The organism is Desulfospira joergensenii DSM 10085, assembly GCF_000420085.1.
Classification (GTDB): Bacteria; Desulfobacterota; Desulfobacteria; order Desulfobacterales; family Desulfobacteraceae; genus Desulfospira; species Desulfospira joergensenii.
On sequence record NZ_ATUG01000002.1, the window covers coordinates 1,092,265 to 1,207,607 of the forward strand.

The following is a 115,343-nucleotide window of genomic DNA, read 5'->3' on the forward strand; positions in this document are numbered from 1 at the left end:
GTCTGGCCGAGAAAACGGAAGGAGACATCCTGTTAAACGACGTCTCCATTATTGATCTGCCCTCGGAGAAGATCGTTGACCTCGGTGTCACCTATATCGCTGAAACCCGGGAGCTTTTCCCCAATATGTCGGTATTGGAGAACCTGAAACTGGGGGCGTACAGCAAACATGCCCGGCCCTTTGAGGCTGAAAACCTGGAAAAGGTCTTTGACCTCTTTCCCAGGCTGGCCGACCGGAGAAAGCAGATGGCATCGACCATGAGCGGGGGCGAGGCCAAGATGCTCGCCATTGCCAGGGGATTGATGTCCAATGCAAAATTCCTGGCCATTGACGAACCCTCCCTGGGATTGCAGCCCAATCTGCGGACAGAGGTGTTTAACACCATCAAAAAGATCAACGACCAGGGCATGACCATCTTGCTGGTTGAGCAGAATATCCCGCAGATCGCGGAACTGGCCACCAAGATCTATGTGTTGGAAGAGGGAAGAATTTCCTTTGAAGGGAGCAAGGATGAAGCCATCAGTGATGATCATCTAAAAGAAATATTTTTAGGAATGTAGGTAAAAGCGTGTGGGCCCTGTTGCTTCGGGATTTTGAATAAAAGACTTACCATTTTCTGGAAAAGAGACCGCAATGTTTAGTGAAGACACCATTTTATTGTTTTACGAGATCACCGATGTCATCATCGCCGGGCTCTCCAACGGCTCTGTCTATGCTTTGATGGCCGTGGGAATGACCCTGGTTTACGGTGTGACAAAAGCCTTTAATTTTGCCTATGGGGATTTTTTCAATATGGGAGGGTACCTGGCCTGGATCCTGATCGTAGGCCTGGGTCTTCAGTTCGGCGGCTATTTCACCGTCATCCTCATCGTCATGCCGATTTTATTCGGAGTCGGGTACGGACTGGAAAAGTTCCTGGTTGCCCCCCTGAGAAAAAGGCCGGACTGGGAAAACCGGGTGATGATGCTGACCCTGGGCCTGGGCCTGTTTTTGAGCAATCTCTATATGGTGGTATTCGGGGTAAAACTCAAATCCCTGCCGCCCATCCTGGACGGGATACTGGAAATCGGCCAGATCGTATTTTCCTACCAGGATATCATGATATTCGTGATGTCCCTGGGGGGAATCCTGTTGTTCGGCTGGATGCTGAACAACACCCGGACCGGACTGGCTGTCCGGGCCGTGGCCCAGAATCCGGCAGGTGCTAAGATCGTAGGCATCAACATCCAGCGCGTATTTGCCGCCACCTTTGCCATATCCACCGTCATGGTGGGGTTCGGCGGGATCCTGCTGAGTCAGAAATTGTTCATCAATCCGACTTCCGGCGGGGCCATCATGGTAAAGGCCTGGGTGGTAACGGCCTTCGGGGGAATGGGATCCATCCGGGGCGGTCTCTATGCCGCTTTCATCATCGGTATGATGGAAGCCTTTGTGGGCTGGACCTTTGGTATGAGCTATACCATTATCGCGCTTTTCGTTCTTTTACTGGCAACATTGGTCATCAGACCTCAAGGGTTAATGGGAAAGGGTGCATAAATCATGCAATTAAAACAGATGGCAGCCATCATTGGAATTTCTTACGGAATTCTGGCCATATTGCCGGTTTTCCTGGGGGACGTCCCCTATATTATGAATATATTGATCATGTGTCTTATCTGGGCTGTGGTGGCTTCCTCCTGGGACGTGATCATGGGATTTGCAGGGATTTTCTCCTTCGGACAGGTGGCCTTTTTTGTGATCGGAGCCTATTGCTCGGCCATCCTCTCCATTCAGTACGGGATCACTCCCGCATTCTCCATTGTGCTCAGCGGCATTTTCACTGCAGGCATGGGCGTGCTGGTGGGACTTCCCTGCCTTAAGCTGGCCGGCCCCTACGTGGCCCTGGTCACCTTCGGGGTTCACATGGCACTTCAACCCCTCTTAAAGGGGGAGATCGGCATTGCCCTGGGATCGGGCGGCGCTGCAGGACTTTTGACCATACCTCCCATCAGTATTCTGGGGTATACCTTTGGTACGGACAATATCGTTCCCACCTTTTATCTGATCCTGCTCATATCCCTTGCCTGCGTAACCACCATAATGGTGATGATCAAATCGTACTGGGGGCTTGCATTCCTGGCCCTGAAAGATTCAGAGCCCTTTTCCATGAGCCTGGGCATCAGCGCCTTTAAATATAAACTCATGGTATTTGCCCTGACTTCGTTCCTCACCGGGATCATCGGAGGGGTTTACGGACATTTTTACGGAGTTCTTTCGGTCCGAATGCTGGACCTGGACCTGTTCAGCATATTGATGATCATGATACTGGTCGGCGGTCTGGGCCATTTTCCAGGAGCCGTCATCGGCTCTTTCCTGGTGGTGGCGGCAAGCGAACTGATGTCTCCTTTGGGCGTCTATCGTGCCGTGACCATGGGGGCAATGGTCGTTATCCTCGTGTTGGCTTTGCCGGAGGGTGTAGTCGGTTTTTTTTCAAAGCGGATCAACCAGGCTGAAAAGGCCTGATTTAAATTCCGGCGTAAAAAAGACCGAATATGTCTCCGGTTCATCATAAGTGGGTTTGTATTTTAATAACAAGGAGGAAGGTTTTATGAAAAGGTTTAAGCTGTTGCCGCTGATTCTGGCGATCTGTTTTATCATGGTCCAGGGCGTTATTGCCTCTGACACGATTCCCATAGGCGTGCCCATCCCCATGACCGGGTGGGCCGCCGGATCCGGCGCCGATTATTTTAACGGCATTAAGATGTCCGTGGATGAGATCAATGAATCCGGCGGGCTGCTGGGGAAACAGATTGAGATCATCCGGTTTGATTCCAAGGGATTTGAGCCGGAAATCGTGATGCAGGCGGCAAACTACCTGTGCGGTCAGAAAAAAGTTGCCTCCATCCATGCCGGATGGGCCGGATGGGGTCAGGATGTCCGTGCCTACGGGAAGTATGAGGCCCCCTTCTTTGCCGATGACGGTTCGGAGGCGGCTGTCCAGGTCTTCAGAGAAGATCCGGAAAAGTACTCCAATATCTATCAGCTGACTCCCACTGCACCGGACCAGGCCGAAAGCGTGTTCCGTATGTTGACCAATCTTCCCTATGAGTGGCCCAACAAAAAAATCGTTGTCATCAATACGGATGATTCCTGGGGTCTTGAAGTGTCAGACACCCTGATCAAAAATTTTGAGAAAATCGGCTGGAAAGTGGCCAAAAGGGAAACCGTGCCCTACGGAACCACCGAATGGGGAGTGGTTCTGTCCCAGATCCGGCGGATCAAACCCGCATTGATTCACTTTGAAATTGCCAGCGGCCAGGAGAATATCTCTTTTTTCCAGCAGTTTCTGAAACGGCCCACCAATTCAATCGTCAGCCTCGGCTGGGGAATTACCCCCCGTGAAGTCATTAACGTTCTGGGAGAAAAAGCCGACGGTCTGATCGGAGAGATGCCTTCCGGACTGCCCGGCCCCAAGGCTCCCAATGCAGCCGGACAGGCCTGGCTTGAGAAGTGGCATCAACTCTACAATTATCAGGTTCCTGCCGGTGCCTGGATCACCTATACAGCGGTAAAGGCATGGGCCAATGCCGTTACCCAGGTAGGGGATGCCTATGATTTTAAAGGGGTGAACAAGTACTTAAAAGAAAACGGATACGAGGGGATTCAGGGAAAAATCACCTGGGACAAGGACAATGTGCTCCGTCTCCAGAAGGGATCTCCGGAAGTTCATTACCAGGTTCAGAACGGCGAGCTCCAGGCCATTTATACGGATCCGCCACTGACACCCTATCCCGGGGCCAAGTTTATCAAACCCCGCTGGATAAAATAATACCCGTCTGAAGTTGACCTGAATAAGAGAGCGCCACAAGGGTGACGCTCTCTTATTCAAAAATAGAGGAATGGGGATAAAAAAACCTTTTTACATAGTACCTACTATGTGATATTTAAAGTACAAAAAAGCATAAGATCAGGAGAAAATTATCAACACCCTCATCCACATTCATTTTGACAAATGCACCGGTTGCAGCATCTGTCAGCTTTCATGCAGCATGGATCTGCTGGGCGGTTACCTTCCGGGACGGGCCCGGTTAACCATCCAGCACAGCCGTGAAAATCTTTACCATACCCCGGTGGTCTGCAATCAATGTGAAAATGCATACTGCATGAATGTCTGCCCTGCCAAGGCCATAAAGAGAAACGACCAGGGTATTGTCTGCATCGATGAAGACCGGTGCATCGGATGCGGAACCTGCGTGGAATACTGTCCCATTGAAATGGTGAAAATGGATCCTGATACCCGAAAAGCGGTAAAGTGCGAATTGTGCCATGGGGAACCCCTGTGCGTTAAAGCTTGCCCCACCGGAGCCCTTGAACTTGTCTTCCCAAGGAAGAATCGATGATGAACGCCTACACAAACAAACTGCTCATGATTGATTTATCCCACGGATCCTTTGAAGTCCTTCCGGTTCCCGATATTTTGAAACAGGATTTTATCGGTGGAAAAGGGTTTGGAGCAAAATTCCTTTATGACAGGGTTTCCCCGGGCACAAACCCCCTTGGCCGGGATAATCTGCTCATGTTCATGACAGGACCCCTGACCGGGACCCTGGCGCCGGCCATGAGGGGATGCGTGGTCACAAAAAGTCCGCTTACCGGCCTGTTTCTCGATTCCTATTTTGGCGGCAGCTTAAGTCCGGAGATCAAATATGCCGGATATGACGGGATCATCATTACAGGAAAGGCCGAACATCCATCCTATATTTGGATCAACGATGATAAAATTGAAATAAAAGATGGCCGCCATCTCTGGGGAAAAGACACTCTTGCGGCAAATCATATGATCAAAAAAGAGCTTGGGGATGACAGCCTCAAGATCGCCACCATCGGCCAGGCCGGTGAAAACCAGGTGCTTTTTTCCCTGATCTGCTGTGAATATAACCGCCAGGCCGGCCGGGGCGGGGCCGGAGCCGTCATGGGATCTAAAAATCTGAAAGCCATTGCCGTAAAAGGATCCAACCCTGTCCGGGTCCATGATCCAGAAGGGTTTAAACGAGCCTGTGCCACGGCTTTTAAAGAACTCGAGGAAAGTCCGGATATTGAGGTCTTCAGGGAGGCCGGCACGGCATCGTCCGTGGAATATGCCAATGAAACCGGCCTTTTGCCCCATAAGAATTATAAAAACGGGACCTTTGCCAAGGCCTCCAAGATTTCAGACAAGGGCCAGTCCAAGCACCTGTGGCTTGGCAGTTCCGCCTGTATGGGCTGCCCCATCCGCTGCAGCAAGATCGGAGCGGTAAGAACGGGGAAATATAAAGGCTTTGTCACCGATATTGTGGAGTATGAATCTGCAGCCCTTTTAGGGGCCAACCTCGATATTTCAGATATCCGGGCCGTGGCCCATCTGACCAAACTCTGCGATTTGTACGGAATGGACTCCATGTCTTCCGGCAATCTGATCGGATTTGCCATGGAAGCCTGTGAAAAAGGCATCATCCCTTCTCCTGAGGGGATAGAATTAAAATTTGGCAATGCCGATGCCGCAGAGTTTCTCATCCATTCCATGGGAACCAAAAAGAATGAGATCGGGATTCTCCTTTCAAAGGGTGTGAAAAAAGCGGCCCGGGAACTGGGGGAGGAGGCCTTAACGTTTGCGAATCATACCAAGGGACTTGAAACCCCGGCATGGGGACCCAGAGGGGTTTCCGGAATGGGCCTTGCCTATATGACCACGGACCGGGGCGGCTGCCACCAGAGGGGGTTTCCCGTATCCTATGAACTGTCCGGTGAATATGAAGGGACCCCCATGGATCCCCTTTTGCCGGAAAACAAGGCCCAGATGGTCATTGACCTGCAGAATTATTCCGCCGGTACAGATGCCCTGGTCAAATGTGATTTCGGCAGCTTCGGCATTTCCCAGGGCACCTATGCGAAAATGTTCTTGGCTGCCACGGGACGTAAAATAGATCCAGAGGACTTTATTGAGACAGGAGAGCGGATCTGGAACCTGACCCGGTGCTTTAACCTTGAAAACGGAGCAGAGGAGAGCCAGGACACCCTTCCCAGGCGTTTTGTCAAAGAAGCCCTGCCGGACGGCCCTGCTAAGGGGCACAGGATATCGGAAAAAGATATGGCGTATATGAAACAGGAGTACTACCGGATCAGGGGATGGAGTGAAAAAGGCGTCCCTCTGGACAAGACCCTGGGCCGATTGAAACTGGATGATGCCGGAAACCGTCAATAGGCAGGCCTGGAGGCTTGAATCCTGAAAGCGGTCCGGTTGTGACGGAATCATCTGCGGATGACCCTATATTTTAGTGTAAAGGAGTTTACGGATGAAGGAAAAATACGATTACATTATCATCGGCGGAGGTTCTGCCGGGTGTGTCCTGGCCAACAGGCTGAGCAAGGACCCGTCTACCAGCGTCCTGGTGCTGGAGGCCGGCCGACCTGACTATATCTGGGATGTTTTCATACACATGCCTGCGGGGCTGACCTTCCCCATTGGAAATAAATTCTATGACTGGTGCTACGAGTCGGAACCCGAACCCCATATGAACAACAGGAAAGTCTTTCACGGCCGGGGAAAAGTTCTGGGGGGATCATCCAGCATCAACGGGATGATTTACATCCGGGGCAATGCCATGGATTATGAAAAGTGGGCCAAGGATCCGGGAATGGAAAACTGGGATTATGCCCATAACCTTCCCTATTTCATGCGGGCGGAGAACCGCCTCAAGGGCCCGGACCCGTACCACGGGGATAAAGGCCCCCTGATCCTTGAGACCGGCCCCTGCAAGAACCCGCTCTTTGCCGCTTTCCTGGCTTCCACCAAGGAAGCCGGCTATCCCCTGACCGATGATGTGAACGGATATCAGCAGGAGGGGTTTGGCGCCTTTGACCGGAATATCCATAGGGGCAGGAGGCTCAGTGCGGCAAGGGCCTATCTGCATCCGATATTAAAAAAGCGGCCCAATCTGGATCTGGTCTGCCGGGCCCTGACCACAAAGATCCTCTGCGACGGCAAAAAGGCCATTGGTGTTGAATTTGTCAAAGGCAAAAGCACCACCCCCAACCGGGTTCTGTCCGGAGAGGTCATCTGCTGCGGCGGTGCCATCAACTCTCCCCAGATCCTTCAGCTGTCCGGCATCGGCAATGGGGAAGAGCTCAAGGCCCTGGGGGTTGATGTGGTCCACGATCTTCCCGGCGTCGGGGAAAATATGCAGGATCACCTGGAGGTCTATGTCCAGTACAAGTGCAGGAAACCCGTGTCCATGAATCCGGCCCTGAAATGGTGGAAAAAGCCTTTTATCGGATACCAGTGGCTTTTTCACCGGGCAGGGGCTGCCTCCACAAACCATTTTGAGGCCGGCGGATTCATCCGCAGCAACGATGAGGTGGAGTACCCCAATATCCAGTTCCATTTCCTGCCCCTGGCCATCCGGTACGACGGAAGCCAGCCCAGTTCGGATCATGGGTATCAGGTGCATGTCGGTCCCATGTACTCCAATTCCCTGGGCACCATTAAGATTAAATCCAAAGATCCCAGACAGCATCCGGCCCTCAAGTTCAACTACCTGTCCACGGACCAGGACAAAAAAGAATGGGTGGAGGCCATCCGGTGCGCAAGAAAGATCATGAACCAGCCGGCCTTTGATGAATTTAACGGCGGTGAAATCTCTCCGGGCACCCATATCGAGACGGATGAGGAGATCCTGGACTGGGTGGCCAAGGACGGGGAAACCGCTCTTCATCCCTCCTGCACCTGCAAGATGGGCAAGGATGATATGGCTGTGGTGGATCCGGATTCCATGAAGGTTCACGGCATGGAAAACCTCAGGGTGGTGGATGCCTCGGTCATGCCCTATGTGACCAATGGAAACATCTACTCTCCCACCATGATGGTGGCGGAAAAGGCCTGTGACCTGATTCTGGGCAACACCCCGGAACCGCCGTCAACCGCTGAATTTTACAGACATAAGGCCTGATCAGACAAGAAGTTCCCGGGCATGGGCAAGGGTGGCGTCGGTGATATGGGTCCCGCCGATCATGCGGGCCAGTTCCTCCACCCTTTCCTCCCGGGTTTCAAGGGGAAGGATAGAGGTTGTGGTTCGGCCTTTGGCCACCTGCTTGGAGATCCTGAACTGGAAGTTGCCGAACCTGGCGATCTGGGCCAGGTGGGTGATGCAGATGACCTGGTGGCGGCGGGCCAATTCCTTTAATTTGAGTCCGACTTTTTCAGAAGTGGCTCCCCCGATACCGGCATCCACCTCGTCAAAGATCAGGGTTTCCAGGGACTGGTTTTTGGACAGCACCGCTTTCAGGGCCAGGACGATCCTGGACAATTCACCGCCGGAGGCGATCCTGGCCAGGGGTTTTAGATCTTCTCCCGGGTTGGGGCTGAGCATGAAGCTGACCCTGTCCAGGCCCGAGGAAAAGACCTTGTCTCCGGCCGGGGTGACAATATCATTGGGAGAATCGGATTTCCGGGTGGAGAAAAAAGGTTCAAACCGGGCCCTGCCCATCTCAAGGGCTTCCAGCTCCCCGGCTGCCAGTTCTGACAGACGGCCTCCGGCCTTCTGCCTTTGTTCCGATAACTTCCCGGCTTTTCCAATGATCACAAGTTCCAGATCCTTCTGCTTTTTTTCCAGGGCCTGAATCTGTCTGTCCAGATCCCGGGTCTGATCCAGGGTCCGGGTCATGGCCTCGTAGCGCTCAAACAGGCTCTCCAGGCTTCCCCCGTATTTGCGCTTGAGCCGGGAAACCAGGTCCAGGCGCTGGTCCACCCGTTCAAGGGACTCTGGATCAAGGTCAATGGAGGAGGAGTAATCCCTCAGGGTATGGGTCAGGTCCTGGAGATCAAATACGGCCGATTCCAGCCGTTCTGCTGCGGATCCGAGATCCGGATCGGCCTGGCTGAACCGTTCAATCCCGGCTTTGAGGCCGGAGAGTTTCTCAATGACAGATCCTTCCTGGTCATAGATCTCGTGGATGGTCCCGTTCACAGCCTCGAAGATCCGGGCCGCATTCATGAGTCTTTCCTTGAGGCTTTCCAGGGTCTTGTCCTCATCCTCTTCAATGGCGGCTGCCTGGATCTCATCCACCTGGAACTGGATCAGATCCCTTTCCCGGATCTTTTCCTCCAATTCCTTTTTTAGGTCTTCAATTTCCGACTTCAGGGGCATGATGGCCTGGTACAGGGTTTCAATTTCGTTCCTGAGCCCGGTGGTGCCGGCAAATTCATCCAGGAGTTCCAGGTGATTTTCCTCTTTGAGCAGTCCCTGGTGGGCGTGCTGGCTGGCAACCCCGGCCAGGTTCCGGGTGACCTGTTTGAGCAGGTCCAGGGTGGAGGGCCGGGAATTGATAAATACCCTTCCCTTGCCCGAGCTTGAGATCAGCCTTCTGATGATCAGGCCCTCGGTCCGGTCCATGCCCTGTTGCTCCATGATCTCTGCCGCCGGAGAATCGGGTTCAAGATCGAAAATTGCCGTAAGCTCTGCCGCCTCCTCTCCGGTCCTGACCAGGTCCGAGGATGCCCGGGCCCCTAGAAGCAGGTTCACGGCCTCGATGATGATGGACTTGCCCGCACCGGTTTCCCCGGTGAGGACGGAGAGTCCCGGCCGGAAGGAGATCCTTATATCTTCAATGATCGCAAATTTTTTTATGGCAAGTTCGCTTAGCATATAAGCTCCATGCGAAAGAGAATGCAGAAAAGAGCCATGCGGCAATCATGGCCGCAATGAGCCGGGGAATCCATAGCCAGAAGGGCGGAATCCCAAGGGGCAGAAACAGGGCCGGGTCCTCGATCATGGCATGGTTGATTCCGATGGAAAGGTGGAGCCGGGTCAGGTCCTTTGGATCGTACCGGGTGGAATTTGTCTCCTCCACGATCACGGCCGATCCGTAGGCAAGACCGAAAACAGCAGCGGTCATCCAGAGCATTCCGCAGGACCGGTCCAGGCCGAGAACGGACAGCACCGGGGAAAAAAAACGGGTGACAACGGCAATGACATTGAAATATTTGGCCAGTTCGATCATCACCATCAGGGGCATGATGATAAGAAAGATCTGGAGACATAAACCCAGGGTGGTCAGGCTCCATTTCCAGATCATGGCCGGGAAGGAAATCCCGCTCCCGGCCGGGACTGCCATGGAAATTCCAGCCCCGGTTCCCGGGGTCACCCCCATGATTTTGGCGCAGGCAAAGGTGACGATAAAGGCCGATACCAGCCTGAAAAACCCGGCAAAAAAGGGATTGATCCCGGAATTTCCCTGGACCATGGACTCCTGGATGATATTGTGGGAGATCAGGGTGAATACGGCCATGAGAATCATGTGATCCATGGAAAAGGGCATGACAGACAGGGCGGCCACAGTGCCGTAAATTCCCGTAAAAAGTCCGGCAATGAGAACCAGGGCCGCAGATGCGGGCAGGCAGATCAGGTTCATGAGGGGATTTAAAAGAAAATCCAGCTTGTAAATGATTCCGAAATGCACCAGCAGGGCCGTGGCAAAGGAGATGGGCACGAGGATTTTGAGCAGCCAGATCAGACCGCTCCAGCCTTTTTTAAGGCCGGCACGGATGCTCTGCCGAATTCCACTATACCTGTTGATCATCGGAGGGGATGTCTTTGTTGATGTTCTTCTTCACCGTTTCATTCACAGTTGCATGGATATCCTTAAAGGATTCATGGATATTTGAAGGAGAGAGCCGGCCCATTTCAATGAACTTGACTACGATCTCCTTGGCGGTTCTGAGTATCTGTTCGTCTAGGGATTTCATGAGAAACTGAATAACAGAAGCGCAGCCCGAGGTCAACCTCAACTTGGTCGACTTGGGGATTCGGATATGAAAAGAGTGAAGGGGGATTTAAGGTTGCCATGGAAGATAAAATGATTATAATCAAGTCGCTGTTTTAACAATATCTAAAAGGTAGAAGGACATGGAAGAGGCCATAGATTCAGATCAGACATCCCTGGAGACGGACATTCATCATCTGTCATACCGGGACAAGGAAATCATTCTCATTGGTACGGCCCATGTGTCCAGACAGAGCGCCGAACTCGTGGAAAAAATCATTTTAGAGCAGAATCCGGATACGGTCTGTGTGGAACTCTGCTCCACCCGACTGGGAGCCATCCGGGACGCCGACCGCTGGCGAAACATGGATATCATCAAGATCATCAAGGAGAAAAAGGCCCTGATGCTGTTCATGAACCTTATTCTGGCCTCTTTCCAGAAAAAAATTGCCGATAAATTCAAGATCAAACCGGGCCAGGAGATGATCAACGCCATTGAGGCGGCTGAAAAAACCGGAGCCCTGATCAAACCCTCGGACCGGGAGATCCAGACCACCCTTTCCCGGGTATGGCGGGGCATGGGGTTCTGGGCCAAGTTTAAACTCATGGGTTCCATTGTCTTTTCTTTCGGGAACTCAGATGACATCAAAGAAGAGGATATCGAACGGATGAAGCAGGAGGATATTTTAAAAACCCTGCTTTCCGACGTAAAAAAGACCCATCCCATCATTGAAAGGGCCCTGATCGACGAAAGAGACCGGTATCTGGCCGAAAATATCCGGACTGCGCCGGGGGAGAAGATCCTGGCCGTTGTAGGGGCGGCCCATGTGCCCGGGATAAAGGGATATATCACCAAAGACACCCCCATTGACCTGGCAAAGCTGGATGAAATCCCAGAGGCCGGCCATCTGGGGAAGATCCTAAAATGGCTGATCCCCGGTTTAATCCTGCTGCTCTTTGCCGCAGGATTCATGATGGAAGGGAAAAATGCAGGAACCGACATGATATGGATCTGGGTGGCGGCCAACGGTATCTTTGCCGGGCTGGGGGCTGTCCTTGCCCTGGCCCATCCCTATACCATCCTTTCCTCTGTCCTGGCCGCTCCCCTGACTTCCCTGAATCCCATGATCGCTGCCGGATGGGTATCCGGTCTGGTGGAGGCCTTTTCCCGGAAACCCAAAGTCAGGGATCTGGAAGCCATCCCCAATGATATTGCATCTGTCCGGGGATTCTGGCGGAACAATGTCACCCGGATCCTTTTGGTGGTCGTATTTACCAATCTGGGCTCGGCCATCGGAACCTGGACGGCGGTTCCCCTGATGCTCAAACTGATCAGCTGATATCCTTCCATATTTCGAACTTCCGGTCGGATACTGCAAACACCTTTCCCGGTATCGACGGGGATACAGTCCCCTCAATGGTCCTGATCAATACATTTTTCACCGTTGGCTCTATCAGATCCTCCAGGGCCGAAAGGTCCTGGACAGGCTGCCGGAATTCTATATGGACGCCCTGCGCATGGCAGACGCCTTTTTCATCTGAACTCAAATTGACTCCAGCCTTGCATTTATAATGATTTTCAGCTTATATATGTTCCATATCATGCGGATTATAATTTCAAAACCCAGAAACAGCATCCTTGAACAATGGATATTTACGTTGCGCGGCAGCCTGTTTTCACAGCAGACAAAAAAATTTTTAGCTATGAGCTTTTGTTCAGGCTCGGCTTTGAGAACGTGTTTCCTGATGTTGACGGTGATACTGCCACCTCAAATGTCCTGACCAACACCTTTTTCTCCTTTGGCCTTGATGAAATTCTTGGAGGCAAACCCGGACTGATCAATTTTACCCGGGAACTGATTCTTCAAAGAATTCCCCTGTTCTTTCCCAAGGAACATATCATCATTGAAGTCCTGGAGGACATTGAACCTGAGCCCGAGGTGATCCAGGCTCTTCAGGAGTTCAAGGAGCAGGGGTTCCGGATCGCCCTGGATGATTTCGTCTACCATGAAAAATTCAAACCCATGCTGGAGTTGTGCGACATCATTAAATTCGACTTGATGATGACTCCCCTGGATACCCTGGGCCCTCTTGTAGAAAGGCTCAAAGCCGTTTACCCCGTTACCCTGCTGGCGGAGAAGATAGAGACCCATCAGAAGTTCGTACAGGCCAGGGACATGGGGTTTGAACTTTTTCAGGGCTATTTTTTCGCCAGACCGGAAATCCTGAGTCAGAAAGAGATTTCCACCAACCAGATCACCAAGTTCAAGCTCATTGATCAAGCCGGCCGGACGGATCCGGACCTTGCCCAATTGGAGAACCTGATTAAAAGGGATGTGTCTGTATCCTTCAAACTGCTCAAATTCATGAACTCCGCCTATTTTCTCCGCCCCGCCCCCATCGATACCATTAAAGAGGCCATCCTGGTTCTGGGAATTAATGAGTTACGCAAATTCATCAGCCTGGTGGTCCTGTCCGATCTCAACGACAACAAACCGAGTGAACTGGTCCGCCTGGCCATGATCCGTGCCAGGATGTGCGAACAATGCGGGACCGTCCTGAGAACCCGGTTTTCCACAGAGGAGCTTTTCACCATCGGACTTTTTTCGTCCATTGACGCCATCCTGGACATGCCCATGTACATGATCCTGGAGCAACTCTCTTTTTCTGAGAAGATCACCCATGCCCTTCTTGGATTTGACAAACAGTTCAGGCAGATCCTGGCCCTGGTCATTGGTTTTGAAAAAGGGAACTGGGACCATCGTCTCTTTCATCTTTACCAGGGGAAAAAGATCCTGTCCAAGCTGCCGGAATTTTACCGGGAAGCGGTTTTTATGGCGGATTCTTTCTTCACCTGAAGATTCCGGTCAAAGGGGCAGATCCATTTGCCACGATCTAACGGTCTTCAGCGTTTTTTCCGGGCGAATTTCTGGATACAGGCGGGATACAGCTCCCATTCCTTTTCCAGTCCTTTCTTTTTGACGTCTTCCAGACTGTCCGTGTCCTCGATCTCAAAGGCCTTCTGGCCGATGATGGGGCCGGTGTCCTCACCGTAGTCGATGAAATGAACCGTGCACCCGCCGACCTTGCACCCGTACCGGAAGGTATCTCCGTACCCGTCTGTACCGGGAAATGCAGGGAGCAGGGCAGGATGGATGTTCATGATTTTATGGTGACCGGGCCGGGTGTTGATGCGGTCGATGAAATAGGGGGTCAACACCCGCATGAATCCGGCCAGGACCAAAAGATCGATGTCATAGGCAGAGATCCGGTCCAGAAGCTTTTTTTCGGCCACGGCCCTGGACTTCAGGAAGAGTTCCACCCTTTCCCGGGCCGTATCCGCCGGCATGAGGCGCTGCTTTTCAAGGATCTCAGCCAGGTCAAAGTCCTGAGGCAGGTCCAGGTCGTTTATCCCCTTTTTACAGGACCGGATGATTGGGTCGTAATCCACAACAAAGGTTTCTATCCCTGCAGCCTCAGCCCTTTCCAGTCCTTTTACCCCGGGGGTGTCCGAGCCGGTGAACAGGATTTCAGCATCGATTCTGCCTGCCCGGCATGCATCGATGATGGCCTGGAGGTTGGTGCCCCCCCCGGATATCAGGGTTCCGATTTTGATCTTGTCTGCCATGGGTGGATCCTCCTTTGTCTACTGATTTCCGTAACCGTTCTGTGCCCCGCAGTCCGGGCATTCCCAGGTAATCCCGTTGCAGGTCATGCCCCACTGGTTTTCGTACATGCAGGCCTGGCAAATGGAAAAGCCGCACCGGCACTGCCAGCAGAACATGAACTGCCCGCTGCAGCAGTCGCACTGCTTCTCGCATTTGTGGCGCCGGCCTTTTCTGGTATCTTTGGCCTGTTTATCCCTCATATAAATTCCTTCTCCTTTTCCTCAAAAGATAGTATATATGCCTAAAATTGAAGAAAATTCAACATGGAATTAAATAATATGGCAGACTCCAAAAAGATCTTTCTCATTGACGGCAGTGCATTTTTATACCGGGCATTCCATGCCATCCGGAGCCTTTCCACGGCCAAGGGCCATCCCACCAACGCCACCTTCGGCTTTACCCGGATTTTATTAAAATTGTTAAAGGAAAAGCAACCCGAATATGCGGCAATGCTTTTTGATGTCAAGGGACCCACTTTCCGCCATTCCATGTATGAGGACTATAAGGCCAACCGTCCGCCCATGCCCGATGAGCTGGCCGCCCAGATACCGGACATCAAACGGGTGACCTCGGCCCTGAACATCCCCATTGTCCAGAAAATGGGATATGAGGCCGATGACCTTGTGGGAACCTTTGCCCGGATCGCCCAGGAAGAGAACTTTGAGGTGGTCATGGTTACCGGAGACAAGGACTTTATTCAGCTGGTGACGGACCGCTGCAGCCTCTGGGACCCCATGAAGGACACCCATACCGGCGCCGATGACATCCGGGCGGACATGGGCATTGAACCGGCCCGGTTTATTGATGTGCTGGGGCTGGCCGGGGACACCTCGGACAATATCCCCGGCGTCCAGGGAGTGGGGCCCAAAACCGCCCTGAAACTGGTTTCGGAATTCGGAAGCATTGAGAATCTCTATGACAACCTGGACAGCCTGGCCAAAAAGAAAAAACTTCACGAAAACCTTTCCGCCTCCAAGGACCTGGTATTCTTGAGCCGGGACCTGGCCACCATTGACCGCAAGGTTCCGGTGAAGGAAACCATGTCGGATTTCAGGCTCAAGCCCTTTGACACCAAAAAGGCCTTTGAACTTTTTCAGGAATTTGAATTTAAAACCCTGGCTTCGGAATTTGCCGGCACAGCCGACAAGTCCGAAAAGGTTTATAAGCTGATCACCACTTCCCAGGAGCTGGAAAAGCTGGCCCATGTTCTTCAAAACAAAGGCATCTTTGCCGTTGATACGGAAACCACGGGCAAGGACCCCATGCGGGCCGAGCTGGTGGGAATCTCTTTTTCCTATATGGAAAACACCGGATTCTACATCCCCGTCGGCCATCTTAGTTCATCCGGAGAGGAAGAAGAGGAGGCCAGTGAGCCGGAAACGGAACCCCTGGATTTTGAGCAGCCCTCAAAAGAAGAGATCCTCAGGATTTTCAAGCCCATTCTCGAAGATCCCGAAGTCCGGAAGGTGGGGCAGAACATCAAGTACGACTACATTGTTCTGGCCAGGTATGGTATTTCCATGCAGGGCATCTTCTTTGACACCATGATCGCCTCTTACCTGCTCAACCCCTCCACCCGGGGGCACAGCCTGGACCGGATCGCCATGAACCTTTTCGGGTACAAGATGATCTCCTATGAAGAGGTGGCCGGCAAGGGCAAGGACCAGATCTCCTTTGCCCGGGTTCCCCTTTCCCAGGCCGCAGACTATGCCGCCGAAGACGCCGACCTCACCTTCATGGCCTATGAAACATTGTCCAAAAAGATCCAGGAAAAGGGACTTGCCGACCTGTTCAACCGGATTGAAGTTCCCCTGATTCCGGTTCTGGGAAACATGGAGATGGCTGGGATCAAAGTGGACCGGGAAAACCTGGCGGAACTGTCCCAGACCTTTACCCGGGAACTTTCTGCCCTTGAAAAAGAGATATACGCGCTTGCCGGAGAAGAGTTCAATATCAATTCCTCCCAGCAGCTGGGCGCCATCCTCTTTGACAAGCTGAAACTCAAGTCCGTGAAAAAGACCCGGAAAAGAACGGGATATTCCACGGACGTCCAGGTCCTGACCGTCCTGGCCAAGACCCATGAACTTCCGGAAAGACTGCTCCGATACCGGACCCTGGGCAAACTGCTGTCCACCTATGTGAACGCTTTGCAGAAATTGATTCATCCGGAAACCGGCCGGATTCACACCTCATTCAACCAGACCATCACGGTCACGGGAAGGCTCTCCAGCTCAAATCCCAACCTCCAGAACATTCCCGTGAGAAAACCCGAAGGCAAGAAAATCCGGAAGACATTCATCCCAAAGGATGGGCATACTCTGATCTCGGCGGATTATTCCCAGATCGAACTGCGGATTCTGGCCCATTGCGCTGAAGATGAGATCCTCATCGAATCCTTTAACCAGGATGAGGATATCCATACCCGGACCGCCCTGGAGGTGTTTCAGGTGATCCCGGAATTTGTTACGGATGAACTGAGAAATCAGGCCAAGGCCATCAACTTCGGGATCGTTTACGGCATGGGGGCCTTTAAGCTGGCCAGCGAACTGAATATCAGCCGGAAAATGGCCGCCACCTATATTGAAAATTATTTTAAGCGCTATTCCGGGGTCAAGAATTTCATTGATTCCTGTATCGAAGAAACCAAGAAAACCTGTGAGACATCCACCATTTTCGGCCGGAAAAGGCGCCTGGACGATATCCGCTCTTCCAATGCAAACCTAAGAAACTTTGCCCAGAGGGCAGCCATCAACACCCCTATCCAGGGCAGCGCAGCCGATCTCATCAAGCTGGCCATGATCCGGATGGAAGCGGCCCTTGTGAAAAACAGGATGAGTTCGAAGATGCTGCTTTCGGTCCACGACGAAATCATATTTGAGACCCCCCTGGAAGAAAAAGAGGATCTGATCACCCTGGCAGGGGAGATCATGGAAAATGTTCACCCCTTAAAAGTGCCCCTCAAGGTCAATTTCGGATCCGGGAGCAGTTGGGCAGAGGCACACTAAACAATGAATAATGGAGAATTGACAATTTGGCTTGTGCTCTGATTTCAGCGACTGACTTTTCCCAGATAATGGAGCGGTTATGACAGACCGGATCGGGATCGTAATTAAAAACGAAGAGTATGCCCAGGAAAAGGCCGGGGAATTGGTCCGAACCCTGGGTGAGAAATGCGTGGTTATTGACACCCGGGATTCCGGAAAGATCCCCGATGATCTTCTCTGTCTCGTGGTCCTGGGCGGAGACGGCACATTTCTGCACGTGGCCCGGTTCATTGAAGACCGGGACATCCCCCTCATGGGGGTCAAATTCGGGGAAGTCGGGTTTCTGGCCGAAACTACCGAAGAGCGCCTTTACCAGGCCATTGAGTCTGTATTCAAAAAAGAGTATCTGATCCAGGAACGGACCCGGCTGGATATCAAAGTGGTCCGGAACGGGGAACGGATCGTGGATGTGGATGTGCTCAACGATGCCGTGATCAATAAATCCGCCCTGTCCCGCCTGGCCTCCTGCGCCGTTTTTCTGGACGGCAACTATTTGACCACCTTCAGGGCAGACGGCCTGATCGTGGCCACGCCCACGGGATCCACAGCCTATTCCCTGGCGGCCGGAGGGCCGGTGGTCCACCCGGAGGTTCCCTCCATTATCCTGACGCCCATCTGCCCCTTTACCCTGACCAACCGGCCTCTGCTCATCCCGGACTCCACTCCCATTGAGATCCGTCTGGAAGGCAGTCCCGAAGACATGATCCTGACCCTTGACGGACAGGAGGGATTTGATATGGATCCCGGGGACAAGATCTTCATCAAAAAAAGCCGGAACATCATTAAGATGATCTCCTTTGAAAATCAATCCTATTTCAAGGTGCTCAAGACAAGGCTTCATTGGAGCGGGGGAAAGTAATCTCCAAGAATGCATAAAAATTTGAGAAAAAAGATGAAATCTTTCTGATGTTTGCAACGCCAGGGGAAAATAAGGATGGGATCCCCTGGACTGCCGTGGTCCGGCCCGGGGAATTTATTCTCCGGAATCTGCCATGGATCTGTTGACCTGGATGAGGACATTCCTTCTCAAGGACAGATCATCAATGAGATCTTCTATATCTTCCCCATCCAGTTCAGGCGAAATATAGTAGGGGTTTTCAAAGAGTCCGGCCGGCTCCCGGATTCCTTTGTCCACATTGGCCAGGATCCTCCGGCGCCATCCAAACACGCCGATATTGACCCATACGGCCTTGATTTCAGGATAGGCATCCACAACGTCCAGGGTTTCCCGGATGGAAGTCATGGTTTCCCCCGGGGCGCCGATGACAAGGGAAACACCAAAATCCATGCCCGACCCCTTTAGATTGTCCAGGGCCGTTACAATATCCTCGGTCCTGTATCCCCGGTTCAGGTTGGACAGCATCCTGGGAGAAGCAGTTTCCATGGCCAGGCCCACAAAGGAACACCCGGAAGCCCTGAGCAGATCGCAGAACTCCCTGGAAAACCCCAGGGGTTTGAAGGTACCTGACCGCCAGTCCACGTCCAGGTTCTCCTGGATCATCTTTTTGCAGATGGATTTTGCATGGGTGATGGGGCAGTTGAAGCTGTTGTCTGAAAAGTTGATCCGCCTGGATCCTGTCACCCGTTTTACGTATTTGATTTCCTCCACGACCCTGGAAGAGGATTTGAGCCGGTAGCGGTGATCCTGACTGTCGGAACAGAAAAAGCAGTCAAGGGAGCATCCTTTTTTGGTGGAAACTCCCCAGGGGATGTCCAGTTCATTGTACCTGGCCGGTTCAAACAGCTCGTAGGCCGGCATGGATACTCCGTCCAGGTCCATTATCCTGTCCCCGGTCTCCGTGAATGTCCTGTCCCCGCGCAGGATCACAGAGCCGGGAATCCCGGAGATCGGTTCTCCCCGGGATAGTTTCGACAGAAAAAGGGGAAACGAGACTTCTCCCTCCCCCCTGAGACCGTATTCAATCTCGAGATATATCAGCCAGTCTTCAGAGAAAAAATTAAATCCGGCCCCGCCGGCGATAATCCTGGCATTTGATTTTTTTTTGATGGTATCGACAATCTGCTTTATCTTTGCCTTTGGACCATCCATCTTTGTGGCCCCGCCTTCATCCTGCCCCAGGGTTATGGGGATGGAAATGCCGGCCACATCCGGTTCAAACGAACTGAGAAGATATCCAAGCCTGCCGGGATCAGATCCGTTAAACAGGCAGTCAAACACTTTTACATCGTGCCCCTCCTTAAGGGCGGCGCCCGCGATATAGGCGGGACCCACCGGGGTCATGGGGATAAAACCGGCTGAAATAATCAAAACCTTCATGAAGGCCTCCCTGGTCAATGATGGGAAACGGCGGAATTTCAGGATATTCCCAGCTGAAATGAGAGATAATTATTCTATAGCACGGAAAAGAGGTGATGTAAAATATTCCTCCCGGCTTTTGCAAGGAAAAAAGGCAGACTGGGAAATTGGATTCCCAGTCTGCCTTTGGGTCGGACTTACTTGTTTTGAAGTTTAGCTTCCATTTATGAGGTTTTTTGCAGCGCCGGGTTCAATAGTTCTGATCTGCGTACTCCACCCATCCACCGGTCCTGACCAGGGCCCGGTCAAACTCGGATATGGAAAAGGGCAGGGCCAGGTCCCCCGGACTGACCCGGATCAGGGATGCATCCAGGTCCACGGCGATTTTTGCTCCTTTTCCGGCACAGGCATCAAAAAGGGTCTGGATATCCTCTTCGGGAAGCTCGATGGCCAGCATGCCGCAGTTGAACATGTTCTGGCGGAATATCCTGGCAAAACTCCGGGCAATGACCACGTTGATGCCGTTGACCTCCAGGGCCCAGGGGGCATGTTCCCGGGAGGAACCGCACCCGAAATTTTCCCGGGTAAGGACCACGGCCTTTTCTTTAAGATCTTTTTCCGGATGAAATCCCTCTAAAGTTAAATCTTCCAGAAGGTGGGGCTTCATGGCAATTTTCTCAATTTCCGTGAGATATTTTGCAGGGATGATTTCATCGGTATTGATATCGGACCGGTCCAGGCACAGGACTTTTCCTTTGAATTCTTTCATGAATGGCCTCCTAGTTTTCAAATAGACTTGAATTTGCAATTTCGCCCTGGATGGCTGTAGCAGCGGCCGTGGCCGGGCTTACCAGGTGAACCATGCCGCCTTTGCCCATGCGGCCGTTGAAGTTCCGGTTGGTGGTGGCTGCAGCCACCTCTCCATGGGCCAGGACCCCGTTGCTCATGCCCAGACAGGCTCCGCAGGTGGGATTGGTCACGCAGAAACCTGCATCCATGAAGATTTTGATCAGCCCCTCTTCCAATGCCCGGGAAAAAATATCCGGAGTGGCCGGAGATACGATTGCCCTGACCCGGTCATGGACGGTGCTGCCCTGGATCACCCTGGCGGCGATCCTCAGATCTTCTATCCTTCCGTTGGTGCAGGAGCCGATATAGACCTGGTCCACCTTTGTTCCCTTCATCTGGGAAACCGGTTTTACATTGTCCGGCTTGTATCCGAATGTGACCATGGGCTCCAGGGAGGAGACATCAATGGTTTTCTGCCTGGCATATAGCGCGTCCGGATCTGATCTGAATCCGGCGTACTCTTCCAGGGCCGCTTCCCGGTCGGCAAATTCATCCTTGATAAAGGGCCAGAGATACTCCACCGTGGTCATATCCGGCAAACAGATTCCGGATGTGGCACCGGCTTCTACGGCCATGTTGGAAAGGGTCATGCGCTGTTCCATGTTCATGGCATCCACCACAGGGCCCGAAAATTCAATGACCATGTTGGTGGCCCCGTTCACGGAGATCTGCCGGATCACCTCCAGGATGATATCCTTGGCCAGGACGCCCGGCTGCAATTTCCCTGTGATCTCTATCTTATAGGTCTCGGGCTTTTTAAAGGTGCATACCCCCTTTAAGATTCCCACCTCCAGGTCTGTGGTGCCCACTCCGGCGGCAAAGGCCCCAAAGGCCCCGTGGGTGCAGGTATGGGAATCTCCCATGATGACAGTGAAACCCGGCCTGACAAATCCCTTTTCCGGAAAAATGGCATGGCAGACCCCGTTGCGGCCGATGTCAAAAAAATCCTTGATCCCGTGGCGCAGGGCCCACTCCCGTAAAATCTTCCCCTGCATGGCCGTCTTGGAATCCTTGGCCGGGGTGACGTGGTCGATGACCGCCTTGATCTTGTCCGGATCAAAGACCCGGTCCTTTCCCCGGGCCACAAGATCCTGAATGGCCGTGGGGGTCGTGATTTCATGGCAGAACACCCTGTCCAGGGTCAGCACACACACATCCCCGAAGGGCTGATCTTTTAAATGGGTCTCAAAAATTTTTTCTGCGATTGTCTTTCCCATAACTCCTCTCCCTCTTAAGATTCTTCTCCGAAATAGTCTTCCCCGTCCGCCGGTGTCACCACCCAATAGGCCTTGAACAAGGTGTCGGAAATATTTTTAATCACGTGGGGAATCTGGGAAAAAAACGAGACCGAATCCCCTTCATGGATTTCAAATTCCTCTTCCCCGTATGTCAGCCGGGCCGAGCCCGACACCACGATACCCAGTTCCCGTCCCAGATGGCCGTCGCTGGCGTCCCCCCGTTCCTGTCCGGGCTCAAGGGCCATGAAAAAGGCGTTAAAGGAATGGTTCCCCTTGGCCTGGCCCTCGCCGCTGAGCTTTTCGTATGTAAACCCCTTGCGCTGGTGGATTTTTCTATCGTCCTTCCGGACGATCTCGACCCTGGAATGGGTCTGGTAATCCTTGAAAAAATTGTTGGGTGAAACCCCGTAAACCTCCAGGAGCTGGAGCAGGGTGTCCAGGGAAGGGGAGATCCTGTTCCTCTCGATCTGGGAAAGAAGGCTGGAACTGACCCCGGCCTTGGTGGCCACCTCCTTGATGGTCAGATGCCTTGAACTCCTCGTGGCCCTTAAAAGCGCGCCCAGTTTTGTTTTCATACGCTGCCCATAATTTAAGTATAGTTAATTTTTCTTTAATAATACTTAAATTATGGGCCTTGTCAACTCTATTTTTTAATCAGCAGGTTTCAAATTTCAGACGGCCCTGGTCCCGGTACTCGGTCAGGAAGAGTTCAAAACCGGGCACATGGATCTCTTCCACTTCCAGATCATGCTCGACAATATCCGAATACCGGGTATCCCGGATCCGGGGCTCAAACCGGGTGATGAGATTTAAAAAGATATCGTTGAAGTCATAGGCCAGCCGGATCCTGAAGGACCGGGTGTTGACCAGCCTGACCAGTTTCCCCTGGTCCAGGGCCGCCTCCACGGATTCGGAATAGGCCTCAATCAATCCCCGGATCCCCAGCTTGACCCCTCCGAAATGACGGGTCACCACGGCCGCGACCCGGGTCATGCCATGGCCGGCCAGGGTATTGAGCATGGGTTTGCCCGCGGTTCCTGCCGGCTCACCTGCATCAGAACTGTGGCTGATCTCCCCTTTGTCTCCCACGATATAAGCCCAGCAGTTGTGGGTGGCGGTCTTGTTTTCTTTTGAGATCCTTGAGATAAAGGCCTTGGCCGATTCAATGGTCCCGGCATGGGCCAGGGAACAGATGAACACGGACCGCCGGATTTTGATCTCTGCGGTCCGGACCGGATCGTTGTCTGCCCGTCCCACGGAATAAAAGTATTTTTTAGGATTTGTTTCAGGCAATGATTGATCCTGTCGGAATCGGCTTTCCCCCATGAAATCTTTGAACAATCCCATGGCCCGGATTCATTATTTTTCTTCCTTTTGGATTGACTATGCATCTCCCGGATAGATATTTATAGAAGGCAGTTTTATCTGATAATCGGATTTTTTGCAAATTATCAGGGTAAACAGAACCTATAATCAAGGATCAATCCAGGCGCTGCACTGGGCAAATCAATTGCCGTCCGGGAAGACCGATCCCCGGACCTTATATCTTCACCATTTGAATAAAAGGAATGGCATCATGAAAAAATTTTTTATTGCCTTAATCTTACCTTTGTTCCTATCGTCCAGTTCTTTTGCCGGAATCTACTCATCTTCATACAGCCAAGACAATTCAAGCATTATTGCTTCTGTTGAGCTGGAGGAGATGGGGATTGTGAACCTGATTGTTTCTATTGCTTTCCTTTCAAAACCCCAAGATTCCAAAATTTACAAATCAGATGAATACAATAAATTGCTGCAGCGGCTGCAGCTAGAATGGAAAGGGGTGGCCCTTCAAAAAATACTGGAGTCAAAAAGGCTCCGGAGATCTGACTTGGTAATCTTAAAAAACAGAATTCATACGGAAATCGAGATTTTGATCGAACAACTCACAAAAAAACTGATCCCAGGCCAGGATGCGGAAGTGGTCTTTGCCATCTCCAACTTCTATCTTTTAGAGCCCAGGGAGCGCTGAATCAAGAGACAGCAATCTGAACCGAAAGGAAAAATCAATGAAATATAAAGAAGTTACCGCCAATCTCAGACAGGATGAAATCAGCATTATCAAATCAATTTTAGAGGCCCGCGGAATTGACTATACCATTCAAGGGGAATCCTTTGGAACCATACGGCAGGTGCCAAGTGCGATAAAATTGATGGTGAATGAAATTCAATACCAGGATAGCCTGGAACTTTTATCCGATTTTCTTTAAAAAATTTTTATAAAGGTGATATTCCAATATGGGGTTTCTGCGGCCCGAAGGCCTGCAATCCGCAAAACCTTTGCTCCTGCCTGGACCTGCGCAGAATCCGAATATAGGAAAAAAAGGGAATTTGAGAACAGCTATAAAAACAATCCCAATTCGGATATAATTTGAGCGAATGGTCCCGGCCGGTGTCGGGAAAAGCAAAAGGAGGAGTTAAACCACAGGCATGAACCCCCCGGAATTGAACCTAGGCGCTTACTTTGAAAGAGTCGGGTATACAGGGGGGACTTCCCCCTGCCAGGAGACTCTGCACGGTCTTCACCAGGCCCATACCCTGAGCATCCCCTTTGAAAATCTTGATGTTTACTATAATAAAATCATATCGCTGGATCCCTTATCCCTGTTCAAAAAAATCGTAACCCTGGGCCGGGGAGGATACTGCTTTGAGATGAACGGGTTGTTTGCCGCTGTTTTAGAGACCTTGGGATTTAAAGTCACCCCGCTGCTGGCAAGGGTGGCCGTTGACTTCAAACGGACATTCGGCCCCAAAACCCATCAGGTCCTTATGGTGGAAACCCCGGGCCACAGATGGATTGCAGACGTGGGTTTCGGAAAGGACGGCATTATCCGACCAATTCTCCTTGATACCCCGGAGGACCAGTACCAGTTCTCCCGCACCTTTCGGCTGGAAAAGGATCCCCGGTTCGGATATATCCTTGGCCTTCTCACACGGGAAGGCGACCGGTGCCAATATGCCTTTACTCTGGATCCCTGCAGTGAAGCAGATTATCTAATGTCCAACCATTTTACCTCCACCTTTCCGGAATCTCTGTTCGTGAAGCAGCGCATCTGTACCATCCCCACCAGGGAGGGACGGATCACCCTCACCGATCAGCATCTCAAAATCGATTCCAAACAGGGCAGGAAAATAAGCCTCATCACAAACGAGAAGGATTTCCAGGCCAAGCTCAAGCAGTACTTCGGACTCGACCTGCCGTGTCCAATCGGAAAGAAAGGGATGCCCGTCTCCATTACTCCGGCAACGTCCAGAGCCAGGCCATGAATCGGCAGACATGTATATAGTTACCTCAAAATATCATTTCCAATCAGGAGTTCTTCGCTATAGAGAAAAACCCCGATATTTCTAATATTCGCAACCGATTACTCGATCAGTGTGAAAAAATGGACCGGTGCGCTTTTGGAATCACCGGGATTTTATATATCCTATTGTGTTTAACTTTGTTCCTTAAAATTAAATTAGCAGGCCCCAAGACCAGACCATAGGGGAGTTGAACGGCATACGGATTTAATCCCCCCAGGAGGACGGCAAGCCCCGTAGGAATGGGAAAAATCGACCCATAGAAATATTCAATCCCTCCCCCTCCTTGAATTCAAACAATCAATTTGATCTGCCGGAGGCTCCTAATCTATGAATGGATACTGGCGAATTATGATATGAAGTCATAACCATCATCAATGGAGGTGATATGGAAAAAGATCCGAAAAAAGAGTTTTACGAAAAACTGGAAGCAAAAGGCGTCTCAAGAAGGGATTTTCTCAAGTATTGTACGGCCCTGACCGCCACCATGGGTTTGTCCTACTCCTGTGTGGGAAAGGTGGCCGAGCAGATAGAGCAGGCTGCCATAAAACCCCGCCCGCCTGTGGTCTGGCTGCATTTCGGTGAATGCACCGGATGTTCAGAAGCCTTTTTGCGAACCCCGGATGTGGGGGGAATCATCCTGGAAACCATTTCCGTGGAATACCACGAAACCATCATGGCGGCGGCCGGGCACCAGGCGGAAAAGAGCCTCCACGACGCCGTGGAAAAGTACAAGGGTAAATTCGTCTGTGTTGTGGAAGGAGCCGTTGCTACGAAATACAACGGAGCCTACGGCAAGGTCGCTGACAGGACCTTCCTGGAGATCGCCAATGATGTGGTTCCAAAGGCGGCGGCAACGATCTGCCTGGGGACCTGCGCCTGTTACGGCGGAGTGGCTGCGGCCGCCCCCAACCCGGGCGGATACAAGGGCGTGGGTGATGCCCTGGGTATCAACCCTGTCAATCTTCCCGGCTGCCCCACCAACCCACTTAACCTGCTGGGGACCATCCTCAAGTACCTGGGCAAGGAAACCATTGAGCTGGATGACTACGGCAGGCCCGTATTTGCCTATGGAGAGTCTGTCCACGACAACTGCCCCAGGCTCAAACATTATGAAGAAGGAAACTTTGTATCAGAATTCGGGTCCAAGGAAGCGGAACTGGGATACTGCCTCTACGAGATGGGATGCAAAGGACCTGAAACCTATAATAATTGTCCCACCGCGAAATTTAACGATGCCACAAGTTTTCCCATCCAGGCCGGTCATCCCTGCATCGGATGCAGTGAGCCTGATTTCTGGGACAGCATGACCCCGTTTTACGAAGAATCTTAAAACAGATCGCGGTAGAGTGATACTAAAAGACATAAACACCATTGGGTGAAAGGATATTATTATGGGTAAAAGAATCATTGTTGACCCCATTACCAGAATCGAGGGTCATTTACGGATAGAGGTGGAAGTCGAAAACGGGAAAGTAAAGGATGCCTGGAGTTCGGGGCAGATGTTCAGGGGAATTGAAATGATGCTCCAGGGAAGAGACCCCAGGGACGCCCACCATTTTGTACAGCGGTCCTGCGGGGTCTGTACTTATATCCATGCTCTTTCTTCTGTCCGGGCCGTGGAAGATGCCTGTGACATCGAAATCCCGGAAAATGCCAGGATCGTCCGGAACTTGCTCCACGGCGCCCAGTACCAGCATGATCATATCGTTCATTTCTATCATCTCCATGCCCTGGACTGGGTGGACATCGTCTCTGCCCTTTCTGCAGATCCGGTCAAAACGGCCAAGCTTTCGGAAAACGTGTCCGGCCGTCCCCAGAAGGCCGCCTATTTCAAGGAAGTCCAGACCCGGCTTAAAACCTTTGTCAACAGCGGGCAGCTGGGCCCTTTTAACAATGCCTATTGGGGACACCCTGCCTATAACCTCCCGGCCGAGGCCAATCTCATGGCCGCATCCCATTACCTGGAAGGCATCAAGCTCCAGGCCAAGGCTGCCCGGATGCATGCCATCTTCGGCGGCAAAAACCCCCATCCCCAGTCCCTGGTCGTGGGCGGGGTAACTTCGGTAAGGGATCTGACCCCGGAACGAATCGATGAGTTCTTTGCCATCTGGAAGGAAACCAAGGCCTTTGTGGATGAAGTATATCTGCCGGATCTTCTGGCCGTGGCCTCGTTTTACAAAGACTGGGGCGGTATCGGCGGAAACAACGATACTTATCTGGCCTACGGGGACTTTCCCCAGAAGAACATCAATGATGACCTGCTTCTTCCCGCCGGCGTTCTCATGGGAGACCTGGTTCCCAAGGCCGTGGACACCCTGAAGATTACCGAGGATGTGACCCGGGCCTGGTATGAGAAGGGCAGTGCCAAGCATCCCTATGAGGGGGAGACCAAACCCATAAAGGGAGAGGTGAGCTACAACACCGATGACAAGTACTCCTGGATGAAGGCCCCCAGGTATGCGGGCAAGTCTGCCGAGGTCGGTCCCCTCTCAAGGGTTCTCGTGGCCTATACCGGCGGCCACAAACAGGTAAAAGCCCTGGTGGACCATGCCCTGAAAACCCTGGGTGTGGGAACCGAGGCTCTTTTTTCCACCCTGGGTAGAACCGCTGCCCGGGCCATTGAAACCGTGGTGGTGGGCGATGCCATGGAAGGATGGATCGACACCCTTAAATCCAATATCGCAGCGGGCAATAAAAAGACATACCAGCCCTGGACAATGCCGGACAAGGGCCGGGGCTTCGGCCTCAACGACGTTCCCAGGGGAGCCCTGGGACATTGGATCGACATCGAAGGAGGCAAGATCAAGAACTACCAGTACGTGGTCCCCTCCACCTGGAACCTGGGACCCAGCGACGGTGAGAACCAGAAGGGGCCTGTGGAGAAATCCCTGATCGGTACCCCCATTGCCGATCCCAAGCAGCCCCTGGAGGTGTTGAGAACCGTGCACTCCTATGATCCCTGTATCGCCTGTGCCGTCCATGTGATTGATCCCCACACCAATGAAACCTATAAGGTGAGGGTAATCTGATCTGAATCATCGGGCAGACTGGATGTGAATTGGGTTCCGGCAATGACCTTGCCGGAACCTTTGCTTTTATGGTATAGGCCGAAAAGAGGCACGGAGAGATAAGATGAACGAGAATATCACAATCCTTGGGGTGGGAAACATCCTCTACAGTGACGACGGTGTGGGCGTCCGCGTGGTTGAAAAACTCATGCGGGAGTACGAGTTTTCAGACAACGTAACCCTGGTGGACGGCGGGGTTCTCGGGATCAACCTTCTGGGGGTGATCTCCAATGCCGGACGGCTCATCGTAGTGGATACGGTCCTGAACCACGGAAAACCGGGAGATTTCCACCGCCTGGATCATGATCAGATCCCGAACCGGATCCTGGCCAAGAACTCCCTCCACCAGGTGGATCTCATCGAGGCCCTGACCCTGTGCAAGGCCCTGGATCATGTGCCCCGGACCACCATCATCGGGATCGAACCCAAAGACCTGAATACCCTGAAGGATGAACTCACGCCGGAGATTGAATCAAAGGTGGAAGGCCTGACCCAAAGGGTCCTGGAGGAAGCCGTCCGGCTGGGAGGATCTTACTCTCCCCGGGATAAGGATATAGATCAAGGAGAAAACTGAACCATGACAAAGGTTTACACATGCACCGGGCACGAACTTAAGATCCCGGATATTACAGCCGGTGAGGGGATCTACCTGTTTGATGCCCATGGGAAACGGTATATGGACCTGGAATCCGGAGTCTGGTGCACGGCCCTGGGCCATAAGAATCTCCGGGTCAATGAAGCCATCACCCAGCAGATGGAAGTCCTGACCCACGCCGGTTTCTGCTATTCAAACCCCGTCCTGGAAACGGCAGCCGAGGCAGTCCTGGATATCGCGGATTTTGCCGGGGGCAGGGCCCTGTTCCTATGCTCGGGCAGCGAGGCCATTGAAATCTCCAGGCAGATGGCAAAGCACCTCACCGGCAAAGAACTCTCCATGACCCTTCACGATTCCTATCTTGGCGCCTATTCATCGGTTACCAACCGGACCCGGGACTGGTTCCTGTTCAATTGGGAACCCTGCAGGACCTGTGAAAAACAGGAGGCCTGCGACCCTTCCTGCAGGGCCTTTGATGCGGTTCCAACCAATATTTCGGATTTTGTGTTTGAGCCGGGAAGTTCCTCGGGCTTTGTCCGGTTTCCCCCAAAGGCCATGATCCAGAACCTTGGGAACCGGGTCCGGGCCAACGGGGGAAAGATCATCGCCAACGAGGTGACCACCGGGATCGGCCGGACCGGTAAGTGGTTCGGATTCCAGCATTACCCCATCCTTCCGGATCTGATCGCCATGGGCAAAGGCCTTGGAAACGGGTATCCTGTGAGCGCGGCCGCCATCCATCCGGATATGGTAAGGGAGTTGGAAAACAGGCCTTTTAAATATGCCCAGTCCCATCAGAACGATCCCCTGGGAGCTGCGGCAGCCCTTGCCGTGATCCAAGAGATTCAAGTCCGGGGCCTCATTAAGGAGGCCGGACAAAAAGGGGCTGGCTTCCTGGAACGACTCAGGGACCTGGTGGACCATGAGATCATCCTCGGCGTCCGGGGAAGGGGCCTGATGTTTGCCGTTGACCTTGCCAATGAAAAAATCGCAGAAAAGATCTACGACAACCTGATCCGGAAAGGATATATCCTGTGCAACCGGGGCACCTCATTTCGGATCGATCCCCCCCTGACCATCACGCCAAAAGAAATCAACTCCTTTATGGATGCCTTTGAAGAGGAAGTTTCGTCCCAAAAAAGGTGACCCAAAGTTCACCCCAACCTTTCGGACTTTGCAAGGTTGGGGCTCCTTGTGTAAATGGATGCTGACAAGCTTTTATTCATGCTTATATTGATCTAAAAGGGTTCTCCATTCCGACCGAACCACAAGCCTTTAAAGGAGGAGAATGAACAAACCCCGAGGAAGAAAAAACAGGAAAAAAGTCCGGCGGATCTTAGATGAAAAAAGCCGGTCCCGGGCCCTGGCTCTCCTGGAAGAGATTTCAGATGATCAATTGGTGGGTCATCTCTTTTCCCATTTTTACAACGGAGACGAGCTGATCAAGTTCAGAAGCGTGACCGCCATGGGAGAACTGGTCCTGCGCCTGGCCGGGAACCGCATGGAAAAGGCCAGAATCGTTCTCCGGAGAATCATGTGGAATCTCAATGATGAATCCGGCGGGATCGGATGGGGGTCCCCCGAGGCCATGGGGGAGATCCTGGCCAGATGCCCGGAGCTGGCCCTGGATTTCAAATCCATCCTGTTTTCATACCTGGACGACAGGGGCAATTTCATTGAGCACGAAATTCTCCAGCGGGGGGTGCTGTGGGGGGTGGGAACTTTTCTGAAATCCAGCCCCGACGGCCTGGACTCCACCACGGCAGGCCTGATCCGCTCCTTTCTTATCTCCCCTGATCCGGTGAAGCGGGCCTATGCGATCCGGGCCCTGATCCACGGCAAATCCTTTGACTGCGGCAATGTCCCGGAAAATCTGCTGGAGGATGAGACCGAGGTGGATATCTATACGGGCTGGAATTTCATAAAGACCCGGATTTCAGACATGGTATTGGCCTGTACCCCCAGAAAGGCCCAAACCGTCTGACTGCCTGCCCGGTTCGCCGGAGGGGGAATGGGAAATCCTGCAGGCGGACTGGCGGGCACATTCGATCCGGCCTATCTTTTTTATTTCAAGCGCCACTTCTTTTTTTACCTGAATGGAAATCCTGCCCGGTTAAAGGGCGGTTTCCAGTATGCGGCGGCTGATTTCAGGGGTAAGGTCCCGGGTCTCTGAAAGTTGTGTCATGCCGTGTTTTTCAAGGGCGGCCACAACATCATCGATTTTTTCTTTTGTCATCCCGTAATCCGAGAGCCGGGTGGAAACACCCAGACTCTCGAAAAAGGTCCGGGTTTTTTCAATGGCCAGGTCGATCCTTTCGGAAGACTCCCCCTGGGTGATGTGCCAGACCCTGGCTGCGTACTGGAGCAGTTTTTCCTTTTTCTGTTCCCTGCGGACGGTCCAGACCGCCGGCTGGAGAACGGCCAGGGTTTTGCCATGGTCCATGCCGAACATGGCCGTCAGTTCGTGGCCGATGGTGTGGGTGGTCCAGTCCTGGGGCGCGCCGGCTCCGATCAGTCCGTTCAGGGCGTTGGTGGCGCACCAGATCAGGTTGGCCCGGGCGTCGTAATCCTCCGGGTGGTCCAGGGTCCGGCTGCCGATTTCAACAAGGGTTTTGAGAATTCCCTCTGCTGTACGGTCCTGGAAGCGAGCCTCTGAAGGATAGGTCACGTATTGTTCCACGGTGTGGATAAAGGTGTCAATGATGCCGTTGGCCACCTGGGCCGGCGGAAGAGTATAGGTCAGGGTGGGATCCAGGATGGAAAATCTGGGGAAGGCCAGGGGACTGAAGATGGGAATTTTAGCGTCCCCATGGCTGATCACTGCGCGATTGTTCATCTCAGAGCCTGTGGCCGGCAGGGTGACCACCGTGCCCACGGGAAGGGCAGTCTTCACCGGCACCGGTTTGAACCTGCCGGAGAGCAGGTCTGTTTCTTTTCCGCAAAATCCGGCAGCCAGGGCCACAAATTTGGTTCCGTCCATTACCGATCCGCCGCCCACGGCCAGCAGAAAATCGACTCCTTCACGGCGGACAAGGTCTACGGCCTTCATCAGGGTGGAGAACCTGGGGTTGGGCTCAATCCCGCCGAACTCATGGATCTGCCTGCCTTTGAGAGCCTGCCGGACCCGGTCCAGGGTCCCGAATTTTTTCACACTGCCGCCGCCGTACAGGATCATCAGTCGGGTCTCTTCCGGTACCAGGGTATCCAGTTCGTCCAGCCGGTCTTTTCCGAAAACAATGCGGGTGGGATTGTAATAATCAAAATTTTCCAAGTTCATATCTCCTCATGGCGGATGGGTTATCAAATATGGGAATAAGATAATCCCCTGTCCGATGTTTTAAATGCACAGACCTGTCAATCACATGCCTATTCCTGCTTTTTTTTGCGATCGGGGACTTTCCGGCCGGCCATGTATATGGTATTTTTGTTCCTTGAAAGCTTAATAATAAATACGAGGAGATTCTTTCGTGGCAGCCCTCCCCACCATTGCACAACAGATGTCCGTCCTGGCAAAAAAAGACGGGATCAATCCCACACAATTGCCGGAAATCAGAATCATGAAGACGTCGGAGTACCACAGGCGCAAGCCCCTTTTATACGAAAAGGGAATCATCATCGTGGGCCAGGGGGCCAAACGGGTCTACCTGGGAAACCAGGTCTATGAGTACAATCCGGATAATTATCTGGTGCTCACTTTGCCCATACCTGCCGAATGCGAAACCTTTGCCACCCGGAAAACACCCTTGCTCTCCATGTTCGTGGATATCCGTATTGAGATTCTGCACCAGATTATTCAGGAGATGGGCAGCCACCAGGGGTTAAAAAGATGTGAGATCCGGAACCGGCAGCCGGGGCTTTTTCTTTCCCGGATGACCCCCCAGCTGCGGTCAACCCTTTCCCGCCTTCTGGCCGCCCTTACCTCGCCGGTGGAGTCCGGGGTGATCGGTCAGGGCCTGCTCAAGGAAGTGCTGTTCAGGATCATGTGCAGCGAGAGTGCCCGTTCCCTGTATGCCCTGGCGATCCGGAATACCAATGTTTCAAGGGTGGACAAGGCTTTGAAAAAAATTCACGGCGGTTTTGACCACCCCATCCAGGTGGAGGAACTGGCCGGCCTGGTCAACATGAGCCAGTCAGCCTTTCACCGTGCCTTTAAGGAGGTCACTGCCTGTTCCCCTCTCCAGTATATCAAGAAGATCCGTCTGAACAAGTCCCTGGACCTTCTGATGGAACAAAAACTGAGGGTAAACGAGGCCGCCGCCCGGGTGGGATATGAGAGCCCTTCCCAGTTCAGCCGGGAATTCAAACGTTATTTCGGCCGGAGCCCGGCCGCCTACATCCAGATCCATTCGCCTTTAAAGGCCTCCTGAAACCCGAAATATCCGACGGATAATCTTTTATATTTACAAAAACAGACCCGATTGTCTGCCCGGGGCTTCCATTTTGTTTGCCATGTATTATGTTAGTTAGGATAACCAAAAAATGAAACGGGTATTGGTTGCTTCATCAAGACGCTTAGGGGGATAAGGAAAAATGAAAGAGGATCTGAAGTTCCCGGAGATTGAGATACCGGAACCCATTGCGGAAAAATGGCAGGACATTGTCGATATAATGGCCGAGCTGATCGGTATCCCCGCCGCATTGATCATGCGCAGGACCCAATCGGATGCAGAGGTCTTTGTTTCAAGCAATAGTGAGGGCAATCCATATCATGCCGGCGACCGGGAGCAGCTCCGGAAATCGGGGTTATACTGCGAAGCGGTTATCAATACCCGGGACAGGCTTTTGGTTCCCAACGCACTGGCCGATGAAAAATGGAAAAACAACCCGGATGTAAAGCTGAATATGATCTCCTACCTGGGGTTCCCTATTTTTTTGCCGGACCAGGAACCCTTCGGGACGATCTGTGTGCTTGATAACAAGGAGAATGCCTACTCGGAAACCTTTGAGAACCTGATAAAGAATTTTCGTGATATTGTCCAGTCCCACCTGGAACTCATATACATGAATGCCGCTTTGGGCGGGGAAAACAAGACTCTTTCCGATTATATTTCTGAAATTAAAATTCTCCGCGGCCTGGTGCCGATCTGTTCAAAGTGCAAAAAAATCAGGGATGACAAGGGGCATTGGAACCTCATGGAGACATATATCGAAAAACACTCCGAGGCCTCTTTCAGCCATGGAATCTGTCCTGAATGTTCGGATATGCTTTATGGTAAAAAAGAGTGGTATATCAATAGAAAAAAGGGATAGATCTGGACCCATGCGCCGGACGTTTGCAAACATGCAATTACAAAGGGCAAGGGTTGAATAAAAAATCAAACAGCATCACAGAAAAATCTTGACAGAATTCCCGGGTTTTCCTATCCATACTCCATGATTTAATCTTTTCTTGCATATCTTTATACACCTGCCGTGTGATCCGCCGAACCGGGCGAATCCACGGGTGGTTTCAATTTTTTACACCTCACTCATTTTTAGATATTCTTAGGGATAAATATGTATAAACGACTGAAACAGATATGCCGGAAGCCTGCGCCATATGAATTTTATACGGCGGAAACACTCTGGACGGACGATCATATTTCAAAAAAGATGCTTGAATTTCATTTAAACCCGGATAGCGAACCTGCATCCCGGAATCATGATTTCATTCAAAACTCCATAAACTGGATAAGGGACCGGTTCAAGGTCGGGCCCGGCTTGAAGATTGCCGATTTCGGCTGCGGTCCGGGGCTTTATGCCAACGCATTTGGAGAGGCTGGCGCCTCTGTTCTGGGGATCGATTTTTCCCGGCGCTCCATTTCCCATGCCCGGGACCAGGCCGTGAAAAAGGGACTTTCCACAGAGTTTGTCCAAAAAAATTACCTTGATTTCAGTTCAGATGAGCGCTTTGACCTGATCACCCTGATCTATTGCGATTTATGTGCCCTGAGCCCTGAACAGCGGAGAACCCTGCTCCGGTCATTTCATGGTCTTCTGGCAGAGGACGGCCGTCTCCTTCTGGATGTTTTTTCTCTAAAGGCCTTTGAGGGCCGCCGGGAGGGTTCCTCAATTGAACACCTTCTTCTGGAAGGGTTCTGGTCAGATGAGGATTATTACGGTTTTCTTCAAACCATCAAATATGATGATATAAAAGTGGTTCTTGACAGGTACGCCATCATACAGGAATCAAGGGAATGGGAAATTTACAATTGGCTGCAATACTATCCCGTGGAGGCCCTTGCCCGGGAGTTCCATGAAAGCGGTTTTGCCGTAAGCGAGTATTATTCGGATGTTTCCGGAGCTCCCTTTGACCGGGGTTCGGAGACCATTGCATTGGTTGCCAAAAAGAGATAATTGCAGGGCCCATACAAAATATTTCCGGCAGAAAAGCCCGGGGCGGGTCCGGGCGGGGAGATTCAGTCAATGAAAATCCCCGCCCGGCACCTTTGCGGGCCAGATGATTTCTTATCTGCCGGCCAGTATCAGATGATCCCCGGAATCATCCGCCGTGAACCGGATGGTATCCCCTTTTGAAAAATCCCCCTTGAGAAGGGCCATGGAAAGAGGGTTTTCGATTTCCCTCTGGATCACCCGCTTCAGGGGTCTGGCCCCGAATCCGGGATCATATCCGTTCCGGGCCAGCCAGGCCATGGCTTTATCATCCGGGCAGACCTCAATATTCCTGGGTTTGAGCCGTCGGTTCAGGTGGTGGATCTGAATCCGTGCGATCTCCTCTATGTTTTCCCGGGTCAGGGCGTGGAAGGTAATGATCTCGTCGATCCGGTTCAGGAATTCGGGTCTGAAGGCCTGTTTCAGGGCCTGGGAGATGCCCTTTTCCCGGTCCGCTTCCGTAAGACCTGAATCCTCTCCCGCAGTCTGGAGAAACCGGGACCCCACGTTGGAGGTCATGATGATGATGGTGTTCCTGAAATCCACGGTCCGGCCCTGTCCGTCGGTCATGCGGCCGTCGTCCAGGACCTGGAGCAGAACGTTGAATACATCCGGGTGGGCCTTTTCAATCTCGTCAAAGAGGATCACCGAATAGGGTCTCCTTCGCACGGCCTCGGTAAGATATCCTCCCTCGTCATATCCCACATACCCGGGAGGGGCTCCGATGAGCCGGGCCACGGAGTGCTTTTCCATGTACTCGGACATGTCCACCCTCACCATGGCTTGGTCGCTGTCGAACATGAAGCCTGCCAGGGATTTGGCCAGTTCGGTTTTTCCCACGCCGGTGGGCCCCATGAAGATAAAGGTTCCAATGGGCCGGTCCTCGGGCTGGAGCCCGGATCTTGCCCTTCGCACGGCATTGGACACGGCATCAATGGCGGTCTTCTGGCCGATGACCCTCTTCTGGATATGGGATTCCATTTGAACCAGTTTTTCCTGTTCTCCCTGGAGCATCTTGGATACGGGTATCCCGGTCCAGGAAGAGACCACGTCGGCCACGTCCCCCTCTTCCACATCCTCCCGGAGCATCTTCCGGGTCTGCTGGAGCCGGTCCAGATCCTGTTTTCTGGATTCCAGGCTATGCTTTAACTCTTCCAGGGTGCCGTACCGGATCTGGGCCACTTTCTCCAGGTCCCCGTTTCGTTCAGCCATCTGGGCCAGGGTCTGGGCCTTGTCCATCTCCTCCCGGAGGGTGGAGATCTCCTGGATCAGGGATTTTTCACTGTCCCAGTGCAGCTTTAAGGGGCCGATCTCCTCTTTCATGGCGGCGATTTCCTTTTCCAGGATTTCCAGGCGCTCCCTGGAAGCCTGATCCTTTTCCTTGACCAGGGCCTGGCGCTCAATCTGGGCCTGGGTGATCTTCCGCTGGATCTCATCTATGGCCCGGGGCATGGAGTCGATTTCGATCCGCAGACGGGATGCGCATTCGTCAATGAGATCCACAGCCTTGTCCGGCAGGAACCGGTCGGCAATGTACCGGCTGGACAGGGTGGCCGCCGCCACAATGGCCGAATCCTTGATCCGGATCCCGTGGTGGACTTCGTATTTTTCCTTGAGTCCCCTTAAAATGGAAATCGTGTCCTCCACCGTGGGTTCCTTGGCATGTACCGGCTGGAACCGCCGTTCCAGGGCTGCATCTTTTTCTATGTATTTCCGGTACTCATCCAGGGTGGTGGCTCCGACGCACCGCAGCGTCCCCCGGGCCAGGGCCGGCTTGAGCATATTGGAGGCATCCACGGAGCCTTCGGCCGCACCGGCCCCCACCACCGTATGGAGCTCGTCGATAAAGAGGACCACCTCTCCTTCGGCGGCCTCCACCTCTTTGAGCACGGCCTTTAACCGCTCTTCAAACTCCCCCCTGAACTTGGCCCCGGCCAGCAGGGCTCCCATGTCCAGGGCCACCACCCTCCGGTTCTTCAGGCTGTCGGAGACGTCCCCCTCCACGATCCTCTGGGCCAGGCCCTCCACAATGGCGGTCTTGCCCACCCCGGGTTCGCCGATGAGCACGGGATTGTTCTTACGCCGCCGGGACAGAACCTGGACGATGCGCCGGATCTCTTCGTCCCTTCCGATGACCGGATCCAGCTTGCCGGACCGGGCAAGAAGGGTCAGGTCCCGGCCGAATTTTTCCAGGGCCTGGTATTTCTCCTCGGGGTTCTGGTCCGTGACGGTCTGGTTGCCCCGGATATCCTTGAGCACGGACAGGACGGCATCCCGGGTCACGCCGGCGCTGGTCAGGATCTTCCCGGCCTCCCCCTTGGAAGCTCCCAGGGCCAGGAAAACATGTTCCAGGCTGACATACTGGTCCTTCATCTTCCCGGCCTCGTCAAAGGCCAGATCCAGCATCTTTTTGCTTTCCCTGGAGATGTAAAGATCCGTTTCCCCCGTCACCCGGGGCTTTTTCCCCAGGCTGTCATCCACAGATCGGTTCAGATCGGGCAGAGACACCCCGATTTTTTTCAGGATAGCATCTGCCACGCCCTGGTCGTCCTTGAGTATGGCCTTTAAAAAATGGATCGGATCTATGGTCGGGTGATTCAGCTTTTGGGCCAGATCATGGGCAGACTGGACCAGTTCCTGGGATTTCATGGTGAGCTTGTCAAATTTCATTTATGCTTCCTTTTCATTATTATTTAAATTGACATACAAAAAGTAATGCAATAAAGAATTTAGTCAACCCTGTTCTGCCGGGCCCGTGTAAAATTATATTTTGGGTTGTTCTGCCGGATTTGCCTGGGTTTTCCAATTTTCAACCCGGGGGGGGGTTTTTGGATTTTTCCCTTATTTGGAAGAGATGTGTTCCAGGAGAGTTTCATCTGATCCGTGGATTTCTTCAAAAATCTGTGATCCGGATTCGTATCTGATCCGGTTTGGATTTTTCCTTTGTGATCCGGGCGGCATTTTGTTCCGGATCCTTTTGAATTCCTTCTCCCGGGTCATGAAGGCATCCACAACATCGGGATCAAAATGTTTGCCTTTTCCCTGGAAGATGATGTCCACGGTTTTTTCATGGGAAAAGGCCTCCTTGTAGCTCCGCCTTGAGGTGAGGGCGTCATAGACATCGGCCAGGGCCACAATCCGGGTGGATAAAGGAATTTCCTCCCCCTTCAGCCCCTTGGGATAACCGGTTCCGTCCCATTTTTCATGATGGGAATAGGCGATTTCCTTGCCCAGTGTAATAAATGACTGGCCCTTGACTTTGGACTCTACCATCTTGAGAATATCCCCGCCGTAGACGGTGTGAAGTTTGATGGTTTCAAACTCCTCACGGGTAAGTTTCCCGGCTTTGAGGAGGATGGCATCGGGGATTCCGACCTTGCCGATATCATGGAGGACCGCTGAAAGACAAAGATCGTCAATATATTCCTGGGTGATATAGGATGAATACTTGGGAGTTTTTGAAAGCTGTCCGGCGATCACCTTTGTATATTCCCGGATCCTTTCCAGGTGATTGCCCGTATCTGTATCCCGGTATTCTGCCAGTTTGGCCAGGCCCAGAATCGTTGCGATGCGGGCGTTTTGAAAATCCCGGTAGGAAGCGACCAGGTCCGAATCCAGCCTCATCTTCAACAGGAACTCTCTTTTTCTCGCCCTTGTCTCCTGGTGGCATTGGATGATTGACACGGCGGTAAAACTGGCGAAAAAAAAGCTATTGTTGAACAGCAGTTTTACATCCTGATGTGACGGATCCGTAAGAAGATAAACCGGAATGACATAGGATAGATAGAGAAGAAGCATTGAAAAAGCCGCCTGCCTCTTGTTCAGGGGCAGCACCGTTGAACAGATCATCATGACAAGGATGATGCCCGCATAGTAGGAGGAACTGAATCCCCCCAGCCGGATAATCATAAGAGAGATGACAAGGGCGGCCAGGGTACACCAGATGAGAACCACGGCAAAAGAGAGCTGCCGTAAAAATCCCCGGGAGTGGAAAAAAAGGAGAAGGATGCAGGAGAGGGAAAACATTCCCCTGTAGAATAAAAACAGCCTGAAGTGCTCCGGAGCCGCCAGATAGTCCAGCAGGGAGAACAGGGGATAGAGCACAATGCCCAGCCAGATGCAGACACGCACCCTCTGGTGAAGAAGTTCCCCTGTCTCCTGTTCAAAGAGGTCTGGATCTTTGGTTTTTCTCCAGCCTTTTTTCATTGTCGGTTCCCGGCTAATGCGTTGCGATGGAAAACAGATTAATTCCCTGGTCTTCTTCAATTACAATGATGTCCTCTCCAAAGGGCGTTTGGGCAAACAGCCTTTTAAAATCTTCTTCTTCCCTCAGGATCAATTTCCAGTCAACGATGTGATCCATGAATATACGGTCGGGACCGGATTTAAAATTCCCGACGATCAAATGACCCCCGGGCTTCAGGTGCTGATGGCACCGGGTGGCAAAGGCGATAAAAAGGGAATCGTCAAGATAGTCCAGCAGTCCTGCCGAATAAATAATATCTTTCTTACCAAATTCCTGATCGGCTTTTCCAAGGGCCCACTTGATAAGATTTTCATTCATGAACCGGATATCGGCCTTGTGGTCTACCTGGCTGATATTTTTTGCAGACATCTCAAGGGCCTCCGGATCTATGTCCACGCAGAGGACCTCAACTTTTTCGCTGTGTCTGCATTGGGAAAGAAAATCACAAAGTTCCCGGCTGGGTCCGCAGGCCAGGGACATGATGCGGATGGGGCCGTCTGCCTCCTTTTTTTCATCGCACATGGTTTTAAGGTGGTGGCTTAAAAGTCGTCTTCGCCCCCGTACGGCATGGCAGGAGGCGCTGTCAAGGGACCACTGATCAATCAATTTGCCGATCTTCCCGTCTCCATGGGGCTCATTGGCATATATCATTTCGATCATATTGCAGTCCCCTGCATATCCCTTGGGTTTGAAATAGGCTCTTTCCAGGTAGCGGCTTCTCATGAAATAGGGGAAAACCTCCTTGAAAATATAGCCCCAGACAATATCGGCATTGGGGGATTCTTCAACCAGGGGACCCTCTGCCCGGAGCCATCCATGGAGTCTGTTAAGAAGATCATAGCCCGCTGTCTGAAGTTTTTCCGGAATGTCCGGGCTCACTGCTTTCTGTACGCCGAAGGAGAGTTCAAACATCTGGGATTTGAATCCATCAATGGCCTCTTTTATCCGTTGGCCCTCCGGGGTCTTAAAAAATTCATCGGGCAGGGGTTTTGACTCCCCCATCCTGCGCCGTCCCGTGGACAGGGACTCTGCATAGCTGGCAAGGGGGTCTCTTTCGCTAAGAATTCTCCTGAATTTGGAACAGATCCGTTCCGCCAGAAAAACCATGAAGTCCCCGAACAGGACAGGATCTTTCTCCTGTATTTTCCGGAGGTCCTCCCGGTTCAGGGTCAGAATTTCAGATTCTTCTGTTGCCCGGATATCGCGGACCCTTGAAATTTCATCAAAAAATCCGATCTCTCCAAAAAAATTACCCGCACCGATGAGGGCCACCAGGATTTTCGTATCCTGGGAGGTATAGGAAACCTCAACAGCCCCTGTTTTCAGGTAATAGATGGAACTTGCCCTGTCGCCTCCGATCACGATTTCCGAATTTTTGGCACATGGGGTTGAACTGAAAAATTCCAAAATGCGATTCAGGGTCTGGGTGTCAGTAATGGTCATGGCCACTCCTTTCGGACGGAATTACTGCCCGGGAAATGAATTGAAACCAAACGAATTATTTGTTTTTCAGGCTGCCCGGTTTAAATCAAAAAGGCATACCCAGTTGATATGCGTTCGTTTTCGTCTTTTGGGGTCTGTCTGCCCGAAGGACAAGCCTAAATTACCGCAATATTGTAGAGTAAAGGTAATAATTTCGTCAAGAATATAATGTCATATGCCGGAAGGAGGGACGAAAACGACAAACAGGGCGGCCAAAAGGCCCCCCTGTCTGATTGGTTTTTCAGTTGTGGGACTGCGCTAGATCATCTTTCCGTCTTTCCAGAAGGGCGACATCTGCCGGAGCCTGTCAATGATGGGCACCATGGCATTGACGATTTTATCCATCTCCTCTTTGGTATTGTAGTGGGACAGGGAAAAGCGGATGGTTCCATGGGCGGATTTATAGGGTACATCCATGGCCATGAGCACATGGGAGGGATCAAGGGAGCCAGAGGTACAGGCGGAACCGGATGAGGCGCAGATTCCCTCCTGGTCCAGGAGCATGAGGATGGATTCCCCTTCCACGGCGTCAAACCCGATGGACAGGGTATTGGGCAGACGGCTTTCCAGTTCCCCGTTCACGGAACATGAGGGGATCTTTTCCAATAGCCGGTTCTGGAGATAGTCCCGCAGGTCTTTGACATGGGTATTCATCTGGCTTAGGTTTTCCCGGGCCAGTTCGCATGCCTTTCCCAGACCGATGATGGATACGGTGTTCTCCGTGCCGCCGCGTCTGCCGCTTTCCTGGTGGCCTCCGATGAGAAAGGGAGAGAACTTTAATCCCTTTTTTACGTAAAGCACCCCCACGCCCTTGGGGGCATGGATCTTATGTCCGGACAGGGAGAGCATGTCTATTCCGGCCTTTTTTACATCAATGGGAATCTTGCCCGTGGCCTGGACCCCATCGGTATGAAAGAGAATTCCCTTCTCCCCCGCTTTTTTTGCAATTTCTTCAACGGGAAAAATCATACCGGTTTCGTTGTTGGCCCACATGATGGAGATCACGGCCGTGTCTTTTGACATGCTGCTGTAAAGGGTGTCCATATCCAGGCGGCCCTTTTTGTCCACGGGAACAAAGGTGACCTTGTAGCCCCTCTTTTTTTCCAGGTATTTGCACAGATTTAAAATCGCCGGATGCTCCACCACGGATGTAATGATATGTTTTTTATCGGGAAAGGCCGTCAGGGCGGCGTTTATGGCGGCATTGTCGCTTTCGGTGCCGCAGCTGGTGAAGACGATCTCTTCAGGATCTGCGTTAATCAGGCCGGCCACCCGCTGCCTGGCCTCTTTGATTTTTTTGCCCACCTTGTCCCCAAAGGTATACATGGAGGAGGGGTTTCCGTACATCTCACCGAAGTAGGGCAGCATCTCCTGAATCACCTCATCGGCAACTTTTGTGGTGGCGTTGTTATCCGTGTATATGACGTCCATGGCTATCCTTTGACCTGTACCGATTCAATAATTTCCTCAATCCGATCCAAACACTTGCCGCATCCGCCCCCGGCCTTGAGATAATTGGTCACGTCCTCGGTGGTTTCAAGACCCTTGGTTTTTACGGCATCAATGATCTCAAGGTCGGTGACTTCAAAGCATTCACAGACCATCTCCCCCGGTTTTTCAAGGATCTGAATCCCCCGGTAATTGGCAATGGCCTTTTTCAATGCGGCCTGGCCCATGACCGAACAATGCATTTTCTCCTTGGGAAGTCCCCCCAGAAAGTCGGCAATATCGTCATTGGTCACCTTGGCGGCCTCATCCAGGGTCATGCCCTTGATGATCTCTGTCAGGGCCGATGATGACGCCACGGCACTGGCACAGCCGAAGGTCATGAAAGAGGCATCAATGATTCTTTCGTTTTCATTGACCTTTAAAAAGAGTTTCAGGGCATCCCCGCAGTTGATGGATCCTGTCTCACCCACGGCATTGGCATCTTCCAATTCCCCTACGTTCCTGGGTTTCAGGAAATGTTCCTTGACCTTGTCCGTATAATCCCACATGCTTGTCTCCTTTATTTTGCCAGGCGGTTATCCTGATTTAAGGGTCCTTTGTTTGTCATGACCTAAAATACTACATAGTGGTAGATTGTCAATACCCTCAGAGTTCAACGGGCACCGCCCGGTTCAAACAGATTCTCCGGGGATTGATTCTTACATCCCGGGTAATGATCTGAACTCCGTTTTTCCGGGCGGACTTTAGTTTTTCTGCATACTTGGGGTCAATCCCGGCGGCCGGTGAAAAGATCTTGGCATCCGTGCGCTGAATCAGATAGAAGATCACGGCCCTGTGTCCCTGCCCGGCCAGGCGGGCCAGCTCATCCAGGTGTTTTTGCCCCCGGGTGGTTACGGCATCGGGGAACATGGCCCGGCCCTGTTCAACCAGGGTGCAGTTCTTAATCTCCACAAAACAGATCTGCCCGGATTCATTTTCCAGTTTCAGGTCCAGCCGGGTATGGTCACTGGTTTTGACTTCGGGCCGGACCTTTGTAAATTCCTCCAGTTCCTCCACCAGCCCGTTTTTTATGGATTCCCCCACCAGCTTGTTGGGCACCTGGGTATTGACTCCGATCATGGATTCCGGGGTTTGGATCAGCTCCCAGGTGAATTTGAGTTTTCGTTTTTTATTGTCGCTCTCTGAAATCCAGACCGGTGCCCCTGCCAGGGCACACCCTTTCATGGATCCGGAGTTGGGGCAATGGGCCGTGACCATTTGTCCGTCTTCCAATTCCACATCGGCCAGAAATCGTTTATACCGGCGGATCAGTCTTCCCTCAATCAGGCTTGGCAGTTCATGGCCCCTATAGCTCATTGTTTTTCCTTTGATTCTTCTTTGTTTATCCGTACCAGATCCGAGTCCCTCAGATACTTTTCCAATTCATCCATTTCAAGGCTCCGGCGGATGCCGAACCGGGTCAGGGAGAAATCATATTTTACCGGATCCTTTTCATTGATTTTTCTAAACCCCTGAGTCACCTCAAGGGCGGCTGCCCGGTCCGGGTTTTTGCGCCGGGTAAAACCCAGGATTGTTCCAATCCTGTACATATGTGTATCAAGGGGGATGATCAACTGGTCCGGAGCCACCCGTTTCCATCCTCCCGGGTCCACCCCGTCCTCTCGTACCATCCATCTTAAATAAAGATGACTCCGCTTGCAGGCGCTCGTCTTCAGGGGATCTGCCAGCAAATGCCCGGTCTGCCTCAAGGGATCCAGACTTTGGGTCAGAAAAGAGAGCCCGGCCGGGACAATTGTTTCTCCCGTGTCCGTTCCCGCAAGAAAACATCCTTCCAGGGACCCGTAGTCAAAGACCACCCTCCTTATCCCATTGATCAGGGCGCATATATGGGTTTCACCGGCAAACCGGTATTTGAATCCCTTGAAATCAGAGGAGATCTTTCGGGCGTCGGAACGGGTCAGGTATTCAAAGGGGGAGGCTCCCATGGTGTCCAATACCCGGCCCACGCTCTTCATGATCATCTCCACCCTGCCGTAGGCCAGGCAGGCCGCGATAAGTCCGGCGATCTCCCGGTCCCTTGTGTCAGGATAATCATAGAGAAAAAGCAGGGGATCCGGGTCCACGAATTCCCTCTTGTTATACCCTTTGTATATGGATTCCAGTTTTTTCTTCAGCGCCCGACTCACTTTTGCCTTCCGCAGTTTTCTTATCCGCCTTGGTTTTCCATTCATTTATCGATCCTTGTAAATGGATAAAGCAAAATTAAGACCAGTCTTGAAAGATAAATGGATAAGATTTTGGAAAGAATTTGAAAAGCCCCCGGCCGAAGTTCAGGGGCTCATGAATCATGAAGAGCGCAACCGACAATGGGAACCGGTTTCAGGTCACCTGGAGATTTTACGATGGACCGGGTTGCTCTCTTTTCTCGTTGTCCGTTCCCCGGGTCATGTAGATGCGCAGGGCCTCCTGGACCGTGCCGGCGGCAAGAAAGGCACAATGTTTTTCATCTTCCGGGACATTGCCCAGCCTGGACAGGATGAGTTCCCCCGTGATATCGGCCAGCTCTTCAACCTGCCGGCCCATGCTCAGTTCCGCAGCAAAGGAGCCGCAGACATTGCTGGAGCCGCAGCCGTCGGTCACATAAGAGGCATTTTTCACCTTTTCCCCGTCAAATTCCAAATAAATATCCATGGAATCCCCGCAGTCTCCCAAGGTATGGGCATGAACATCAAAGTGTTCCAGGCTGCCTCTGAATCTGGGGTTCTGCCAGCGGTGAAACCCTTTCTCACCCAGTACCTGCCTGGCCTCCTGGTTTATCTCTTCCTGGAGGCTGTCTATGAACTGATCCAGTTTGTCCGTCATTTGTTTTTCCCAATGTCGAGTTTATAAATTCTGTTTCATTGTTCCGACCGGGATTTTACGAAAAAACAAACAGAGTGTAAACCACTTTCAGGCACACTTTGAGATGGCCATCTGATGGGACCGGACCCAGGTCTTTTTGAGGAGTTTAAACACCTGTTTGGGCATGCCAAAGGGAAGATCCACCATGGAAAAATCCGGGCTGATGTTGATATTGGAGATGTATTTCCCCTCAAGGCCGGCCTCGTTTGTGATGGCCCCCACAATGTCCCTGGACCTCACCCCATGTTTGCTGCCCACCTCTATGCGGTAGCGTTCCATGCCTTTTTCCAGGGCAAGGTTTCCCCTATGGCTCTGGTTTTTCCCGGGGTCTGTCTTTTGGGATTTTTTTTCCTGGGTCCCCCGGCGTTTGGGTCTTTCTTTCATGGCCACATTTTTGGGGCCTGAAGTTTTTTGTTTCACCGCCCCGGACTTCTCTTTTGTCCGGGTTTCCTGGCCTGAAAGCAGAAACGGAGCATCCCCGTGGGCCAGTTTTGCCAGAGCTGCCGCCGCCCGGATAACCGGAATATTCTCCTGGTCGGCAAACTCTTGGATCAAATTCTCAAAAACCGTCAGGTCTCCTGACTCCAAGGTCCGGGTAAGGGTCTGCTTAAAGTTTTCCACCCGTTTGGCATTGATATCCCGGTTGGTGGGCAGAAAGATTTCCCTTACCTTCTGTTTTGTGGTTTTTTCAATTTTTTTGAGCATCCAGCGCTCATTGGGTCTAACAAAGAGAATGGCCTCTCCGGTACGCCCGGCCCTGCCGGTTCTTCCGATTCTGTGCACATAGGGCTCCACCTTGGGGGGCATGTCATAGTTGACCACATGGGAGATCCGGTCCACATCCAGTCCCCGGGCCGCCACATCCGTGGCCACCAGGATATCGATCCTGCCGTTTTTCAGTCGGTTGACGGTTCGTTCCCTGGCGTTCTGGGCAAGCTCTCCGTTGAGGGCCTCTGCCTTGAACCCCTTTTCTTCCAGAACCTTGGTCACCTCGAGTGTGGCCACCCTGGTTTTGACGAATACAATGACCCCGTCAAAGGCGGCCGCTTCCAGTATCCGGACCAGGGCCAGGGACTTGTTTGCCCCCTTGACCACCCAGCACTGCTGGTCAATGGTGCCCAGTTCGGTCTTATCCGACTGGACAATGATCTCTTCCGGATCGTCCAGGTATTTGCCGGAAATCTTCCGGATGGGACCGGGCATGGTGGCTGAAAAAAGTGCGGTCTGGCACTCCCGGGGTGTCTTTTCCAATATCCACTCCACATCGTCGATAAACCCCATGTGAAGCATCTCATCGGCCTCATCCAGAACCGTGCAGAAAAGATCGGCCAGGGAAAGGGTTTTTCTTCTCAGATGATCCATGAGCCGCCCCGGGGTTCCCACCACCACATGGACGCCCCTCTTGAGCTGGTTCAGCTGGACCCCGTAGCTCTGGCCTCCGTATACGGCCAGGACATTCAGCTTTTTCATCTTTGCCCCGTAGGTCTTAAAGGATTCCGCCACCTGGATGGCCAGTTCCCGGGTGGGGGTGAGGACCAATACCTGGGGCCGCTTATTCTCAAGATCAATCCGGGAGAGCAGGGGCAGGGCAAAGGCGGCGGTTTTGCCCGTGCCGGTTCTGGCCTGGCCCAGTACGTCCCTGCCCCGGGCCAGACAGGGAATGGTCCGGGCCTGGATAGGGGTGGGAGTATGGTAGCCCACTTCTTTCAGGGCATTCAAGACTTGGGGGTTCAGGGACATTTCGTCAAACCCGCAAAGGGGCACATTATTCTGGAGCATAAAGGGGGTTCCTTAAAGGCATGGGACCAGGATCAGTCCCTGGAGATAAAAAATGCCATATTTACACCGGTTTATTATTTTTCGCAAGGATTATCTTTTTTCTTCCCGGGTTTTATCCCAAAAGAGCCGGCTCCGTCATTTGATTTTCTTTCCGGCATGGGGTAGATTGCTCTTTTTTATTTACCCATTTAATTTCAGGATTCACCGATATTTTGAAATTTAAGCAGACAAAGCTCCGGGCGATCCGTCAGGCCCTTGTTGCCTGGTACGTCAGACACCGGCGGGACCTGCCCTGGCGGTCCACTACAGATCCGTATCATATCTGGATTTCCGAGGTCATGGCTCAGCAGACCCGGGTCAGTACCGTGATTCCCTATTATCTTGCCTTTGTCCGCCGCTTTCCCTGCATTGAAGATCTGGCCGGGGCCGATCTTGACACGGTTCTGAAACTCTGGGAAGGACTGGGATACTATGCCCGGGCCCGGAATTTTCATAGGGCGGCCAAAATCGTTAGTCAAAAAATGGGCGGCCGAATTCCGGATGATTTTGAAGAATTTAAAAAACTGCCCGGGGTGGGGGATTATATCGGAGCGGCTGTCCAGAGCATGGCATTCGGCCGGGCCCAAGCCGTGGTGGACGGAAATGTCAAGCGGGTCCTGGCCAGGATCTTCTGCCTGGATTTCCCTGTGAACAACGGGGCCTCCCACGGATTATTCCTGCCCCATGCCAGGAGCCTGCTGGACCCGGACGATCCCGGCAGATTCAACCAGGCAATGATGGAACTGGGCGCCCTGGTCTGTACCCCGAAGAATCCAGGATGTTCCCTTTGTCCGCTGTCTCAATTCTGCCTTGGCTTTGGTCGGGGCAGGGTAGATGAATTTCCCAAAAGGATTCCCTCTAAAAAGGTGCCCCTGTTTCAAATCGCTGCGGGCATTGTCCGCAGGGACGGAAAATTATTGATCACCCGGCGGAAACCCGAGGGCCTGCTGGGCGGACTCTGGGAATTTCCCGGGGGCAAGCTCAAGCAGGGGGAAGATGCTGAAACGGCATGCATAAGGGAAATTAAAGAGGAAACCGGCCTTACGGTCAAGATCGATTCCCGCCTCACAAGGGTCTGCCATGCCTATACCCATTTCAAGATTGAAATGGAGGTTTTTTATTGCCGGTTCCTGTCCGGCGAAATCCGGCTGAACGGCCCTGAGGATTTCCGCTGGATCCGTCTGGAAGAGATCGATCAATTTGCCTTTCCCATGGCCAACCTCAAGTTTATTCCCCTGATTCAGGCCGGCTGAATCCTTCCTGTTTTTCCCTCTGAGGTTCCCGGAAAATTTTTCTTGACTTAAGTTAGTTTGTCCTTACAATTTTGCTTGTGCGAAATCCGGAAGTCATTTTCCGGCAATTGCTTTCCGGATGATCCGGAAAGCCCTGAAACGACAATCGGCCCCTGGCCGTAATCTATATAATCTTTTCACCCGGGAGGTGAATTATGCCCCATACATTACCAGAACTTGGCTACGAATATGATGCCCTTGAGCCCTATATTGATGCCCAAACCATGGAGATCCATCATACCAAACACCACCAGACCTATATTGACAAGCTCAATGCAGCCCTGGAAGGACATGAAGAACTTTCCGCCCTGGACGTGGATGCCTTGATCTCCGATCTTGGACAGGTCCCGGAAGCCATACGGACCGCCGTTCAAAACCATGGCGGAGGTCATTCCAACCACCGGTTTTTCTGGCCCCTGCTCAAAAAGGATGTGGCCCTGTCCGGTCCTGTCCTGGAGGCCATGAACCGGGATTTCAACGGATTTGAGGCTTTTAAAAAGGAATTTTCCACCAAGGCGGCCCTGGTGTTCGGCTCGGGCTGGGCCTGGCTCATTGCGGATCAGGGGAAATTGTCCATCACGACCACACCCAACCAGAACAGTCCCCTAAGTTCCGGTAAAACACCGGTCCTGGGCCTGGATGTCTGGGAACACGCCTATTACCTGAAATACCAGAACCGGCGGCCCGATTATATTGAAGCCTTTTTCAATGTGATCAACTGGGACCGGGTCAACGACCATTTCAAGGCCGCGCAATAATCATCACTGAACCTGGCCGGCCGTGACCCTAGCGGCCGGCCAGACTTTCCCCATCCCATAACCAGCAAAAATCCCTGCTCAGGGTTTCAATCCGTATACCTGCCGGGGACCCAGAATCTCGGGAAAACGGTCCATCAAAGACAGACACAGAATAGTGCAGAAGTGACAGGCATCCACGAACTTTTCCCCGGGGTCCAGGCCATGGACCTGGGCCAGCCGGGCCGGGCCGCCTTGGATAATGGGGCCGCATATGGGGTGGGCATGGGGATCATATCCCGCCACCATCTCCCTGAAAGGGGTGTGAAAAAGATTTCCCATGAGAATTCCCTGGCAGAGATGGACATTGCCGAAGGGATCGACATGGACCCTCTTGGGATCCTGAAAGTCCTCAAAGGGGCATTGGGTAAATTCCTCCCAGGGCCGGACCGGCAGACCCGGGGTCAACTTTTCAACGGCCCTTCCCCTCAGTTTGGGGCCGCCCAGGTAGATGGGGTTTCCCTTTTCCTGATTTGCCGGCCGGCCCACTTCAGGGGGCTGGATGCAGATGGAACTGACCTTCAGTCCAAGATCCCGGGCGGCCGCGGCTGCATTCTTTGCCGGGGTCTCTTTGCCCTCTCCGTGGTGAAAGGCATCGTCGCTGACATCAATAGAAGACAAACCGGCTTTGTAAAGGGGTTTGAGCCAGAGTTCCGCATCCTTTTGGCTGGTTGCCCAATAGCAGTTTGTCTGGATATCGGTTTTGAATCCTTTTTTAACGGCCATTTTTACACTTTCCAGGACCAGGGGATAGTAGATGAAGGGTTCTCCCCCTTCAAATCCCAGGGAAGTGATGCCGGGAATCTGCTTCAGGTCATCCAGAACCTGTTCCATCCGGGCCAGGGTGTACACCCCCCGGGCAAAGGGATGACAGTACAAAAAACAATGGTCACATTCAAAATTACACTTGTAGGTCAGGATAAAATGGAGACTGGAGAGCATGCCGGGACCCCCTAACGGTTTTTCCGGGCAAAGGCCCAGGAAAAGGAGCGGCCGAAAATTTCAGCCCCTCCCACCCTCACGCCTTCGTACATGGCTGCTGCCATCCATTCTTTCATGCCCGCCTTGTTGACCAGGTTGCTCTGGAACTTTAAATCCACCCGTTTCCTCTCCATGCGGTTTCCGGGTTCTCCGTAAGCGTATCCCAGATCGTGGGGCAGGCAGCATTTATACTTCAGAGCATCGGGGTCGCACCCGGCCAGGAGCCCGAGGAACTCCTCCTGAATGCAGGAACAGCCGTCAAAGACCCAAGGTTGATAGGCGTCCCGGTTGGATTCGATCCGGTCCACCAGATAATCGAGTTTAAAGTGCCGGCACAGTTCAAGGGCCTGGGAAATGTCCACTGTTTCGCCGATTTTTGGGAATTCCATTTTGACCTCCCTGAAGGGTTTATCTATGTTTTTTAGGGATCGTTTCCAGAGTAAACTCTTCTCCATGGAAACTCAACCCCTAAGGTTGCACAAAATTTTTATTGAAAAAAATGAAAGCCATTGAATTTGAAACATATTTATTGCATGGAAAGAAGCTCTCAGGAATTCACTATAAGCGGATTCCAGGATTTCATCTTTTTCTTGAACAATTTTTACCTTCACGTTTTTTGTAACGACAGGGGTAAGCCGATCCTGAATAAAAAGTGTATAAAAATGCAATAATGAACTTTGTTTACAGAATTCATCTATATTGGTATGAATTATAAAACCATATAGGGAGGTGTGTCATGAGATTATTGGCAGAATTTTTTCCGGAATTTACAGAGTCTCTGGATAAAATGGACGAACTGTATCGAGACAAGCGGACCATTGATGAGAAAACCTATCAATTTATCTGTTTTGCCCTTTCCATCAAAGCCAGATCAAAACCCTGCGTGCTCAAACATTTTCAAGGGGCGCTGGAAGCCGGAGCAACTGTTAAGGAGCTGGCCTATATCCTTGCATTGGTCATGCGGGAAGCGGCCGGGGCCGATGACTGCTGGACCCACGATGTATTGGGAGATTGGAAAGAAATTATAGCCGGCAATATAAAATGTGACTGCCAAAAATAAGGATCATCTCCCGGAAAATATACCGGAGAATATATAATAGAACGGCCGGACCAAGGGGCTGATTAACCCTTGACCCGGCCTCGGGAGTGACCCGATGATGTGCCGGTCATCGGCACCGTTCTATAAAAGTCAAACGCCGACTTCCTTAACCTATCATATTGCAGGTCCCGGTTCCAGAAGAATCCGTAAAAGGATTGACCCTATCGATTTTTCCAGACCGGCCTGCGTTTTTCCTCGAAACTTGCGATTCCCTCCAGGGTGTCTTCGGTCTTCATGAGTGTATTGAGAAAATAATTGGAAACCAGATCAACCCCCTGGAAAAAACTGGTGCCCATGTGGCGTTTGACGGCCCGCTTGTTGAGGCGGAGGATCAGGGGGCTGGAACAGCAGATCTCCTTGATATTCTTTTCCACCACCTCTTGAAAGTCATCTTTGGAGGCCACCTGGCTTACAAAGCCCATTTTTCTGGATTCCTTGGCCGTATAGCTCCTGCCCGTGGTTACGATCTCTATGGCCTTGGCCGGCCCCACAAGCTCGGGAAGGCGAAGGGCTGCATAGGGGGGGAAGAATCCCAACCTGACTTCGGGCTGGCCGAATACGGCCTTTTTGGAGGCAATGACCATGTCGCAGGCAATGGCCACTTCCATGCCGCCCCCCAGGCAGGCTCCGTTCACGGCGGCGATCACCGGGATGTCGATCATGTTGATCAGCTCGAAGATCCGGTTGAATACGGCCACCATCTCTTCCACCTTGTCGGGCTTGTGATCCCCCACCTCGACTCCGGCGCAAAAACTCTTTCCCCGGCCGGTAATCACCAGGCACTTGAGGCTGTCGTCTGCGGCGACCGCCTCAAGTGCGGTGTTTAATTCTTTCATCATGGGGATGTTGAGGACATTGTGTTTGGGCCGGTCCAGAATGATATGGATCGCCTGGGCCTCTTTTTGAACCTGTAAAAACTCGAATTCTGCCATGGCTGCCTCCTGATTCTTTGATGGATTATCAGTTACCGCTCATACATGAAGAATTTTTTATTTGCTGCCATCTTACCTCCGGGCAGCCGGTTCGTCCATCCCCTTTTTCAATTCTATCCCCGGATGATCCTGGGGGTGATCAGATGGTGCTGGGGACAGATGGACCTGGGATTCTGGTAGGCCGAGCCGGCAAAGGCCCTCAGGTAATCCCGGATCTTGTCCATTTTAATGATCTCGTCCACCATTCCTTTTTTGGCGCAATAGTCGGGCCTGGAGTTTTCATGGTAGCTTTTGACCAGTTCGTTCATCTTTTCTATGACCGGTTCCAGGGGGCGTCCGGCCTCCTTTTCCTTGACCAGGCGCCGGGAATAGCTGGCAGCGGCCGCTGTTTCCCCGTGCATGACGTTGATTTCCGTGGTGGCCAGTCCCAGGGTGAAGGCGTTGTGGCGGTTGGCTGTGGGGCCTCCCATGACGTAATGGGCTGCGGCCGTCCCCTTGCGCAGGGTCACCAGGATCATGGGGACCTCGGTCTGCTGGATGGAGTAGATCAGGGACTGGCCCAGGCCTAATAGTTCGGCTTTCTCTGCAATATCCCCCACATCTATGCCCGAGGTGTCCTGGAACCAGACCAGGGGGATCCGGTCCCGCCCGCACAGGGAGACAAATTCGTTCATCTTGATCAGGCCCTGGCGGTAGAGTTTTCCTCCGATGCCGCCGTAATCTGCATATTCGGGATAATCTTTTCCCAGCCATCCCTGGTTGTTGCCCACAACACCCAGAAGGAAGCCGTCCACCTTGACCAGGCCTGTATAGACTTCCGGACCGTACCCGGGCCTGAACTCCATGTGTTCGGACCCGTCCACCAGCCGTGCCAAAATCTCCTTGAAGTCGTAGATCTGTTTCGGGTTGCAGGGAATCAGCCGGTAGATGTCCTCGGCCGGAAATTTCGGGTCCTTGGGCTCGGCCACACGGAAAAACTTGGGATTGTAGGCCGGCATATCCTTCATGTACTCTTTGAGCCCGTCCAGCACCCCTTGTTCCTCTTCGTAGACGTAGCGGAAAAAACCGGTTTCCGTATGGTGAATATCCACGGATCCCGGGGGTTTGGCCTTGTACTGCTTGGCCGAGGAAATCAGCTGTTCGGCCCCTTCCAGATCAAAATATCCCTTGGGGGACATGCCGCTTAAAATTCCGCCCCCGCCCACGGCGATGTTGCAGTTCTTGTGGGCAAAGAGAATGGTGGGGCTGATGCCCTGGTATCCGCCTCCGGCGGGATTGGTGCCGTAGATTCCGGCCAGGATGGGGATTCCCATCTGCTCCAGTTCGGCATGGCGGTAAAAAGCGGTTCCCGAACCCCTGCGGTTGGCATAGAATTTTTCCTGCTCGGCAAGCTTGACTCCGGAGCAGTTCACCAGCCAGACCAGGGGGATGTTCAGGCGTTTGGAAAGATTGGTGGCCCGCAGGATATTTTCGGGCTGGCCCGGAAGCCAGGCCCCGGCCAGAACCTTGTTGTCAAAGCCGATGACCACGGCCCATTTCCCTGAAATTTTTGCCAGGCCGTCAAAAACGTTGGTGGAACCTTCTTCGTTGTCTTCGGGGTTGAACAGGGTGTGGAGGGGGGTCCAGGTGCCCGGATCCACCAGGTATTCCAGGCGCTGCCATACGGTCATCACGCCCCTGGCATTTATTTTTTCCGTGGGAATTCCAGCGTTTTTCACCTTTTCCACCTGGGTGTCGATACCGGCCTCAATGGCCTGAACCTCATCCATGTTTTTTTTCAAACCCAGGACCTGACCCTTGTTCAGGGCTTTACCAAAGTCTTCCATCTTTTCAAAATATTGTCTCATTATGCCGCTCCTGAAAGAAAAATTCTTATTGTCTTGCATTATAAATGTCTCAATTAAGACCAATTGCCAGACTTTGTCAAGAAATTTTTAATCAGATTTTTAATCAGATTTGCCTTGACATCCCATGAAATTTCTAGTTTATCTAAGCTTTACACCTGTAATTGACAAAGGTAAAAACAGATAAAATTAGAGTCTGCGGCCCACACCCTGAAATAAAAAACAAGAAAGAACCAGACCCCCTGTAAGGAGGAAACATGGATTTTAAGTTGTCAAAGGAGCATCAGATGCTCCAGAAGGAAGTCAGAAAATTTGCAAAAAAACAGATCGAGCCCTATGCCGATCAATGGGATGAAGAGCACTACCTTCCCATTGACGAAGTCATGAGGCCCCTGGGAGAACTGGGATATTTCGGCACCGTGATCCCGGAGGAGTACGGCGGGGAAGACATGGGGTTTCTGGCCGCCATGATCGTTACCGAGGAACTGGCCCGGGTCTCCTCCTCCCTGAGGGTCCAGGTGAACATGCAGGTTCTGGGCTGTGCCTATACCATATACAAGTACGGCAACGAAGAGGTCCGGAAAAAATACGTGGAAAAACTCTGCACGGCTGAGTATATCGGTGGTTTCGGCATCACCGAGCCCGACGCCGGCTCCGACGTCATGGCCATGGCTTCCACGGCCGAGGACAAGGGGGACCACTGGCTGATCAACGGCTCCAAGACCTGGATCTCCAACGCCAACGTGGCCGACGCCCTTCTTTACTACGCGTATACGGACAAGGAAGCCGGCTCCAAGGGACTTTCCGCATTTGTCATCGAGCCCAAGAACTTTCCCGGCATCAAGACCTCCTCCCTGGACAAGCTGGGTTCCCATTCCTCTCCCACGGGGGAGCTTTTTCTGGACAATGTAAAGGTGCCCAAGGAGAATATCTTGGGACAGCCCGGGGACGGGGCCAAGATCGTATTTTCCTCTTTGAACCAGACCCGGCTGTCTGCGGCTGCCGGCGGCGTGGGCCTGGCCCAGGCCTGCCTGGACTCGGCCGTGAAATACTGCAATGACAGAAAGCAGTTCGGCAAGAAAATCGGTGAATTCCAGATGAACCAGGACATGATCGCCCAGATGGCAACGGAAATCGAAGCGGCCAGGCTCCTGGTTTACAAGGCGGCCTGGGCCAAGGACCAGGGCAAGCTCAACAACGGCCTGGATGTGGCCATGGCCAAGTACTTTGTGGGTGAAGTGGCCACCAAGTGCTCCAACTTTGCCATGAGGATCCTGGGTGCCTACGGATATTCAACGGAATACCCGGTGGCCCGGTACTACAGGGACGCTCCCACCTATTCCATGGTGGAGGGCTCGGCCAATATCTGCAAGTGGATTATTGCCCTGGATCAATTGGGAATCAGAAAAGCAAACCGGTAGAGCAATTCATAATGGATAATTAATAATTGAGTCAGGGACAGCATTGCTGTCCCTGACTCTTTTTTAGGCTTTGGCCTTTTGACCTTCAGCTAAATATCAGGAGTTTCCATGGATCCCAAAGACATCGCAAAAAAAACAGGAGAAACCGCCAAACTCTATTTTTCCACGGTAAAGGAAGAGGATAAGCCCTACAATCTCTGGCGCCACTTTGACAAGGATCTGGCCCGGGACATGTCCATGTACATTACCGGCCAGATGTATGCCCGGGAAAAGATCCCCCACACCACCCGGCAGCTCATCACCGTGGCCGCCCTCACGGTTCTGTCCAAACCCGAGGAACTCAAGCTCCACATCCACGCGGCCCTGAACGTGGGCTGCAAAACCGAGGAAATCGCGGAAGTCATCTTCCAGACTTCCATATACGGAGGGGTACCCGCGGCCAATACCGCCCTTGCCGCCCTGAAAGAGGTGGTGGAGGAAAGGGAATAACCTGTAAAATTCATTTGTTAAAACCGTGATATCTGGTATAACAGATGGCCAGAAGGCTTTCTGGAAAATCATGGACAAGCCGTCGCATCATCCTGTTCCGTTGACAATCCAAACCCGTTTTATCGATCAAATGGAATCAATTCCGTTTAGGGGAGGAAAACAGCATGAGAAAAATCACGGTACTCTTCATCGTTCTTGCCTGGTCCCATTGTCTCTGGGCGGCTGAGACCTTTGTCCTCAACAGGGGAATTGCCCTCTATGTCCCCAAAACCGAGCATATCAGGGCTTTTATCGAGCCGGGAACCCTCCTGAAAAAATTAGAGGTTCCCTATGAAGACCGATATAGGGGAAGGGCCAGGGTGATCACCCCCGGAGGACTTCTCGGGGAAATTATCAAGGGCAGTTATGATGAGAGTTCCAAGGTCACATCCACCATCGCCTATCTGAAACATCCTTTTTTGATCGAAGAGAAACGGTTCAATTCCGGAGACATTTTTAAAGTGTCGGTCATTGAACATTTCCAGGGCACAAGATACAAGCTCTTCTATCCGGTTCCCTTTTACCGTTTTGAAAAGAACGATTACGGGGTTAAGGAGGCGGATCCCGTGACCTTCAAGGAACAGGAATTTTTTTCCAATTTCAATCTTTATGACCCGGAAGCTCCCCCCATAAGATTCCCCTATTGGGCGGAAAAGGATAAGCAGAATATCGAGTGGGGATGCGGAAATGACCGGACCGAAACCTCAACCATCAAAATCGGTGCCGGAGGCAAAGTCAGCGGCGGGGGCGGATTTTTTAAATTTTTTGAGGCAGAGGTCCATGCGGAAAATGAAAACGAAAAAACCATCACCTATACAAAAGAATTAAAAGACAGCGAAAATACCCATAAAATGTCTTTCTGGGCCTTATATGAAGGATATGAATCAGAGACGCCCCTTCTCGAGATCGCCCTGGAAAAGATCTCTTCCTGTGATGAGAGCAAGAAATTCCAGTACAGCTATAAAATCCATTTCCCCAAGGATGACAACATCGATCCCATCATCATCAACAAGGTATGGGTGGATGAGCATCAGCTCACCCCGGGCGGAGCATCCCCTGTGGGACTGAAAAATCTGAGCGACTACCGGGCCTTTAAAAACGCCATCAATGACTTTAAATTCCATTACCAGCGTTCCGGATACGATATGGATGCGGTGCTCCTCCACCTGCTGATGAAGTTTACAGCCAATATATCCCTGGGCCGCGAAAGATAAGCTGTCGGCCAGGCAGCAGATCTTTTCGCTGCCATCTGCAGAAAAGTTCAAATTGAGAACTGAGGCTTGAATCAGGGACTCCGCTTCTACCGGCTCAATGATCATATAATCAATCCGGTTTACCAATATCATGGGGACCGGCAGAAATTTTTTTATTCCCCAAATACAATACTCTGTCCATCCGGTCATTCTGATGAAGCTGACAAGAGAATGTAAACCCAAGTCCACCTCTAAAAATGAAGTCCAGGCGATTGAGGGGGATGAATGGGACAAATACAGGAATCCACCCATTGGCTTTCCCCTGGGCTTTGGATAGGGTCTTCAGCAGATTCGGCAGTTCATGAAAATCTTGTAACTCAATTGATTCATTTTCACCCCAAAGGAGGCAACATGGCTGAAAAAAAACAGATTTATAAATGTGACATCTGCGGAAATATGGTTGAAGTCATTGACGGCGGTGACGGAGACCTGGTCTGCTGCGGGCAGAATATGGCCCTGTTTGAGGAAAAAACCGAAGATCAGGGTAAGGAAAAGCATGTTCCTGTGGTCGAAGCCGTGGCAGAGGGAATCAAGGTGACTGTAGGCAGCAATCCCCATCCCATGGAAGAAGATCATTTCATTCAGTGGATCGAAGCCATTGACGGCGAAGACACCTGCCGTCACTATCTGAAACCCGGACAGGATCCCCAGACCCTATTTAAAAATCTTTCCCCGGATGTCCAGGTCAGGGAGTTCTGTAATGTCCACGGGTTGTGGAAAGCCTGATTGAGGCCGGACTCATATTCCGACATCCAAAAGGGTCCTGCCCCCGGAATGTTCCGGGGGCAGGACCCTTTTTAAATTCTATATTTATTGGATTGAGTCGAGATCCCTATTTGAGTTTTGAAGCGGCTGACTTGAATCCGTTGACCAGTTCCTTGAGTGCCTTGCTGGTCCCTGCTCCCATCTCCTGCCAGGCATCTTCCGAGGCCCGGCGGATATCGCCCAGACTGCCCTGAAGATTCCGGAGCCGGCTTTCCAGGGTTTTCTTTTCCGATTCATAGGCCTGTCTTAAGTCCTCTTCCATTTCCCGGCTTTTTTCAGTCATGTGGTCCAGAATATTTTTTAGGGATTCAACGCGTTCTTCCAGTTTTCGGACATATAGATCTTTCCGGCCTTCGGGCCGGCAGGTGTCTGCCTGCCCTGCTTCAATGGATAATTTATCCATCATGTTCTGGCGCTTGACTTTTTCTTCGATTACACGGTCTGTTGTTTTCTGTGTCATCTTACCTTCCTTTCAAATAAATTGAGTGATTCGTTCATCACGGTCCATGAAAAAGACTGTGTCATCTGCCTCAAGATCTGTTAAAATCATAAAATCGGAACCGGATTTTTTCAATGGAGAGGATCTTGTATTTTCCGTGCCGCAAACCTGCAGACAAGAAGGACAGAAAAGAGATCATGGCCGGCCATTGTAAAAATGCATCCGGCTGTTGTCCGGGGTATTAATTTTTGTTACTACTTGGAAATAATGAATAAACAGAACCCCGTGAATTTCACTACCGGACCGGTCCAGACCGGTCTCAGCGCTTTGGAGATCCAATGACCCGACCCTGCTTTTCCAGCGAGAACCCGGAGGAGCCCCGGGAAAACCGGATTCTCCGCAGGGCACTTATGGAAAAAGATGCCCAGGTGGAAAGCCTGGCCGTCCGTCTGCGCCGCATGGCCAATAAGCTGAGCCGGGCCGAGAGGGATGAACGCCTGGCCCTGTCCGCCTTGCTCCACGATCATATCCAGCCCCTGGTGGTGGGTGCCAGAATGCAGTTGTGGGAACTGCAGAGAAGGAATAAAAACCCTGAAGTCGGTCAGATTTCGACCAAAATCGAAGGGATTCTTGTGGAGGCTCTGGGGGCCCTTCGTTCCCTGTCGGTGGAACTCAGTCCGGCAGCCCTGCAGAATAACGGGCTCAAAGGCGGCTTGAACTTTCTCAGAACCTATATGACGGACAAGTTTCAATTCACAGTCAACCTGACCATCTATGACGAGATTGATCCCATTGAGGAAGAGACCAGTTTCCTGCTTTATGAAGGAGTGAAAGAGTTGCTGCTCAATACGGTGAAACATGCCGGGGTCGATTCTGCCGACATCTATGTGCAGCGGACCAGCGAACACCTGATCAGTCTCGTGGTCGAAGACCAGGGAAAGGGTTTTGACACGGGTATCATCGAGCAGCCCCAGTCGGAAAATGCCACCCTCGGGTTGTTCAGCATCCAGGAGCGACTGGCTGCCATTGACGGCAGGATGATCATTGAAGCGGCTGTGGACGGGGGCACCCGGGTCACCCTGACCGCCCCTGCCGGTCCCTTTCTGTCGGAAGATGAGAATGGGGCCGAAGGACAGACGCTTCAGAAGGAGGCCGTACAGGTCCGGAAAAAGGAAAAAGGGATCGGCATCCTGATTGTGGATGACCACAGTGTCATGCGCCAGGGGCTCAGGGGGCTGCTGCAGACAGAGCCGGATTTCACGGTCCTGGGGGAAGCGGGGTCCGGTGCCAAGGGAATTGAAATGGCCCTGGAACATGATCCGGATGTCATCCTCATGGATATCAATCTCGGAGACATGAGCGGCATGGACGCCACCCGCCGAATTCTTTCCCGGCAGCCGGACATCCGCGTCATCGGGCTGTCCATGTATGAAGATGAGGGATTTGGCCAGGCCATGCGAAAGGCAGGAGCCTGCGGTTATCTGACCAAACACGCCTCTTCAGACCTGATTATCGCCTCGGTCCGCAAGGCGGCCCAAATCAACTGATTTCTTCCCGGGGCAGGGTTTTGTCTGATTTTGCATGGTTTCCCCATGCAGAACTACACAGAATCCTGTATCGTTTCTTTCCCATTTTCCTGATATTTTATTTGATCATGGCTACAGCCCTTAGGGCGGCCGTTTTTATTTGATTGCCAATGTCAATTTTTAACAGAGAAAGGAGATCACAATCAATGGAATGTGATTTTACCATAAAAGTAGGAGGGGCCGCCGGTCAGGGCATACAGACCGTGGGAACCCTTCTGGCCCGGGCCTGCCGGGATGCAGGCTATTATGTTATGGGCATCAACGATTTTGAATCCCGGGTCAGGGGCGGCCACAGCTTTTTCCAGCTGCGGTTCAGCGACCGGCCGGTCCATGCCCCCAGTCACCAGGTGAATCTGTTGATTGCCCTGAACGAAGAAAGCGTATACCTGCACCAGGATGAAATGGCAGACAGCGGTCTGATCCTCCTGGATGCGGAAAAGGATAAAGAAGGGATCTCAGCGGTTCCCTTTGTGGATATTGCCAAGGAGGCCGGAGGGAAAATCTATGCCAATACCGTGGCAGCTTCGGCTGCCCTGGCCATCCTGGGCGCCCCTTTTGAGCTGGTCTCATCCATGCTGACCCAGGTATTTTCAGATAAGGATCAGGCCGTGATCGACAGCAATATCAAGGCGGCCGAGCTGGGATTTGAAGCGGTAAAGGACAAACCATTTTCCCAGTCCCCCCTGGCCCGTTCCTCCCAGCCCAAGGGCGTGATCATGGACGGGTCCCAGGCCCTTGCCCTGGGGGCCGTGGCCGCCGACTGCCGGGTCGCCTCATTTTATCCCATGAGCCCGGCCACGGGAATCATGAAATACCTGGCCGGATGGACGGGAAATGTCCCCCTGGTGGTGGAGCAGGCAGAAGATGAAATTGCGGCCATTAATATGACCGTGGGCGCATCCTACGCAGGTGCCAGGGCCATGACGTCCACGTCCGGCGGCGGATTCTGTCTGATGACAGAAGGACTTGGGCTGGCGGCCATGACCGAAACCCCGGTGGTGATCATCAATGCCCAGCGGCCCGGTCCGTCGACCGGTCTGCCCACCCGGACCGGCCAGGGGGATCTGCTTTTTTCCATCCATGCCTCCCAGGACGATTTCCCTAGGTTTGTTTTTGCCCCGTCAGATCCGGCCGGCGCCTTTGCAATCATGAAAAAGGCATTCAATCTGTCCGAAAAATACCAGGTCCCGGCCATTGTCCTGGCCGACCAGTACCTGGCTGAATCTGTCTTCACGTTGGAATTTGCCCTAAAAGCAGACGATCGTGTGGAGCGGTTTGTGGTGACGGACCAGGACATGGACAACCCGGAAAAATATCAAAGGTTTGCCCGAACCGAATCCGGCATATCCCCCCGGGCACTTCCCTGCCAGGGGAAGGCCCTGGTCAAAGCGGCCAGTGACGAACACCGGGAGGACGGCCACATCAGCGAGGACATGGACGTAAGGGTAACCATGATGGACAAACGGGCGGCCAAGGTCCCGGCCATGATGGAAGAAATGGAAGCCCCCCGGTCCCTGTCACCCGGAGCGGATGTCCTGCTCATCGCATGGGGAGCCTCAGCCGGTGCCGTTACCGAGGCGGTCCATATCCTCCGGGACCAGGGGGTGGATGCCGGGTGTCTCCTGTTTACGGACCTGTGGCCTTTTCCCAGAGAAAAGGTCCTGGACTGCCTGGAACGATCATCCGGCCGAATCGTGGCCGTGGAGCAGAATTCCACTGCCCAGTTCAGCCGCCTTCTCCGGGCGGAAACCGGGATCCAGTCCCATGGCTCGGTGCTGAGGTACGACGGCAGGCCCTTGATTCCCAAAGAAATCGCAGATGCAGTCCAGCAGATGGAGGAAAACGGATATGACAGCTAAAAAGATATTTGACAATGATTATGCCAATCAATGGTGCCCGGGATGCGGAAATTTCGGCATCCTGAACGCCATGAAGACCGCTCTGGCCGATCAGGACCTGTCACCGGAAGAGATTCTGATCATCTCCGGTATCGGCCAGGCAGCCAAGACCCCCCATTTTCTCAAGTGCAATATGCTTCACAGCCTGCACGGCCGGGCACTGCCCATTGCCCTGGGAGCGAAAATGGCCAACCATGACTTGAAAATTCTGGTCAACACCGGGGACGGCGATTGTTACGGGGAAGGGGGAAACCACTTTATCCATGCGGTGAGGCGCAATCCGGATCTGACCGTACTGGTTCACAACAACCAGGTATACGGACTGACCAAGGGACAGGCCTCTCCCACCTCCATGGATGGGATGGAAACTCCTCTCCAGCCCCAGGGGGTGATCTCCTCCCCCCTCAACGGGCCGGCCCTGGCTTTGACCATGGGGGCCGGCTTTGTGGCCAGGGGATTTTCAGGGGAACCGGATCATCTGGCAGAACTGATTTCAGCGGCCATGGAGTACAAAGGATTCAGCGTGATCGATATTCTCCAGCCCTGTGTCTCCTTTAACAAACTCAATACCGCAGCCTGGTACAAGGAGCGGATCAAAAAAGAGAACAATCCAGATCCCCGGGACTTTGACCGGGCCATGAAGCTGGCAATGACCTTTGGAGATACCATTCCCTTAGGAATTTACTTGAATCAGCCCAAACCGGAGTTTACCTCCCGCATCCAGACTCTGCAACAGGGACCTCTGGCCCTGCGGCCCTACGATCCTTCGCCGGTGCAAAAACTTTTGGCAGACCAGCAGGCGGTTTGATACCTAATGGATCCTGAGTCCGGTTTAAGGCTGGCATAAAAAAGCGCCGGTGCCGCCCCAATGGAGGGGCGGCACCGGCGCTTTTCTGATTCGATGATTGGAGATTAGATAAAGGGATTGGCAATCTGCTGCTGAATCCGCTTGTTGATATTGTGTTCAACCGGTCTGCCGTAAAAATCATAGAGGCGGGTCTCGTATTCTTTATTCACAGGTTTTTCCGGATCAAATTCAGGACTGTTCTTAATTTCATCCTTTGTCAGGTCCATGGTCAGGCTCTGCTCGTCCCAATCCACGTCCTTTGCCCAGTCCAGGGAAAGCAGCACTCTCCTGCCGGGCAGCCAGTTTCCCGTATCCACTACGACATGGCGAAGTGCCCAGGTCTCATCGTCCACGATAAAGTCGTCCACGTGGCCGATGCTCCCGTCCGCCGCATGGATCCGGTACCCTTTCACCTCATCAAAAGAGCGCAGATGATTGGATTCTTCCGGATCTTCTGTTTCCTCCGGCTTTGTTTTGGCTTTCTTTTCAGCCACCTGGGAAGCGATCTGCTCCAGGGCTGCCGGGGAGGCGGCCGGCCCCCACAGGGATTCTCCTGCCCAGTAGCCCGGATATCCGTAATAGAGAGCCATTTTCTTTTCATACTCCCGGGACACAGGCTCATCCGCTGAAGAGACCGGACAGTTTTCAACGGTTTTTTTAGGCACCTTCAAAAAAATCTTCCTGGATTCCCAATCCGGTTTGAGGATCATCATAGGGGAAATCAATACCTGTTTCCCGCTCATCCATGTACCGGTGTCGGCCAACAGATGGCGGATGGTCCACCATCGGTCGTCAAAGAGCAGGTCCCGGCATTTTCCCAGTTCGTCATCCGTGGCGTTCAGTCTGTATCCGATCATTTGATTTACACTTCTTAGCATGGTTACTCCTTTCCTTACTAGATGATTCTGTCAGACACGGCCCTGTTGTGAAATGGTCCTGTCTCTTACCTGTTAATTACACCTCAAATGCCGCACCTTGCCAATATGGGATTCCCCCCAAATCGAAAGAAAGAAGGGTGTATCCTTTTTATGGTGAATTGAATAAAAAAACAGGGTGTGCTATTTCATTTACCAGGTCTATTCCCATGAACCAAAACCACCTGGTCCGGGCCGTTACCCGTAGCCAGTCAGGAGGGAAGTGAATGGAGAAAAAAAGAGTGGTGGTGGTGGATGACAATACCCTGCTTCGGGAAGGTCTCTGCCTGATGATTAATGCCGATGAAAGCCTGAAAGTGGTGGGAGAAGCCCATGACGGCCTGTCAGCAGTGGAGACCATCCTGGCCCTGGAGCCCGGACCGGATCTGGTACTCATGGATCTGTCCATGCCGAAAATGGACGGTCTGTCCGCCATCCGGGAAATCCGGCGGCATCTGCCCGACATCCGGATTCTCACCCTGACCATCCACGACGCTGACCACTTTGTCCTGGACTGTTTTGAAGAGGGGGTCTCGGGATACTGCCTCAAGGACGCCACCCAGGAAGAGCTTTTAACGGCGGTAAATGTGGTGCTGTCCGGTAAAACTTATATCAGCCCGGGAATCGCGGATAAGGTCATGGAAGGCTATCTGGAGGGGCGCAAAACCCTTAAGAAAAAGTCGGCATGGGACAATGTCACCCCCCGGGAACGGGAAGTCCTCAAGCTGGTGGCCGAAGGCTATACCAGCAAGGAAATTGCCCAGATGCTGTGCATCAGCCCGAAAACCGTTGAACGCCACCGGTCCAATATCATGGGGAAGCTGGACCTTCACAACGTCTCCGAGCTGACTTCCTTTGCCATTGACCAGGGTCTGGCAGCACCCTAGAAGTCTTGCCGGATAAGAACGGCAAGTCCTTGCTCCTTTTTTGCCTGGAGTCTCCGGACAGCTTTTCCTTTGCGTATGGGCAGCACTCCTTTCTGCCCTGCAGTTCCTTTTCCTGAACACTTTCCTCTCCGGAGGATCTCACCGGATCAGGGATTGAAAAATTCCGAACCCGTCTTTTTTCCGAACCAATCCGATCCTTGTCTGCACCACTGACCAGAAAACCCATGAAAAAGAAAACCAAAATTTTACATGTTTTCTTGGGCTGAAATACAGGTAAGGCCTCATTTATTATCCATGGCAGATGTGATCAGGTAAATGATACGGAAAATTTGAGCCGGTCCGAGATCAGACCCGCTGACCGGGTTTCCCGGTCATTAAAAATGAATCACAGGCGTTGCCGGTAAAACCGGAGGCGCATACATGAGGAGGTTTTATGGATAATAGGAAGAAATATGAAAACAAATTGAAAGATTGGCTCAATAAATGGGAAAAAAAGATTGCAGAGCTGTCTAACCAAGCGGATCAGCAGGACCTGTCCCGATCCAAACTGGATGAAATAAAAATCTTGCACCAGGGTCTTAACACCAAATTTAATGAACTCCGGCAGAGTGAAAACAAAGAAGAATGGATTGATATGAAAAGCCGGGTTGAGGAACTGGTTGGCCATATAGACGAATCCTTCAGGCAGAGCCTGGCCTATTTCCATTAACCGAAAAAAATGAGTCTGGGAATCATGTTTTACCGCCAGATGAAAAAAAAAACAGACGAAAAAGAGGCCGGCCCAAATGCCTACCCCTGGTCCCGTCAGCACCTGACAGAGACGCTTCAAGATCTTTTGACTTACAGCCTGATCGGGCTGAGCCAGCTGGTAAGGGCAGGGCAGAAAAAAGGTCTCCCTGCATCTGCCGGTGTGTTTACGGCAAGGGCCGCGACCGCGACAAGCAGTGAATGGCTCATTGATCCCTATCAGATCATTGAGTTGATCCAGCAGGCCGTGGTCATCCGGGACCGGCTCAGGGAACAGGTTCATTCCATGGCCGGCGAGGTGAGACTTCCTAAAGGGCCGGCAGATTTTGAACCGGCCACCACCATTCCCGGTCTTCTTTCCCAGGCAGACCAGATTCTGCCCCATTCCCTACCTTCCCAAAGCCGGGACACCAATTCCCTCGGGTATCTCCTGCTCTCCGGTATCCGTGGACTGGCCGCCTATGCAGCCCATGCCCATCTTCTGGGAGTGGAGAATGAATCGGTCTTTACCTCCCTTCAGAACGGACTGGCCGCCATTCACCGGAATGATCCGGACCCTGACGACTGGACTGCCCGGGCAGAAGCCTGCGGCTGTTCAGCAGCCAAAATCATGGGGCTCCTGGATCAAGCCTGCATCCGGCACTATGGCCAGCCTTTTAGCGTCAGGGTCCCCCTGGGAGCCCGAAAGGGAAGGGCAATTCTGGTGGCAGGCCATAATTTCCGGGACCTGGAAGCCCTTCTCCGTCAGGCAAAGGGACGAGGCGTCCACATATATACCTACGGAGAGATGCTGGAGGCCCACCAGTATCCCAGGTTCAGACAGTTCAGAGAACTGGCCGGGCACTATGAACCCGGAGAATCCAGCCCCATGGAGGATTTTTTCCGGTTTCCCGGGGCCGTGCTTCTAACGGGCGGAGGCCCTGTACCCAACATAACCGGAAAAATCTCCAACCTGTTTACCTCCGGCCCCCTGGCCCGGCCCGGAGTCTTTCATATTATGAACCGGAAATTCAGCCGGGTGATCGACCATGCCCTGGCCATGGAGGGATTTTTAAAAGAGGAGGACCAAGGCAAAGCTGAGGTGGGAAATGATTTAAAACCCTTCACTGCCCAGGCAGACCATATTTCCAGTAAAATGAAAAAGGGAGATATACGCAGAATTTTCCTGGTGGCGGAATGCAGCCGGACAAACCCATGGCAGACAGATGGTAAATGGCTGCCCCGGATACCCGAAGATGCCATGGCCGTTTTTATCACCTGCAGGGATATTGGAGTTTCTTTTCATGATTCCGATCTTTTTCCAGACACGTCCCTGACAAAAATGATCGGACAATGCCGGGACCCGAGACAGGTTGTCCGGGTGATCCGTACCCTTTCCGATCTCCTCGGCGCACCTGCCTCCTCCCTTCCCGTCAGTCTCTTCTTTTCCTGGCCCGGGCAAAAATCCATGGGTGTGGTCATGGCCCTCTTTTCCCTGGGCCTGAAAGAGATCTGCCTGGGTCCTGCCCTGCCCGAAGGAATCACTCCAGGGATATTGGAGATGCTCGGAAACCGGTATGGTATCCTGGCAGCAGACCGGGAACGATGAAAATCCGATTCCCGTCAAAACAAAAGGACAGTGTTGACTTGGCCCGGCTGCCCTGGAAGAAAGCATTATGATTCCCATTATCACTTTGCTCATTGTTCTGTTTTTCTCCCTGCTGTTGACCCGTATCGCCACCGTTGCCCTCATCTTCCGTCTCTGGAACACCAATGTCATTGCTCTGGTCTTTTTCGAAATTATCGTGCTTGTGGCCATGGTGGGCCGCCCCCTGCTGCTTCGTTGGGGGAAAAAATAAACTTGTGGGACAGTCAAGTCATGTCCGGATCCAATTTGACAGGATAATTCCATTGTGATATCAGCGAATTTCTCATGGTAAAGGTCAGGAGAACGGAGCATACTTGATAAATTGAAAAGAGGTTCCGGCCATTGAGCCCAGGGCAGAAATAGAAAAAATAGAAAGATAAGATCTAAATGATGAAACAGCATATCTATCCCTTTTCCGCAATCATCGGCCAGGAAAGGATGAAAACGGCGCTGCTGCTGAATGCCGTGGATCCGGGCATCGGCGGCGTATTGATTGCCGGAGATAAAGGTACGGGAAAATCCACGGCCGTAAGGGCCCTGGCCCGGATTTTGCCGGAAATCAAAGCGGTCCGGGATTGTCCGTATCACTGCTCACCCGATGATCCTGCAAGCTTGTGCAAAACCTGTTTGGAAAGAATCTCCAAGGGGGAAAATCTGGAAACCGACGAGTACACAATGCCGGTGGTTGAACTGCCTTTGAGCGCCACGGAAGACCGTGTCGTGGGAACCCTGCATGTGGAGCATACCCTGAAAACAGGAGAGCGGAGGTTTGAGCCGGGATTGCTTGCCGCAGCCAACCGGGGGATTCTGTATGTCGATGAAGTCAACCTTCTGGATGATCACCTGGTCGATATTTTACTCGATTCCGCCGCATCCGGCATCAATATAGTGGAAAGGGAGGGAATATCCCACAGCCATCCGGCAAAATTCATCCTGGTGGGAACCATGAATCCTGAAGAGGGGGATTTGCGGCCCCAGTTACTGGACCGGTTCGGCCTGAGCCTCACGGTCAGGGGGCTGGAGGATGTGGGGCTGCGCCGGCAGGTCGTGCAAAACCGGATCTCTTTTGACCGGGATCCAAAATTATTTTCGGAAAAATTTTCTGGATCGGAAAAGGTTCTCTCTGGTTTGATCCTTCAGTCCAAGGGCTCTTTTGATGGGATCCAAGTGCCGGATGAAATGCTTGACCTGGCTGTCCGCCTTTCCATGGAAGTGGCGGCCCACGGCCACAGGGCCGATGTGGCGATGATAAAAACAGCAAAGGCGCTGGCTTCCATGCTTGAAAAACAGGTGGTGGAAAAAGAGCATATCATTGAAGCCGCCCGATTTGTCCTGCCCCATCGCATGACCGATCTTCATCTGGCCACCCCGGAAATGCTCCGGGAAAAACTCGAGGAGGTCCTTTCTAAAGTCATGGACGGCAAAACCGCCGAGACCCCTTCCTTTGCCACGGAGGATTCAGATGACTGGGACGATATCTCCATGCAGACCCCGGGTGCAACTGCCGCGTCCAACGTGGACATGCTCTTTTCCTTTTTTGAGGAGAAAAAAAAACTGTTTTTGAAGCCGATGAGTTAATCTGCGTCCAGGATATCGAGATGGAATCCATTGATATCCATTGTGATTCCCTAGGAAAACAGACAAAAGGCCTGATGGCCGCAAAATCGGGCAGGTACGTCAAAAGCGCTCCGGTCAAAGCCCAAGAAAGAGGCTTTCATCTTGCCTTTGACGCAACCTTGCGGGCGGCTCTTATCCGAAACGCCCAGGACGGAATAACCGGCAATACCCCCATAGAATCTCCTGACCTTCGCAAAAAAGTATTTAAACGCCCGGGACGAACTTTAATTGTTTTTCTGGTCGATTCCTCCGATTCCATGGGGGAGGGGACCTTTGTCCGGATGAGGGCGGCCAAGGGCGCAGCCCTTGCCCTGATCGCAAAGGCAGGCAAAAAACGGCACCGGGTGGGCATGGTTGCGTTCAGGGAAAAATCCGCCCAGGTAATTCTAAGGCCGACATCGAGCCTCGCTCTGGCCAGGGAACGTCTGAAAGCCCTGCCAACAGGCGGTGCCACTCCCTTTGCCGACGGATTGATGAAAGCCTGGCAGATGGTGAAAAACGAGCGGTTGAAAGACCCGGGAATCCAGCCATTGCTCGTGGTGATTTCCGACGGAGAGGCAAATGTCCCCCATGACTCCAGCCGCGGACTTTTGGAAGTGATGGATGAGCTTTTTCTGATTGCTGGGCGCATCGGCCGGGACAAGATCCATTCCATTGTCGTTGACACCAAGCCGCCCATGGAAAAATCCAGGGACATGCTTTTACTTTCAGAGGCTTTGGGAGGAGCATACCATCATATCAGCCGTTCCCATGCAAAATCTGTTGTCGAAGCGGTTAAAATGGGACCGGGTCACAACCACAGGACCTAAATGATCCTGGTCGGAAAAATCAGAGGTCATCAGAGGTCAGTTGAGTTGTTTTTCCATTGGGCTGCACGAAACAGGTGTTCAATTTACAATCAACAGCCAGATCTGCCGTTTTAACAGGCCTGTTTTCAGCAATCTGCCAGGACATTCCCCCAATGGCCCGCTCCAAAACTAGTTCCAGCTTACTCTTTCGAAACGCTCGTCCCCTTGAAATCGATCTATCATTGTGGTGCTCTGTTCGTTCCCACGGGTCTGAAGGGCAAGTGTCACTTTCCAGGTTTTTGTCCTCGGCTCATGAACGAGGCTGCGGTTTTTAATTTGCATCCCCTCCTGGGCAAGCTGATCAGATATTTCACCAAGAAGGCCAAGATCACCGGTCCATTCCAACTGCAATGAAAAATAGCAGTCGCCCTTAATCGGGAGCAGATGAAGAAGGTACAGGGACAAAAGGACCAGCAGAGTAAGAACAACGGAAATAACATATTCACCAAGTCCAACCGTCACCCCGATCGCGGAAACAACCCAGATAGAGGCGGCAGTTGTCAGCCCCCGAACGAAATTTTTGCTTTTAACGATTGTCCCGGCACCGAGAAAACCAATTCCGGTAATCACGCCCGCAGCAGCACGGGCCGGATCCATTCGAATTGCGGATTCAGCACCCACGTTAAATTCCAATGAAAGTTTTTGAAAAGCGACGATGATTGCTGCGGAGCCAATACAAACCAGGATATTTGTCCGCAAGCCGGCTTCCCGTCCTCTGGTTTGACGCTCCAGGCCCACAAGGCCCCCCAGCACCATTGCCATCAATAGTCTTACTACGAAAACTCCATCATTGCTTACTGCGTCTTGGATCAATGCCAAAAAAAAACCTCCAGATTTAATAAGAGTATAGTCTAAAAATTGGTATTATACCGGATATTATGAAAACCGCTATGGATATCGTCCCCTGAATTATGCCTGAAATTCACAGTTTTTTAGACAGTTCTGCGATGTGCTCGGGGCCGATCCCACAGCAGCCTCCAATCAAAGTCGCTCCTTCTTGAATCCATTGGCGGGTCCAGTCCAGATAGGATGATGGGGTCAGATCGGTACGTAATTCATTCAGCCCCTCGTTTGCGGTTGCATCTTTGGGTTGGGGCGGAAAAGCATTGGCATAGGCGCCGATTTCGATGTTTTTGGCATCCAGGGATGCCAATAGATCCCGGGTTGTCTTAAGGGAGGGGCCGATGACCTCCGGCTGGCAGCAATTAAATAAAATAGCATCAACCTTGGCATCGACCATTGCTTCGACCGCATCGACAACAGATTCACCGGAACGTAATATGGGTTCATTGTGCAATCGTGAATCTTCCAGGGTGAAAGAAACCCAGAACGGTCTGTTTTCCATGTCCAGGCTCTCAATCAATGACTTGATCCGGAGGGGTTCATCAATTAGACTCTGGGTTTCACAGAGCCATAGGTCTGCATGCGGGTTGAGGCCTTCAATCAAAGGGCGTGCTATTTCAATGACTCGATCCGGTTGAAACAGATCGGCGCGATAGGACCCGAACAAGGGGGGAATGGAACCGGCAACACGGATGCCGGGCCGGGTTTCACTGACGGCTGCACGCGCCGTTTTTCCCGCAGATCTTGCCAGATTCCTTCCCTGATCTTTAAACCTTTTTTCGCCTAGATGAAAAGGGACCAGGGCGTAACTATTGGTGGTTATCACCGAGGCGCCGCTGGCAATAAATGCCTTATGGACCTCCTTGACGATCTCGGGGGCGGCCATCATTGCCTGTGCAGACCACTCCGGCTGTTTGAACGGGGCACCCCGTTTTTTCAGTTCCCTTCCCATCCCACCGTCCAGAAGGGTAATTTCTCCTGTCGTCATTGTTGACTCCTTCTGCCCTGCCGAACCAAAGATCCGGCAGAGCATGGATTCCATATCACCGGATAAAATTGGTCATGATTTTGGCAGCCGGCTCAGGGGCTGGAAACGCCTCTTTCCCGTGGCCGATAACCTTCATGATCCAGGCCATGTTTCTGCCCAGAATCTCCATGATCTGTTTCCCTTCCCCGTCCTGTTCCATTTCTCCGGGATGAAGGCCATAGGCCACATTCCAGTAGTTTGAAGAGGGCATGATCATCTCTGAGTAGCTGATGTAATGGTTCAGGGTATCCACCGTGGAGATTCCTCCGGACCGCCTGACCGCAGCGACGGCAGCGCCGACTTTGTGGCGGTACAGGCCTCCGTTCACCGTGGCCACGAAAAAGGCACGGTCAAGAAAGGATTTCATTGTACCGGCCACGCCTGAAAAGTGGACCGGAGATCCGAGCAGAATCCCGTCGGCCTGTTTCATCTTCCGGATCCATTCATTCACGGGATCATCTTCAAAGGAACAGGCTTGATTCTGATTTTTGACACAGCCGTGACAGGCAATGCATCCCCGGATCTTTTCTTTGCCGACATGGATCATCTCCGTCTCAATCCCTGCTTTTTCCAGTTCGGCGAAAACCGTGTTTAAAGAACAGGCGGTATTTCCATTTTTCCTGGCACTGCCGTTGAATCCGACAACTTTCATTTTTAAGCTCCTTTTTTTATGAGTTGTATCATGGGCAACCGGTCTTGGATAAAAAATATTCTTTCTAAGATAATCAATCCTTTCCGGAAAACAAGTTCAGGCTCTTTCCCCGAGAATGGTGTTCCAGATTCCGTCCGGGCAGCGCCGTTCCACGATACGGACCGGCATTGGATCAAGATCCGCCAGGATTTTTTTGGCCTCGGAGTTTAAGAGTCCGGACAGGATAAAGTATCTTTTTTCAAGAAATCCCGGAGTCTGGATCAGGATTTTCATGATATCATAGTGGATATTGGCCACCAGAAGATCCGACTCAAGATCCATGACCTGTTCCCCCCGGGCCTGGAAGGCAAGGATCCGGTCCTGGAAGCGGTTGAGCCGGATATTGGCAAGGCAGGTCTTCACGGCCAAAAGGTTGAAGTCGCAGGCCAGGACTCTGGGGCTGCCAAGGGCGGCCGCTCCCAGGGAGAGCAGGCCGGTTCCCGTGCCGATATCGAGCATGGAGGAGATTTTTTTTCGGGTGAACAGCCGGTGGATGAGATCCAGGCAGTCTTCGGTGGTCTGGTGGCGGCCCGTTCCAAAGACCACACCGGGATCCAGGAGAATCTCCCGGATTCTCTCTTCGGCCGGAAGCTCCGGCCGGTTCCAGGGCGGGGCAATGCAGAGGCTCTCCACGAAATAGGGCTCAATGGGGCCGCCGTGCCATTCTTCACAGGACATCTCATAGGTTTCCGCCAGAGCCATGCCCGGATTTCGGGCCTGAATCCGGTGGATAGAGGCATCCGCCCGGTCTTTGAAAAATAGAAAAGAAGTCTCTTCCTCCACCCACATGCCCAGGAAAAGGGGATCCCTTTCAATTTCCCGGTCCAGGGCCGGTATCCCTTCAAAATTGTATATGACCAGGCGTTGATAGGGATTTTCCAAAGTCTGGGCCGGTTCCGGTACAGGGGACGTTTCCATTGACTGCGCTCCCGGGGTTTTTAAATAAAGTTTGACATTCATACGAATGTGCAAAATAATCTTTTCCCAGGATAAATTCAAGCGGTCCGGATGATTGAACCAAACAAGGGTGTTGAAGAAATATGAAATTCAGAAAAGTTCAAATCGATTTTACATCATTGGATCTTTTCCTGGCGGAAGAGCTGATCTGCAATATCTTTTTTTCCTTCAACCTCAAGGGGGTTGTCTGCCAGGTCCCCCTGGAGGAACCCGACGAGGGATTCGGCACCCATACCCTGCCGGAGCCGGAGCAAAACTCCATTACCGGGTATCTGCCTGACATGGACTCTTCAGATATTATCCTTGGAAAAATCAAAGAGCAGGCAGAAAAATTGTCCTGCCTTGATATTCAGACCCGGATCCAAGTGGAAATTGTGGATGAAAAAGAGTGGGCCGACGCCTGGAAGCAGTACTTCAACGTCACCCGCATCAGCAAGCGGATTGTGATCCGGCCGGACTGGAAACCCTATGACCCTGAACCCGGTGAAATCGTCATCCACCTGGATCCGGGCATGGCCTTTGGCACGGGCACCCATCCCACCACAGCCATGTGTCTTCGGCAGATTGAGAGGTTCATCCGGCCGGGGAACAGCTTCCTGGATGTGGGCACCGGGTCGGGCATTTTGATGATCGCCGCTGCCGGGCTCGGGGCGGAAAAGATGACGGGGATCGACACCGACGAGACTGCCGTCCGGATCTGCGGAGAAAATCTTAAAAAAAACAATATCCGGCCGGATCTGTACGGACTCAAATGCTGCACCCTGGACCGGCTGGACACTGTTCCCTTTGATCTCATCGGGGCCAATATCATTGCCCAGGTCCTGGTGGATATCATGGGAGACCTTAAAAGATGCATGCACCACAAAACCCGGCTTATCCTGTCCGGCATTATCCGGGAGAGACTGCCCGATGTCCTTGACGCCCTTGAAAAACACGGGCTGGAGACGATCCATGAGGACCGCATGGACGAATGGGTTACCCTGACGGCTGCCTTCCCGGAACTGTCGCCTTGATCTTCTTCAGGATCTGGCACCCTGTTGGGACACTTTCCGGCGGCACTTCCCGCTTCTGATAATTTTTTACTTTCCTTGACAAAAACGCTGTTTTCCATCTACATTTCACATAATAAATCATTCTCAACCCCAAAAATGTATCGCCGTGAATTCATATGCCGGCCATACCAGGCAAGCCTTGCTCGGAAACCATGCTTGACAGCGGTACGAATCGTTCCGTTTTGAAAGGGTCTCCCGGCCCCGGATCCACCCTCCGACCCTTGGCGGATAAGGGCCTTTAACCCGAACAGGAGGAAAAATCTTGAAATCATTTGCCTTATTTTGGAGAATCTTTTTATCTGTTGTCTCTGGATTTCTCTTCATGCCTCCCATGGCCGGAGGCGAAGCCGAGCCGGTCAAGATCGGCTTTGTCGGAGATTTCACCTCTGTATCCAAGCCTTATACTGAAAATGCATTTAAAATTGCGCAGTTCGCCCTAACAGAATTCAATGCCCGGGGAGGCCTTCTGGGCAGGCCGATCCAAATGATTCACCGGGACGGTGCCAATGATCCCGCACTCCATTACCGGCATACGGCTGACCTGGTTAACGAAGAAAATGTTGTCGCCGTTTTCGGCGGGGCATCCAGTCTCTGTGTGTTGCAGGCCTCAGCCGCATGTGAAGAACTAGAAATCCCCTACCTGGTATCCATCGGCAATGCCCAGTCCATTGTGGTTGAAAAGGGGCATTCCTATGTATTTCTTTTTGAGCCCAACTCCCGCATGGAATCCTTAGGGTTCAGCATCTTTGCATCCTTAATGCCCTGGAAGCGCTATGCCTGGCTCGGGCCGGACTATATCTGGGGAAGGGATGTCATGGGATTTTTCAAGCAGTACTTTGAAACCATCGGATCGCCCATAACATGGGCAGCCGAGGTCTGGCATCCATTGGGTGCCCGGGATTATAAAGAGGCCATCCAAAAGGTGATTGCCAGCCGGCCTGAAGCCCTGGTGGTTGCCACCTGGGGGGAGGATTTGAGGCATTTTCTCAGGCAGGCCAAGGCTGTTGATCTATTCAAAAAAACGGCGGCCTTTGGCTGGTTCTCCATTGTTGCGGATGAATCCGATCGGATTCTACCCGAAGGGATCTGGAAGATTTCCCGGGGGCCTCTGGATTATCTATCAAAAAAATATCCCGGTACCCGGGACTTGATTCAAAAATTTTTCAAGCAGTATCAGATCTATCCCCTTGATTTTTCAATCTGTTGCTACGATTCCCTGCTTGCATGGCACAAGGCCGCAGAAAAAGCCGGATCCGTCGAGCCATCCGCCGTGGCCGGGGCGCTCAAAGGCTTGTCCTTTACCGGCCTCCGGGGGGACAGTTTCATCCGGGCCGTTGACGGCCAGATGAACTGCCCCACTTTTTTCGGCCGTCTGACCTATGTTCCCGATTGTCCGCTGGCCGTCATTGAATCGGTAATCGAGATCCCGGCCGCCAAGACCTGGCTTTCCGAAAAAGAGGTTATCGCCAAGAGGGCGGAATACCGTTCCGGCAAGGAAGATCAATAATGCGGATCCCCATCGGGCAGAATAGGAACATCAATAAAAAGGTAATATCCATCGTCGTCCTGGGTGTGTGCGCCTGTCTGTTGAGTTCCCTTCTTAACCTCTATTTTTCAACAAAAAGCCGGAACAATCAGAACCTCCTCTACCGGATTCAGCAGCTGCCCGGGAAAGCGGAGAACATCCGCCTGATGAGTAAGAATTTTATCCAGACCGGGGATCTGGATCTCTGGCAAAAGATCACCCGAAACATCTCATCCCTTCAAGTCAACGTGATAGATGCCTCCCCGGCCAACAAAGTATGGAAACAAAAGCTCGGAAATATCAATAAAAGGATCACGGAATATCATTATCTCCTGAACCAGATTCATTATCCGGCCCTTTTGCTGAACCGTGAAAAAAATAAGTTTCAACGAATCGGCTTATCCTTTTCCATGGAAGTCAAAGACCGGATCATCACCCCCTATCGAAAGGAAGAGGGGGTGTCCATATACCAGGGCAAAGCATTTGATCCCTTTAAAATCCGGATCAAAGAGACGGCCTATGATCTCATGGCCCTTCACATTCAACAGCAGCTCATACTGACGGAACTCCTGCTGGACTGGGATCTTGCCGGATACCGGCAGAAAAAAGAACAGATCACCGGAGCAATGGAACAGCACAAAACCCAGCTCAACTATCTCAATATATTGATGGGAAGTGAACCGGAAATCGACCGGGTCATCAATTCCCTCAAGCAGAAACTGGCGGATCTGGTTCAATATGAGCAGGAGATTGTAAAAACCTTTACCGAGCTGGATAGAATCAACCGGAACCTGGCAGCTGCGGGAAGCAGACTGGTTGATGACTGCTCGGCTTTTTCAGCCGAGATTCTGTCGGACATATCCCGCACCGGCAGACTCAACCGGAATTTGAACTGGGCCTTGCTGGTCGTCATTTTATGCGGACTGGTTTCATTGGGCGCCCTGCTGGCCAGAGATATCATCCGGATTGTCCGGGATCTAGAGGAAAGCCGGGAAAATTACCGGAGCAGCGAAAAAATGATCAAGGCGGTTACAGACAATGTCCCCGGGGTGGTGTTCCAGTTTAAAAGCAGCAAAGACCATGACTATACTATTGAATTCGTCAGTACAAAAATAAGTGAACTCTTTGGTCTGGAGCCGGATACAGAAAGGGTCTTTCATCAATTCAGCGACCGGATTCCCCAAGAAGAAAAGGAACAGTATCTCCATTCCATACGGGAATCCATTGACCAGGTCAGTCCATGGAACTATGAGGGCCGCTTCATCAAACCCAATGGGGAAGAAATCTGGTTTTCCGGAAATTCAGCCCCCCGCAGGGAAGGAGACTCCATTGTGTCCAACGGGCTTCTGATGGATATCACCAACCGGAAGGAGATGGAATCCTCCATGCGGATTTCCCAGTTTATTTTTAATAAGGCCCCCCTCGGCATCTGGCGGATGGGGCCCATGGGAGAAGTTCTTGATGTAAATGAAAAGGGCTGCGAAACCCTTGGCTTTTCCCGGGAAGAACTGTGCCGCATGAAAGTCTTTGATTTTGCTCCCGGATACACAATGGAGCATTGGGCCGAAACTACCAAAGTGCTGAATGAAGCCGGGATTAAAACCACAGAGGCCTTTCATCAAAACAAAGATGGAAAAATCATTCCAATCCAGGTCATAGAAAACCTGATGAAGTTCGAAAACCAGGAATTCCGTGTGGCCTTTGTCCAGGATATCACGGAGCGCAAAAAGGCCGAAGAGTCCCTCAGGATCGCCCGGTTCAGCCTGGATAATGCCAATATCGCCATCCACCGGATGGCTCCGGATGCACGGATTCTGGAAACAAATCAGAAAGCGGCCCAGCTTTTGGGCTATACCAAAGAGGAAATGAAGAACCTGTCCGTCTTTGACATTGATCCTGCAGTTACCCGTGAAGAATGGGATCCGTTGTGGCATGATTTGAAGGAAAGGGGGTTCCATTTATTGGAAAGAGAGCATCTCAGGAAAGACGGTTCCCCGATCCCGGTGGAGGTATACGGGACTCTTCTGGAATACGAAGGCCAGCAGTACTCCATCGTCTTTATCCAGGACATCACGGAACGCAAACAGGCGGAAAAAGAACTGCGGCAATTGCAGAACTACCTTTCCAACATCATCAACTCCATGCCCTCGGTGCTTGTGGCGGTGAATCAGGAGGGCAGGGTCACCCAGTGGAACAACCGGACGGAGCAGACCACCGGACTGAGTTTTGAACAGGCCCTTGACCAGCCTCTGGTCAAGGTATTTCCCCGTCTGGCAGAGGAAATGGAGCGAATAAGAACTTCCATCCGGGAACGCCGGGTGATCCGTTCTCACAAAATCCCGCTTAAAACGGACCAGGAAACCCGTTTTGAGGATATCACCATCTTTCCTCTGGTCTCCAGTGGAGTGGACGGCGCCGTAATCCGGGTGGATGACGTGACGGAAAAGGTGCGCATGGAAGAGATGATGATCCAGAGTGAGAAGATGCTCACCGTGGGAGGGCTGGCCGCTGGAATGGCCCATGAAATCAACAATCCCCTGGCCGGTATGCTGCAGACCGCCTCGGTCTTGGCCAGGCGGCTGGGGACCGGTGACCACATCCCGGCCAACCAGAAAGCAGCTGAGACGGCCGGCATCCCCCTGGAAGCCGTGGAACTGTACATGAAAATCAGGGATATCCCCCGCATGCTCGACGCCATCACCGCTTCAGGCAGGCGGGTGGCGGATATCGTGGAGAATATGCTCAGCTTTGCCCGAAAAGAAGACACAAAAATAATGCCCTGTCATCTGAACGCCGTTCTCGATAAAACCATAGAACTGGCAGCTACGGATTACGATATGAAAAAGGAATACGACTTCAAGCATATCAGGATCGTTAAGGAATACGCCGGTGATATGCCGGCCATACCCTGCCGGGAAAGCAAGATTCAGCAGGTGCTGCTCAACATCCTCATCAACGGGGCCCAGGCCATGCAGGCATCCAGGATACAGGATCCCTGTTTTATCCTCAGGACCTATGCAGATATTGACAGCGGCATGGCCTGTATGGAAATCGAAGACAACGGGCCCGGCATGGATGAGACCACCCGCAAACATGTCTTTGATCCATTTTTCACCACCAAACAGCCCGGATTGGGCACCGGCCTGGGGCTGAGCGTCTCCTACTTCATCATCACCGAAAACCACAATGGTGAGATGACCGTGGAATCGAGGCCGGGCAAGGGTTCTAAATTCATGATCTGTCTTCCCATGCATCCGGAGAACCGGCAGGGGCATTGATTGTGACCGAAAACATGCCTTCCGAACCCTGTTTTTCAGGAGAATTTCCTGATTTTAATTGATTCCCTGTCCCGGATATGGTTAATCTCCTGATCAATGGAACCCGAAACTTTACCGAATTTTAAGACTGTTCAAAAGGATGACTCTTTTATCCTTGCCCTGACAGGCAGGCTGGATGCCCAAGGGAGCGCCGGGATCTGGAAAAATGCGATCCGGACCGTTGAGACGGCGCCGGGCAACTGCATTATCCTTGACCTTGAAAAGGTGGACTACCTTGACACGGCCGGGGCTGTTCTGATCTCCCGCCTCAGGTCGGCGGCGGAAAAAAAGGGAAATACAGAGTTTCTTCTCCGGAAACCGGCTCCTGAATTCTCTCCGGTTCTGGATCTTGCAGAGAAGAGGGAGGGGCGTTCCTCCGAATCCGGCGGCCGCGCAACCCTGTCCTTTATCGAAAAAAGAGGGGAAAAACTGGCGGAGTTTCTCCAGGATGCAGGCTCCTTTATCACCTTTACAGGAGAGATCTTCTGGGCCCTCATTTCCAGTCTCAGGCACCCGGGGCAGATCCGCTGGGCAGACACTTTAAGGGTGGCGGAACGGTCCGGGGTGGATGCCCTGCCCATCGTGGCTCTGATCAGCTTTATCGTGGGCCTGGTCATGGCCTTCCAGGCTGCCATTCCCATGAAGATGTTCGGGGCCGAGATCTATGTGGCCAATCTCATCGGCATCGCCATGGTCCGGGAACTGGGGCCGCTTATGACAGCCATCGTCCTGGCCGGACGGTCCGCCTCGGCCTTTGCCGCCGAGATCGGAACCATGAAGATCAACGAGGAGATCGACGCCCTGACCATCATGGGGCTGGAGCCGGTTCGCTTTCTCATCCTGCCCAGGGTCATCGCCTCCACCCTGGTCACGCCCCTGCTCACCTTATTTGCCAATCTTGTGGGTATTCTAGGAGGCGCCGTGGTTATCCTCTCTTTTGATTATCCCTTTGTCACCTATTACAACCAGGTGGCCGGATTCGTCACCTGGCAGGATTTTGTCGGAGGCATTGTCAAGTGTTTTGTATTCGGTATTCTCATCGCGGCCACCGGCTGCATCCGGGGATATCAGACCGGCCAGGGGGCCTCTGCCGTGGGGGAGGCCACCACCCGGGCCGTTGTCTCCTCCATTATTCTCATTGCCGTATTTGACGGCATCTTTTCCGTGGTCTATTATTCTTTAGGGATATGAAAGAAACAGCCATAAAAGTCGAAAACCTGGATGCCGGTTACGGGGGCATCCCCATAATGAAAAACCTGAACTTTGAGGTTCAGTCGGGCCGGATATTCGTGATCCTGGGAGGATCGGGCTGCGGCAAATCCACCCTGCTCAAGCATATGATCGGGCTGGTTCCCCCCATTTCAGGCCGGGTCCTTATCAACGGCCAGGACATGGTCTCGGCTGCCGGGGACAAGAAAAACCGGCTGCTCCGGAAAATCGGGGTGGCCTTCCAGAACGGAGCCTTATTCGGCTCCATGAGTGTACTTGAAAATATCATGCTCCCCTTAAAAGAGTATACCCGGCTTCCCCGGGAGGCCATGGAGACTGTTGCCCGGATCAAGCTGGATCTGGTGGATCTGGGCCACGGGGCGGAACTCATGCCCGACCAGCTCAGCGGGGGAATGAAAAAAAGGGCGGCCATTGCCCGGGCCATGGCCCTGGATCCTTCCATCCTTTTCCTGGACGAGCCCTCGGCCGGCCTGGATCCCCTGACCTCGGCCGGCCTGGATCGTCTGATCATGGACCTTGCCTCAAATCTGAAAATCACCTTTGTCATTGTCACCCATGAGCTGGAAAGCATTTTAGCCATTGCCGATCAGGTCATCATGCTGGAAAAGGAAGCCAAAGGCATCATTGCCAGGGGGAATCCCGGGGTCCTGAAGGCAGACCCCTCCAATCCCTATGTGTACAATTTTTTTAACCGCCATCCTCCAGAGGCAGTCCATCCATGAACCAGAACGCCAATTTTTTCAAGCTCGGCCTGTTCGTGATCCTTTCATTCATCCTCTTTGCCGGATTCCTCATCGTGTTTGGAGCCGGGAAGTTCCTTAAAAAGGAACTCATGGCCGAAACCTGCTTTGATGAATCGGTCCAGGGCCTGGATATCGGTTCGGAGGTAAAGTACCAGGGGGTGAAAATCGGTGCGGTAAAAACCATTACCACCCCGGCACGGATCTACCATGTCCAGTCCAATTACGTGCTGGTTACCTTTTCCATTTTTGAAGAGTGCTACGTGGGCCAGACCGGGAAAACCAATGAGGAGAGAATCCATGCCGCCATTTCCCAGGGCCTGAAAATCAACCTGGCCTTTAAGGGCCTTACCGGGGCGGCCTACCTGGAGACCAACTATTTTCCCGGAGACACGGAAGAGCTTGATATCTCCTGGAAACCGAAAAATCTTTATATCCCCTCCCGGAAAAGCAGAATAAAACGCCTGGAAAGCGCATTGAACGGAATCCTGGAAAACCTGTCCCAGATCAATGTCAGCGGCATGACCGCCCAGATAGAAACCCTGCTCCATACCCTGAACAAAAAAGCCGAAGAAATCGATACCGCTGAAATTTCAGCTCAGATGGAGGGGCTTCTAGGCGAGCTCAGGCAGACCAGCCAAAAGATATCCCAAACCCTGGATTCGGATAAGTTCAACCGGATCATTGAGAATGCGGATCATTCTTTTTCAAACATGAACACCATCCTGGACCAGGCCAAAAAACCCATTGACGGTGCCTTACAGGATTTCAGGACCGCCGCCGGAAATGCAAAGAGCCTGACAACCGGTTTTGAAAAAAGCATGTCAGGAAAACTGGAAACCATGGGAAAGGATCTGGATGCCTTGATGCTGTCCGTGAACAAAACCGCGAAGATGCTGGAAACCATGATCTGGCTGAATACGGATACCATCAACAAGACCATTGATAATTTTGAACGGACCTCGGAAAACCTCAAGCAGCTCAGCATTGAAATCAGACAATATCCCGGGCGCCTGCTTCTGGAAAAACCACCTAAAAAAATCGCCCCGGAAAACCTTAAGGAAAGCCGATGATGGATCCAGGATCAAAAAGCATAAAATTATTCGTCTTTGTCAGCCTTCTCTTTTTCATCGGCTGCTCCGGCATCAAATCCGAATTTCCCCTTCAGAATCTGTTCCGCATCACATCGGGCCCGTGGACAGCCGGACAGCCGGAGCAGGGAGCGGACCTCCTGGTTTCTCCCTTTGACATCTCTCCTGAATTTGAATCGGATTCCTTTGTCTTCCGGGTATCCAGGGACCAGTACAAGGTGGATTTCTACAATAGGTTCATGGTTTCCCCGGCAGAGATGATCACCCATTCCGTCCGGGAAGACCTTTACGCATCCAGGCTTTTCAAGGCGGTCCAGCCCGGCGACTCCCTGGATGTCCAATACAGGCTCCGGGGCAAGGTGGTTGAGCTTTACGCCGATATCCGGGATCCGAATGCCCCCAAAGGCGTCATGGTCCTGGGGCTCACCCTGGAAAGACAAACCAAAGCAGGTTTTGCCCCGGTGGTCATCCGTACCTATCCGGCCCAAATCCCCGTGAAGACAATTGAAGCCGTTAATTTTGTAGAGGCATGGAACCAATGTCTGGGACGGATATTGTCGGATTTTTACCGGGAGTGTGCATCCCTTGAGGCGTTAAAAGTTCAGGGGAGCCCGCATGGAAATCCTCCGGACTTTCCACGTTCAACCCTTTGCTTAGGCCCGGGGGATCTTTCAAAGATCTTTTCATGGTGAATCGGTTGGTCCTCCCGATTCCGGGAAAATAAAACAAAAATGTTTCTGATTCCACAAAAATGTTATTTGATGGCTGCCATCTTCTGACAACCCCTTAGGGATAAAATTTGAAAAAGCCTTTTGTTAAAGGCTTCCGCCTTTGACTCTCCATGGCCGGACCCCAATAGATCTAACAGGCATTACTCTTGCATTCTCACTATAGCAGGTTTGCCGGGAAACGGCTGTTTATGAATTGAATCTAGGAAAAGGATTCCCATGACCATTGGAAATGCCCTCATGTTTATTCGCCAGGGACTTGAAGACAATGAGCTGAGAAAGCAGTTGAACCATGCGTCCAGCTCATCTGAACTGGACGCCATCTTAATCGATAAAGGTCTGATATTCTCAGACCATGATTTTGAAGAAGCTTTTTACAACCAGCTGTTCAAATGCCAGGAAGAGGTAGTGGCCGATCAGATCAAAGAATTTAAAATCTGGTGGGATCTGCTGAACCTGAGCCTTAAACCGGTGACCTCCTGATCCCTGACTGCCGGAGACGTAAAAAAGGAGAGAAAATATATGGAAATCCAAGAAAAGGTGCCCTGGAAAAATGATTTAAACTGGCAGAAATGGCTGAAGAACGGAGACCAGTATCTCAGCGCGGCAACCCCTAAGGGGGAAAAAAGCCGGTTCGGTCCTGACCTCAGATACAATCTGCTCTCCATGTCCCTGGAAGGGTATATCATGGCCATCATGGATTTTTATGATGTCATGCCGGAGAACCATACCTATACAGATCTTATCTCAGGCCTTGAAACCGTTGCCCGTCTTGACGGCCGTTTGAAATCCCGGATCCTTCAGTATGAGAACATCCAGTCCATCTGCTCCATTGAAAAATACCACAGAACCAGCCCCACGGAAGAAGATCTGGAGGATCTCAAGGGAGCCGTCGGTATCATCGGGTCCATGGCCCATGAAACCTGCGGTATTCCTTCCTGATATGGTCATGCCCGGCATAAAGACCCGGGCATGATTTTCACAACCCAAAACCTGCAACCCGGCCGGGATTCAGAGTCGCTCTTCTGCGTTACTCTTTTTTGTGAATGGCCATGCTCTGTCTGGCTTTGGGGTTTTAACTTATTGAAATTATTAATATAATACTCTTTTATCCTTGGGTTTTTCGTGATCGGCACGATCTTTGCCGTATCTTTTCAGCAGAAGCCCGGTTATCCGGGACGTATTTGCCCGCATCCGGGCAGAAAGATGAATTTGGAGGCAGATCATGGAAAAGAGAGGAAAAGGAACCCGTATCATGGAGCGGCCGCCCCGGCCGGCCCCTGATGCCCGGGTCCTGGAAAAGATCAAACATAGCTTCATCGTCATGAGCGGAAAAGGAGGTGTGGGTAAATCCAGTGTCTCGGCCAACCTTGCCGTGGCCCTTGCCAATAAAGGATATAAAGTCGGGCTCATGGACATCGACATCCATGGGCCGGATATCCCAAGGATGCTGGGGCTCAGGGAAATGATCCGCATCAACGGGAATAAGAAGATGGAGCCTGTTTCCTATTCCCCCAACCTGAGCGCCGTATCCATAGAATCTTTGATGCCGGACAAGGATACGGCCATTATCTGGAGGGGGCCGGTCAAGCACACGGCCATCCGGCAGTTTATCGGTGATGTGGACTGGGGTCCCCTTGACTTTCTCATCATTGATTCCCCTCCGGGCACCGGTGACGAACCCCTGACCATCGCCAATCTCATCCAGGATGCCCGGGCAATTATCGTGACCACTCCCCAGGAGGTTGCCCTGGCCGATGTGAGAAAATCAATCCGGTTCTGCCGGGAGGTGGACATGGAGATCTTCGGACTGGTGGAGAATATGAGCGGATTTGCCTGTCCTTGCTGCGGTCGTGTCCTTGACCCTTTCGGGACCGGGGGAGGGCAAAGAACAGCGATTGAGGCAGGGATCCCCTTTCTAGGAAAAATCCCCATGGATCCTGCTGTGGTGGCCTGCGGCGACGCAGGCATTTCCTTTCAAGACAGATATCCAAAATCCGGTGTCACAGGGGCATTTAAAAGGATTACGGATAAAATGGGCCGGCTTTTGAATAAACGGGAATAGTCTGCCGGGGGGAAGCTTTCTGCTTTTCCCCCAATCCCCGGAGAGCCCTAGTTTATCCTTGCCCGTCAACAATGAGGCGGATTTTTTCACTGAAAAACGCCGCTGCATCCCGGGCCTCTTTGTCCGTCATTTCAGGGATATCGCCGGATAACGCCTTCACACTGGCTTCATCGATATCCGTGATTTTATTCACGGCAAAGGAATCCACCTCACCCTCTTCGGGCAAGAGTCCGCATCCGCCGGCCACCCCCAGGAATTCGGTCCCTGCGAAAATAGGGACCACAATTTTCAAAAGACCGGCATCGCATTCCTCGATCACAGGGGATTTCGTCTTTTCGGCCTGGCCGGCCAGGTTCATATGGGCCGTGGCACAGATAAAGCTCTGGCCCTTGTCCGTTGATTTTATCTTGGGGCAGATCCTGTTGGACCAGTTCTTGGTATCCGTGATCCGGATCCCTTTTTTGTTAAATACGGAACTCTGCAGATTAAATTTTTCCCAGGCTTTTTCTTCCAGCTCCGCCCAGGTTTCAAGGGGGGCAATATCCGTCAGATTCATAACCAGTCAACCTCCGTTTCAAAATATAGATTCATTTTCAAGGGTCAGGCAAAAATATTTTCCGGTTTATAGGGATGGGCTCCCTCGATCACATCTACCCCTGATTTGGCCTTGATTTTACCGATAATCGCCTCTTTATAGGGACAATGATCCGTGATGCACGGTCCAATGTGGATCTTAGTGACTTTTTCCTCCATGGGTTTGTTCCACAGATTCACCTGGGCCAGGCGGGTGACAATGGTAGCTCCCGGACAATCCCCGCAGTTCAGAAGTCCGATCACTTCCGCATCCTGGCCTTTATAGAGATTGAACTCGCCTTCTTTGCGGTTAAATCCCACCAGGCACCGGCTGCATCCGATGCACACATCATCCATGGCTTTTTTACAGCCGACAATCAGGACTTTTTCCATTTTCTCCTCCATCTTAAGATTATTTTCGCAAACCGCCCGGGGCAGATAAACTGCAATGGGCATGCCAGGGGAGGAAAGGAGGGCTCTTAAAAAAATAAGGCTATAATTTCAATATATTAAAGCATAGACCGGGATCCGGTCCCGGGCTGGATCTCATAAAATTTTTCAATACCAGGACCTTGACGATTGCATGGATGCGACCCTTCTGATCTCCGGTTTCGTAAAACCCGGTCTTGCAAACATCAGAAAGGTTCCAGCTCCGAGGCTCTCTGGGCTGAAGCTGTCTTCCGCTTCCTGAAGTCTTAATGCTATCCGGTCAGATCATCCCTGCGGACGCCCAGTTTCCTCATCCTTGAGGCAAAGGTGGACCGGTTGACCCCCGAGGCCCTGGCCGCCCAGGTGACGTTCCAATTGTGTTTTTTCAAAAGGGCATCCACGTAGGCCCGCTCAAGTCCCGGCCAGGTCAGGGTGCTCAGGTCCCGGGTGAATTCATTCTGGTCCTCTGACAGGCCCTCTCCGGGGTTGGCCTCGTCCGTATCCGGGTTCTCCCCCCGGATATTGGGGGGAATGGTCATGGTCTCTATGGCGTCCGACGGGGTGATGACCATGAGGTAGCGGATCAGGTTTTCCAGTTCCCGGATATTTCCTGGCCAGTCATAGGCCACTAGGTGCTGCATGGCGCCGGACAGGATTTTCTTTTCCGGGATACCGGCCTTGGCCGACTCCTTTTCGAGAAAATATTTGGCCAGCAGGGGGATATCCTCCCGCCTTTCCCGCAAGGAGGGCAGATGGACCGGAAGAACCGAGAGGCGGTAGAACAGGTCCTGGCGGAAATTGTTCTCAGAAATCATCTTTTTGATATCCTTGTTGGTGGCGGCCACAATCCGGATGTCCACATACCTTACCCGGGTATCCCCCAGGGGTTTGACCTCGTTTTTCTGAAGGACCCTGAGCAGGCTGGCCTGGGTGCTCATGGGCATGTCCCCGATTTCATCCAGAAAAACCGTGCCCCCGTCAGCGGCTTCGAACAGGCCGGCCTTGTCCTTGGCCGCCCCGGTAAAGGCCCCTTTTCTATATCCGAACAATTCGCTCTCCAGAAGGGTTTCGGGAATGGCCGAGCAGTTCTGGACCAGAAAGGGCTTGTCCCTGCGGCTGCTGAGCCTGTGGATCTGTTCTGCCGCCAGTTCCTTGCCCGTACCGCTTTCCCCGGTGATCAGGACGTGAAAATCCGTGCCTGCATAGCTTTTGACCAGGTCCATGCTTGCCTGAAACCCGGAGCTCTGGCCGACAATGGCGTTGTTTTTTTCTATCCTGGACAGGGCCGATGTCAGGTGGCGGGTCCTGTTTTTTTCCTCGGAAAAGAGAAGGGCGTTGCTCAGGGCGATGGAGCAGATATCCACCAGGTTCTGCAAGGTGGAAAGGTAGTCCTTGTCCAGATTAAGCTGGCTTTTGGCCGGAGTGGTGTCAATGATCTGAACGGCGCCGAATACCTGATCCTCCCGGAAAATTAAGGGGAAGCAGAGGATCATACTGCTTTTGACGGCAAAGTCCTCTTCCACCTCCCGGAAGTGGCGCTGGTCAGACTTTGTTTCGGCAATGGCCATTTTTTTGTTTTTGATCACCCATCCCACGATGCTGGGATGATCCGAATCCAGATGGACGCCAAGGATGTTCTCGCTTTCATCTCCTGCCGCCTCCACGCAGACATAGGAGTCCTTTTTCTTCACCCATATGGATCCCCTTCTTACGTTCTGGATCTGTAAAAGGGAGTTTAAAAATTTTTTCTGGAGCTCCCGGGGGTCCAGTTCTTTAAACAGATCCAACTCTTGTACACCCATGAACGCCTCCCTTTTATAATGATATATGGCTATTTATATCAAATAAAAATAGCACATATTAAATAAAACAATCAAGCCGGTTTTTTACCCCGGGGATTATCAGATAATATATCTTTTAATTTCAATAATATATGTGTCTAAAATCTCCTTGGCACAAAAACTGATTTAATATCATCACACCGGGCCGTTTCCAAAGGATGCCCGTAACCATTGGTTCCCGGAGCGAGGAGTTTGACATGGAACAGAAAATATTGATAGACAGCCTTGATACTGCATTGATCACCTGCCCCAAATGCGGGAATAAGAAAATCCTTCAACTTTCCGAATACAAGCAGGTCAAATCCCTTACCCGGATCAAATGCCGGTGTTCCTGCGGGCATACCCAGAGGGCCGTCATTGAAAAAAGATCAGGGCCGGATCAGGACATCCGTCTGGCCGGAACCTTCCTGGCAAAGGGGAAGACCCGGTGTTCAGGAAAGATGACCATAAAAAAGCTCAATTCCAACGGTATCACCCTGAAAACCAATACCGACCGGAAACTTCCTCCCGGTCTCAGCCTCATGCTCGAATTTGTCCTGGACGATCCCAAACAGTCCATCGTGCAAAAGGAAGTTATGGTCCTTGCCCGCAGCGGTAGATACCTGACCGCTGAATTTGTCTCCAAGAATCACCAGGATAACCTGGGACCCTATCTCTTCTTCAATAAACTATACATGTGACCTGCAGGACCGCAGCAGGTCAAGCTCCCTTTGCCCGGTCACATCAGAGAATAGGGATCCACATCCACATTGATCCTGACATCCTTGACCGGTTTGATGCCGGGATCTTCTTTCATCTGTCTGACCAGGTGATTGATCCGGGTGGCCGATCCTCCCTTGACCAGGATCTGCCACCGGTACCGGTCGGAAATTCTGGGGATGGCCGCCTCAATGGGTCCCATGATCCGGATCTCATTTTCTTTAGATCCGGATTGTAAAAGCCGGTTGAGAACCCCGGCAACGGTTCTGGCATGGGCCTGGACCTTTTTGGGATCCTTTCCGGAGATCTTGAGTTGAATCATCCGGGAAAAGGGAGGGTATTCCAGGGCCTTTCGAAAGGGGGCTTCATTATTGAAAAATTCAACAAAATCCTGGCGCTTGGACGCCTCGATGATGAAATGATCCGGGGTATAGGTCTGCATGATCACCTTCCCGGGCTCCCTTCCCCGGCCGGCCCGGCCCGCCACCTGGGCCAGAAGCTGGAAGGTCCTTTCCCCGGCCCTGAAATCCGGAAGATTCAGGGAGAGGTCGGCGCATACCACTCCCACCAGGGTAATGGAAGGAAAATCATGCCCTTTGGCCAGCATCTGGGTGCCCACGATGATGTCCACGGTACGGTTCCGGATCTTTTTGAGCAGCTTCAGGGCGCTGCCCTTTCTGGCCGTGGAATCCTGGTCCATCCTGGCCAGCCGGGCATCGGGAAACATGGCCTTGAGCATGTCCTCGATCTTTTCGGTGCCGAATCCGAAATCCCTGATCTCGGGTTTCCCGCATTCCGGGCAGACAGCTGGAATTTTCTGTATAAATCCGCACAGATGGCATTTATAGTGACTGGCTCCCTTGTGAAAGGTCAGGGTCACATCACAGAACCGGCAGGACAGGGGGGTCCCGCAGTCATTGCAGGCCGGAAAGGTGGCAAACCCCCTTCTGTTGAGGAAGATCAGGGCCTGGTTTCCCTTTTCCAGGCAGGCCCGGATCTCCTTTGCCAGCTCCGGGGTGATGATCCGTTCACTCCCCCTGAAATCCTTGTACTTTTTTAAATCCACCAATTTGATTTCCGGCAGGGGATTGCTGTTGACCCGGCTTTCCAGATTGAGCCGGACAAACCGCCCGGCTTCTGCATTCTGGAAGGACTGGACCGAAGGGGTTGCCGATCCCAGGACCACCGGGCAGCCGTTCATCTTTCCCCGGACCAGGGCAAGGTCCCTGGCATTGTACCTGAGCCCGGTCTCCTGCTTATAAGAGGAATCATGTTCCTCATCCACAATGATGATGCCGATGTTTTCAAAGGGGGAGAAAATGGCAGACCGGGCACCGATGACAATGCTGACGCTTCCCAGGCAGATCTTTCTCCACTGGTCCAGGCGCTCCCCGGGGGAAAGCATGGAATGGATCACGGCGATCCGCTCTCCGAACCTTGCCCTGAACCTGCGCTCCGTCTGGGAGATCAGGGCAATCTCCGGCACCAGGACAATGGCGGTTTTTCCCTGCTCCACGGCCCGGGCCGCCAGCCTCATATAGACCTCGGTCTTGCCCGAGCCGGTCACCCCGGCCAGGACATAGGGGATAAAGCCCTTATCCCTGTCTGCTTCGACCTTTTCCAGGACAAGGGCCTGCTCCCGGGTCAGCTCGGGCGGAACATCCGGTTCCACCGGGTCTCCCAGGGGATCCCTGAACACCCGGCGCAGTTCGATCTTTATCAGTCCGGCTTGTTCCAGGGGGCGGATCAGTTTGGGAGCCGTTGGGATTTTGGCCCGGAGCCCGGTCAGGGAGATTTCACCCGATTCCGCGACTATATTTAATATCTCCCTGCGTTTCTTGGACATCCTTACCGACGGATCCGGCTCCGTATTGGAACAGAGGATATACTTTTCCTGCTTGGCCCGGACATTTTCCTTTTTCAGGATTGCTGAGATCTCTATCCACCCTTTTTTCTCCATTTTCCGGACCAGGGAAAGGACAGAAGGGCCGATTTCCGAGCGGCTCAGCCGGGTCAGCCGGATTCCTTCCCGGGCTTTGAACTGCTCCATCACACGGGCCTCATCCGGCCCGGCCTCGCCGCTGCCAAGGGCCCTCTCCCCCTTTTCCGTCATAAAGGCGCAGGAGACATCCCGCCGGTCAAGGCCGCCGGGCAGGGCCGTCTTGATCACCTCTCCCAGGGGATGGATATAGTACTGGGCGATCCATTCAAAAAAAGGAATCTGATTTTCCGGAAAAAGGGGATGATCATCCAAAAGCTCCAGGATCTCCCGTGTCTTGAATCCGGGTTTGTCAGGATGGTCACCCAGAAGATAGCCGGTGAGCCGTTTCCTGCCAAAGGGCACAAGTACCCGCATCCCCGGTGTCCAAAGTTCCTCCAGACGGGCCGGCATCTCATAGACAAAGGTCTGGTCCAGGGGAAGAGGCACGGCCACGTCTATATATTTCTTATGGATCATGGCGCCTATTTCCGCACAAAACCGGATAATTATCAATACCGGAATATTTTTAAAGAAACAAATTTCAAATAACCGCCTGTAAACATAATGCCTATGATAAAACAGCCCAAAATATCCCCAAACAGAGGGGCTAATTTTCTTGACGGAATTCCCTGTTTCTAATAGGTATGGAGGGATATATTTTCGCACCGAACTAACAAGGAGGTAACATGGCCGTCTATGTGGAGGATCATCCTCTCATTAAGCATAAACTGGGGCTGATGAGGCAGAAAGACATCAGCACCAAGGATTTCAGGGATCTGGCATCTGAAGTGGCCCGGCTCCTGACCTATGAGGCCACCCAGGACATAGACCTGGAAAAAAAGGTCATCGAAGGCTGGGCCGGCAAGGTTGAAATCGAAAAGATAAAGGGAAAAAAGATCACCATCGTTCCCATTCTCAGGGCCGGTCTGGGCATGATGGACGGGGTCCTGGACCTCATCCCCTCGGCCAAGGTGAGCGTGGTGGGTTTTTACCGGAATGAGGAGACCCTGAAACCGGTCCAGTATTATTTCAAGACCGCCTCGGCCCTGGAAGAGAGGATCTCCCTGATCCTGGATCCCATGCTGGCCACCGGCGGCACCCTCATCTCCACCATTGACCTGCTCAAGGAGGCCGGATGCAAGAGGATCAAAGGCCTCTTCCTGGTGGCAGCCCCCGAAGGCATTGCCAAGGTTCAGGAAAAGCATCCGGATGTGGATATCTATACCGCCAGTATTGACGAATGTCTCAACGAGGTGGGGTATATCCTGCCGGGCCTGGGGGATGCAGGCGATAAGATATTCGGAACCAAATAGTGTTTGAAGAAAATTTCACCCATCTGCGGCGTTGCTGCAGGATTCTAAGATCCCCACGTACCTTAAGTGCGCTCCGGTCTTAAAATTCTTTGCGCCTTGTCCATGGGTAAATTTTTCTTCAAACGCCAGGATCTCCACACATATTAAACACAAAATCTTCAAAGGAAAAAAGAACCATGTCTAATCAAAGTTCTACTGATTACAACTTCCAAGTGAAAGACTGCTTCCTGGGGGCCCAGATGCTCTTCGTGGCATTCGGGGCCCTTGTTCTCGTGCCCCTTCTCACAGGACTGAATCCCAATGTGGCCCTGTTTACGGCAGGTCTTGGAACCCTTGTGTTCCAGGTCATCACCCGGGGTAAGGTCCCGGTATTCCTGGCCTCATCCTTTGCCTTTATCGCCCCCATCATCTACGGGGTCAAGACCTGGGGCATCCCCGGAACCATGTGCGGTCTTGCCGCAGCCGGCGCGGTTTATGTGGTCCTTAGCCTTCTGGTCCGGTGGCAGGGAAGCCAGATCATCAAACGGGTTCTGCCCCCTGTGGTCACCGGTCCGGTCATCATGGTCATCGGGCTGATCCTGGCCCCGGTGGCCGTGCACATGGCCATGGGAAAAACCGGGGACGGTGCCATCGTTCTCTTTCCCCAGGCAAAGGCCATGACCGTGGGACTCTGTGCCCTGGCCACCACGGTCCTGGTATCCATCCTGGGAAAGGGCATCCTGAAACTGATCCCCATTCTCTGCGGAATCGCCGTGGGATATATTCTCTCCCTGTTCTTCGGATTCGTTGATTTTTCAGGCATTTCCAAGGCAGCCTGGTTCAGCGTTCCGGACTTTGTCTTTCCCCAGTGGAACCTCCAGGCGATCTTCTATATCGTACCCATTGCCATTGCCCCGGCCATTGAACATTTCGGGGATGTGGTCGCCATCTCAGGGGTCACGGGCAAGGACTATCTTGAGGATCCGGGCATTGAAAACACCATGCTGGGGGACGGTATCGCCACCTCCCTGGCCTCCATGCTGGGCGGCCCGCCCAATACCACCTATTCCGAGGTCACCGGCGCCGTGGCTCTGACCAAGATGTTTAACCCGGCCGTCATGACCTGGGCCGCTGTCGCCGCTATTCTCCTGGCCTTTGTGGGCAAGCTTGGGGCTATACTCCAGACCGTTCCCACTCCGGTCATGGGCGGAATCATGCTCCTGCTCTTCGGCGCCATCATGGTGGTGGGCCTCAACACCCTGGTTCGATCCGGGGATGATCTCATGGAAGCCCGGAATCTGTCCATCGTGGCCCTGATCCTGATCTTCGGCATCGGCGGCATGAGCTTTTCCGCAGGGCAGTTCCAGCTCCAGGGCATCGGCCTGGCCGGCATCCTGGGTGTGGTTCTCAACCTGGTTCTTCCCAGGAGCAGGGAATATTAATCCCGGCCTCCCATAAAAATCTTCAAAAAAACCTTAAAACACCCTGCCTCCGACTAAGCCGGGGGCAGGGTGTTTATTGATGATAGCCGGCCTGATCCAAGATTTCGGTACCAAACGTATTCAAATTCTTCATCTATTATTTTTCGGGTTTCCGGGCGGGGCGATTTTAGGATCAAAAAGGCAGGAAATATTTTTTTTAAGGATGGTGAGAAAATGTTCATTGGAAGAAGGGCAGGATTCTATTGCCAGCTCCATGGAGCGGTCATAGAAGAGCATGGCCCTGTCCCAGGTCCCCTTTAAGGTGTGAAGAAGGCCCATATTGTTCAGCAGCACGGCTTCAAGACATTTTTTCTCCAGATTTTGACTCAGGCAGAGAGCGGCCTCCATATTTGAAAAAGCCGTTTTAAAATCCCGGTCATTTCCAGCCGCCATTGCCCTCAGGGTAAGGACCTCAACCACCCTTTCCATATCACTCAGCTCATGGGGTGAGGTGGAATGGCCGTTGTTCTTTTTGGGGCTGTTTTTCTTAGAATCCAAAGGTTTAACCCTGAAAAAATAATTATTAGCTATACCAAACAATAAAAGCGATCTGCCTTCTTGTCAAGTTGGCCGGGGATTTAACGTGGCCCGGTCCGATGCGGCTATATCAGTCCCCGGCTTTTTCAAATAAAGTTCGGGCAGGATAATTTTTATTTCCTTTTCAAAATCTTCTTTCTGCCAGTAGACGATATAATTGACAAGGGCCCGGATGGGTGTATACCCGGCTTGGCGGAATGTTTCCAGTTTGTCTGAGAAGGATCTGGAAAATATTAATACAGGAACACCGCCTTTGTCCAGGCAGCGGTTTTCACGGAGGATTAATTCATCACCGCTTTTCATTTGAGAAATCTGAAACTGCCTGCCCATAAAGTAATCAAGCCAGATTTCCCGATGGCCCAAATGCATGACCAGTTGATCCGGAGGAAGCTGTTTTTCATTATTATTGATCCGTTCCATTTTTTGAGCTGAAATATCATCCATAAAGTTTGAGTTCAGATGGATGGTCAGGTTTTGTTTCGCTCTAGTCATGGCAACATAGACCAGACGTTTTTTTCCATCATTGATAAGATCGAAATGATCAAGCATTAAAAAAACATGATCAAACTCTCTTCCCTTGGCTTTGTGCATGGTGGATACAAAAATGGAGTCGTCGGGTTCATCTGAGAAATCCTCCAGTTTCGATTCCCTGACGAATATTTCAAAATCAGATCTGTATTTTTTCCGGGGGTTGGCCGCTTCAAACCCTTTGATAATTTTAATGCAGATATCCATTTTCGAACTGTCTTTGAATTCATTCCATAAGCTGCGTTTGGCCGCTTTCCATAACTCGTCATTGATGATAAACGTGTCTTCCCGCAGGGTAAGCCGGTCCAGGAAATATCTGATTTCTAAGAGATTATACAGATTGAACCCCTCATTGGTCTGGATCAGCTTTGCCGGCATTTTGTTCTCAAGGAGCAGGCCTTGAGCCTGCAAGGCCTCTTCATTGGTGTGGGTCAAGACACAGGTTGTCCCCTTAAGCCGGGTGGAAAGAAGGTCCTGAACAAGAGGGGTGATCAGATTTCGGCTTTTATATCGAACGATTTTTATCTGCCCGCAGTCTGCCTGCCTGGCGATAATTGGATTCTCTTTTAAACGGCGGCGGATCTTCTTTGCAAAATTGTTTGTAAATTCAACGAGATTATTCTTGCTTCTGTAGTTTTCAACCAGTTGATGCATGACTGCGTTTTTTTCTGAAATGAGCTGTTCAAGGTGTTTTGAGCTGGATCCCCTGAATTCATAAATATTCTGGTCATCATCTCCTACAGCAATGATCCGCATGTCAGGATTCTGATCTGCCAGAACATTGATCAGTTCGTATTCGTCTGCGTCCATATCCTGGGCTTCGTCGATCACAAGAACGGCTTTGGCAATCCTGGCCGGTTCAACCTGTCCATCCTTTATTTTTGCAATCGTTTTTTTGATAATTTCGCCCGACTTTTCAAGGCTTCCGATTTTGCCGAGCAGGTCAAAACAATAGGAATGAAAGGTCTTTATCTCGATAAAATTAGCAGCATTTCCGATCAGAGCGATCAGCCGTTTCTTGAATTCTGTCGCAGCAGCCCTTGAAAATGTGACCATGAGCAATTGTTCATGTTTTACATCTTCCATTAAAAGAAGAGAAGCCAGCTTATGAACCAGTATCCTTGTCTTGCCGCTTCCCGGGCCTGCTGCAACCACCATGTACTGGGTTTTATTATCGTTTATGATGTTTAACTGGGCGGCAGAAAGCTCCCCGAAAAGCTGTCTGAATTTGGCAGGCGTAATATTTCTTTTGATTTCATTTCCCCGGCTGCCTTTAAAATACCTGCGAAGAAACGATGCATAATTTAACTGGAAATAATCCTCCACAAATTGCAGGGCGGCCTTGTAATCGCGGATCATTTTTCTGGCATATTCCCCCACGATATGGATCTGTTCCACCTTGTTTTCGTAAAACTGCCCCAGTTTTTTATAGTCCTCGTTTTTGTACCGTCTTCTGTTGTCCTTTTCCAGCCGTTCAATTGTCAGCCGGTTGTAGGCAACCAGAAAGCCGCCTTCGATCCGGATCGCACCTATCCTGGAAAGATAGAACAGGGTATCTTCGATTTCATCAATAGTCGTTTTCTGCCTGAAAAGAGATTCACCACTTTCATAGGCCGCCTTTAATTCAAGCACTGAAAACTCGATCAATGCCAAATCCCCTCCAATGGTGAATTTATCCTCACTGGATTTTCCTACGCTGCCTGCATCACTCTTTTTTTTACTTCTTTCATAGAGCAGTTCAACAATAAACTGGGCCAGTTCATGCCGTTTTTCAAGTTTGTGTTTAAACTCTTCTTTGGGCTGGGTTAAGGCTGCAGAAAAGGTGTTTTTCGAATATCCGTGATGGCTTCTTTTAATCCAGTTTTTGATTGCCCAGAAATTGATGATCGTTTTGATAGTGGCGGGATTGACATTTCTACATCCGCTTTCTTCTGCCTGCTCGTTGAGTTCTTTGATATGAAAAATGGTTTCCTGCTGCTCAATACGCGTCAATAAAAAAGTTTCAAGGTCTGCAAATTTCTGCACAATATTGAGAGACCGGTTTGTTTTTTCACCTTTTTTGATAAACGCCGTCAGGTCTTTGGCATCTGCCAGTATTTTTTCTTCCCTCAGCCTCGTGATGATATGGATGACATCTTCTTTTACGATCCCCAGGTGGTCACTGATATAATCCACCCTTGATTCAGCCGTCTCATCATCGGCCTGTTTTCTGGTTTTGCTTGAGAACAGCTTTTTGATGATCCGCACGGCGTGCTGCTTCTGCTTTTCCTCAAACCGTTCTGATGCCGTGATCCGGTCAATGGCTTCCTGGGCGTTTTTCGCCAGGATGCTGTTTGCATAGATCCTGGGCATATTCTGCCCCCGCTTCAGGTAGCCCGCATTTTCCAGGGCTGCAATGGCGGTCTTCACCCTTGTTTCTATTTCGTCAATATTATCATCCCAGCCGGCTTTTCTTGCAATTTCCAGGGCTGAATTTGAGGCTCTTGAGCGGAAACGGGTAATCTCCTTAACGGCTTTCCAGACCTGCTGGATTTCCCTGACATTGAGTCTGGTCTGATTCAAAAGGATAAAATGCTTGCCAAGATCCTCTTCATTAAACAGGACGAAACAGTCTGCCGTGATATTTTCATCCCTTCCAGCGCGGCCGGCTTCCTGGACATAATTTTCAAGGGAATCAGAGATCTCATAATGAATCACCATGCCGACATCTTTTTTATCCACCCCCATTCCAAAGGCAGATGTGGCCACCATGATATCCACATCCCCTCGGATAAAGGCGTCCTGGTTTTCCATTTTCTTATTCTTGTCCATCTTGCCGTGATAGGGTTTTGCATGGTATCCGTCTGCCGTCAGCCGCTCTGCCAGCTCAAAGGCCCTGTAAGTTCTTGAAACATAAATAATGGTGGGACATTTTTTCTGATCCATCAGATCCCTGAGCGAATGATATTTTTCCTCTTCATTGTCTTTGAAAAATACCTTGTACTGCAGGTTGGTCCTGGACGCATTTGAATTGAAAATTTCAAGATCCAGTTCCAGGTTATCTTTAAAATAGGCCTTTATATCCTGGATGACCTTTTGTTTCGCCGTTGCCGTAAAACAGGAAACCGGTATTTTGTCTTCCAGATGCTTTTTATCCTGAATGGCCTTTATAAAATCGCCGATGTACAGATAATCGACCCTGAAATCCTGTCCCCAGGAGGAAAAACAATGGGCCTCGTCAATCACAAAACGGACAATATTTCTTTTCAGGATCACGTGCTCAATGGTTCTGGAACGCAGGGATTCCGGAGAAATATAGAGTATGGACGCCGTGCCGTTTTCCACCCGTTCAAAAGACTTTCCCCTTTCAATGGGATCAAGCAGGCCGTTGATTGTGACGGCATTGGTAATGCCTGCCTTTTCCAGGTTGTCAACCTGGTCTTTCATCAGGGACTGGAGAGGGGAGATGACGATGGTCAGACCCCTGGCGTTTTCCCCGCTCATCAGGGCAGGCACCTGGAATGCGATGGATTTGCCTCCCCCGGTAGGAAATACGGCAAGAATGGATTTCCTGTCGACGGCCGCCTGAACCGCCTGTTCCTGCAGGGCTTCCCCTCCATAGGCCCTGTAGGAATTAAACTTGAAAAATTTTTTCAGGCCTCGGTGGATATCCAATGCCTGGTTGCAGTAATCACATCCTCTCAGGCATGGATTGTTCCTTAAAAGAACCATCACCTGTTCAATTTCAGGATAGGTTTTCAACACCCAGGGCGGGGTAATGGAATAATGGTCATCCGTATGAACAAGGGACAGGCAATAGGCGAGCGCCACAGGAAAGTCTGTGACAATCTTTTCCAAGTCTGCATGGTTGCAGATCTCTAAATGGAATTTTTTAAAGATCAGGGGGGCAATGCAGGCGGTTGTATCTGCCCGGAATCCAAGATACCGGAAAAAACCCTGAAATCCTTGTTTGTCATGCAAAAGAGAAAAAAATATCTGTTTTAAATCATTGTCGGCCTGCTTGAATGCCTCAACCTCGTCATGAAAAAGATCCCTTGCCTTTATGGAATCATTTAAAGGATTGTTGATATCCTCTGTCTGTAATTTATCGTCTTTGAGCAGGGCATGGTAGGGTCTGACCGGGAAAAGCAGGGGAGACAAAAACAGGGTGTCAATCACATCCGCCCGGTCTATTCCCGCTTTTTCAACCGCATGGCTGATATAATTTAAATCATGATTGATGATGTTGTGGCCGCATAAAAAACGGGTGCCTTGAAGAAATTCGGTAAATCCGGCAACAGAACCGGAATGGAATGTGTCTTTATTCTCTTTTATACTGCCGAGATCCAGTATTCTGCCGCTTCCGGGATCAATTTCAGTATCTGCAAAAGCTATGGAAGGCCCTGTTTTCAATCATAATCCTCATCATAATCCGGGTATTGATCCGGAGAGCTGCCTGCAGATTTGATCAGTTTCATGTGTTTTTTTGTGGTCCTTACACGTCCGATCTTCTGAACCCGTATCCGGTGCCACCAATCATCACCGAAATCGAATAGATAATGGAAGACATCCTTTTCATTAAGCTCGATGTCACCGATCCGTGTTTCGGCCGCTGACCTTCTCTTTCGACCATATCCCATTATATCCTCAACATTTTGGGGATGCGTTATCTCAGGGGAATCATATATGGTCCTGAAACTTTTTGAATCTTCCCTAGTCAGGAAAAAGGAATATAGGTGAGGGTCGTATCTATCAAAAACCTTGAATATCATATCATGCAGATCTTCAAAGCTGCAATTTCCACTGATGTCGATCAAACGATACAGTCTGGGAATTCCAATTATGGATACTCTGAGTTGAAATATTTTCATCTTTGTCCTTTTTTAGCAGTTATTGTTTCAAAATCACAGGCTTGAGCGAGTGCATTTTTGATTTATTGGGATTTTTATATAATTCTTTTGGATCCATAAAAAAACACCTATAGTTCAACCGAATAGGGGTTTAAAAACTGCCGTTTCCAAAGAAGCTGCTTATCCACCTCATTCAATTCGGCCTCTTTACAGACAGATTCCCAATGTTGCTCGATTGCGGCAATCTGGCTATGGAATATGTTGCGGGCCTCTTTTTCAGTTAAAAGGAAATTGTGCGCTGTCTCTAAGCATGACTTGAGCTTGCTCAGATTGTTTTCTCCATATATGCGCATGGCCTGTGACGCCTCATTGCCTGTGCGGCCTTGTGGGCAAATATCATAAGCAGGTGTCAGTGTCAGCGCAGTGCCGTCCCAGAAGGCCGCATGGTTTCGTGCATGATCGTCAGTGTTCCCGCATAGAATATTGAAGACAAGTCGGGAGAACATCTCTTTGAGTGTCTGCCTTGGATGGGTAAAGCGGTGGCGGATAATTTCAGATAAAGTTTCGTAGCTGGCGTAACGAGCCATCATGTCATCCAAAGCAAACAGCGTCAGGGCCGAAACCATAGCCTTGCGTGTCCACTTGCCGGCTTTGGGTTCGCGATCAAATCGCTCGATCAGAAGAACATCCCTGTTCGCTGCTTTTTTTAATGCTACGGGTGCGACATCCAATCCTGCCAATTCAGCCAACCGCATGGCAATGTATTCAGCTTTCACGACGCTGTACAGATCTGTGCTGGATGAAAACTTGGCCACGTATTTTTTTCCGCCTTCTTCAACCAAGGCTTTGGGACGAGCCCCGCCTATGGAGCTGCCATGAAAAAGCGCCTGATCCAGCTCCGGAGTGAGGGGAATCCCTTGCTCGACTCTTTCTGCAGATGCAATCAACTCTTCCATAGTGACATTATTTACATTACGAGGCACATACTCTGCAGGCGACTGTTGAAAATCCAGCGCACCAATTCGATCTGACCCAGACTCCAGCAGGTACGTCAGTTCATCTAAATCGGCTGTGTCCGTGCCGGTACCTTTCAGTCCTAATTTTTTGTTGATAATCACACGTCTTCCCCAGGCATCAGGTGCCGCATCCCTAATACAACCAGGCATGGTCAAACCCTCGAGCAAAGGCAGCAATCCGGTTCTTAGCGGCAATTCGGGTTCGTAAATTGCAATTGCGGGCTTGCCGGCATTGACACGCTCCAGGTAGCTTCTGCCATAGTTGAACATGATATTGCCGTTATCCGCTTCAAGACGCCCGGCTACAACCGGTTCGGTTTCACCGGGGGGCCAGATCCAAACAAAGGCTTCTTTTTCCGTCTTAAAAGTCATCCTTCACCTTTTTTGACTTCTTGCGAACAGACTTTGGCATGAGCGCCAGCTTTTCCCTTGTGTTACGAAGCTGTCTGGTCAGAGCGCTTCCATCAGCCTCAAACAACTTGATGCCGACAATGGTGGCCACTTCGAAAACAGCTCCAATTTCACATTTGAGATTGCCTTTTTCAATGCGTTGCAGCAGCCCCCTGGAAATACCGGCACGATCCGCCAGTTCTTGGGCAGTAAGTTTGTGTTCATTGCGTGCTTCCCGGATCAACGCGCCGAGCAGGGCTGCCGCATCTCGGCTATACCGGGAGTAGGTGCGTGGGATAGATTTTGGCATCTCTTTCCTTTGGTTTATATATAGAACATAATATGATTATATGGTCTTTTTACAGATCAAAATTATAATGTTTAAATCCACTTGTCAAATGATATTTTGATTTATATATAATCCATTTGCCGTCATTGTGTTCCATATATAAGGCATTGTTTGCCGTTGTCCTGGACCCGATATGGCAATGGCCGGTATGGATATGGTTTGGTATGCTGATATGGGGTCGGGTGAACAAGAAAGTCATTACAACGTTTCAAAAACACCGGCTTGCCCGTGTGCTTTTTGTTTGTTTGAATATCCGTTCTGATTTTCTATATTGCTCTTTTTGCTCCCAAAAAGTGGAATATAGGCCTATAATCGGGGTGTTTTTAGAGGTGATTTCTTTTTATTTCAGTTTGTTGCCGTGGCCCGACCGCATTTAACCATCGTGACCGCATTTAACCATCCGTGGCCCGACCCCATTTAACCATTTACCACTAAACTTGATTGAGAGCAACATCGTTTCAAAGTTGCCACAATTTCCCGGAAAGCCGCCCCTGGCAGTCCGCTGCAACGATTTGTTATACACGCTTTAAAATATGTTCTTTAATAGAATTTTAATTGTTTGAACAATTCGGATGCTTTATCTGATAGCTTGCTATCCTTATCCCCTTTGTAATATCGATTTGAATAATCAAAATTTATACCAAGATTTTTGTTTTGAGGGTGACGAAGTACATAACCAGACATTTCTAAAATCATTGGATCTTTTCTCTTAGATCTTTTTTTTGCTTTTTTATCTATCGCAACTGAATGATAGAAGACGCAAAAATCTTCAAAGTTTGCATAAGGTGCAATTTCATCTTTGATCATGTCAAACCTCTTGGAATCTGTGTCTTTTTCTCTTCCAGTTTTCACATAATTTAAAAAAGACTCTTTCGAGTCAATTTTTGGAAGTTCAAATAAAATAATGCTTAAAGCATAGGTTTCATCTTCTTTTTCACCATTTTTAGCCAACGCCATTTGCGATTTGTTTCGGTAAGCAATTATCCAATCTTCGTTTTTTGGAGGAACAAATTTATAATATATAGAATGATCAAGAATATCATCTATTTCTGTAATGGGCTCATTCTCACTAGCTAAAACTTTTCCAACTCGATTTGATATGTTTGTATCCTCAATCCATAGCTTTGCACTTTTTTCTAACTCTTTATGCTTTATCTGATACGTTTTACCCGGAAAGGTTTTTACCTTAAACAGGTAACGAGAGTTAATATGTCGTTTGAAAGTAGGGCCATTCCAATATTTGACTTCAACCTCATACTCATCTGGTTTTAGAAGCACTTCTGCATTCCATTTGCTATTCCAAAGCTGCTGAAATGTTCTGATTTTTTTTCCATTAATAAATTCGATAGAAACATTTTTACTATCAGTTACCAGAATTGATGCTTCTTCAGGTTTTAGGTTACTATCTTCACTCATGTTAATGCTTTGACGTACACATCCCAAAAGAGCGAATAATATCCACAGACTAATTGTTATTTTTATAAGGTTTTTTAACAATGTTGTTTTCTCCTAATAGTGTATAACACCCCAAATAACCGACTCGCCCGGTTCATTTGGAATGTTGGAAGGGTTTAATTGGGAAATTATGGTCAATTTTCTCTTAGAATGCCCATTTGGGGGTCAAAATGGGACCGCTAAGAGCAGCTTTTCAGGGTTTGTAAAAAATTTATTCTTTAAAAACAGATGGTTGCAAAGTCTTGCTTGGTCCGACCCTCTTTCTCTTCACCTAAGAATTCACAATTCACAGGAATTCTAACCTTAGAATTAAGCTGAAAAATCTGGGGCTCCATTTAACGAGGTGTGTGCGAAATAAATTCCGCCGCTATTGGTAAAAAATGAAAATAATAAAGCCATCATGTACCAAAAGGGAAATATGAAAAAATCATATTTTCGATATCTAAATAAGCATATCTTTTCTGATGGTAGCCCCAGAAAATTCAGTATGAAATTAGCTTTTTAGTAGCCTTTTAGCAATTCCTTTCTTTCAAGAATATTAAATAATTCTAAATGATCCCATGAAATGAACCAAGGGAATGAAGATAGTTTTGTTGTCCACTCACTTACGGACTCTTCTGTTGGCTTTTTGCCTTTCCACATACTTAACAAATTTCTGACCCATTTTTTTTTATCATTATCGCAAACATACGGGCATGCAACTATATCGAGAAACAAATAGCACATTTCTGAGTTAATTCTTATGTCAGAGAGGTCTTTTAATTTGGTATCGATATGTGATAATAGTTTGCTTTTAATTTGGTTATATTTCTCTTCATTCCCAATATAATAGAGCAAAGATGTAATTTGAAAATAATTTGAAGATTCCTCTCCTTTTACCATTGAATCAAATTCTATTTTCTTTTTATTATCTTTGAATTTAAATACTTTTTTAATGGTTTCATGATCAAGCATAAAATCAGATCCCATTATTCTTGTTGATAAAAGAATGTTCATCGCCTCTAATAAAAAATTGTGGTCTTCTAAATGATATAACTTATTGAACCAGCCACTTTCTAAAAAATATTTTGTGTGCTCATAAATTTTCAGCCTGATTGAATTTGATTCATCTTTAATGAAAGCACTAAAAAAATTAACCGTTAAAAGATTAATAGTGCTGAGTTTAATTGATGAACTGACAGAAGGGCTAACAGTGTATAAATGATATGAAATATCAATTAACACGTGGAAAAGTTCCCTAAACGCAGAAGCATTTTTGTCAAGAATGTCTTGATGCGGAGCATTCTCGACTATATTAAAAATGAAATTATTAATTGCTGATAGTGAATAAAGATTCACAACATCGTTAATTTCAGAATCATAGATGCTGGTACCTTTCAAGTCATTTAGGAAATTTGAAATTAAGTTTTCTTTTTTCCAAATCTTTTTCGGGAGGAGGAACGTTTTTTGGCTTTCATCTTCTGTTTGTCTTTCAGTCAAGCTCTCTATGAATGTATTTATAATTTTCTTTGTTGCTAATATCGATTTTGATAATGGAGTGATGAACGGATGTTTAGTCTTTGTGGTTTTATTCGTATTTAAGAATAATTTATACTCGCGTAACTTATTTTCTATAATATGATATAAATTTTCACATATTTCATCTGAGAGAGCAAAAATGTAAATGTCATCTACATATCGTTTAATTTCATAGTGTATGCCTTTTAAATATTTGTTTTTTGAATTTTTTGCATCTTCTTCAATATTACAATCAATTTGTTGAAAAATAATCTCTGAAAAAATTCTACTTACTTCGGGGCCAATTATAATTCCATTCGTTTCATTATAATTTAGCGACTGCATTAATCGATCGAATATATTGCCAAAAGTTGATTTTGAGGACGTTGTCTCTTTTGAATGTTTTTTTGTTTTAAGAGCCCATGTTACCGAATGAGTATATAAACTATCAAAGCACTTTGATATGTCTAATGACCAAAAAGAAGTATACTTTCTTTCCAGCATAATAAAATCAAAGGAATTAAAGAATTCATGAAGCCTCGAATATCCACGATACGAAAAATATGAAGTAACATGCTTGTATTTATTATCATCATTAATGTTGCTGATGCTAGAACCCTTGAATTTCTTAGTATTTGAAAGTCTGTTTTTATTAAAAAAACTTGAAGCGATTTTTTCTGGGCATCTAATGCTAAAATCACTTTTGAAGGGTGTTGAAATCGATGACGCAATTTTAACGTTATCCGACAAATTTTCAGTATGTTAGTAATTGAAAAAGCCTCTGTTTAGTTGTATCTTTCAAGCGCCTAAACAAAAAGGAAACAACACCACAGAGGCTTTATGCATACAAAAAATATCAGGCGAATCATCACAAAGCAATTGAAAAAGAGTTTTCCGAACTGGAAAAAGATGACAAGGAAGTCCAAAAAAGAGCTGACAAAGCAAATCATGATGGAAGTTTTGGATAATTATGATTATTCTCAAACCTTGGACATCCCCATCGAAGAACTCATAGGAGTTGAAGATCAGGCCCCCTCAGCAGAGATTCGTAGCCTTCCTGAGATGGCGTCCTACATTGAAAATTTTCATTCCGACAACCTGTTTCATTTTGACACCCTGAAAAAGCCATACCCTGAAATTGTAGACCCGGAATTGCAGTTTGTTGACCAACTTATAGACAACCAGATTATCAACAGCTTGATTGCGCCTGACGGATATTCCGCTGTGCACAGGGATATTCAACCCTACCAGTTATTTCGGATGGAGCTTTTAAAAATAATCAAATACCCTGAAATCAGTTACAGGAAATTTTGCAGCGATGAATATTTTGGCAGGGAACGAAAGCAAAACAGGCGTTTTGTGAGACTGCCTTTAAATACCAAACACCAGGCAGATCATACTGAATTGTGTCACTTCCGGCGTGGCCTGAATTTCAAACAATTGATGAATGTCCTGGTATATTTCCTCCATCATTTTTATAAATCAGGCTGTCTGGAGAGTGCCGTTATCCATGGTGTTGATTCCAGTGAACTGCCGTCTGAAATCAATTACCCCCTTTGCACAATTCAGGTCAAAGGCAAAAAAATACGAATGTATTCCGATCCGGACTGTGATTGTGGAAAACGCCGGAATAAAAGGGATAAATCGTATTACGTCATTGGCTACCGGCTTCACACCCTAACAGCCATCAACCCATCGACAGGCCATAGTTTTCCATTGGTATCCCTAATCGGGGCGGCAAATCATCATGACAGCCTGTTTTTAAAACCGTTGATCAAGCTTGCTCAAACATTGGGTATTGATATCAAATTGATAACCGCCGACCAGGCTTATTGCGCTGGACCCTAATGAATGAACAGCCTGGGGCCTGAGATAAGCTCTGAATCTGTTTTTTAAAAAAATTAAAAAATAGAAAAACATCGCACGGGTGACTGGTTTTTATGCGCCCGGAGGGCGTGTAAAAAACAGGCAGCAGTAACCCTATGCGACCGCCTTTCGTTCTTGGTTTTTATAGTAAATTTCATCTGGTGTCCAGTTGTCCAGTGACTGATGAAAGCGTTCCCCGTTGTAGTACAGGAACCATTGTGTCAGTCCTTGGCGGAGCTTCAAACCTCCTTCAAACGCCCTTAAATACAAATAGTGATACTTCAGAGTCCACCATAGCCGTTCAATGAAAATATTATCACGAAAACGGCCACGGCCATCCATGCTGATACGGATGGCGTTCTCCTTCAAGACTCCAGTGAAGGCCTCACTGGTGAACTGGCTCCCCTGGTCTGAATTGAATATTTCGGGACAACCATATTGATGTATCGCATCTTCAAGAGTGTCAATACAGAATGCCGTTTCAAGGGTATTGGAAAGCCGCCAGGATAATACTTTCCGACTATACCAGTCCATAATTGCCACAAGATACATAAAACCTTTGGCAAGAGGAATGTATGTGATATCCGCACACCAAACCTGATTGGGACGGTTTATTGTCAGTTTACGAAGCAAATAGGGATAGACCTTGTGCCTCGGGTGCTTCTTACTTGTTTTCGGCTTTGGATATATGGCCCGTAATCCCATTATGCTCATCAGTCTCCGGACACGCTTACGACTTATTTTATAGCCCAACCTTTGCAGAAAAGTACGCATTGATCGGCTTCCATAATTCGGGGTTTTTAAATATTGCTCATCAATCAGTCTCATCTGCTCAAGATCCAGACGACGAACTTTTTTGGGGCGGTAATATACCGAGGTTCGGCTTACCTTAAGCAACTTACATTGTTGAACAATGCTGATCCGAGGATTATTGAAATCGACCATTTTTTTACGTTCTGTTCGACTTAAAAGTTGAGCTTTTTCGACAAAAAATCGTTTTCCACCTTTAATTTGCCAATTTGGCGGTAAAGCTCATCTACTTTGGTATCCATATGTTTTTTTTGATTCCGATTTTTATCGAACACATCTGCGGCGCCGTTAAGCAGATTCCGTTTCCAGGTGTTGATCATTGTCGGGTGGATTTCATACCGCGCTGCCAACTCGGCTACTGTTTGCCCATTTTTCAGGGCAGCCAACGCAACCTTCGCTTTGAACTCAGGTGAATACTGTTTCCGTTTCCTGGTGGTCATTGCCAACTCCTTTCATGTTAGTGAATCAGAGCTTAGCACATTGTTCGGATTCTGGGGACCACCGCATAGATTGGGCTGAAATCCTTTTATCTTTTACAATTTTTTTTTCTAATAAATCAGTATTGCAGCTTTCGTAAAAATTCTGAATATCAAATCTATGTATCAGATAGGGCGAGTTTTCTTTTAGCAAACTAATCAAAACTGCTATGATCGCTTCTCGGCTTCGTATTTTAATCTTATATGCTTTTTTAATGTTATTTAGAAAGGCTCTTTCAATTATCCTACTTTGGATATTTTTAAAAATAAATGCATCCTTATTCTTAATGGAAATTTTTTTTATACTATTTTTGAAATACTCACCTGATGAGAAATGGTGAAAAATTTCTTCAGATTTTTTAAACCTTTCCCTTCTATCGAGCAGTGCGGCATCCGAAGAAATTTCTTTTAGGCCTATAAATTTTTGAAAATTTTTTATTGTATATGCAGTTTCAAACATTAACGATAATCTTTCCAGGTTTTATTAGACACAAAATAATGCCTTTCTCTCGCATAATGATCCTTTTCAAATCCCATATTCTTTTTTGAAGAATTGCTGCTAATAAGCCGCGTGGCTTTTTTCGTCCGCGGAATTTGCCTTGTTTTGCGCTTTCTTACAGCGACTTTTTATCAAATATTTTAGAAAGCTTCGGTATATATTTTGATTCCAATTCATCTAAATCTCCATATTTCCGCCAATATTGTTCCAACTCAGAATCTCCAATTTCTCGCTCTTTAACAAAAGAGACAAATAAAGCTTTCATAACTTTTGTTACTTCTTCAAGATCATCCATAGTGTTTAATAAAAATTTTATTCCTTGCTGAAGTCCAGTTTTAGTTCTGAGATCATATTCGTGCGAAAACTCATGTACAAATAAATTCCGAGCCTTTAAAGTCCTCTTCAGCCGTTCATCGAACGTCTCATCAACATTGACCCTTTTTCTTAGAAGGTTCATTAGTTGACCGAGCGTTTTATTGTCAGCATTTAGTATCGCATCTATAGTTTTTTGTACCTCTCCTGAAAATACAACCTTTGCAGTGAAAGCGATAAACATTTCCAGGTCCTGAAGCAAAATCAGTCGACAACCAATCTCGGCAAAGATCTCTTCAGGGATATCCTGATTTGTTCCTGGCTTAAAAGCGTGCGTTTTTTGTAAATCCACCATAATGTTCCTGGCACCGGCGGGCATAAGGCGCGACGGCGTTTTGCCGTCGACCTTAATACCCTTGTTGGCCAATATTTTTCATTAATACAACGGGTTGTTCCATTTTGCTCTTTCTTTGTCCCATCTATACGAATCTGTCTTTTGTGCCTCAAGAACAAACTTTTTATTATCCATTGTCATTAATACGACTTCAACATTCAGCTCATCTGCAATTTCTATGAGTGTATCGATATGATGTGCCTTCATTTTGCAACCCAAAAAAATTCTTTTAATGTAAGGAAAAGGCAATTTATTTTCAAAATACTTGCAGATATCGCCATCAATTATGATTCGCCATTCCTTTTCATAGTTCCATTTTGCAGATTTAACTATGAATGTTTTGTATAGCAACGCATCAATCTCACTGTCATGTACTAATTCATTGTTAGCATTGAGTTTTAATTTTTGTAATTTCGTTCTTGGGATATTCACCCGATTTGCTGTATAAATTACAGGGAATAAACCAGCTACAGTAATAAAGGGTGTTGAAATCGATGACGCAATTTTAACGTTATCCGACAAATTTTCAGTATGTTAGTAATTGAAAAAGCCTCTGTTTAGTTGTATCTTTCAAGCGCCTAAACAAAAAGGAAACAACACCACAGAGGCTTTATGCATACAAAAAATATCAGGCGAATCATCACAAAGCAATTGAAAAAGAGTTTTCCGAACTGGAAAAAGATGACAAGGAAGTCCAAAAAAGAGCTGACAAAGCAAATCATGATGGAAGTTTTGGATAATTATGATTATTCTCAAACCTTGGACATCCCCATCGAAGAACTCATAGGAGTTGAAGATCAGGCCCCCTCAGCAGAGATTCGTAGCCTTCCTGAGATGGCGTCCTACATTGAAAATTTTCATTCCGACAACCTGTTTCATTTTGACACCCTGAAAAAGCCATACCCTGAAATTGTAGACCCGGAATTGCAGTTTGTTGACCAACTTATAGACAACCAGATTATCAACAGCTTGATTGCGCCTGACGGATATTCCGCTGTGCACAGGGATATTCAACCCTACCAGTTATTTCGGATGGAGCTTTTAAAAATAATCAAATACCCTGAAATCAGTTACAGGAAATTTTGCAGCGATGAATATTTTGGCAGGGAACGAAAGCAAAACAGGCGTTTTGTGAGACTGCCTTTAAATACCAAACACCAGGCAGATCATACTGAATTGTGTCACTTCCGGCGTGGCCTGAATTTCAAACAATTGATGAATGTCCTGGTATATTTCCTCCATCATTTTTATAAATCAGGCTGTCTGGAGAGTGCCGTTATCCATGGTGTTGATTCCAGTGAACTGCCGTCTGAAATCAATTACCCCCTTTGCACAATTCAGGTCAAAGGCAAAAAAATACGAATGTATTCCGATCCGGACTGTGATTGTGGAAAACGCCGGAATAAAAGGGATAAATCGTATTACGTCATTGGCTACCGGCTTCACACCCTAACAGCCATCAACCCATCGACAGGCCATAGTTTTCCATTGGTATCCCTAATCGGGGCGGCAAATCATCATGACAGCCTGTTTTTAAAACCGTTGATCAAGCTTGCTCAAACATTGGGTATTGATATCAAATTGATAACCGCCGACCAGGCTTATTGCGCTGGACCCTAATGAATGAACAGCCTGGGGCCTGAGATAAGCTCTGAATCTGTTTTTTAAAAAAATTAAAAAATAGAAAAACATCGCACGGGTGACTGGTTTTTATGCGCCCGGAGGGCGTGTAAAAAACAGGCAGCAGTAACCCTATGCGACCGCCTTTCGTTCTTGGTTTTTATAGTAAATTTCATCTGGTGTCCAGTTGTCCAGTGACTGATGAAAGCGTTCCCCGTTGTAGTACAGGAACCATTGTGTCAGTCCTTGGCGGAGCTTCAAACCTCCTTCAAACGCCCTTAAATACAAATAGTGATACTTCAGAGTCCACCATAGCCGTTCAATGAAAATATTATCACGAAAACGGCCACGGCCATCCATGCTGATACGGATGGCGTTCTCCTTCAAGACTCCAGTGAAGGCCTCACTGGTGAACTGGCTCCCCTGGTCTGAATTGAATATTTCGGGACAACCATATTGATGTATCGCATCTTCAAGAGTGTCAATACAGAATGCCGTTTCAAGGGTATTGGAAAGCCGCCAGGATAATACTTTCCGACTATACCAGTCCATAATTGCCACAAGATACATAAAACCTTTGGCAAGAGGAATGTATGTGATATCCGCACACCAAACCTGATTGGGACGGTTTATTGTCAGTTTACGAAGCAAATAGGGATAGACCTTGTGCCTCGGGTGCTTCTTACTTGTTTTCGGCTTTGGATATATGGCCCGTAATCCCATTATGCTCATCAGTCTCCGGACACGCTTACGACTTATTTTATAGCCCAACCTTTGCAGAAAAGTACGCATTGATCGGCTTCCATAATTCGGGGTTTTTAAATATTGCTCATCAATCAGTCTCATCTGCTCAAGATCCAGACGACGAACTTTTTTGGGGCGGTAATATACCGAGGTTCGGCTTACCTTAAGCAACTTACATTGTTGAACAATGCTGATCCGAGGATTATTGAAATCGACCATTTTTTTACGTTCTGTTCGACTTAAAAGTTGAGCTTTTTCGACAAAAAATCGTTTTCCACCTTTAATTTGCCAATTTGGCGGTAAAGCTCATCTACTTTGGTATCCATATGTTTTTTTTGATTCCGATTTTTATCGAACACATCTGCGGCGCCGTTAAGCAGATTCCGTTTCCAGGTGTTGATCATTGTCGGGTGGATTTCATACCGCGCTGCCAACTCGGCTACTGTTTGCCCATTTTTCAGGGCAGCCAACGCAACCTTCGCTTTGAACTCAGGTGAATACTGTTTCCGTTTCCTGGTGGTCATTGCCAACTCCTTTCATGTTAGTGAATCAGAGCTTAGCACATTGTTCGGATTCTGGGGACCACCGCATAGATTGGGCTGAAATCCTTTTATCTTTTACAATTTTTTTTTCTAATAAATCAGTATTGCAGCTTTCGTAAAAATTCTGAATATCAAATCTATGTATCAGATAGGGCGAGTTTTCTTTTAGCAAACTAATCAAAACTGCTATGATCGCTTCTCGGCTTCGTATTTTAATCTTATATGCTTTTTTAATGTTATTTAGAAAGGCTCTTTCAATTATCCTACTTTGGATATTTTTAAAAATAAATGCATCCTTATTCTTAATGGAAATTTTTTTTATACTATTTTTGAAATACTCACCTGATGAGAAATGGTGAAAAATTTCTTCAGATTTTTTAAACCTTTCCCTTCTATCGAGCAGTGCGGCATCCGAAGAAATTTCTTTTAGGCCTATAAATTTTTGAAAATTTTTTATTGTATATGCAGTTTCAAACATTAACGATAATCTTTCCAGGTTTTATTAGACACAAAATAATGCCTTTCTCTCGCATAATGATCCTTTTCAAATCCCATATTCTTTTTTGAAGAATTGCTGCTAATAAGCCGCGTGGCTTTTTTCGTCCGCGGAATTTGCCTTGTTTTGCGCTTTCTTACAGCGACTTTTTATCAAATATTTTAGAAAGCTTCGGTATATATTTTGATTCCAATTCATCTAAATCTCCATATTTCCGCCAATATTGTTCCAACTCAGAATCTCCAATTTCTCGCTCTTTAACAAAAGAGACAAATAAAGCTTTCATAACTTTTGTTACTTCTTCAAGATCATCCATAGTGTTTAATAAAAATTTTATTCCTTGCTGAAGTCCAGTTTTAGTTCTGAGATCATATTCGTGCGAAAACTCATGTACAAATAAATTCCGAGCCTTTAAAGTCCTCTTCAGCCGTTCATCGAACGTCTCATCAACATTGACCCTTTTTCTTAGAAGGTTCATTAGTTGACCGAGCGTTTTATTGTCAGCATTTAGTATCGCATCTATAGTTTTTTGTACCTCTCCTGAAAATACAACCTTTGCAGTGAAAGCGATAAACATTTCCAGGTCCTGAAGCAAAATCAGTCGACAACCAATCTCGGCAAAGATCTCTTCAGGGATATCCTGATTTGTTCCTGGCTTAAAAGCGTGCGTTTTTTGTAAATCCACCATAATGTTCCTGGCACCGGCGGGCATAAGGCGCGACGGCGTTTTGCCGTCGACCTTAATACCCTTGTTGGCCAATATTTTTCATTAATACAACGGGTTGTTCCATTTTGCTCTTTCTTTGTCCCATCTATACGAATCTGTCTTTTGTGCCTCAAGAACAAACTTTTTATTATCCATTGTCATTAATACGACTTCAACATTCAGCTCATCTGCAATTTCTATGAGTGTATCGATATGATGTGCCTTCATTTTGCAACCCAAAAAAATTCTTTTAATGTAAGGAAAAGGCAATTTATTTTCAAAATACTTGCAGATATCGCCATCAATTATGATTCGCCATTCCTTTTCATAGTTCCATTTTGCAGATTTAACTATGAATGTTTTGTATAGCAACGCATCAATCTCACTGTCATGTACTAATTCATTGTTAGCATTGAGTTTTAATTTTTGTAATTTCGTTCTTGGGATATTCACCCGATTTGCTGTATAAATTACAGGGAATAAACCAGCTACAGTAATAAAGGGTGTTGAAATCGATGACGCAATTTTAACGTTATCCGACAAATTTTCAGTATGTTAGTAATTGAAAAAGCCTCTGTTTAGTTGTATCTTTCAAGCGCCTAAACAAAAAGGAAACAACACCACAGAGGCTTTATGCATACAAAAAATATCAGGCGAATCATCACAAAGCAATTGAAAAAGAGTTTTCCGAACTGGAAAAAGATGACAAGGAAGTCCAAAAAAGAGCTGACAAAGCAAATCATGATGGAAGTTTTGGATAATTATGATTATTCTCAAACCTTGGACATCCCCATCGAAGAACTCATAGGAGTTGAAGATCAGGCCCCCTCAGCAGAGATTCGTAGCCTTCCTGAGATGGCGTCCTACATTGAAAATTTTCATTCCGACAACCTGTTTCATTTTGACACCCTGAAAAAGCCATACCCTGAAATTGTAGACCCGGAATTGCAGTTTGTTGACCAACTTATAGACAACCAGATTATCAACAGCTTGATTGCGCCTGACGGATATTCCGCTGTGCACAGGGATATTCAACCCTACCAGTTATTTCGGATGGAGCTTTTAAAAATAATCAAATACCCTGAAATCAGTTACAGGAAATTTTGCAGCGATGAATATTTTGGCAGGGAACGAAAGCAAAACAGGCGTTTTGTGAGACTGCCTTTAAATACCAAACACCAGGCAGATCATACTGAATTGTGTCACTTCCGGCGTGGCCTGAATTTCAAACAATTGATGAATGTCCTGGTATATTTCCTCCATCATTTTTATAAATCAGGCTGTCTGGAGAGTGCCGTTATCCATGGTGTTGATTCCAGTGAACTGCCGTCTGAAATCAATTACCCCCTTTGCACAATTCAGGTCAAAGGCAAAAAAATACGAATGTATTCCGATCCGGACTGTGATTGTGGAAAACGCCGGAATAAAAGGGATAAATCGTATTACGTCATTGGCTACCGGCTTCACACCCTAACAGCCATCAACCCATCGACAGGCCATAGTTTTCCATTGGTATCCCTAATCGGGGCGGCAAATCATCATGACAGCCTGTTTTTAAAACCGTTGATCAAGCTTGCTCAAACATTGGGTATTGATATCAAATTGATAACCGCCGACCAGGCTTATCACGATAGTGATGGTTCGGTTCTCAACGAAACCGGTGTCTATGTCGTCACCCCTGCATCGGAGAAAGCCAAACTTCCTGACAACGTTTTGGAATCGCCATTAAGGGTTGCCTGTAATGATTCTTGTGAGATTCCAATGCAGTTTTTGGGATCGACACCGGAAGGCCACGAATTTGGATGTGATGCCGTTCCGGGTGAGTGTGCGTTTGAATCAAATTGTTCAAAATCAAGGATCGTTGATTTTGACAGCGGCTATTTTCAACCAATGCCGATTTTTCATAGCGGATCTCAAGACGCAATCGAGATCCGGAAAAACTGTGAAAGGCCCTTTAATCTGATGAAAAAAAGAGAAGGCCTCGAACAAACACGGGTAAGAAGCCAGCATGGTGTGATTGTCCGATCAACTCTGACGACTATCGTAACATTGTTGATTGAAATGGCCGGAACAAGGCATAAACCAATGAAAAAAGAAGATGGGCAAAAGGAGTTGTTTGCTGCCACAGGATGAATTGAACGTTCAATGCGGGATTTTTTCTGAGCCGATTGATCGGTCGCTATTGGTATATCTGAATACAACAAAGGCCGCCGTCTGAAATAGATTTTATGCGGTAAAAAACAAAACCAGATATTGCTACGGTAAAAGCCGGACAATCTGACATTGGAAAAAAGAATTACAAACGCGTGGGGCACCTATAACGAAACAGAAATTTGAACGGTTTCAACACCCTTTAATAAGCATTGTACGCTCTGACAAAAAAAGGTCCTGTTCCTCTGATGAATATTGATATTTCAAGGGGAGCATATTTTGTGGATTCAATGTTGACATATCATATTCAACACAAAATCCTTTGTGGTTGTCTGCATAATGCGACCACATCTGGATCATATGCTCAAAATCACGGGTGGTAGGAGGAAAATTGTTGTGATAAAGATCGGAAAAGCAAGCAACCCTTATATTTACATCCCGCAATTTATCAATTTTGGTTTTTACTTCGTTTTTATATTTGGTCGTCAGCTTATATAGCTCTCTTTCGAATTCTTCACTTTTTCTATCGGATATGCTGTGCATAACTGACCAATACTCTTCAATGTTACTTCTCCAGTTATAAACATATTCTGTGCTTGAATTATAAATCCTATCGTAGTCCTCTCTTGTGAAACCGTTTTTATGATCGGCCTTATTCGCAAATCCAGTTTTTTTGATGTGATTTAGAATTGAAAATTTCTCGTAACTTTCAACGTCATAACCCGTATGGCAATCGAACGGATCGTTAAAGGAGCTTGGGTGTGAACACCAAAGCCTCTGTTTTTTTATATCAATTATATTGTCTGAGGTTGGAGCATAAAATTTAAACAATGTTTTTGGAATATGGGGGTTTTTATCATTAAGTACCTCGGGATTATTGATTATGATTTTGGAATAGGTATCATGGTGTTTTGTCTTTTTAGCAAAAACACTGGTGATAAATGATTTTTGCCATTTCTTTTGTGACTTTCTATTCCAATAATTCATGTCAGATCTATTCTGTGGATTTTATGGCCAACAAGTAAATGTGCGGATCCGCATAACAATTATTACCCGACAGCTAACCGCATATCCTGAAAATTTGAATGATATCCAACCGATTAATATCCCGGAAGGATAAAATTCTGAAGGTCCTTA

General features: G+C 50.0%; 105 protein-coding genes (1 of these 105 running past the window's edge). 54 read left to right on the forward strand and 51 right to left on the reverse strand.

From position 1 onward, the window contains the following. The 7 genes from F608_RS0117380 to betA all read left to right on the forward strand — a co-directional run. On the forward strand, positions 1 to 560 hold the 3' portion of the coding sequence (locus F608_RS0117380; protein ID WP_244154303.1) for an ABC transporter ATP-binding protein. 148 nt of this gene lie to the left of the window's left edge; the window shows 560 of its 708 coding nt (coding positions 149-708); its start codon lies beyond the left edge, outside the window; the stop codon is at positions 558 to 560. A gap of 73 nt (positions 561 to 633) precedes the next feature. Further along, positions 634 to 1,536: a branched-chain amino acid ABC transporter permease gene (locus tag F608_RS0117385; RefSeq protein ID WP_022666932.1), complete on the forward strand. Its 903-nt coding sequence runs from the start codon at positions 634 to 636 to the stop codon at positions 1,534 to 1,536. Positions 1,537 to 1,539: 3 nt separating this feature from the next. Next, positions 1,540 to 2,502, forward strand: coding sequence for a branched-chain amino acid ABC transporter permease (locus F608_RS0117390; protein ID WP_022666933.1), 963 nt, complete (start codon positions 1,540 to 1,542; stop codon positions 2,500 to 2,502). 85 nt (positions 2,503 to 2,587) lie between these two features. Next, positions 2,588 to 3,808: an ABC transporter substrate-binding protein gene (locus F608_RS0117395; protein ID WP_022666934.1), complete on the forward strand. Its 1,221-nt coding sequence runs from the start codon at positions 2,588 to 2,590 to the stop codon at positions 3,806 to 3,808. Between the two features lie 169 nt (positions 3,809 to 3,977). After that, the gene (locus tag F608_RS32415; RefSeq protein WP_341833815.1) at positions 3,978 to 4,379 is read left to right on the forward strand and encodes a 4Fe-4S dicluster domain-containing protein; all 402 of its coding nucleotides are present in this window, start codon (positions 3,978 to 3,980) and stop codon (positions 4,377 to 4,379) included. After that, the gene (locus tag F608_RS0117405; RefSeq protein WP_022666936.1) at positions 4,376 to 6,220 is read left to right on the forward strand and encodes an aldehyde ferredoxin oxidoreductase family protein; all 1,845 of its coding nucleotides are present in this window, start codon (positions 4,376 to 4,378) and stop codon (positions 6,218 to 6,220) included. The genes F608_RS32415 and F608_RS0117405 overlap by 4 nt, the downstream gene beginning before the upstream one ends. 91 nt (positions 6,221 to 6,311) lie before the next feature. Next, positions 6,312 to 7,964: a choline dehydrogenase gene (gene betA / locus F608_RS0117410; protein WP_022666937.1), complete on the forward strand. Its 1,653-nt coding sequence runs from the start codon at positions 6,312 to 6,314 to the stop codon at positions 7,962 to 7,964. Here betA and recN read toward each other — a convergent pair whose 3' ends face one another. The 3 genes from recN to F608_RS0117425 are packed head-to-tail and all read right to left on the reverse strand — an operon-like array spanning position 7,965 to position 10,759. Beyond that, positions 7,965 to 9,659, reverse strand: a complete 1,695-nt coding sequence (gene recN / locus F608_RS0117415) for a DNA repair protein RecN (protein ID WP_022666938.1) — start codon at positions 9,657 to 9,659, stop codon at positions 7,965 to 7,967. It abuts the gene before it with no gap. Further along, complete coding sequence (locus F608_RS0117420; protein ID WP_022666939.1) at positions 9,619 to 10,593, reverse strand: nucleoside recognition domain-containing protein; 975 nt, start codon at positions 10,591 to 10,593, stop codon at positions 9,619 to 9,621. Before F608_RS0117420 ends, recN begins: the two co-directional genes overlap by 41 nt. Beyond that, complete coding sequence (locus tag F608_RS0117425; RefSeq protein WP_022666940.1) at positions 10,577 to 10,759, reverse strand: hypothetical protein; 183 nt, start codon at positions 10,757 to 10,759, stop codon at positions 10,577 to 10,579. The genes F608_RS0117420 and F608_RS0117425 overlap by 17 nt, the downstream gene beginning before the upstream one ends. Positions 10,760 to 10,919: 160 nt before the next feature. On the opposite strand from F608_RS0117425, the gene F608_RS0117430 reads away from it, so the two are divergent. Beyond that, positions 10,920 to 12,116 carry a TraB/GumN family protein gene (locus F608_RS0117430; protein ID WP_022666941.1) on the forward strand — a complete coding sequence of 399 codons (1,197 nt, stop codon included), beginning with the start codon at positions 10,920 to 10,922 and terminating at the stop codon, positions 12,114 to 12,116. Here the strand turns inward: F608_RS0117430 and F608_RS0117435 are convergent. Next, the gene (locus tag F608_RS0117435) at positions 12,109 to 12,324 is read right to left on the reverse strand and encodes a hypothetical protein (RefSeq protein ID WP_022666942.1); all 216 of its coding nucleotides are present in this window, start codon (positions 12,322 to 12,324) and stop codon (positions 12,109 to 12,111) included. The genes F608_RS0117430 and F608_RS0117435 overlap by 8 nt on opposite strands. A 98-nt stretch (positions 12,325 to 12,422) precedes the next feature. Between F608_RS0117435 and F608_RS0117445 the strand changes: the two genes are divergently transcribed. Next, positions 12,423 to 13,634 (forward strand): EAL and HDOD domain-containing protein, encoded by a 1,212-nt coding sequence (locus tag F608_RS0117445; protein WP_022666944.1) that lies wholly within the window; start codon positions 12,423 to 12,425, stop codon positions 13,632 to 13,634. Positions 13,635 to 13,681: 47 nt separating this feature from the next. Here F608_RS0117445 and purN read toward each other — a convergent pair whose 3' ends face one another. Both purN and F608_RS0117455 read right to left on the reverse strand, forming a co-directional pair. Then, entirely contained in the window at positions 13,682 to 14,404 is a 723-nt protein-coding gene (gene purN, locus F608_RS0117450; RefSeq protein WP_022666945.1) for a phosphoribosylglycinamide formyltransferase, read from the reverse strand. A gap of 18 nt (positions 14,405 to 14,422) precedes the next feature. Then, a complete protein-coding gene (locus tag F608_RS0117455) occupies positions 14,423 to 14,644 on the reverse strand; it encodes a hypothetical protein (RefSeq protein WP_022666946.1) in 222 nt (73 codons plus the stop codon). A gap of 63 nt (positions 14,645 to 14,707) precedes the next feature. Between F608_RS0117455 and polA the strand changes: the two genes are divergently transcribed. Together polA and F608_RS0117465 are read left to right on the forward strand one after the other, a co-directional pair. Then, on the forward strand, positions 14,708 to 17,449 hold the full coding sequence (gene polA / locus F608_RS0117460; protein ID WP_244154304.1) for a DNA polymerase I: 2,742 nt from the start codon (positions 14,708 to 14,710) through the stop codon (positions 17,447 to 17,449). Between the two features lie 79 nt (positions 17,450 to 17,528). Continuing rightward, positions 17,529 to 18,347, forward strand: coding sequence for an NAD(+)/NADH kinase (locus tag F608_RS0117465; RefSeq protein ID WP_022666948.1), 819 nt, complete (start codon positions 17,529 to 17,531; stop codon positions 18,345 to 18,347). Positions 18,348 to 18,461: 114 nt separating this feature from the next. Here the strand turns inward: F608_RS0117465 and F608_RS0117470 are convergent, their stop codons facing one another. The 5 genes from F608_RS0117470 to F608_RS32420 all read right to left on the reverse strand — a co-directional run bounded on the left by F608_RS0117470 (position 18,462) and on the right by F608_RS32420 (position 23,125). Then, positions 18,462 to 19,766 (reverse strand): B12-binding domain-containing radical SAM protein, encoded by a 1,305-nt coding sequence (locus F608_RS0117470; RefSeq protein ID WP_022666949.1) that lies wholly within the window; start codon positions 19,764 to 19,766, stop codon positions 18,462 to 18,464. A 229-nt stretch (positions 19,767 to 19,995) separates the two neighbouring features. Further along, the gene (gene leuD, locus F608_RS0117475) at positions 19,996 to 20,514 is read right to left on the reverse strand and encodes a 3-isopropylmalate dehydratase small subunit (protein ID WP_022666950.1); all 519 of its coding nucleotides are present in this window, start codon (positions 20,512 to 20,514) and stop codon (positions 19,996 to 19,998) included. A 10-nt stretch (positions 20,515 to 20,524) separates the two neighbouring features. Continuing rightward, positions 20,525 to 21,811 carry a 3-isopropylmalate dehydratase large subunit gene (locus tag F608_RS0117480; RefSeq protein ID WP_022666951.1) on the reverse strand — a complete coding sequence of 429 codons (1,287 nt, stop codon included), beginning with the start codon at positions 21,809 to 21,811 and terminating at the stop codon, positions 20,525 to 20,527. Positions 21,812 to 21,825: 14 nt separating this feature from the next. Further along, a complete protein-coding gene (locus tag F608_RS0117485) occupies positions 21,826 to 22,407 on the reverse strand; it encodes a helix-turn-helix domain-containing protein (protein WP_022666952.1) in 582 nt (193 codons plus the stop codon). Positions 22,408 to 22,486: 79 nt separating this feature from the next. Next, entirely contained in the window at positions 22,487 to 23,125 is a 639-nt protein-coding gene (locus F608_RS32420) for an IMPACT family protein (RefSeq protein WP_033398793.1), read from the reverse strand. Positions 23,126 to 23,408: 283 nt separating this feature from the next. On the opposite strand from F608_RS32420, the gene F608_RS0117495 reads away from it, so the two are divergent. The 8 genes from F608_RS0117495 (at position 23,409) to F608_RS0117530 (ending at position 30,824) form a co-directional block, all read left to right on the forward strand. After that, positions 23,409 to 23,843 (forward strand): hypothetical protein, encoded by a 435-nt coding sequence (locus F608_RS0117495; protein ID WP_027362865.1) that lies wholly within the window; start codon positions 23,409 to 23,411, stop codon positions 23,841 to 23,843. A gap of 37 nt (positions 23,844 to 23,880) precedes the next feature. Beyond that, positions 23,881 to 24,081, forward strand: coding sequence for a putative signal transducing protein (locus tag F608_RS0117500; RefSeq protein ID WP_022666955.1), 201 nt, complete (start codon positions 23,881 to 23,883; stop codon positions 24,079 to 24,081). Positions 24,082 to 24,301: 220 nt separating this feature from the next. Further along, on the forward strand, positions 24,302 to 25,138 hold the full coding sequence (locus F608_RS32425; RefSeq protein WP_022666956.1) for an arylamine N-acetyltransferase family protein: 837 nt from the start codon (positions 24,302 to 24,304) through the stop codon (positions 25,136 to 25,138). Positions 25,139 to 25,562: 424 nt separating this feature from the next. Next, positions 25,563 to 26,507, forward strand: a complete 945-nt coding sequence (locus F608_RS0117510; protein ID WP_022666957.1) for a hydrogenase small subunit — start codon at positions 25,563 to 25,565, stop codon at positions 26,505 to 26,507. Between the two features lie 61 nt (positions 26,508 to 26,568). Beyond that, positions 26,569 to 28,206 carry a nickel-dependent hydrogenase large subunit gene (locus F608_RS0117515; protein WP_022666958.1) on the forward strand — a complete coding sequence of 546 codons (1,638 nt, stop codon included), beginning with the start codon at positions 26,569 to 26,571 and terminating at the stop codon, positions 28,204 to 28,206. Positions 28,207 to 28,309: 103 nt separating this feature from the next. Further along, a complete protein-coding gene (locus F608_RS0117520; RefSeq protein WP_022666960.1) occupies positions 28,310 to 28,819 on the forward strand; it encodes a HyaD/HybD family hydrogenase maturation endopeptidase in 510 nt (169 codons plus the stop codon). Positions 28,820 to 28,822: 3 nt separating this feature from the next. Then, positions 28,823 to 29,986, forward strand: coding sequence for an aminotransferase class III-fold pyridoxal phosphate-dependent enzyme (locus tag F608_RS0117525; RefSeq protein WP_022666961.1), 1,164 nt, complete (start codon positions 28,823 to 28,825; stop codon positions 29,984 to 29,986). A 142-nt stretch (positions 29,987 to 30,128) separates the two neighbouring features. After that, positions 30,129 to 30,824 (forward strand): DVU0298 family protein, encoded by a 696-nt coding sequence (locus tag F608_RS0117530; protein ID WP_022666962.1) that lies wholly within the window; start codon positions 30,129 to 30,131, stop codon positions 30,822 to 30,824. Positions 30,825 to 30,953: 129 nt separating this feature from the next. Here F608_RS0117530 and F608_RS0117535 read toward each other — a convergent pair whose 3' ends face one another. Continuing rightward, a complete protein-coding gene (locus F608_RS0117535; RefSeq protein ID WP_027362866.1) occupies positions 30,954 to 32,111 on the reverse strand; it encodes an iron-containing alcohol dehydrogenase in 1,158 nt (385 codons plus the stop codon). A 196-nt stretch (positions 32,112 to 32,307) separates the two neighbouring features. On the opposite strand from F608_RS0117535, the gene F608_RS0117540 reads away from it, so the two are divergent. From F608_RS0117540 to F608_RS0117550, 3 genes are all read left to right on the forward strand, one after another. Further along, positions 32,308 to 33,207 carry an AraC family transcriptional regulator gene (locus F608_RS0117540; protein WP_022666964.1) on the forward strand — a complete coding sequence of 300 codons (900 nt, stop codon included), beginning with the start codon at positions 32,308 to 32,310 and terminating at the stop codon, positions 33,205 to 33,207. A gap of 163 nt (positions 33,208 to 33,370) precedes the next feature. Then, positions 33,371 to 34,090, forward strand: coding sequence for a GAF domain-containing protein (locus tag F608_RS32430; protein ID WP_022666965.1), 720 nt, complete (start codon positions 33,371 to 33,373; stop codon positions 34,088 to 34,090). Positions 34,091 to 34,336: 246 nt separating this feature from the next. Further along, complete coding sequence (locus F608_RS0117550; protein WP_022666966.1) at positions 34,337 to 35,176, forward strand: class I SAM-dependent methyltransferase; 840 nt, start codon at positions 34,337 to 34,339, stop codon at positions 35,174 to 35,176. A 111-nt stretch (positions 35,177 to 35,287) separates the two neighbouring features. Here the strand turns inward: F608_RS0117550 and clpB are convergent, their stop codons facing one another. The 9 genes from clpB to F608_RS0117595 all read right to left on the reverse strand — a co-directional run bounded on the left by clpB (position 35,288) and on the right by F608_RS0117595 (position 47,069). Next, positions 35,288 to 37,882, reverse strand: coding sequence for an ATP-dependent chaperone ClpB (clpB, locus tag F608_RS0117555; RefSeq protein ID WP_022666967.1), 2,595 nt, complete (start codon positions 37,880 to 37,882; stop codon positions 35,288 to 35,290). Between the two features lie 171 nt (positions 37,883 to 38,053). Beyond that, the gene (locus F608_RS35015) at positions 38,054 to 39,418 is read right to left on the reverse strand and encodes an HD-GYP domain-containing protein (RefSeq protein ID WP_022666969.1); all 1,365 of its coding nucleotides are present in this window, start codon (positions 39,416 to 39,418) and stop codon (positions 38,054 to 38,056) included. Between the two features lie 13 nt (positions 39,419 to 39,431). Continuing rightward, positions 39,432 to 40,901: a cyclic nucleotide-binding domain-containing protein gene (locus F608_RS0117565; protein ID WP_022666970.1), complete on the reverse strand. Its 1,470-nt coding sequence runs from the start codon at positions 40,899 to 40,901 to the stop codon at positions 39,432 to 39,434. 297 nt (positions 40,902 to 41,198) lie between these two features. After that, complete coding sequence (gene nifS / locus F608_RS0117570) at positions 41,199 to 42,371, reverse strand: cysteine desulfurase NifS (protein WP_022666971.1); 1,173 nt, start codon at positions 42,369 to 42,371, stop codon at positions 41,199 to 41,201. Between the two features lie 2 nt (positions 42,372 to 42,373). After that, a complete protein-coding gene (gene nifU / locus F608_RS0117575) occupies positions 42,374 to 42,937 on the reverse strand; it encodes a Fe-S cluster assembly protein NifU (RefSeq protein WP_022666972.1) in 564 nt (187 codons plus the stop codon). 97 nt (positions 42,938 to 43,034) lie between these two features. Beyond that, positions 43,035 to 43,745 carry a DNA/RNA nuclease SfsA gene (sfsA, locus tag F608_RS0117580; RefSeq protein ID WP_022666973.1) on the reverse strand — a complete coding sequence of 237 codons (711 nt, stop codon included), beginning with the start codon at positions 43,743 to 43,745 and terminating at the stop codon, positions 43,035 to 43,037. Next, a complete protein-coding gene (locus F608_RS32440; RefSeq protein WP_244154305.1) occupies positions 43,742 to 44,575 on the reverse strand; it encodes a TIGR02757 family protein in 834 nt (277 codons plus the stop codon). Before F608_RS32440 ends, sfsA begins: the two co-directional genes overlap by 4 nt. Before the next feature lie 211 nt (positions 44,576 to 44,786). Next, positions 44,787 to 45,251, reverse strand: coding sequence for an iron-sulfur cluster assembly scaffold protein (locus F608_RS0117590; protein ID WP_022666975.1), 465 nt, complete (start codon positions 45,249 to 45,251; stop codon positions 44,787 to 44,789). An 87-nt stretch (positions 45,252 to 45,338) separates the two neighbouring features. After that, complete coding sequence (locus F608_RS0117595; protein WP_022666976.1) at positions 45,339 to 47,069, reverse strand: DEAD/DEAH box helicase; 1,731 nt, start codon at positions 47,067 to 47,069, stop codon at positions 45,339 to 45,341. A gap of 212 nt (positions 47,070 to 47,281) precedes the next feature. Here F608_RS0117595 and mutY point away from each other — a divergent pair, with 212 nt between their 5' ends. Both mutY and F608_RS0117610 read left to right on the forward strand, forming a co-directional pair. Continuing rightward, the gene (mutY, locus tag F608_RS0117605) at positions 47,282 to 48,361 is read left to right on the forward strand and encodes an A/G-specific adenine glycosylase (RefSeq protein ID WP_022666978.1); all 1,080 of its coding nucleotides are present in this window, start codon (positions 47,282 to 47,284) and stop codon (positions 48,359 to 48,361) included. Positions 48,362 to 48,555: 194 nt separating this feature from the next. Beyond that, on the forward strand, positions 48,556 to 49,158 hold the full coding sequence (locus tag F608_RS0117610) for a superoxide dismutase (RefSeq protein ID WP_022666979.1): 603 nt from the start codon (positions 48,556 to 48,558) through the stop codon (positions 49,156 to 49,158). A 78-nt stretch (positions 49,159 to 49,236) separates the two neighbouring features. Here F608_RS0117610 and F608_RS0117615 read toward each other — a convergent pair whose 3' ends face one another. Together F608_RS0117615 and F608_RS32445 are read right to left on the reverse strand one after the other, a co-directional pair. Further along, entirely contained in the window at positions 49,237 to 50,136 is a 900-nt protein-coding gene (locus tag F608_RS0117615; protein ID WP_022666980.1) for a radical SAM protein, read from the reverse strand. Between the two features lie 11 nt (positions 50,137 to 50,147). Further along, on the reverse strand, positions 50,148 to 50,564 hold the full coding sequence (locus tag F608_RS32445; RefSeq protein WP_153307535.1) for a hypothetical protein: 417 nt from the start codon (positions 50,562 to 50,564) through the stop codon (positions 50,148 to 50,150). Between the two features lie 347 nt (positions 50,565 to 50,911). Between F608_RS32445 and F608_RS0117625 the strand changes: the two genes are divergently transcribed. Next, a complete protein-coding gene (locus tag F608_RS0117625; RefSeq protein WP_022666982.1) occupies positions 50,912 to 51,235 on the forward strand; it encodes a carboxymuconolactone decarboxylase family protein in 324 nt (107 codons plus the stop codon). 200 nt (positions 51,236 to 51,435) lie between these two features. Here the strand turns inward: F608_RS0117625 and F608_RS0117630 are convergent, their stop codons facing one another. Continuing rightward, positions 51,436 to 52,206 carry an enoyl-CoA hydratase/isomerase family protein gene (locus F608_RS0117630; RefSeq protein WP_022666983.1) on the reverse strand — a complete coding sequence of 257 codons (771 nt, stop codon included), beginning with the start codon at positions 52,204 to 52,206 and terminating at the stop codon, positions 51,436 to 51,438. A gap of 113 nt (positions 52,207 to 52,319) precedes the next feature. Continuing rightward, positions 52,320 to 54,053 carry an acyl-CoA carboxylase subunit beta gene (locus tag F608_RS0117635; protein ID WP_022666984.1) on the reverse strand — a complete coding sequence of 578 codons (1,734 nt, stop codon included), beginning with the start codon at positions 54,051 to 54,053 and terminating at the stop codon, positions 52,320 to 52,322. A 254-nt stretch (positions 54,054 to 54,307) separates the two neighbouring features. Between F608_RS0117635 and acd the strand changes: the two genes are divergently transcribed. From acd to F608_RS0117660, 4 genes are all read left to right on the forward strand, one after another. Continuing rightward, positions 54,308 to 55,471 carry a glutaryl-CoA dehydrogenase Acd gene (gene acd / locus F608_RS0117640; protein ID WP_022666985.1) on the forward strand — a complete coding sequence of 388 codons (1,164 nt, stop codon included), beginning with the start codon at positions 54,308 to 54,310 and terminating at the stop codon, positions 55,469 to 55,471. A gap of 108 nt (positions 55,472 to 55,579) precedes the next feature. Then, the gene (locus tag F608_RS0117645; protein ID WP_022666986.1) at positions 55,580 to 55,960 is read left to right on the forward strand and encodes a carboxymuconolactone decarboxylase family protein; all 381 of its coding nucleotides are present in this window, start codon (positions 55,580 to 55,582) and stop codon (positions 55,958 to 55,960) included. 164 nt (positions 55,961 to 56,124) lie between these two features. Continuing rightward, on the forward strand, positions 56,125 to 57,213 hold the full coding sequence (locus F608_RS0117650; protein ID WP_022666987.1) for a hypothetical protein: 1,089 nt from the start codon (positions 56,125 to 56,127) through the stop codon (positions 57,211 to 57,213). Between the two features lie 390 nt (positions 57,214 to 57,603). Then, positions 57,604 to 57,978: a desulfoferrodoxin gene (locus tag F608_RS0117660; RefSeq protein ID WP_022666989.1), complete on the forward strand. Its 375-nt coding sequence runs from the start codon at positions 57,604 to 57,606 to the stop codon at positions 57,976 to 57,978. 106 nt (positions 57,979 to 58,084) lie between these two features. On the opposite strand, the gene F608_RS32450 is transcribed toward F608_RS0117660, so the two are convergent. Then, a complete protein-coding gene (locus F608_RS32450) occupies positions 58,085 to 58,477 on the reverse strand; it encodes a sll1863 family stress response protein (RefSeq protein ID WP_022666990.1) in 393 nt (130 codons plus the stop codon). 317 nt (positions 58,478 to 58,794) lie between these two features. Between F608_RS32450 and F608_RS35020 the strand changes: the two genes are divergently transcribed. The 3 genes from F608_RS35020 (at position 58,795) to F608_RS0117695 (ending at position 62,748) form a co-directional block, all read left to right on the forward strand. Continuing rightward, positions 58,795 to 60,003, forward strand: a complete 1,209-nt coding sequence (locus F608_RS35020) for an ATP-binding response regulator (protein ID WP_051148596.1) — start codon at positions 58,795 to 58,797, stop codon at positions 60,001 to 60,003. Between the two features lie 185 nt (positions 60,004 to 60,188). Continuing rightward, positions 60,189 to 61,901: a 2-oxoacid:acceptor oxidoreductase subunit alpha gene (locus tag F608_RS0117690; protein ID WP_022666994.1), complete on the forward strand. Its 1,713-nt coding sequence runs from the start codon at positions 60,189 to 60,191 to the stop codon at positions 61,899 to 61,901. Continuing rightward, the gene (locus F608_RS0117695) at positions 61,891 to 62,748 is read left to right on the forward strand and encodes a 2-oxoacid:ferredoxin oxidoreductase subunit beta (protein WP_022666995.1); all 858 of its coding nucleotides are present in this window, start codon (positions 61,891 to 61,893) and stop codon (positions 62,746 to 62,748) included. Before F608_RS0117690 ends, F608_RS0117695 begins: the two co-directional genes overlap by 11 nt. Positions 62,749 to 62,852: 104 nt before the next feature. On the opposite strand, the gene F608_RS0117700 is transcribed toward F608_RS0117695, so the two are convergent. Beyond that, on the reverse strand, positions 62,853 to 63,665 hold the full coding sequence (locus F608_RS0117700; RefSeq protein ID WP_022666996.1) for a PRC-barrel domain-containing protein: 813 nt from the start codon (positions 63,663 to 63,665) through the stop codon (positions 62,853 to 62,855). 263 nt (positions 63,666 to 63,928) lie between these two features. On the opposite strand from F608_RS0117700, the gene F608_RS0117705 reads away from it, so the two are divergent. From F608_RS0117705 to F608_RS0117735, 6 genes are all read left to right on the forward strand, one after another. After that, entirely contained in the window at positions 63,929 to 64,588 is a 660-nt protein-coding gene (locus F608_RS0117705; RefSeq protein ID WP_022666997.1) for a response regulator, read from the forward strand. A gap of 433 nt (positions 64,589 to 65,021) precedes the next feature. Further along, positions 65,022 to 65,297, forward strand: a complete 276-nt coding sequence (locus F608_RS0117715) for a hypothetical protein (RefSeq protein WP_022666999.1) — start codon at positions 65,022 to 65,024, stop codon at positions 65,295 to 65,297. 9 nt (positions 65,298 to 65,306) lie between these two features. Then, on the forward strand, positions 65,307 to 66,923 hold the full coding sequence (locus F608_RS0117720; RefSeq protein WP_022667000.1) for an anaerobic carbon-monoxide dehydrogenase catalytic subunit: 1,617 nt from the start codon (positions 65,307 to 65,309) through the stop codon (positions 66,921 to 66,923). Positions 66,924 to 66,990: 67 nt separating this feature from the next. After that, positions 66,991 to 67,173: a hypothetical protein gene (locus F608_RS0117725; protein WP_022667001.1), complete on the forward strand. Its 183-nt coding sequence runs from the start codon at positions 66,991 to 66,993 to the stop codon at positions 67,171 to 67,173. Between the two features lie 176 nt (positions 67,174 to 67,349). Then, positions 67,350 to 68,540 (forward strand): magnesium chelatase ATPase subunit I, encoded by a 1,191-nt coding sequence (locus tag F608_RS32460; protein ID WP_208599542.1) that lies wholly within the window; start codon positions 67,350 to 67,352, stop codon positions 68,538 to 68,540. Positions 68,541 to 68,560: 20 nt separating this feature from the next. Beyond that, on the forward strand, positions 68,561 to 69,388 hold the full coding sequence (locus F608_RS0117735; RefSeq protein ID WP_027362868.1) for a VWA domain-containing protein: 828 nt from the start codon (positions 68,561 to 68,563) through the stop codon (positions 69,386 to 69,388). Positions 69,389 to 69,556: 168 nt separating this feature from the next. Here F608_RS0117735 and F608_RS32465 read toward each other — a convergent pair whose 3' ends face one another. The 4 genes from F608_RS32465 to F608_RS0117755 all read right to left on the reverse strand — a co-directional run bounded on the left by F608_RS32465 (position 69,557) and on the right by F608_RS0117755 (position 72,906). Beyond that, complete coding sequence (locus tag F608_RS32465) at positions 69,557 to 70,246, reverse strand: MgtC/SapB family protein (RefSeq protein WP_022667003.1); 690 nt, start codon at positions 70,244 to 70,246, stop codon at positions 69,557 to 69,559. 103 nt (positions 70,247 to 70,349) lie between these two features. Further along, positions 70,350 to 71,258, reverse strand: a complete 909-nt coding sequence (locus F608_RS0117745; protein ID WP_022667004.1) for a homocysteine S-methyltransferase family protein — start codon at positions 71,256 to 71,258, stop codon at positions 70,350 to 70,352. A 55-nt stretch (positions 71,259 to 71,313) separates the two neighbouring features. Next, the gene (locus tag F608_RS0117750; RefSeq protein ID WP_022667005.1) at positions 71,314 to 71,949 is read right to left on the reverse strand and encodes a flavodoxin family protein; all 636 of its coding nucleotides are present in this window, start codon (positions 71,947 to 71,949) and stop codon (positions 71,314 to 71,316) included. Positions 71,950 to 72,045: 96 nt separating this feature from the next. Next, complete coding sequence (locus F608_RS0117755; protein ID WP_022667006.1) at positions 72,046 to 72,906, reverse strand: 50S ribosomal protein L11 methyltransferase; 861 nt, start codon at positions 72,904 to 72,906, stop codon at positions 72,046 to 72,048. 122 nt (positions 72,907 to 73,028) lie between these two features. On the opposite strand from F608_RS0117755, the gene prmA reads away from it, so the two are divergent. From prmA to F608_RS32475, 10 genes are all read left to right on the forward strand, one after another. Continuing rightward, a complete protein-coding gene (prmA, locus tag F608_RS0117760; protein ID WP_022667007.1) occupies positions 73,029 to 73,958 on the forward strand; it encodes a 50S ribosomal protein L11 methyltransferase in 930 nt (309 codons plus the stop codon). A 301-nt stretch (positions 73,959 to 74,259) separates the two neighbouring features. Further along, positions 74,260 to 75,504 (forward strand): ABC transporter substrate-binding protein, encoded by a 1,245-nt coding sequence (locus F608_RS0117765; protein ID WP_022667008.1) that lies wholly within the window; start codon positions 74,260 to 74,262, stop codon positions 75,502 to 75,504. After that, entirely contained in the window at positions 75,504 to 78,800 is a 3,297-nt protein-coding gene (locus tag F608_RS35025) for a PAS domain S-box protein (protein WP_022667009.1), read from the forward strand. Before F608_RS0117765 ends, F608_RS35025 begins: the two co-directional genes overlap by 1 nt. Before the next feature lie 96 nt (positions 78,801 to 78,896). Beyond that, positions 78,897 to 80,030: an MlaE family lipid ABC transporter permease subunit gene (locus F608_RS0117775; RefSeq protein WP_022667010.1), complete on the forward strand. Its 1,134-nt coding sequence runs from the start codon at positions 78,897 to 78,899 to the stop codon at positions 80,028 to 80,030. Next, positions 80,027 to 80,791 carry an ABC transporter ATP-binding protein gene (locus F608_RS0117780; protein WP_022667011.1) on the forward strand — a complete coding sequence of 255 codons (765 nt, stop codon included), beginning with the start codon at positions 80,027 to 80,029 and terminating at the stop codon, positions 80,789 to 80,791. Before F608_RS0117775 ends, F608_RS0117780 begins: the two co-directional genes overlap by 4 nt. Further along, complete coding sequence (locus F608_RS0117785; RefSeq protein ID WP_022667012.1) at positions 80,788 to 81,882, forward strand: MlaD family protein; 1,095 nt, start codon at positions 80,788 to 80,790, stop codon at positions 81,880 to 81,882. Before F608_RS0117780 ends, F608_RS0117785 begins: the two co-directional genes overlap by 4 nt. After that, positions 81,879 to 82,592, forward strand: a complete 714-nt coding sequence (locus F608_RS0117790) for an ABC-type transport auxiliary lipoprotein family protein (RefSeq protein ID WP_022667013.1) — start codon at positions 81,879 to 81,881, stop codon at positions 82,590 to 82,592. The genes F608_RS0117785 and F608_RS0117790 overlap by 4 nt, the downstream gene beginning before the upstream one ends. Positions 82,593 to 82,847: 255 nt before the next feature. Further along, positions 82,848 to 83,111 carry a hypothetical protein gene (locus tag F608_RS0117795; RefSeq protein ID WP_022667014.1) on the forward strand — a complete coding sequence of 88 codons (264 nt, stop codon included), beginning with the start codon at positions 82,848 to 82,850 and terminating at the stop codon, positions 83,109 to 83,111. A gap of 39 nt (positions 83,112 to 83,150) precedes the next feature. Beyond that, a complete protein-coding gene (locus tag F608_RS0117800; protein WP_022667015.1) occupies positions 83,151 to 83,570 on the forward strand; it encodes a hypothetical protein in 420 nt (139 codons plus the stop codon). A gap of 283 nt (positions 83,571 to 83,853) precedes the next feature. Further along, positions 83,854 to 84,693 carry a P-loop NTPase gene (locus tag F608_RS32475; RefSeq protein ID WP_022667017.1) on the forward strand — a complete coding sequence of 280 codons (840 nt, stop codon included), beginning with the start codon at positions 83,854 to 83,856 and terminating at the stop codon, positions 84,691 to 84,693. Positions 84,694 to 84,745: 52 nt separating this feature from the next. On the opposite strand, the gene F608_RS0117815 is transcribed toward F608_RS32475, so the two are convergent. From F608_RS0117815 to F608_RS0117825, 3 genes are all read right to left on the reverse strand, one after another. Next, entirely contained in the window at positions 84,746 to 85,249 is a 504-nt protein-coding gene (locus F608_RS0117815; RefSeq protein ID WP_022667018.1) for a PocR ligand-binding domain-containing protein, read from the reverse strand. A gap of 44 nt (positions 85,250 to 85,293) precedes the next feature. Further along, positions 85,294 to 85,659 carry a CGGC domain-containing protein gene (locus tag F608_RS0117820; protein ID WP_027362870.1) on the reverse strand — a complete coding sequence of 122 codons (366 nt, stop codon included), beginning with the start codon at positions 85,657 to 85,659 and terminating at the stop codon, positions 85,294 to 85,296. Between the two features lie 308 nt (positions 85,660 to 85,967). Next, positions 85,968 to 87,497 carry a sigma-54 interaction domain-containing protein gene (locus F608_RS0117825; protein ID WP_022667020.1) on the reverse strand — a complete coding sequence of 510 codons (1,530 nt, stop codon included), beginning with the start codon at positions 87,495 to 87,497 and terminating at the stop codon, positions 85,968 to 85,970. 236 nt (positions 87,498 to 87,733) lie between these two features. Here F608_RS0117825 and F608_RS0117830 point away from each other — a divergent pair, with 236 nt between their 5' ends. Then, positions 87,734 to 88,216, forward strand: coding sequence for a zinc ribbon domain-containing protein (locus F608_RS0117830; RefSeq protein WP_022667021.1), 483 nt, complete (start codon positions 87,734 to 87,736; stop codon positions 88,214 to 88,216). Positions 88,217 to 88,254: 38 nt separating this feature from the next. Here the strand turns inward: F608_RS0117830 and priA are convergent, their stop codons facing one another. Continuing rightward, entirely contained in the window at positions 88,255 to 90,693 is a 2,439-nt protein-coding gene (gene priA, locus F608_RS0117835; protein ID WP_022667022.1) for a replication restart helicase PriA, read from the reverse strand. A 209-nt stretch (positions 90,694 to 90,902) separates the two neighbouring features. On the opposite strand from priA, the gene upp reads away from it, so the two are divergent. Beyond that, positions 90,903 to 91,529 (forward strand): uracil phosphoribosyltransferase, encoded by a 627-nt coding sequence (gene upp, locus F608_RS0117840; protein ID WP_022667023.1) that lies wholly within the window; start codon positions 90,903 to 90,905, stop codon positions 91,527 to 91,529. A 176-nt stretch (positions 91,530 to 91,705) separates the two neighbouring features. Continuing rightward, positions 91,706 to 92,950 carry a uracil-xanthine permease family protein gene (locus F608_RS0117845; RefSeq protein WP_022667024.1) on the forward strand — a complete coding sequence of 415 codons (1,245 nt, stop codon included), beginning with the start codon at positions 91,706 to 91,708 and terminating at the stop codon, positions 92,948 to 92,950. Positions 92,951 to 93,079: 129 nt separating this feature from the next. On the opposite strand, the gene F608_RS35030 is transcribed toward F608_RS0117845, so the two are convergent. The 7 genes from F608_RS35030 to drt3b all read right to left on the reverse strand — a co-directional run bounded on the left by F608_RS35030 (position 93,080) and on the right by drt3b (position 104,340). Beyond that, entirely contained in the window at positions 93,080 to 93,487 is a 408-nt protein-coding gene (locus F608_RS35030; RefSeq protein WP_022667025.1) for a hypothetical protein, read from the reverse strand. Positions 93,488 to 93,550: 63 nt separating this feature from the next. Beyond that, positions 93,551 to 98,446: a RecQ family ATP-dependent DNA helicase gene (locus tag F608_RS32485; RefSeq protein WP_022667026.1), complete on the reverse strand. Its 4,896-nt coding sequence runs from the start codon at positions 98,444 to 98,446 to the stop codon at positions 93,551 to 93,553. Next, complete coding sequence (locus F608_RS0117860) at positions 98,443 to 98,904, reverse strand: IS1096 element passenger TnpR family protein (RefSeq protein ID WP_022667027.1); 462 nt, start codon at positions 98,902 to 98,904, stop codon at positions 98,443 to 98,445. The genes F608_RS32485 and F608_RS0117860 overlap by 4 nt, the downstream gene beginning before the upstream one ends. Before the next feature lie 107 nt (positions 98,905 to 99,011). Continuing rightward, the gene (locus tag F608_RS0117865) at positions 99,012 to 100,271 is read right to left on the reverse strand and encodes a type II toxin-antitoxin system HipA family toxin (protein ID WP_022667028.1); all 1,260 of its coding nucleotides are present in this window, start codon (positions 100,269 to 100,271) and stop codon (positions 99,012 to 99,014) included. Continuing rightward, a complete protein-coding gene (locus F608_RS0117870; protein WP_022667029.1) occupies positions 100,261 to 100,599 on the reverse strand; it encodes a helix-turn-helix transcriptional regulator in 339 nt (112 codons plus the stop codon). The genes F608_RS0117865 and F608_RS0117870 overlap by 11 nt, the downstream gene beginning before the upstream one ends. A 579-nt stretch (positions 100,600 to 101,178) precedes the next feature. After that, positions 101,179 to 102,135: a hypothetical protein gene (locus F608_RS0117880; protein WP_022667031.1), complete on the reverse strand. Its 957-nt coding sequence runs from the start codon at positions 102,133 to 102,135 to the stop codon at positions 101,179 to 101,181. Between the two features lie 459 nt (positions 102,136 to 102,594). Further along, positions 102,595 to 104,340, reverse strand: a complete 1,746-nt coding sequence (drt3b, locus tag F608_RS0117885; RefSeq protein ID WP_341833811.1) for an antiviral reverse transcriptase Drt3b — start codon at positions 104,338 to 104,340, stop codon at positions 102,595 to 102,597. A gap of 90 nt (positions 104,341 to 104,430) precedes the next feature. Here drt3b and F608_RS0117890 point away from each other — a divergent pair, with 90 nt between their 5' ends. Beyond that, on the forward strand, positions 104,431 to 105,438 hold the full coding sequence (locus F608_RS0117890; RefSeq protein ID WP_022667033.1) for a hypothetical protein: 1,008 nt from the start codon (positions 104,431 to 104,433) through the stop codon (positions 105,436 to 105,438). Between the two features lie 132 nt (positions 105,439 to 105,570). Here F608_RS0117890 and F608_RS0117895 read toward each other — a convergent pair. From F608_RS0117895 to F608_RS0117915, 4 genes are all read right to left on the reverse strand, one after another. After that, positions 105,571 to 106,706 (reverse strand): IS3 family transposase gene (locus tag F608_RS0117895; RefSeq protein ID WP_208599521.1). Its coding sequence is split into 2 segments (ribosomal slippage): positions 105,571 to 106,427 and positions 106,427 to 106,706, totalling 1,137 coding nucleotides; the frame shifts between segments, so codons are not numbered across the junction. A gap of 25 nt (positions 106,707 to 106,731) precedes the next feature. After that, the gene (locus F608_RS0117905) at positions 106,732 to 107,202 is read right to left on the reverse strand and encodes a hypothetical protein (RefSeq protein WP_022667034.1); all 471 of its coding nucleotides are present in this window, start codon (positions 107,200 to 107,202) and stop codon (positions 106,732 to 106,734) included. A gap of 154 nt (positions 107,203 to 107,356) precedes the next feature. Further along, positions 107,357 to 107,908 carry a hypothetical protein gene (locus tag F608_RS0117910; protein ID WP_153307536.1) on the reverse strand — a complete coding sequence of 184 codons (552 nt, stop codon included), beginning with the start codon at positions 107,906 to 107,908 and terminating at the stop codon, positions 107,357 to 107,359. A gap of 81 nt (positions 107,909 to 107,989) precedes the next feature. Further along, positions 107,990 to 108,469 carry a DUF2971 domain-containing protein gene (locus tag F608_RS0117915; protein WP_022667036.1) on the reverse strand — a complete coding sequence of 160 codons (480 nt, stop codon included), beginning with the start codon at positions 108,467 to 108,469 and terminating at the stop codon, positions 107,990 to 107,992. Positions 108,470 to 108,559: 90 nt separating this feature from the next. On the opposite strand from F608_RS0117915, the gene F608_RS0117920 reads away from it, so the two are divergent. Next, entirely contained in the window at positions 108,560 to 109,567 is a 1,008-nt protein-coding gene (locus tag F608_RS0117920) for a hypothetical protein (RefSeq protein WP_022667033.1), read from the forward strand. A 132-nt stretch (positions 109,568 to 109,699) separates the two neighbouring features. Here the strand turns inward: F608_RS0117920 and F608_RS0117925 are convergent. The 4 genes from F608_RS0117925 to F608_RS0117945 form a co-directional block, all read right to left on the reverse strand. Continuing rightward, positions 109,700 to 110,835 (reverse strand): IS3 family transposase gene (locus F608_RS0117925; RefSeq protein ID WP_208599521.1). Its coding sequence is split into 2 segments (ribosomal slippage): positions 109,700 to 110,556 and positions 110,556 to 110,835, totalling 1,137 coding nucleotides; the frame shifts between segments, so codons are not numbered across the junction. A 25-nt stretch (positions 110,836 to 110,860) separates the two neighbouring features. Continuing rightward, positions 110,861 to 111,331, reverse strand: a complete 471-nt coding sequence (locus F608_RS0117935; protein ID WP_022667034.1) for a hypothetical protein — start codon at positions 111,329 to 111,331, stop codon at positions 110,861 to 110,863. Positions 111,332 to 111,485: 154 nt separating this feature from the next. Then, positions 111,486 to 112,037, reverse strand: a complete 552-nt coding sequence (locus F608_RS0117940) for a hypothetical protein (protein ID WP_153307536.1) — start codon at positions 112,035 to 112,037, stop codon at positions 111,486 to 111,488. 81 nt (positions 112,038 to 112,118) lie between these two features. Beyond that, positions 112,119 to 112,598, reverse strand: a complete 480-nt coding sequence (locus F608_RS0117945) for a DUF2971 domain-containing protein (RefSeq protein ID WP_022667036.1) — start codon at positions 112,596 to 112,598, stop codon at positions 112,119 to 112,121. 90 nt (positions 112,599 to 112,688) lie between these two features. Between F608_RS0117945 and F608_RS0117950 the strand changes: the two genes are divergently transcribed. Further along, complete coding sequence (locus F608_RS0117950; RefSeq protein ID WP_022663626.1) at positions 112,689 to 114,188, forward strand: hypothetical protein; 1,500 nt, start codon at positions 112,689 to 112,691, stop codon at positions 114,186 to 114,188. 210 nt (positions 114,189 to 114,398) lie between these two features. Here the strand turns inward: F608_RS0117950 and F608_RS0117955 are convergent, their stop codons facing one another. Continuing rightward, on the reverse strand, positions 114,399 to 115,193 hold the full coding sequence (locus F608_RS0117955; protein WP_022667037.1) for a DUF2971 domain-containing protein: 795 nt from the start codon (positions 115,191 to 115,193) through the stop codon (positions 114,399 to 114,401). Between the last annotated feature and the right edge of the window lie 150 nt (positions 115,194 to 115,343).

Coding starts and splice junctions, on each gene's coding strand:
- F608_RS0117385 (WP_022666932.1), top strand. CDS start 634: ATGTTTAGTGAAGACACCATTTTATTGTTTTACGAGATCACCGATGTC.
- F608_RS0117390 (WP_022666933.1), top strand. CDS start 1,540: ATGCAATTAAAACAGATGGCAGCCATCATTGGAATTTCTTACGGAATT.
- F608_RS0117395 (WP_022666934.1), top strand. CDS start 2,588: ATGAAAAGGTTTAAGCTGTTGCCGCTGATTCTGGCGATCTGTTTTATC.
- F608_RS0117405 (WP_022666936.1), top strand. CDS start 4,376: ATGATGAACGCCTACACAAACAAACTGCTCATGATTGATTTATCCCAC.
- betA (WP_022666937.1), top strand. CDS start 6,312: ATGAAGGAAAAATACGATTACATTATCATCGGCGGAGGTTCTGCCGGG.
- recN (WP_022666938.1), bottom strand. CDS start 9,659: ATGCTAAGCGAACTTGCCATAAAAAAATTTGCGATCATTGAAGATATA.
- F608_RS0117420 (WP_022666939.1), bottom strand. CDS start 10,593: ATGATCAACAGGTATAGTGGAATTCGGCAGAGCATCCGTGCCGGCCTT.
- F608_RS0117425 (WP_022666940.1), bottom strand. CDS start 10,759: ATGAAATCCCTAGACGAACAGATACTCAGAACCGCCAAGGAGATCGTA.
- F608_RS0117430 (WP_022666941.1), top strand. CDS start 10,920: ATGGAAGAGGCCATAGATTCAGATCAGACATCCCTGGAGACGGACATT.
- F608_RS0117445 (WP_022666944.1), top strand. CDS start 12,423: ATGGATATTTACGTTGCGCGGCAGCCTGTTTTCACAGCAGACAAAAAA.
- purN (WP_022666945.1), bottom strand. CDS start 14,404: ATGGCAGACAAGATCAAAATCGGAACCCTGATATCCGGGGGGGGCACC.
- F608_RS0117455 (WP_022666946.1), bottom strand. CDS start 14,644: ATGAGGGATAAACAGGCCAAAGATACCAGAAAAGGCCGGCGCCACAAA.
- polA (WP_244154304.1), top strand. CDS start 14,708: ATGGAATTAAATAATATGGCAGACTCCAAAAAGATCTTTCTCATTGAC.
- F608_RS0117465 (WP_022666948.1), top strand. CDS start 17,529: ATGACAGACCGGATCGGGATCGTAATTAAAAACGAAGAGTATGCCCAG.
- F608_RS0117470 (WP_022666949.1), bottom strand. CDS start 19,766: ATGAAGGTTTTGATTATTTCAGCCGGTTTTATCCCCATGACCCCGGTG.
- leuD (WP_022666950.1), bottom strand. CDS start 20,514: ATGAAAGAATTCAAAGGAAAAGTCCTGTGCCTGGACCGGTCCGATATC.
- F608_RS0117480 (WP_022666951.1), bottom strand. CDS start 21,811: ATGGGAAAGACAATCGCAGAAAAAATTTTTGAGACCCATTTAAAAGAT.
- F608_RS0117485 (WP_022666952.1), bottom strand. CDS start 22,407: ATGAAAACAAAACTGGGCGCGCTTTTAAGGGCCACGAGGAGTTCAAGG.
- F608_RS0117495 (WP_027362865.1), top strand. CDS start 23,409: ATGAAAAAATTTTTTATTGCCTTAATCTTACCTTTGTTCCTATCGTCC.
- F608_RS0117500 (WP_022666955.1), top strand. CDS start 23,881: ATGAAATATAAAGAAGTTACCGCCAATCTCAGACAGGATGAAATCAGC.
- F608_RS32425 (WP_022666956.1), top strand. CDS start 24,302: ATGAACCCCCCGGAATTGAACCTAGGCGCTTACTTTGAAAGAGTCGGG.
- F608_RS0117510 (WP_022666957.1), top strand. CDS start 25,563: ATGGAAAAAGATCCGAAAAAAGAGTTTTACGAAAAACTGGAAGCAAAA.
- F608_RS0117515 (WP_022666958.1), top strand. CDS start 26,569: ATGGGTAAAAGAATCATTGTTGACCCCATTACCAGAATCGAGGGTCAT.
- F608_RS0117520 (WP_022666960.1), top strand. CDS start 28,310: ATGAACGAGAATATCACAATCCTTGGGGTGGGAAACATCCTCTACAGT.
- F608_RS0117525 (WP_022666961.1), top strand. CDS start 28,823: ATGACAAAGGTTTACACATGCACCGGGCACGAACTTAAGATCCCGGAT.
- F608_RS0117530 (WP_022666962.1), top strand. CDS start 30,129: ATGAACAAACCCCGAGGAAGAAAAAACAGGAAAAAAGTCCGGCGGATC.
- F608_RS32430 (WP_022666965.1), top strand. CDS start 33,371: ATGAAAGAGGATCTGAAGTTCCCGGAGATTGAGATACCGGAACCCATT.
- F608_RS0117550 (WP_022666966.1), top strand. CDS start 34,337: ATGTATAAACGACTGAAACAGATATGCCGGAAGCCTGCGCCATATGAA.
- clpB (WP_022666967.1), bottom strand. CDS start 37,882: ATGAAATTTGACAAGCTCACCATGAAATCCCAGGAACTGGTCCAGTCT.
- F608_RS35015 (WP_022666969.1), bottom strand. CDS start 39,418: ATGAAAAAAGGCTGGAGAAAAACCAAAGATCCAGACCTCTTTGAACAG.
- F608_RS0117565 (WP_022666970.1), bottom strand. CDS start 40,901: ATGACCATTACTGACACCCAGACCCTGAATCGCATTTTGGAATTTTTC.
- nifS (WP_022666971.1), bottom strand. CDS start 42,371: ATGGACGTCATATACACGGATAACAACGCCACCACAAAAGTTGCCGAT.
- nifU (WP_022666972.1), bottom strand. CDS start 42,937: ATGTGGGATTATACGGACAAGGTCAAGGAACATTTCCTGAAACCCAGG.
- sfsA (WP_022666973.1), bottom strand. CDS start 43,745: ATGAGCTATAGGGGCCATGAACTGCCAAGCCTGATTGAGGGAAGACTG.
- F608_RS0117590 (WP_022666975.1), bottom strand. CDS start 45,251: ATGACGGACAAACTGGATCAGTTCATAGACAGCCTCCAGGAAGAGATA.
- F608_RS0117595 (WP_022666976.1), bottom strand. CDS start 47,069: ATGCTCCAGAATAATGTGCCCCTTTGCGGGTTTGACGAAATGTCCCTG.
- F608_RS0117610 (WP_022666979.1), top strand. CDS start 48,556: ATGCCCCATACATTACCAGAACTTGGCTACGAATATGATGCCCTTGAG.
- F608_RS0117615 (WP_022666980.1), bottom strand. CDS start 50,136: ATGCTCTCCAGTCTCCATTTTATCCTGACCTACAAGTGTAATTTTGAA.
- F608_RS32445 (WP_153307535.1), bottom strand. CDS start 50,564: ATGGAATTCCCAAAAATCGGCGAAACAGTGGACATTTCCCAGGCCCTT.
- F608_RS0117625 (WP_022666982.1), top strand. CDS start 50,912: ATGAGATTATTGGCAGAATTTTTTCCGGAATTTACAGAGTCTCTGGAT.
- F608_RS0117630 (WP_022666983.1), bottom strand. CDS start 52,206: ATGGCAGAATTCGAGTTTTTACAGGTTCAAAAAGAGGCCCAGGCGATC.
- F608_RS0117635 (WP_022666984.1), bottom strand. CDS start 54,053: ATGAGACAATATTTTGAAAAGATGGAAGACTTTGGTAAAGCCCTGAAC.
- acd (WP_022666985.1), top strand. CDS start 54,308: ATGGATTTTAAGTTGTCAAAGGAGCATCAGATGCTCCAGAAGGAAGTC.
- F608_RS0117645 (WP_022666986.1), top strand. CDS start 55,580: ATGGATCCCAAAGACATCGCAAAAAAAACAGGAGAAACCGCCAAACTC.
- F608_RS0117650 (WP_022666987.1), top strand. CDS start 56,125: ATGAGAAAAATCACGGTACTCTTCATCGTTCTTGCCTGGTCCCATTGT.
- F608_RS0117660 (WP_022666989.1), top strand. CDS start 57,604: ATGGCTGAAAAAAAACAGATTTATAAATGTGACATCTGCGGAAATATG.
- F608_RS32450 (WP_022666990.1), bottom strand. CDS start 58,477: ATGACACAGAAAACAACAGACCGTGTAATCGAAGAAAAAGTCAAGCGC.
- F608_RS35020 (WP_051148596.1), top strand. CDS start 58,795: ATGACCCGACCCTGCTTTTCCAGCGAGAACCCGGAGGAGCCCCGGGAA.
- F608_RS0117690 (WP_022666994.1), top strand. CDS start 60,189: ATGGAATGTGATTTTACCATAAAAGTAGGAGGGGCCGCCGGTCAGGGC.
- F608_RS0117695 (WP_022666995.1), top strand. CDS start 61,891: ATGACAGCTAAAAAGATATTTGACAATGATTATGCCAATCAATGGTGC.
- F608_RS0117700 (WP_022666996.1), bottom strand. CDS start 63,665: ATGCTAAGAAGTGTAAATCAAATGATCGGATACAGACTGAACGCCACG.
- F608_RS0117705 (WP_022666997.1), top strand. CDS start 63,929: ATGGAGAAAAAAAGAGTGGTGGTGGTGGATGACAATACCCTGCTTCGG.
- F608_RS0117715 (WP_022666999.1), top strand. CDS start 65,022: ATGGATAATAGGAAGAAATATGAAAACAAATTGAAAGATTGGCTCAAT.
- F608_RS0117720 (WP_022667000.1), top strand. CDS start 65,307: ATGAGTCTGGGAATCATGTTTTACCGCCAGATGAAAAAAAAAACAGAC.
- F608_RS0117725 (WP_022667001.1), top strand. CDS start 66,991: ATGATTCCCATTATCACTTTGCTCATTGTTCTGTTTTTCTCCCTGCTG.
- F608_RS32460 (WP_208599542.1), top strand. CDS start 67,350: ATGATGAAACAGCATATCTATCCCTTTTCCGCAATCATCGGCCAGGAA.
- F608_RS0117735 (WP_027362868.1), top strand. CDS start 68,561: ATGGAATCCATTGATATCCATTGTGATTCCCTAGGAAAACAGACAAAA.
- F608_RS0117745 (WP_022667004.1), bottom strand. CDS start 71,258: ATGACGACAGGAGAAATTACCCTTCTGGACGGTGGGATGGGAAGGGAA.
- F608_RS0117750 (WP_022667005.1), bottom strand. CDS start 71,949: ATGAAAGTTGTCGGATTCAACGGCAGTGCCAGGAAAAATGGAAATACC.
- F608_RS0117755 (WP_022667006.1), bottom strand. CDS start 72,906: ATGGAAACGTCCCCTGTACCGGAACCGGCCCAGACTTTGGAAAATCCC.
- prmA (WP_022667007.1), top strand. CDS start 73,029: ATGAAATTCAGAAAAGTTCAAATCGATTTTACATCATTGGATCTTTTC.
- F608_RS35025 (WP_022667009.1), top strand. CDS start 75,504: ATGCGGATCCCCATCGGGCAGAATAGGAACATCAATAAAAAGGTAATA.
- F608_RS0117775 (WP_022667010.1), top strand. CDS start 78,897: ATGGAACCCGAAACTTTACCGAATTTTAAGACTGTTCAAAAGGATGAC.
- F608_RS0117780 (WP_022667011.1), top strand. CDS start 80,027: ATGAAAGAAACAGCCATAAAAGTCGAAAACCTGGATGCCGGTTACGGG.
- F608_RS0117785 (WP_022667012.1), top strand. CDS start 80,788: ATGAACCAGAACGCCAATTTTTTCAAGCTCGGCCTGTTCGTGATCCTT.
- F608_RS0117790 (WP_022667013.1), top strand. CDS start 81,879: ATGATGGATCCAGGATCAAAAAGCATAAAATTATTCGTCTTTGTCAGC.
- F608_RS0117795 (WP_022667014.1), top strand. CDS start 82,848: ATGACCATTGGAAATGCCCTCATGTTTATTCGCCAGGGACTTGAAGAC.
- F608_RS0117800 (WP_022667015.1), top strand. CDS start 83,151: ATGGAAATCCAAGAAAAGGTGCCCTGGAAAAATGATTTAAACTGGCAG.
- F608_RS32475 (WP_022667017.1), top strand. CDS start 83,854: ATGGAAAAGAGAGGAAAAGGAACCCGTATCATGGAGCGGCCGCCCCGG.
- F608_RS0117815 (WP_022667018.1), bottom strand. CDS start 85,249: ATGAATCTGACGGATATTGCCCCCCTTGAAACCTGGGCGGAGCTGGAA.
- F608_RS0117820 (WP_027362870.1), bottom strand. CDS start 85,659: ATGGAAAAAGTCCTGATTGTCGGCTGTAAAAAAGCCATGGATGATGTG.
- F608_RS0117825 (WP_022667020.1), bottom strand. CDS start 87,497: ATGGGTGTACAAGAGTTGGATCTGTTTAAAGAACTGGACCCCCGGGAG.
- F608_RS0117830 (WP_022667021.1), top strand. CDS start 87,734: ATGGAACAGAAAATATTGATAGACAGCCTTGATACTGCATTGATCACC.
- priA (WP_022667022.1), bottom strand. CDS start 90,693: ATGATCCATAAGAAATATATAGACGTGGCCGTGCCTCTTCCCCTGGAC.
- upp (WP_022667023.1), top strand. CDS start 90,903: ATGGCCGTCTATGTGGAGGATCATCCTCTCATTAAGCATAAACTGGGG.
- F608_RS0117845 (WP_022667024.1), top strand. CDS start 91,706: ATGTCTAATCAAAGTTCTACTGATTACAACTTCCAAGTGAAAGACTGC.
- F608_RS0117860 (WP_022667027.1), bottom strand. CDS start 98,904: ATGAAAATATTTCAACTCAGAGTATCCATAATTGGAATTCCCAGACTG.
- F608_RS0117865 (WP_022667028.1), bottom strand. CDS start 100,271: ATGACTTTTAAGACGGAAAAAGAAGCCTTTGTTTGGATCTGGCCCCCC.
- F608_RS0117870 (WP_022667029.1), bottom strand. CDS start 100,599: ATGCCAAAATCTATCCCACGCACCTACTCCCGGTATAGCCGAGATGCG.
- F608_RS0117890 (WP_022667033.1), top strand. CDS start 104,431: ATGCATACAAAAAATATCAGGCGAATCATCACAAAGCAATTGAAAAAG.
- F608_RS0117905 (WP_022667034.1), bottom strand. CDS start 107,202: ATGTTTGAAACTGCATATACAATAAAAAATTTTCAAAAATTTATAGGC.
- F608_RS0117910 (WP_153307536.1), bottom strand. CDS start 107,908: ATGGTGGATTTACAAAAAACGCACGCTTTTAAGCCAGGAACAAATCAG.
- F608_RS0117920 (WP_022667033.1), top strand. CDS start 108,560: ATGCATACAAAAAATATCAGGCGAATCATCACAAAGCAATTGAAAAAG.
- F608_RS0117935 (WP_022667034.1), bottom strand. CDS start 111,331: ATGTTTGAAACTGCATATACAATAAAAAATTTTCAAAAATTTATAGGC.
- F608_RS0117940 (WP_153307536.1), bottom strand. CDS start 112,037: ATGGTGGATTTACAAAAAACGCACGCTTTTAAGCCAGGAACAAATCAG.
- F608_RS0117950 (WP_022663626.1), top strand. CDS start 112,689: ATGCATACAAAAAATATCAGGCGAATCATCACAAAGCAATTGAAAAAG.
- F608_RS0117955 (WP_022667037.1), bottom strand. CDS start 115,193: ATGAATTATTGGAATAGAAAGTCACAAAAGAAATGGCAAAAATCATTT.